This is a genomic window from Rhodopseudomonas sp. BR0G17, from assembly GCF_010907025.1.
GTDB classification, from domain to species: domain Bacteria; phylum Pseudomonadota; class Alphaproteobacteria; order Rhizobiales; family Xanthobacteraceae; genus Rhodopseudomonas; species Rhodopseudomonas palustris_H.
Genome location: NZ_QUML01000003.1, coordinates 1 through 112,072 on the forward strand (window position 1 = coordinate 1; position 112,072 = coordinate 112,072).

110 protein-coding genes and 1 tRNA gene are annotated in these 112,072 nt (G+C 65.1%); 60 read left to right on the top strand and 51 right to left on the bottom strand.

Annotation, left to right across the window (positions count from 1 at the left end):
- Positions 1-22 precede the first annotated feature (22 nt).
- Positions 23-1,660, top strand: a complete 1,638-nt coding sequence (locus tag DY467_RS03735; RefSeq protein WP_164634087.1) for a PHA/PHB synthase family protein — start codon at positions 23-25, stop codon at positions 1,658-1,660.
- On the opposite strand, the gene DY467_RS03740 is transcribed toward DY467_RS03735, so the two are convergent.
- Positions 1,642-3,201, bottom strand: a complete 1,560-nt coding sequence (locus tag DY467_RS03740; RefSeq protein ID WP_164634088.1) for a bifunctional aminoglycoside phosphotransferase/ATP-binding protein — start codon at positions 3,199-3,201, stop codon at positions 1,642-1,644. The two genes, DY467_RS03735 and DY467_RS03740, sit on opposite strands and share 19 nt — an antisense overlap.
- 254 nt (positions 3,202-3,455) lie before the next feature.
- On the opposite strand from DY467_RS03740, the gene DY467_RS03745 reads away from it, so the two are divergent.
- Complete coding sequence (locus tag DY467_RS03745; protein ID WP_199851765.1) at positions 3,456-3,884, top strand: CBS domain-containing protein; 429 nt, start codon at positions 3,456-3,458, stop codon at positions 3,882-3,884.
- Between the two features lie 139 nt (positions 3,885-4,023).
- Complete coding sequence (locus tag DY467_RS03750; RefSeq protein ID WP_164634089.1) at positions 4,024-6,747, top strand: bifunctional acetate--CoA ligase family protein/GNAT family N-acetyltransferase; 2,724 nt, start codon at positions 4,024-4,026, stop codon at positions 6,745-6,747.
- A gap of 51 nt (positions 6,748-6,798) precedes the next feature.
- Here the strand turns inward: DY467_RS03750 and DY467_RS03755 are convergent, their stop codons facing one another.
- Positions 6,799-7,209: a hypothetical protein gene (locus DY467_RS03755; RefSeq protein WP_107345832.1), complete on the bottom strand. Its 411-nt coding sequence runs from the start codon at positions 7,207-7,209 to the stop codon at positions 6,799-6,801.
- A gap of 150 nt (positions 7,210-7,359) precedes the next feature.
- Here DY467_RS03755 and DY467_RS03760 point away from each other — a divergent pair, with 150 nt between their 5' ends.
- The 3 genes from DY467_RS03760 to DY467_RS03770 are packed head-to-tail and all read left to right on the top strand — an operon-like array spanning position 7,360 to position 10,501.
- Positions 7,360-8,508 carry an ABC transporter permease gene (locus DY467_RS03760; RefSeq protein ID WP_164634090.1) on the top strand — a complete coding sequence of 383 codons (1,149 nt, stop codon included), beginning with the start codon at positions 7,360-7,362 and terminating at the stop codon, positions 8,506-8,508.
- 2 nt (positions 8,509-8,510) lie between these two features.
- Positions 8,511-9,290 carry an ABC transporter ATP-binding protein gene (locus DY467_RS03765; RefSeq protein ID WP_107345830.1) on the top strand — a complete coding sequence of 260 codons (780 nt, stop codon included), beginning with the start codon at positions 8,511-8,513 and terminating at the stop codon, positions 9,288-9,290.
- Positions 9,291-9,301: 11 nt separating this feature from the next.
- On the top strand, positions 9,302-10,501 hold the full coding sequence (locus DY467_RS03770) for an ABC-type transport auxiliary lipoprotein family protein (protein WP_164634091.1): 1,200 nt from the start codon (positions 9,302-9,304) through the stop codon (positions 10,499-10,501).
- Here the strand turns inward: DY467_RS03770 and DY467_RS03775 are convergent.
- Positions 10,461-10,781: a c-type cytochrome gene (locus tag DY467_RS03775; RefSeq protein WP_107346722.1), complete on the bottom strand. Its 321-nt coding sequence runs from the start codon at positions 10,779-10,781 to the stop codon at positions 10,461-10,463. The genes DY467_RS03770 and DY467_RS03775 overlap by 41 nt on opposite strands.
- A 195-nt stretch (positions 10,782-10,976) precedes the next feature.
- Between DY467_RS03775 and aadR the strand changes: the two genes are divergently transcribed.
- The 3 genes from aadR to DY467_RS03795 are packed head-to-tail and all read left to right on the top strand — an operon-like array spanning position 10,977 to position 15,566.
- Positions 10,977-11,696, top strand: a complete 720-nt coding sequence (gene aadR / locus DY467_RS03780) for a transcriptional activatory protein AadR (protein WP_011159769.1) — start codon at positions 10,977-10,979, stop codon at positions 11,694-11,696.
- A 52-nt stretch (positions 11,697-11,748) separates the two neighbouring features.
- Positions 11,749-13,458 carry an ion transporter gene (locus tag DY467_RS03785; protein ID WP_246701450.1) on the top strand — a complete coding sequence of 570 codons (1,710 nt, stop codon included), beginning with the start codon at positions 11,749-11,751 and terminating at the stop codon, positions 13,456-13,458.
- The gene (locus DY467_RS03795) at positions 13,455-15,566 is read left to right on the top strand and encodes a molybdopterin-containing oxidoreductase family protein (RefSeq protein WP_164634093.1); all 2,112 of its coding nucleotides are present in this window, start codon (positions 13,455-13,457) and stop codon (positions 15,564-15,566) included. Before DY467_RS03785 ends, DY467_RS03795 begins: the two co-directional genes overlap by 4 nt.
- A 68-nt stretch (positions 15,567-15,634) precedes the next feature.
- Here DY467_RS03795 and DY467_RS03800 read toward each other — a convergent pair whose 3' ends face one another.
- Both DY467_RS03800 and DY467_RS03805 read right to left on the bottom strand, forming a co-directional pair.
- Complete coding sequence (locus DY467_RS03800) at positions 15,635-15,919, bottom strand: hypothetical protein (protein ID WP_011159765.1); 285 nt, start codon at positions 15,917-15,919, stop codon at positions 15,635-15,637.
- Positions 15,920-16,383: 464 nt separating this feature from the next.
- The gene (locus tag DY467_RS03805; protein ID WP_164634086.1) at positions 16,384-16,734 is read right to left on the bottom strand and encodes a hypothetical protein; all 351 of its coding nucleotides are present in this window, start codon (positions 16,732-16,734) and stop codon (positions 16,384-16,386) included.
- Between the two features lie 149 nt (positions 16,735-16,883).
- On the opposite strand from DY467_RS03805, the gene DY467_RS03810 reads away from it, so the two are divergent.
- From DY467_RS03810 to DY467_RS03820, 3 genes are all read left to right on the top strand, one after another.
- A complete protein-coding gene (locus DY467_RS03810; protein WP_164634094.1) occupies positions 16,884-17,111 on the top strand; it encodes a hypothetical protein in 228 nt (75 codons plus the stop codon).
- A 195-nt stretch (positions 17,112-17,306) separates the two neighbouring features.
- Positions 17,307-17,936 (top strand): urease accessory protein UreG, encoded by a 630-nt coding sequence (gene ureG, locus DY467_RS03815; RefSeq protein ID WP_164634095.1) that lies wholly within the window; start codon positions 17,307-17,309, stop codon positions 17,934-17,936.
- Between the two features lie 231 nt (positions 17,937-18,167).
- On the top strand, positions 18,168-19,841 hold the full coding sequence (locus tag DY467_RS03820; protein WP_164634096.1) for a CHASE domain-containing protein: 1,674 nt from the start codon (positions 18,168-18,170) through the stop codon (positions 19,839-19,841).
- 162 nt (positions 19,842-20,003) lie between these two features.
- Here DY467_RS03820 and DY467_RS03825 read toward each other — a convergent pair whose 3' ends face one another.
- A complete protein-coding gene (locus tag DY467_RS03825; protein WP_011159760.1) occupies positions 20,004-20,549 on the bottom strand; it encodes a sigma-70 family RNA polymerase sigma factor in 546 nt (181 codons plus the stop codon).
- On the bottom strand, positions 20,549-20,782 hold the full coding sequence (locus DY467_RS03830) for a NepR family anti-sigma factor (RefSeq protein WP_199851764.1): 234 nt from the start codon (positions 20,780-20,782) through the stop codon (positions 20,549-20,551). The genes DY467_RS03825 and DY467_RS03830 overlap by 1 nt, the downstream gene beginning before the upstream one ends.
- A gap of 201 nt (positions 20,783-20,983) precedes the next feature.
- On the opposite strand from DY467_RS03830, the gene DY467_RS03835 reads away from it, so the two are divergent.
- Both DY467_RS03835 and DY467_RS03840 read left to right on the top strand, forming a co-directional pair.
- A complete protein-coding gene (locus tag DY467_RS03835; protein ID WP_107345822.1) occupies positions 20,984-21,790 on the top strand; it encodes a response regulator in 807 nt (268 codons plus the stop codon).
- A gap of 385 nt (positions 21,791-22,175) precedes the next feature.
- On the top strand, positions 22,176-22,562 hold the full coding sequence (locus DY467_RS03840) for a hypothetical protein (RefSeq protein WP_164634097.1): 387 nt from the start codon (positions 22,176-22,178) through the stop codon (positions 22,560-22,562).
- Positions 22,563-22,661: 99 nt separating this feature from the next.
- On the opposite strand, the gene DY467_RS03845 is transcribed toward DY467_RS03840, so the two are convergent.
- Entirely contained in the window at positions 22,662-23,756 is a 1,095-nt protein-coding gene (locus DY467_RS03845) for an AI-2E family transporter (protein ID WP_205502020.1), read from the bottom strand.
- Between the two features lie 239 nt (positions 23,757-23,995).
- Here DY467_RS03845 and DY467_RS03850 point away from each other — a divergent pair, with 239 nt between their 5' ends.
- From DY467_RS03850 to DY467_RS26155, 3 genes are all read left to right on the top strand, one after another.
- Positions 23,996-24,772 carry a L,D-transpeptidase gene (locus tag DY467_RS03850; RefSeq protein WP_164634098.1) on the top strand — a complete coding sequence of 259 codons (777 nt, stop codon included), beginning with the start codon at positions 23,996-23,998 and terminating at the stop codon, positions 24,770-24,772.
- A 22-nt stretch (positions 24,773-24,794) separates the two neighbouring features.
- Complete coding sequence (locus tag DY467_RS03855) at positions 24,795-25,460, top strand: DUF2865 domain-containing protein (RefSeq protein ID WP_164634099.1); 666 nt, start codon at positions 24,795-24,797, stop codon at positions 25,458-25,460.
- A 142-nt stretch (positions 25,461-25,602) separates the two neighbouring features.
- A complete protein-coding gene (locus DY467_RS26155; RefSeq protein WP_199851763.1) occupies positions 25,603-25,764 on the top strand; it encodes a Thivi_2564 family membrane protein in 162 nt (53 codons plus the stop codon).
- Positions 25,765-25,905: 141 nt separating this feature from the next.
- Here DY467_RS26155 and DY467_RS03860 read toward each other — a convergent pair whose 3' ends face one another.
- Positions 25,906-26,106, bottom strand: coding sequence for a CsbD family protein (locus DY467_RS03860; protein WP_107345818.1), 201 nt, complete (start codon positions 26,104-26,106; stop codon positions 25,906-25,908).
- 193 nt (positions 26,107-26,299) lie between these two features.
- Positions 26,300-28,474 carry a malate synthase G gene (locus tag DY467_RS03865; RefSeq protein WP_164634100.1) on the bottom strand — a complete coding sequence of 725 codons (2,175 nt, stop codon included), beginning with the start codon at positions 28,472-28,474 and terminating at the stop codon, positions 26,300-26,302.
- A gap of 400 nt (positions 28,475-28,874) precedes the next feature.
- On the opposite strand from DY467_RS03865, the gene cysG reads away from it, so the two are divergent.
- The 5 genes from cysG (at position 28,875) to DY467_RS03890 (ending at position 33,866) form a co-directional block, all read left to right on the top strand.
- On the top strand, positions 28,875-30,311 hold the full coding sequence (gene cysG / locus DY467_RS03870; protein WP_164634101.1) for a siroheme synthase CysG: 1,437 nt from the start codon (positions 28,875-28,877) through the stop codon (positions 30,309-30,311).
- A complete protein-coding gene (locus DY467_RS03875) occupies positions 30,308-30,622 on the top strand; it encodes a DUF2849 domain-containing protein (RefSeq protein ID WP_164634102.1) in 315 nt (104 codons plus the stop codon). The genes cysG and DY467_RS03875 overlap by 4 nt, the downstream gene beginning before the upstream one ends.
- A 10-nt stretch (positions 30,623-30,632) precedes the next feature.
- A complete protein-coding gene (locus DY467_RS03880; RefSeq protein ID WP_164634103.1) occupies positions 30,633-32,288 on the top strand; it encodes a nitrite/sulfite reductase in 1,656 nt (551 codons plus the stop codon).
- Positions 32,275-32,784: a DUF934 domain-containing protein gene (locus DY467_RS03885; RefSeq protein WP_164634104.1), complete on the top strand. Its 510-nt coding sequence runs from the start codon at positions 32,275-32,277 to the stop codon at positions 32,782-32,784. Before DY467_RS03880 ends, DY467_RS03885 begins: the two co-directional genes overlap by 14 nt.
- A gap of 146 nt (positions 32,785-32,930) precedes the next feature.
- Positions 32,931-33,866 carry a glutaminase gene (locus DY467_RS03890; protein ID WP_164634105.1) on the top strand — a complete coding sequence of 312 codons (936 nt, stop codon included), beginning with the start codon at positions 32,931-32,933 and terminating at the stop codon, positions 33,864-33,866.
- A gap of 105 nt (positions 33,867-33,971) precedes the next feature.
- Here the strand turns inward: DY467_RS03890 and DY467_RS03895 are convergent, their stop codons facing one another.
- The gene (locus DY467_RS03895) at positions 33,972-34,154 is read right to left on the bottom strand and encodes a DUF2735 domain-containing protein (RefSeq protein ID WP_012497457.1); all 183 of its coding nucleotides are present in this window, start codon (positions 34,152-34,154) and stop codon (positions 33,972-33,974) included.
- On the bottom strand, positions 34,151-34,366 hold the full coding sequence (locus DY467_RS03900) for a hypothetical protein (RefSeq protein ID WP_164634106.1): 216 nt from the start codon (positions 34,364-34,366) through the stop codon (positions 34,151-34,153). The genes DY467_RS03895 and DY467_RS03900 overlap by 4 nt, the downstream gene beginning before the upstream one ends.
- Before the next feature lie 282 nt (positions 34,367-34,648).
- Between DY467_RS03900 and DY467_RS03905 the strand changes: the two genes are divergently transcribed.
- The 4 genes from DY467_RS03905 (at position 34,649) to DY467_RS03920 (ending at position 38,521) form a co-directional block, all read left to right on the top strand.
- Positions 34,649-35,686, top strand: coding sequence for a glutamine synthetase beta-grasp domain-containing protein (locus tag DY467_RS03905; RefSeq protein WP_107345811.1), 1,038 nt, complete (start codon positions 34,649-34,651; stop codon positions 35,684-35,686).
- A gap of 246 nt (positions 35,687-35,932) precedes the next feature.
- Entirely contained in the window at positions 35,933-36,448 is a 516-nt protein-coding gene (locus tag DY467_RS03910; protein WP_164634107.1) for a CAP domain-containing protein, read from the top strand.
- A 95-nt stretch (positions 36,449-36,543) separates the two neighbouring features.
- A complete protein-coding gene (locus tag DY467_RS03915) occupies positions 36,544-37,683 on the top strand; it encodes a DUF3734 domain-containing protein (RefSeq protein WP_164634108.1) in 1,140 nt (379 codons plus the stop codon).
- Between the two features lie 49 nt (positions 37,684-37,732).
- Entirely contained in the window at positions 37,733-38,521 is a 789-nt protein-coding gene (locus tag DY467_RS03920) for a 3-hydroxybutyrate dehydrogenase (RefSeq protein WP_164634109.1), read from the top strand.
- 195 nt (positions 38,522-38,716) lie between these two features.
- Here the strand turns inward: DY467_RS03920 and DY467_RS03925 are convergent, their stop codons facing one another.
- Together DY467_RS03925 and DY467_RS03930 are read right to left on the bottom strand one after the other, a co-directional pair.
- Positions 38,717-38,950 carry a hypothetical protein gene (locus DY467_RS03925; RefSeq protein WP_164634110.1) on the bottom strand — a complete coding sequence of 78 codons (234 nt, stop codon included), beginning with the start codon at positions 38,948-38,950 and terminating at the stop codon, positions 38,717-38,719.
- Positions 38,951-39,005: 55 nt separating this feature from the next.
- On the bottom strand, positions 39,006-40,364 hold the full coding sequence (locus DY467_RS03930) for a lipopolysaccharide biosynthesis protein (RefSeq protein ID WP_164634111.1): 1,359 nt from the start codon (positions 40,362-40,364) through the stop codon (positions 39,006-39,008).
- 552 nt (positions 40,365-40,916) lie between these two features.
- On the opposite strand from DY467_RS03930, the gene DY467_RS03935 reads away from it, so the two are divergent.
- The 3 genes from DY467_RS03935 (at position 40,917) to DY467_RS03945 (ending at position 43,202) form a co-directional block, all read left to right on the top strand.
- Positions 40,917-41,438, top strand: a complete 522-nt coding sequence (locus tag DY467_RS03935; RefSeq protein ID WP_107345806.1) for a PAS domain-containing protein — start codon at positions 40,917-40,919, stop codon at positions 41,436-41,438.
- The gene (locus DY467_RS03940) at positions 41,413-42,738 is read left to right on the top strand and encodes a methyl-accepting chemotaxis protein (RefSeq protein WP_164634112.1); all 1,326 of its coding nucleotides are present in this window, start codon (positions 41,413-41,415) and stop codon (positions 42,736-42,738) included. The genes DY467_RS03935 and DY467_RS03940 overlap by 26 nt, the downstream gene beginning before the upstream one ends.
- Before the next feature lie 173 nt (positions 42,739-42,911).
- Complete coding sequence (locus DY467_RS03945; RefSeq protein ID WP_107356790.1) at positions 42,912-43,202, top strand: hypothetical protein; 291 nt, start codon at positions 42,912-42,914, stop codon at positions 43,200-43,202.
- Positions 43,203-43,274: 72 nt separating this feature from the next.
- Here the strand turns inward: DY467_RS03945 and DY467_RS03950 are convergent, their stop codons facing one another.
- The 3 genes from DY467_RS03950 to DY467_RS03960 form a co-directional block, all read right to left on the bottom strand.
- Complete coding sequence (locus tag DY467_RS03950; RefSeq protein ID WP_164634113.1) at positions 43,275-43,757, bottom strand: YbaK/EbsC family protein; 483 nt, start codon at positions 43,755-43,757, stop codon at positions 43,275-43,277.
- A 75-nt stretch (positions 43,758-43,832) separates the two neighbouring features.
- Positions 43,833-44,573, bottom strand: a complete 741-nt coding sequence (locus DY467_RS03955; RefSeq protein ID WP_164634114.1) for a haloacid dehalogenase type II — start codon at positions 44,571-44,573, stop codon at positions 43,833-43,835.
- A gap of 141 nt (positions 44,574-44,714) precedes the next feature.
- Positions 44,715-45,584: an amidohydrolase family protein gene (locus DY467_RS03960; protein ID WP_164634115.1), complete on the bottom strand. Its 870-nt coding sequence runs from the start codon at positions 45,582-45,584 to the stop codon at positions 44,715-44,717.
- A 310-nt stretch (positions 45,585-45,894) separates the two neighbouring features.
- Between DY467_RS03960 and ykgO the strand changes: the two genes are divergently transcribed.
- The 3 genes from ykgO (at position 45,895) to DY467_RS03975 (ending at position 47,330) form a co-directional block, all read left to right on the top strand.
- Positions 45,895-46,020 (top strand): type B 50S ribosomal protein L36, encoded by a 126-nt coding sequence (gene ykgO / locus DY467_RS03965; RefSeq protein WP_011159732.1) that lies wholly within the window; start codon positions 45,895-45,897, stop codon positions 46,018-46,020.
- Positions 46,021-46,115: 95 nt separating this feature from the next.
- A complete protein-coding gene (locus DY467_RS03970) occupies positions 46,116-46,778 on the top strand; it encodes a tetratricopeptide repeat protein (RefSeq protein ID WP_164634116.1) in 663 nt (220 codons plus the stop codon).
- A gap of 123 nt (positions 46,779-46,901) precedes the next feature.
- On the top strand, positions 46,902-47,330 hold the full coding sequence (locus tag DY467_RS03975; protein ID WP_164634117.1) for an OsmC family protein: 429 nt from the start codon (positions 46,902-46,904) through the stop codon (positions 47,328-47,330).
- A 155-nt stretch (positions 47,331-47,485) separates the two neighbouring features.
- Here the strand turns inward: DY467_RS03975 and pyk are convergent, their stop codons facing one another.
- Both pyk and DY467_RS03985 read right to left on the bottom strand, forming a co-directional pair.
- Positions 47,486-48,919, bottom strand: coding sequence for a pyruvate kinase (gene pyk, locus DY467_RS03980; RefSeq protein WP_164634118.1), 1,434 nt, complete (start codon positions 48,917-48,919; stop codon positions 47,486-47,488).
- The gene (locus DY467_RS03985) at positions 48,916-49,500 is read right to left on the bottom strand and encodes a DUF1036 domain-containing protein (protein ID WP_164634119.1); all 585 of its coding nucleotides are present in this window, start codon (positions 49,498-49,500) and stop codon (positions 48,916-48,918) included. The genes pyk and DY467_RS03985 overlap by 4 nt, the downstream gene beginning before the upstream one ends.
- Positions 49,501-49,691: 191 nt before the next feature.
- Here DY467_RS03985 and DY467_RS03990 point away from each other — a divergent pair, with 191 nt between their 5' ends.
- Positions 49,692-49,991, top strand: a complete 300-nt coding sequence (locus DY467_RS03990; RefSeq protein ID WP_107356782.1) for a DUF1244 domain-containing protein — start codon at positions 49,692-49,694, stop codon at positions 49,989-49,991.
- Positions 49,992-50,177: 186 nt separating this feature from the next.
- Positions 50,178-50,450, top strand: a complete 273-nt coding sequence (locus tag DY467_RS03995; protein ID WP_012497443.1) for a DUF2312 domain-containing protein — start codon at positions 50,178-50,180, stop codon at positions 50,448-50,450.
- A gap of 129 nt (positions 50,451-50,579) precedes the next feature.
- Here the strand turns inward: DY467_RS03995 and mepK are convergent, their stop codons facing one another.
- The 4 genes from mepK to DY467_RS04015 form a co-directional block, all read right to left on the bottom strand.
- Positions 50,580-52,202, bottom strand: coding sequence for a peptidoglycan L,D-endopeptidase MepK (gene mepK / locus DY467_RS04000; protein ID WP_164634120.1), 1,623 nt, complete (start codon positions 52,200-52,202; stop codon positions 50,580-50,582).
- Between the two features lie 321 nt (positions 52,203-52,523).
- On the bottom strand, positions 52,524-54,719 hold the full coding sequence (locus tag DY467_RS04005) for a L,D-transpeptidase family protein (RefSeq protein ID WP_164634121.1): 2,196 nt from the start codon (positions 54,717-54,719) through the stop codon (positions 52,524-52,526).
- Between the two features lie 356 nt (positions 54,720-55,075).
- The gene (locus DY467_RS04010) at positions 55,076-56,563 is read right to left on the bottom strand and encodes a sigma-54-dependent transcriptional regulator (protein WP_107345793.1); all 1,488 of its coding nucleotides are present in this window, start codon (positions 56,561-56,563) and stop codon (positions 55,076-55,078) included.
- 95 nt (positions 56,564-56,658) lie between these two features.
- Positions 56,659-57,294, bottom strand: coding sequence for a TerC family protein (locus DY467_RS04015; protein ID WP_107346716.1), 636 nt, complete (start codon positions 57,292-57,294; stop codon positions 56,659-56,661).
- 366 nt (positions 57,295-57,660) lie between these two features.
- On the opposite strand from DY467_RS04015, the gene DY467_RS04020 reads away from it, so the two are divergent.
- The 7 genes from DY467_RS04020 (at position 57,661) to DY467_RS04050 (ending at position 63,863) form a co-directional block, all read left to right on the top strand.
- Positions 57,661-59,577: a M3 family oligoendopeptidase gene (locus DY467_RS04020; RefSeq protein WP_164634122.1), complete on the top strand. Its 1,917-nt coding sequence runs from the start codon at positions 57,661-57,663 to the stop codon at positions 59,575-59,577.
- Between the two features lie 130 nt (positions 59,578-59,707).
- Complete coding sequence (locus DY467_RS04025; RefSeq protein WP_107345791.1) at positions 59,708-59,932, top strand: AbrB/MazE/SpoVT family DNA-binding domain-containing protein; 225 nt, start codon at positions 59,708-59,710, stop codon at positions 59,930-59,932.
- A 10-nt stretch (positions 59,933-59,942) separates the two neighbouring features.
- Positions 59,943-60,335 carry a type II toxin-antitoxin system death-on-curing family toxin gene (locus DY467_RS04030; protein WP_107345790.1) on the top strand — a complete coding sequence of 131 codons (393 nt, stop codon included), beginning with the start codon at positions 59,943-59,945 and terminating at the stop codon, positions 60,333-60,335.
- Positions 60,336-60,621: 286 nt separating this feature from the next.
- A complete protein-coding gene (locus DY467_RS04035; protein ID WP_011159718.1) occupies positions 60,622-60,774 on the top strand; it encodes an aa3-type cytochrome c oxidase subunit IV in 153 nt (50 codons plus the stop codon).
- Positions 60,775-60,969: 195 nt separating this feature from the next.
- Positions 60,970-62,097: a Re/Si-specific NAD(P)(+) transhydrogenase subunit alpha gene (locus DY467_RS04040; protein ID WP_107356777.1), complete on the top strand. Its 1,128-nt coding sequence runs from the start codon at positions 60,970-60,972 to the stop codon at positions 62,095-62,097.
- A 25-nt stretch (positions 62,098-62,122) separates the two neighbouring features.
- Entirely contained in the window at positions 62,123-62,446 is a 324-nt protein-coding gene (locus tag DY467_RS04045) for a proton-translocating transhydrogenase family protein (RefSeq protein WP_022722381.1), read from the top strand.
- Positions 62,447-62,459: 13 nt separating this feature from the next.
- Positions 62,460-63,863: an NAD(P)(+) transhydrogenase (Re/Si-specific) subunit beta gene (locus DY467_RS04050; protein ID WP_107356776.1), complete on the top strand. Its 1,404-nt coding sequence runs from the start codon at positions 62,460-62,462 to the stop codon at positions 63,861-63,863.
- A 182-nt stretch (positions 63,864-64,045) separates the two neighbouring features.
- Here the strand turns inward: DY467_RS04050 and DY467_RS04055 are convergent, their stop codons facing one another.
- Positions 64,046-64,420 carry a VOC family protein gene (locus DY467_RS04055; RefSeq protein WP_107346715.1) on the bottom strand — a complete coding sequence of 125 codons (375 nt, stop codon included), beginning with the start codon at positions 64,418-64,420 and terminating at the stop codon, positions 64,046-64,048.
- Positions 64,421-64,624: 204 nt separating this feature from the next.
- Here DY467_RS04055 and DY467_RS04060 point away from each other — a divergent pair, with 204 nt between their 5' ends.
- Together DY467_RS04060 and DY467_RS04065 are read left to right on the top strand one after the other, a co-directional pair.
- On the top strand, positions 64,625-64,912 hold the full coding sequence (locus DY467_RS04060; RefSeq protein WP_011159713.1) for a cupin domain-containing protein: 288 nt from the start codon (positions 64,625-64,627) through the stop codon (positions 64,910-64,912).
- 149 nt (positions 64,913-65,061) lie between these two features.
- Positions 65,062-65,940 (top strand): hypothetical protein, encoded by an 879-nt coding sequence (locus DY467_RS04065; RefSeq protein WP_164634123.1) that lies wholly within the window; start codon positions 65,062-65,064, stop codon positions 65,938-65,940.
- Positions 65,941-66,114: 174 nt separating this feature from the next.
- Here the strand turns inward: DY467_RS04065 and rpsU are convergent, their stop codons facing one another.
- From rpsU to purE, 3 genes are all read right to left on the bottom strand, one after another.
- Positions 66,115-66,378: a 30S ribosomal protein S21 gene (rpsU, locus tag DY467_RS04070; protein ID WP_013504042.1), complete on the bottom strand. Its 264-nt coding sequence runs from the start codon at positions 66,376-66,378 to the stop codon at positions 66,115-66,117.
- 156 nt (positions 66,379-66,534) lie between these two features.
- Positions 66,535-67,635 (bottom strand): 5-(carboxyamino)imidazole ribonucleotide synthase, encoded by a 1,101-nt coding sequence (locus DY467_RS04075; protein WP_164634124.1) that lies wholly within the window; start codon positions 67,633-67,635, stop codon positions 66,535-66,537.
- Complete coding sequence (gene purE / locus DY467_RS04080; protein WP_107345785.1) at positions 67,632-68,120, bottom strand: 5-(carboxyamino)imidazole ribonucleotide mutase; 489 nt, start codon at positions 68,118-68,120, stop codon at positions 67,632-67,634. Before purE ends, DY467_RS04075 begins: the two co-directional genes overlap by 4 nt.
- A gap of 152 nt (positions 68,121-68,272) precedes the next feature.
- Between purE and DY467_RS04085 the strand changes: the two genes are divergently transcribed.
- Positions 68,273-69,016: a GGDEF domain-containing protein gene (locus DY467_RS04085; protein ID WP_164634125.1), complete on the top strand. Its 744-nt coding sequence runs from the start codon at positions 68,273-68,275 to the stop codon at positions 69,014-69,016.
- Here DY467_RS04085 and DY467_RS04090 read toward each other — a convergent pair.
- Positions 69,006-69,212 (bottom strand): YdcH family protein, encoded by a 207-nt coding sequence (locus tag DY467_RS04090; protein ID WP_012497433.1) that lies wholly within the window; start codon positions 69,210-69,212, stop codon positions 69,006-69,008. The genes DY467_RS04085 and DY467_RS04090 overlap by 11 nt on opposite strands.
- Before the next feature lie 358 nt (positions 69,213-69,570).
- Here DY467_RS04090 and DY467_RS04095 point away from each other — a divergent pair, with 358 nt between their 5' ends.
- Positions 69,571-69,753 carry a YdcH family protein gene (locus DY467_RS04095; protein WP_107346713.1) on the top strand — a complete coding sequence of 61 codons (183 nt, stop codon included), beginning with the start codon at positions 69,571-69,573 and terminating at the stop codon, positions 69,751-69,753.
- Positions 69,754-70,176: 423 nt separating this feature from the next.
- On the opposite strand, the gene DY467_RS04100 is transcribed toward DY467_RS04095, so the two are convergent.
- From DY467_RS04100 to DY467_RS04110, 3 genes are all read right to left on the bottom strand, one after another.
- A complete protein-coding gene (locus DY467_RS04100) occupies positions 70,177-71,379 on the bottom strand; it encodes an ABC transporter substrate-binding protein (RefSeq protein ID WP_164634126.1) in 1,203 nt (400 codons plus the stop codon).
- A gap of 270 nt (positions 71,380-71,649) precedes the next feature.
- The gene (locus tag DY467_RS04105) at positions 71,650-72,348 is read right to left on the bottom strand and encodes a GntR family transcriptional regulator (RefSeq protein WP_246701452.1); all 699 of its coding nucleotides are present in this window, start codon (positions 72,346-72,348) and stop codon (positions 71,650-71,652) included.
- Between the two features lie 123 nt (positions 72,349-72,471).
- Entirely contained in the window at positions 72,472-73,572 is a 1,101-nt protein-coding gene (locus tag DY467_RS04110; protein ID WP_164634128.1) for an NAD(P)/FAD-dependent oxidoreductase, read from the bottom strand.
- Positions 73,573-73,741: 169 nt separating this feature from the next.
- Between DY467_RS04110 and DY467_RS04115 the strand changes: the two genes are divergently transcribed.
- The gene (locus tag DY467_RS04115; protein WP_205502023.1) at positions 73,742-76,420 is read left to right on the top strand and encodes a sensor domain-containing protein; all 2,679 of its coding nucleotides are present in this window, start codon (positions 73,742-73,744) and stop codon (positions 76,418-76,420) included.
- A gap of 39 nt (positions 76,421-76,459) precedes the next feature.
- On the opposite strand, the gene DY467_RS04120 is transcribed toward DY467_RS04115, so the two are convergent.
- The 5 genes from DY467_RS04120 to DY467_RS04140 all read right to left on the bottom strand — a co-directional run bounded on the left by DY467_RS04120 (position 76,460) and on the right by DY467_RS04140 (position 81,126).
- Positions 76,460-77,407 (bottom strand): carbon-nitrogen hydrolase family protein, encoded by a 948-nt coding sequence (locus DY467_RS04120; RefSeq protein WP_164634130.1) that lies wholly within the window; start codon positions 77,405-77,407, stop codon positions 76,460-76,462.
- 11 nt (positions 77,408-77,418) lie between these two features.
- The gene (locus tag DY467_RS04125) at positions 77,419-78,147 is read right to left on the bottom strand and encodes a flavin reductase family protein (protein WP_205502025.1); all 729 of its coding nucleotides are present in this window, start codon (positions 78,145-78,147) and stop codon (positions 77,419-77,421) included.
- A 229-nt stretch (positions 78,148-78,376) separates the two neighbouring features.
- Positions 78,377-79,432: an ABC transporter substrate-binding protein gene (locus DY467_RS04130; protein WP_107345779.1), complete on the bottom strand. Its 1,056-nt coding sequence runs from the start codon at positions 79,430-79,432 to the stop codon at positions 78,377-78,379.
- A 3-nt stretch (positions 79,433-79,435) separates the two neighbouring features.
- Positions 79,436-80,281 (bottom strand): ABC transporter ATP-binding protein, encoded by an 846-nt coding sequence (locus DY467_RS04135; protein WP_164634131.1) that lies wholly within the window; start codon positions 80,279-80,281, stop codon positions 79,436-79,438.
- 11 nt (positions 80,282-80,292) lie between these two features.
- Positions 80,293-81,126, bottom strand: coding sequence for an ABC transporter permease (locus tag DY467_RS04140; protein WP_107345777.1), 834 nt, complete (start codon positions 81,124-81,126; stop codon positions 80,293-80,295).
- Positions 81,127-81,388: 262 nt separating this feature from the next.
- Between DY467_RS04140 and DY467_RS04145 the strand changes: the two genes are divergently transcribed.
- The 4 genes from DY467_RS04145 to DY467_RS04160 all read left to right on the top strand — a co-directional run bounded on the left by DY467_RS04145 (position 81,389) and on the right by DY467_RS04160 (position 85,325).
- A complete protein-coding gene (locus DY467_RS04145; RefSeq protein WP_246701453.1) occupies positions 81,389-82,162 on the top strand; it encodes a TrmB family transcriptional regulator in 774 nt (257 codons plus the stop codon).
- A 100-nt stretch (positions 82,163-82,262) separates the two neighbouring features.
- Positions 82,263-83,408 carry an ABC transporter ATP-binding protein gene (locus DY467_RS04150; protein ID WP_164634133.1) on the top strand — a complete coding sequence of 382 codons (1,146 nt, stop codon included), beginning with the start codon at positions 82,263-82,265 and terminating at the stop codon, positions 83,406-83,408.
- Complete coding sequence (locus DY467_RS04155) at positions 83,405-84,319, top strand: ABC transporter permease (RefSeq protein WP_107345774.1); 915 nt, start codon at positions 83,405-83,407, stop codon at positions 84,317-84,319. The genes DY467_RS04150 and DY467_RS04155 overlap by 4 nt, the downstream gene beginning before the upstream one ends.
- A 205-nt stretch (positions 84,320-84,524) precedes the next feature.
- Positions 84,525-85,325, top strand: a complete 801-nt coding sequence (locus DY467_RS04160) for an ABC transporter permease (RefSeq protein WP_107356762.1) — start codon at positions 84,525-84,527, stop codon at positions 85,323-85,325.
- Between the two features lie 142 nt (positions 85,326-85,467).
- Here DY467_RS04160 and DY467_RS04165 read toward each other — a convergent pair whose 3' ends face one another.
- Positions 85,468-87,414, bottom strand: a complete 1,947-nt coding sequence (locus DY467_RS04165) for an AsmA family protein (RefSeq protein ID WP_164634134.1) — start codon at positions 87,412-87,414, stop codon at positions 85,468-85,470.
- 206 nt (positions 87,415-87,620) lie between these two features.
- Between DY467_RS04165 and DY467_RS04170 the strand changes: the two genes are divergently transcribed.
- From DY467_RS04170 to ftsH, 3 genes are all read left to right on the top strand, one after another.
- The gene (locus DY467_RS04170; RefSeq protein WP_011159691.1) at positions 87,621-88,337 is read left to right on the top strand and encodes a CoA transferase subunit A; all 717 of its coding nucleotides are present in this window, start codon (positions 87,621-87,623) and stop codon (positions 88,335-88,337) included.
- A gap of 11 nt (positions 88,338-88,348) precedes the next feature.
- Positions 88,349-88,999, top strand: a complete 651-nt coding sequence (locus DY467_RS04175) for a 3-oxoacid CoA-transferase subunit B (protein ID WP_011159690.1) — start codon at positions 88,349-88,351, stop codon at positions 88,997-88,999.
- Between the two features lie 311 nt (positions 89,000-89,310).
- Complete coding sequence (gene ftsH / locus DY467_RS04180) at positions 89,311-91,200, top strand: ATP-dependent zinc metalloprotease FtsH (RefSeq protein ID WP_164634135.1); 1,890 nt, start codon at positions 89,311-89,313, stop codon at positions 91,198-91,200.
- 20 nt (positions 91,201-91,220) lie between these two features.
- Here the strand turns inward: ftsH and DY467_RS04185 are convergent, their stop codons facing one another.
- From DY467_RS04185 to DY467_RS04200, 4 genes are all read right to left on the bottom strand, one after another.
- Positions 91,221-91,859, bottom strand: coding sequence for a hypothetical protein (locus DY467_RS04185; protein WP_164634136.1), 639 nt, complete (start codon positions 91,857-91,859; stop codon positions 91,221-91,223).
- Positions 91,860-91,975: 116 nt separating this feature from the next.
- Complete coding sequence (locus tag DY467_RS04190) at positions 91,976-93,622, bottom strand: ABC transporter permease (protein WP_164634137.1); 1,647 nt, start codon at positions 93,620-93,622, stop codon at positions 91,976-91,978.
- A 143-nt stretch (positions 93,623-93,765) separates the two neighbouring features.
- The gene (locus DY467_RS04195) at positions 93,766-94,776 is read right to left on the bottom strand and encodes a Fe(3+) ABC transporter substrate-binding protein (protein WP_164634138.1); all 1,011 of its coding nucleotides are present in this window, start codon (positions 94,774-94,776) and stop codon (positions 93,766-93,768) included.
- Positions 94,777-94,884: 108 nt separating this feature from the next.
- Positions 94,885-95,754: a LysR family transcriptional regulator gene (locus tag DY467_RS04200; protein WP_246701454.1), complete on the bottom strand. Its 870-nt coding sequence runs from the start codon at positions 95,752-95,754 to the stop codon at positions 94,885-94,887.
- A gap of 66 nt (positions 95,755-95,820) precedes the next feature.
- On the opposite strand from DY467_RS04200, the gene DY467_RS04205 reads away from it, so the two are divergent.
- Positions 95,821-96,258, top strand: a complete 438-nt coding sequence (locus DY467_RS04205; RefSeq protein ID WP_246701455.1) for a tautomerase family protein — start codon at positions 95,821-95,823, stop codon at positions 96,256-96,258.
- 23 nt (positions 96,259-96,281) lie between these two features.
- On the opposite strand, the gene DY467_RS04210 is transcribed toward DY467_RS04205, so the two are convergent.
- From DY467_RS04210 to nirK, 6 genes are all read right to left on the bottom strand, one after another.
- A complete protein-coding gene (locus DY467_RS04210) occupies positions 96,282-96,497 on the bottom strand; it encodes a hypothetical protein (protein WP_107345766.1) in 216 nt (71 codons plus the stop codon).
- A 173-nt stretch (positions 96,498-96,670) separates the two neighbouring features.
- The gene (locus tag DY467_RS04215; protein WP_164634140.1) at positions 96,671-98,293 is read right to left on the bottom strand and encodes an MBL fold metallo-hydrolase; all 1,623 of its coding nucleotides are present in this window, start codon (positions 98,291-98,293) and stop codon (positions 96,671-96,673) included.
- The gene (locus tag DY467_RS04220; protein ID WP_164634141.1) at positions 98,290-99,201 is read right to left on the bottom strand and encodes a ribose-phosphate pyrophosphokinase; all 912 of its coding nucleotides are present in this window, start codon (positions 99,199-99,201) and stop codon (positions 98,290-98,292) included. The genes DY467_RS04215 and DY467_RS04220 overlap by 4 nt, the downstream gene beginning before the upstream one ends.
- Positions 99,198-100,742 (bottom strand): thymidine phosphorylase family protein, encoded by a 1,545-nt coding sequence (locus DY467_RS04225; protein WP_164634142.1) that lies wholly within the window; start codon positions 100,740-100,742, stop codon positions 99,198-99,200. The genes DY467_RS04220 and DY467_RS04225 overlap by 4 nt, the downstream gene beginning before the upstream one ends.
- 149 nt (positions 100,743-100,891) lie before the next feature.
- A complete protein-coding gene (locus tag DY467_RS04230; protein ID WP_164634143.1) occupies positions 100,892-101,773 on the bottom strand; it encodes an SUMF1/EgtB/PvdO family nonheme iron enzyme in 882 nt (293 codons plus the stop codon).
- Between the two features lie 153 nt (positions 101,774-101,926).
- Positions 101,927-103,039, bottom strand: a complete 1,113-nt coding sequence (nirK, locus tag DY467_RS04235; RefSeq protein WP_164634144.1) for a copper-containing nitrite reductase — start codon at positions 103,037-103,039, stop codon at positions 101,927-101,929.
- 237 nt (positions 103,040-103,276) lie between these two features.
- Here nirK and DY467_RS04240 point away from each other — a divergent pair, with 237 nt between their 5' ends.
- Entirely contained in the window at positions 103,277-103,501 is a 225-nt protein-coding gene (locus DY467_RS04240) for a DUF1858 domain-containing protein (protein WP_164573251.1), read from the top strand.
- Here the strand turns inward: DY467_RS04240 and DY467_RS04245 are convergent.
- The 4 genes from DY467_RS04245 to DY467_RS04260 all read right to left on the bottom strand — a co-directional run bounded on the left by DY467_RS04245 (position 103,474) and on the right by DY467_RS04260 (position 108,829).
- Positions 103,474-104,184 (bottom strand): Crp/Fnr family transcriptional regulator, encoded by a 711-nt coding sequence (locus tag DY467_RS04245; protein ID WP_164634145.1) that lies wholly within the window; start codon positions 104,182-104,184, stop codon positions 103,474-103,476. The two genes, DY467_RS04240 and DY467_RS04245, sit on opposite strands and share 28 nt — an antisense overlap.
- 84 nt (positions 104,185-104,268) lie before the next feature.
- Positions 104,269-104,673, bottom strand: coding sequence for a type II toxin-antitoxin system VapC family toxin (locus DY467_RS04250; protein ID WP_164634146.1), 405 nt, complete (start codon positions 104,671-104,673; stop codon positions 104,269-104,271).
- Positions 104,670-104,921, bottom strand: a complete 252-nt coding sequence (locus DY467_RS04255) for a type II toxin-antitoxin system VapB family antitoxin (RefSeq protein ID WP_164634147.1) — start codon at positions 104,919-104,921, stop codon at positions 104,670-104,672. Before DY467_RS04255 ends, DY467_RS04250 begins: the two co-directional genes overlap by 4 nt.
- 326 nt (positions 104,922-105,247) lie before the next feature.
- The gene (locus DY467_RS04260) at positions 105,248-108,829 is read right to left on the bottom strand and encodes a PAS domain-containing protein (protein ID WP_164634148.1); all 3,582 of its coding nucleotides are present in this window, start codon (positions 108,827-108,829) and stop codon (positions 105,248-105,250) included.
- Between the two features lie 324 nt (positions 108,830-109,153).
- On the opposite strand from DY467_RS04260, the gene DY467_RS04265 reads away from it, so the two are divergent.
- The 5 genes from DY467_RS04265 to DY467_RS04285 all read left to right on the top strand — a co-directional run bounded on the left by DY467_RS04265 (position 109,154) and on the right by DY467_RS04285 (position 111,937).
- A complete protein-coding gene (locus DY467_RS04265) occupies positions 109,154-109,537 on the top strand; it encodes a phasin (RefSeq protein ID WP_107345756.1) in 384 nt (127 codons plus the stop codon).
- 223 nt (positions 109,538-109,760) lie between these two features.
- Positions 109,761-110,192 (top strand): phasin, encoded by a 432-nt coding sequence (locus DY467_RS04270; RefSeq protein WP_164570972.1) that lies wholly within the window; start codon positions 109,761-109,763, stop codon positions 110,190-110,192.
- 175 nt (positions 110,193-110,367) lie between these two features.
- A tRNA-His gene (locus DY467_RS04275) sits at positions 110,368-110,444 on the top strand.
- 232 nt (positions 110,445-110,676) lie between these two features.
- Positions 110,677-111,489 (top strand): Flp pilus assembly protein CpaB, encoded by an 813-nt coding sequence (cpaB, locus tag DY467_RS04280; RefSeq protein WP_164634149.1) that lies wholly within the window; start codon positions 110,677-110,679, stop codon positions 111,487-111,489.
- A gap of 217 nt (positions 111,490-111,706) precedes the next feature.
- Positions 111,707-111,937: a hypothetical protein gene (locus tag DY467_RS04285; RefSeq protein ID WP_164634150.1), complete on the top strand. Its 231-nt coding sequence runs from the start codon at positions 111,707-111,709 to the stop codon at positions 111,935-111,937.
- The last annotated feature ends 135 nt before the right edge of the window (positions 111,938-112,072 follow it).

Consider the following 112,072-nt stretch of genomic DNA (forward strand, 5'->3'; position numbering starts at 1 on the left):
TGAGCGTCTCGTGGGCTCGGAGATGTGTATAAGGGACAGGACGCTCGCCTATGCCGACTGGCTGTCGCATCTGTTCTGGGCGCCGACGCAGCGGATGGATCTTGTCAACGAAGCGCTGCGCCGTGGCACGCAGCTCGCCGAAGCTTCGGTCGGCCAGACCGAGCCGTGGTCGTTGATTGCTCCGCAGCCGCAGGACCGCCGCTTCAGCGCGCCGGAATGGCGCGAGCCGCCTTTCAACCTGATGGCGCAGGGCTTTCTGCTGGCCGAGCAGTGGTGGCACGACGCCACCACCAACATTCGCGGCGTCTCGGAGCAGAACGAGAAGATCGTCGAGTTCGCGACCCGGCAGATGCTCGACGTCTTGGCGCCGTCGAACTTCGCCCTCACCAACCCGGAAGTGCTTCGCCGCACCGTGTCGACCGAAGGGCGCAATCTCGCCGACGGCTTTCGCAACTGGTGGGAAGATCTGCTCGAATTGATGGCGCACGAGCCGAAGCACGATTTCGTCGTCGGCAAGGACGTCGCGGTCACGCCGGGCAAGGTAGTGTACAGCAACAAGCTGATCGAGCTGATCCAATACGCGCCAGCCACCGAGACGGTGCGGCCGGAGCCGATCCTGATCGTGCCGGCCTGGATCATGAAGTACTACATTCTCGATCTGTCGCCGCATAATTCGCTGGTGAAGTATCTCACCGATCAGGGCTACACCGTTTTTATGATCTCGTGGCGCAATCCGACCGCCGCGGATCGCGATGTCTCGCTCGAAGACTATCGCCGGCTCGGTGTGATGGCCGCCCTCGACACGATCGGCGCGATCCTGCCGGAACGGCCGGTGCATGCGGTCGGCTATTGCCTCGGCGGCACGCTGCTGTCGATCGCGGCGGCCGCAATGGGACGCGACGGCGACAGCCGGCTCAAGTCGATCACTCTGTTCGCCGCCCAGACCGACTTCACCGAGGCCGGCGAGCTGACGCTGTTCATCAACGAGAGCCAGGTGGCCTTCCTTGAAGACATGATGTGGAATCGCGGCGTGCTCGACACCACGCAGATGTCCGGCGCGTTCCAGATCCTGCGCTCCAACGATCTGATCTGGTCGCGGCTGGTGCATGAATATCTGATGGGCGTGCGCTCCGAGCCAAACGACCTGATGGCCTGGAATGCCGATGCCACCCGGATGCCGTATCGGATGCACTCCGAATATCTGCGTAAGCTGTTCCTCGACAACGATCTGGCCGAAGGCCGTTACACCGTCGATAGCCGGCCGATCGCGCTGTCCGACATCCACACGCCGATCTTCGTGGTCGGCACGCAGCGCGATCACGTCGCGCCGTGGCGATCGACGTTCAAGATCCATTTGCTGGCCGACGCCGATGTCACCTTCTGTCTGACCGGCGGCGGCCACAACGCCGGCATCGTCTCGCCGCCATCCCCGAAGGCACATGGTTATCAAGTGATGACCAAGGAAGCCGATGGTCCGTATGTTGGGCCCGACGATTGGTTGAAGCAGGCGCCCCATGCCGAAGGCTCGTGGTGGACCGAATGGGTGCATTGGCTCGGCACCCGCTCCGGCGAACCGGTCGCGCCGCCGCGCATCGGATTGCCGGAGGTCGATCCGGGCGCACTTCCGGCCGCGCCTGGCAGCTACGTGCTGCAGACCTGAGCGGCCTGCGGCAAGGCCGCCAGCGCCCGCGACAACGTCTCGGCCGGAGTGCCGCTGGCGTCGATCGTGGTCCATCCGACCACGCCCTGCGCGTAGCTTTGCTGCTGCCGGACGATCTCCGGCGTCGCATCGGACGCATCGCCGATGCGGCCGGCGACCCGTGCGATCCGCGTGGCGAGATCGGCGGTGAGGAACAGGCCATGGAACGGGATGTCGAGCTGGGCCGCAACGCTTTCGATCGCGCGGCGCTCCTCGGGCTTGGAGAACACCGCATCGACAATGACCGAATGCCCCTGTTTCAAGATATGCGCGGCGCGTTCGGCCAGACCGCGATACACCGCCTCCGTCACTTCAGCGGTATAGGCTGTAGCCGGGAGCCGTTCGGTATCGGCGACGCCGTGCAGCCGTTTGCGGGCCACGTCCGAGCGCAGCACCACGGCGCCGGGCAGGGGCGGGACGTGGCCTGACAGAGCGCGAGCCAGCACCGATTTGCCGGTGCCGGATAGCCCGCCGACCGCGATCAGCCGGGGCGGTGGCGGTGCGATCAGCCGCAGCGCCAGATCAAAATAGGATTTTGCAATCGCCCGATTGGCTTGCCTGATCGTCTCATTGGCGGCGGGCCGTGCCAGCATCACCTTGGCGCGGATCGCTGCGCGCATCGACAGCAGCAGCGGCAGTGCCGACATTCCATCGAGATTGTCCGTGCTCGTCGCCGCGAGATAGCGATTCAAGAGTTGTGCGGAGTCGCTGCCGCGACCGTAGTGCAGCAGATCCATCAGCGGAAAGGCGAGATCGTACAGCACGTCGACCGAGGCGAAGGCTGGATCGAACTCGATGGCGTCGAACAGCGTCGGCTTGCCGTCGATCACCACGATATTGGCGAGGTGCAGATCGCCGTGGCACCAGCGGACGAAGCCTGCCGCACCGCGCTGCTCCAGCAATGGACGCAGCCGGCCGAGAGCATCGCGACTGCTCCTGTCGAGCATTGCAACGTCGGCCGCGGCAAAACCGCCTGCGGCAAGCTCGTTGGTGTCGTCAGCCAGGATCGGTTCGATCGATGCGACCCAAGGCGCAGTCGCCGCCAAAGGCGCGGCCTGATGCGCGGCGGCGATCGCATCGGCGACGGCGTCGATCAGCTCGGGGCCGAGCGAACCAGCGCGCGCGAGATGATCCAGCGTGGCGCTGTCGTCGAAGCGCATCATCTCGACGGCCCATTCCACCGCGGGCCCGTCGCCGCCGATCTGTAACGCGCCCTTGTCAGTGCGTGTGACCGGGACGACACGGCGATAGATCGCGGGCGCGAATCGGCGGCCGACGGCGAGCTCCTGCTCACAGGCGACCTTTCGTTTGGCGAGGGTCGAATAGTCCAGAAATGGGAATTTGACGGCACGCTTGATCTTCAGCGCCCGGTTCCCCTCGAGAAAAACCGCTGCGCCATGGGTGTCGATCTGCACCACGGGCGTGTCGCCGGCACCACGGCCCAGGAAGTCGAAGACCTCTTGTTGCTGGGGGGCGGTGGAGGTGGCGTCTGGGGCGGACATCGGGACTACTACTTAGGCGGCTGCGGAACTGTCCGAGGATGGATCACGTTGCATCCCGATTGCGCAATCCGGGCGGGCAGATCATGAGCATTGTTGTAGGAAAAACAAGCGGCGCCCCGAATTGCAGGTGGTTTGACCTTGATCAATTCAATTCGCCAAAGCTGCGGTCAATTTGCACACCAACGACGATTAGCAGGGCCGCCATTGGGTCGCCACAAATCGTTGGCGAAAATTCCGAGTGATTGGGTCCGGTCTTGTATAAGTTTCTAGAGGCAACCGTTGCCGACCATATGACGCGAGCGGTGAAATCCGTGTCGCGCGAACTGACCATGCGCGAGTTGGAGGACAAGTTCGAGCACGACGACTTCAACGCCTATCCGGTGGTGGAGGATCAGCGTGTCATCGGCATGGTGACAAAGTACGATTTCCTGAGTTGTTTCGCTTTCCACCCGACCCAGATGCTGCCGCATTACGACGACCTGATGAATCGGACCGTCGGCGACATCATGTCGGGGGACTTCCTCTACGTGCACTCCGATACCAAGCTCACCCGGGTGTTGCAGTTGATGGTCGAACATCAGACCCGCAGCATCCCGGTGTTGGACGCCGATCGCAAGCTGGATGGTATCATCTCGCGCGAGGACGTCATCAAGGCGCTGGCGACCTTCACCAAGGTACGCTAACTGCGCGAGCAGTACGCGTCCCTCCGTCGCGCCAAGCTGACATTGGCTTGTTGCAGCAACTGTCGTACACCTTTGCCGCGCAGATTCCGGATCGTGCGACGGCTGCCGTTCGCGGCCGGCCGTCCGGTGTCGAGGTGAGATGTCGACCTATCGATTGAGCACCCTGCTGTCGCCCGGAGCCGTGGCGGTCGTCGGCGCCAGTCCGCGGCCGGCCTCTCTCGGCCGCGCGGTTCTGACCAATTTGCGCGAGGCGGGATTTAAGGGGCAGATCGGAGTCGTCAATCCGCGCTACCCGGAGATCGGCGGCATCAAGACCGTCGGCTCGCTCGCGGAACTCTCTTTCGTCCCGGATCTGATTGTCATTACGGCGCCGCCGCGCTCGGTCGCCAAGGTCGTCGCCGAAGCCGGCGAACTCGGCGTTGCCGGTGCGATCATCATCAGTTCGGAGATGGGGCGCGGCAAAGGCTCCTATGCGGAAGCCGCGAATCGCGCCGCGCGCAAGTCCGGCATCCGGCTGATCGGGCCGAATTGTCTCGGCATCATGATTCCGGGCGTCAATCTCAACGCCAGCTTCGCCGCTCACATGCCGCGGCGGGGCAATTTGGCGCTGATCTCACAGTCGGGCGCGATTGCGGCCGGCATGGTGGATTGGGCGGCCGTCAAGGAGATTGGTTTCTCCGGCATCGTCTCGATCGGCGATCAGCTCGACGTCGATATCGCCGACATGCTCGACTTCTACGCGGCCGATCTCGAGACCCGCGCGATCCTGCTTTACATCGAAGCGGTCACCGACGCCCGCAAGTTCATGTCGGCGGCGCGCGCCGCGGCGCGGGTCAAGCCGGTGGTGGTGGTGAAGTCGGGCCGCATGGCGCACGGCGCAAAAGCTGCTGCGACCCACACCGGCGCGTTCGCCGGCGCCGATGCAGTGTACGAGGCCGCGTTCCGCCGCGCCGGCATGCTGCGGGTGTACGATCTGCGCGAGCTGTTCGACTGTGCCGAAACGCTCGGCCGCGTCAGCGCGCCGCGCGGCAAGCGTGTCGCGATTCTCACCAATGGCGGCGGCATCGGCATTCTGGCGGTCGACCGTCTGGCCGAACTCGGCGGCGAGCCGGCGACACTGTCGGCCGATCTGCACAAGAAGCTCGACGCGATCCTGCCGACGTCGTGGTCCGGCTTCAATCCGATCGACATCACCGGTGACGCCGACGCCGAGCGCTATGCGGCGACGCTGTCGATGCTGCTCTCCGATCCGGACAATGATGCGATTTTGGTGATGAACGTGCAGACCGCGGTGGCGTCGCCGCGGGACATCGCCCGCGAAGTGATCCGTGTGGTCGGTGAGGAGCGGGTTCGCCGCACGCTGTTCAAGCCGGTGTTTGCGGTCTGGGTCGGCGCCGAGGAGGCGGTCACCCATGCCTTCGACGCCGCCTCGATCCCGAACTATCCGACCGAGGACGACGCAATTCGCAGCATCATGAACATGGTGCGCTACCGCGAGGCGGTACAGCTTCTCACCGAAGTGCCGCCATCGCTGCCGAAGGATTTCGACCCCGACACCGAGACGGCGCGGGCGATCGTCGAGAAAGCGCTGCGCGAAGGCCGCACCTGGCTCGATCCGCTGGAGATCAGCGGTCTGTTTGCGGCGTATCAGATCCCGATGATTCCGACGCTGGCGGCCACCAATGCCGAGGAAGCGGTGTCGTGGGCGTCGTCGTTCCTGTCGCAGGGCGTCACCGTGGTGGTGAAAGTGCTGTCGCGCGACATCCCGCACAAGTCCGACATCGGCGGTGTGGTGCTCAATCTCACCAGCGTCGAAGCGGTCCGCGTTGCGGTGAACGAAATCATGGCGCGCGCCGCCAAGCTGCGCCCCGACGCGCGGCTCGAAGGCGTGATGGTGCAGCCGATGATCCTGCGCCCGAAGGCGCGCGAGCTGACCATCGGCATTGCCGACGATCCGACCTTCGGTCCGGTGATCGCGTTCGGTCAGGGCGGCACCGGCGTCGAACTGATCGACGACCGGTCGCTGGCTTTGCCGCCGCTCGATCTGCCGCTCGCCGAGTCGCTGATTGCGCGTACCCGTGTCTCCAAGCTGCTCTGCGCCTATCGCGACGTGCCCGAAGTGAAGCGGAGTGCGGTGGCGCTGACGCTGGTGAAACTGTCGCAGATGGCGGCCGACCTGCCGGAGATCCGCGAACTCGACGTCAACCCGCTGCTCGCCGATGAAAGCGGCGTAGTGGCGATCGATGCCCGCGTCGTGGTGCGCGCGCCGGAGCGTAAATTCGCCGGCCTCGGCAATTCGCACTTCGCCGTGAAGCCGTATCCGACCGAATGGGAGCGGCACCTGACCGTCAAGGATGGCTGGCGCGTACTGGCGCGGCCGATCCGCCCGGACGACGAGCCGGCGATCCACGAATTCCTCAAGCACGTCACGCCGGAGGATCTGCGGCTGCGGTTCTTCGCGGCGATGAAGGAGTTCAGCCACGCTTTCATCGCCCGGCTGTCGCAGATCGACTACGCCCGCGCGATGGCGTTCGTGGCGTTCGATGAAATCACCGGCGAGATGCTCGGCGTGGTCCGCATCCACTCGGACTCGATCTATGAGAGCGGCGAATACGCCATCCTGCTACGTTCCGACCTGAAGGGCAAAGGGCTCGGCTGGGCGTTGATGAAACTGATCATCGAATACGCCCGCTCGGAAGGTCTGCACTATGTCTGCGGTCAGGTGCTGCGCGAGAACACCGCGATGCTGCGGATGTGCCGCGATCTCGGCTTCGAAACCAAAACAGATGCGTCCGAGCCGGACATCCTTAACGTTCGGTTACCGCTGACCGAAGAAGCCGCGCGCGCCGCCAGATCGGCGTGACGACAGAGTCGCCCGAGAGCGCCTCCTCATTATGAAGCTGTGCCGTGCTTGCTACAGCCGGTTCACGGAGACCACACGGAAGGTGTGCATGTCGCCTTCCTCGCGCAGCGACACGTACTCACCCTGGACGAAGCGTTCGTCGGCAAAGTGATAGCCGGCTTCGTCGGGCAGTTTCGCAGCACTGTCATATTGAAATGCCCATGATCCACCCGGACGGTGCACCAGGTGACCGAGGTTGTCCGGCTGATGCGGCCGCTGCCGTGCCACACGGCAGGCTTCGCGGTGCTTCTTCCAGATTTCGGCGTCGATCCGGTCGTTGCCGTCGAGCGGAGCGATGATCACATAGGCGATGTTCGCTTCGCCTTCAGGATGTCCAGGTTCTCGTGCGAGTTCGAGCCTGATCTGGCGGAAGCACGCCGGCAACGAGGTGTTGAGGATTGCGGAGGGCGTAGCTTTGGTCATTGTTTCGCTCCTGGCATCGCACACGATGCTGACGCAGAGCAGAAGCGGCATAATTGATTTGCATCAATCGCGGTACACGACGCAAACTGTGCGCTGCAACGCATCGGCGCGAATCGAAACGGAGCAGCGCATGCTGGCCTTCGAGACCGGATGGGACCAGCCGTGAGCCTCGCGCCTGTGCTGAATGCCAAGACCGATGGAGATGCGCTGGAGCTCAAGCCGAAAGGGGCTTGGACCGCGACCAACAGCAAATTCATGGAGCAACTGTCTGACGACGTTGCTCCTCAGATCGCGGCGGCGAAGTCGCTCACCATCGATATGGCGGAGATCGGCGAGATCGACACGATCGGCGCCTGGGTGCTCGAAAAGCTGTCGCGCAGCGCCGCACAGGCTGGCCGCACCGCGCAGTTCAAAGGCATTTCCGCGAGCTACGCGGAGCTGATCGACGAGGTGCGGCAGCTCAATCGTCGTGGGCCGACCCCGCATCCGAAGCCTAATCCGATCATCGCGAAGCTCGACGAAATCGGTCGGTCGGCCTGGAGCGCAACTACCGATATCGCGGTGTTTCTGGAAATGCTCGGTGCCCTCGGTGCCGCGCTGCTGGGTGTGCTGCGGCGGCCGCGCTCGCTGCGACTGACCTCGTTGACTTACCAGGTCTACAGGGTCGGCTGGCAGGCGATCCCGATCATGGTGCTGATCACCTTCCTGATCGGCGCGATCATCGCCCAGCAGGGCATCTTCCACTTCCGCAAGTTCGGTGCCGATTCCTATGTCGTCGACATGGTCGGCATCCTGGTGCTGCGCGAGATCGGCGTGCTGATCGTCGCCATCATGGTCGCCGGCCGATCGGGGAGCGCCTATACGGCCGAACTCGGCTCGATGAAGATGCGCGAGGAGATCGACGCGCTCTCGACCATGGGGCTCGATCCGGTTGAGGTGCTGATCCTGCCGCGGATCATCGCGCTGGTGATCGCGCTGCCGATCCTGGCCTTCATCGGTTCGATGGCGGCGCTGTATGGCGGCCTGCTAACGGCGTGGTTCTATGGCGGGATGCAGCCCTCGGTATTCATCGCCCGGCTGCACGAGGCCGTGTCGCTGAACTCCTTCCAGGTCGGGATGTGGAAGGCGCCGTTCATGGCGCTGGTGATCGGTATCGTCGCCTGCAGCGAGGGCCTGCGGGTCAAGGGCAGTGCCGAGTCGCTCGGCCTGCAGACCACCACGTCGGTGGTGAAGTCGATCTTTCTGGTGATCGTGCTGGACGGCTTGTTCGCCGTGTTTTTCGCGTCGATCGGGATGTAGCGATGGACGCGCTCGCTCAACTCTATGCCATCCGCGTCGCCGACCTCGTGGTCGGGTTCGGCCGGCAGACCGTGCTCAATCATCTGTCGCTCGATGTCCGCCGTGGTGAAATCCTCGGACTCGTCGGCGCGTCGGGTGGTGGCAAGTCGGTGCTGATGCGCACCATCATCGGGCTGATCCCCAAGCAAAGCGGGCACATCGAAGTGATGGGCCACGATACCGAGCGCGGCTTCGGCCGGGCGCGCGGGGCGGTGGCGGCGACCTGGGGCATCCTGTTTCAGCAGGGAGCGCTGTTCTCCTCGCTCACTGCGCGGCAGAACGTGCAGTTCCCGCTGCGCGAGATGCTCGACATGTCGGAGAAGCTGCAGGACGAGATCGCCACTGCCAAGCTGGAGATGGTCGGCATCGCGCCCGACGATTGGGACAAGTATCCGTCGCAGCTGTCCGGCGGCATGACCAAGCGTGTGGCGCTGGCCCGCGCGCTGGCGCTCGATCCTTCGATCGTGTTTCTCGACGAGCCGACCAGCGGCCTCGACCCGATCGCGGCCGGTGACTTCGATCAACTGATCAAGACCTTGCAAACCACGCTCGGGCTCACCGTGTTCATGGTGACCCACGATCTCGCCAGCCTCAACGTTGTCTGCGACCGCGTTGCGGCGCTGGCTGACGGCAAGATCGTGGCAGTGGGGCCGATGCGCGAATTGCTGCAATCCGAACATCCCTGGGTGCGGGCCTATTTCCACGGCAAGCGCTCGGCGATGCTCCAGCCCAGACAGGACTAGGACGCCACGCCATGGAAACTCGTGCTCCTTTCGTGATCGTCGGTGCGTTCGTACTCGCGGCGATCTTTGCGGTGTTCGGCTTCGTGTTCTGGCTGCACAACACTTCGGGCGTCGGTGCGCGCACCAGCTACCACGTCCAATTCCGCGATCCGGTGCCGGGGCTGCTGGTCGGCGCCGCCGTGCTGTTCAACGGCATCCGCGTCGGGGAGGTCACGGCGCTGTCGCTGGCCTCGGATGATCCGCGGCGGGTCGATGCAACCATCGCGGTGGCGCCGTCGACGCCGGTCCGTCCGGACACCAAGGTTGGCTTGGATTTCCAGGGCCTGACCGGCGTGCCGGTGGTGGCGCTCGAAGGCGGCAAGCAGCTCAGCGGCTCGGCGATCGCCACCACGCTGGTGGCCGAGCCGGGAGCGGGCATGAGCATGACCCAGGCTGCCCGTGAGGCGTTGCGCAAGGTCGATACCGTGCTCGGCGAAAACTCCGGTCCACTGAAAGACACCATCGCAAACTTCAAAACGTTCTCGGAGTGGCTGGCGGGGAAGACCGAGAAGCTCGACGGCATCCTTGGCGGTGTCGAGCGGATGACCGGCGCGAACGAACCGGTGGTGAAGAAGGTGGTGTACGACCTGTCGGCCGCGACCGGCTTCCCGCCGCCATCGCCGCCGCTCAAGGCGCAGCTCACCATTCCGGAATCCAATACGGTGGTGCTGTTCGACAGCCAGAAGATGCTGCTGGCGCCCGGTCTGGAAGTTCCGGCCTTTGCCGGCGCGCAGTGGAGCGACAGCCTCCCGAAGATGCTGCAGGAGAAGCTGATCCAGAGCTTCGAAAACTACGACATCGCCCACGCCCCGATGCGCCCGAACGACGCCGTGCAGCCGGACTATCAACTGCTGACCGACATCAGGAGTTTTCAGGTGATCGGCGAGACGGATGCGCTTCGCGCCGAGATCGCGTTCAGCGCCAAGATCATCGACAAGGAAGGCAAGCTGGTTGCGGCCAAGCTGTTTCAGCAGGCGACGCCGCTCGACAAGCCTGAGCCGGCTGCGGCCGTCACCGCGTTCGACAAGTCATTCGATACCATCGCCAAGCAGCTGGTCCCGTGGGCCGCGCAGGCGCTCGCAGCCGGTCACGCCGACGCCGAGCCGGCCTCGACACCCCCAGGCAGGTCGACTACCGCTCCAAGGTCTTCAGGTACGACAAAAGGTCGTTGATCTGGTCTGGATCGAGTTCGAACGCCGGCATCCGCGGGTGGCCGGTATAAATACCTTCAGCAAACGCCTCTGCCAGCGTCTCGACGGGATAGCGCGTGTGAAGCGTGCGGAACGGCGGGGCCTGTTCGAGCCGACTTTTACCGCTACGGCCGATAGCATGGCAGCGCGCGCAGTGTGATTTGGCGAAGCCGAGGCCGCGGCGCTCCGACGGAGTCGCGGCGGCCGCCGCTTGGCTGGCCACAATTAGCAGGATCGCCGTGCAGGCAAGTAGTCGTCCCATGAGCCGCCCGGTCGGTAAAAACAGGTCGCCAAACAACGACTTGCACGATGCATGACGGTCGTGTCATGACCTTGATCTGTGTCAAGCTGCCTTGACGAATTGCCGACATATTAACTCTTCTGGCGCAGAATGGGCGGTCAGTTGACGGCGATGCGCGCCAGGAGAGTTCAGTCTGGCGACCGCATGGAGTGATGGATGCCGCATCTCGCTTATCCGACGACGACTTGCGAGGGATTTCGCTGTGAGACGCACTGCGCGGTGCGTGGGCTGGCGATCTGTGGCGAACTCGGCCCTGCCGACCACGAAGAGTTCGAACGTCTTGCCCAGCATGTTCGTTACGGGCCGAAGGAAGCGCTGTTCTCCGAGGACGAAGTCGCTGACTCGGTCTACAGCCTGATCGAGGGGATCGCCCGCCTGTACAAGCTGCTGCCCGATGGCCGTCGCCAGATCATCGGCTTTGCGCTTCCCGGCGATTTCCTCGGAATGGCACCAGGTAACCGCTACTCCTTCTCGGCCGACTCGATCGGCGGCGTGACCGTCTGCAAGTTCTTCCGCGGTCCGTTCCTGCGCTTCATCGAGAATCGCCCGCAGATGTTGCTCCGCATGAACGACTTCGCCACCCGCGAACTCAGCCTTGCCCAGGATCAGATGCTGCTGCTCGGCCGCCGCTCCGCCGAGGAGAAGGTCGCTGCCTTCCTGGTCGGTTGGCGCGATCGTCTGGCCCGGCTGGAAGGCGTCACCAAAACCGTCAGCCTGCCGATGGGCCGTCAGGACATCGCCGACTTCCTCGGCCTGACGATCGAAACCGTAAGCCGCACCTTCACCAAGTTGGAGCGGGAAAAACTGATCGTGATCGTTCCGGACGGGGTACGCGTGCTGGACCCGAAACGCTTCGACGCGCTCGCCGCGGCCTGAAACGCTTCACTTTCGGCCGCGCATCCGCCCGGAATCCCACCCGAGGCTACCGATGCGCGACGAAACGCCGGCCTATCTTCGAGCCCGGCATTATTTCTACGAAATTCTTGAATCCCAGGCGCAGACCTCGCGCATGGGCGTCGTCGTCAATCGCTTCATTGTCTTCTTCATCGTGCTCAGCGTCGGGATCACGGTGATGGAGTCGGTGCCGGCGATGCGCGACGACTACAGCCGGCTGTTTCAGGCGCTGGAGCTGCTGTGCCTGGTGGTGTTCTCGATCGAATACTACATCCGGATCTGGATCGCGCCCGAGCATCTGCCGTACCACCACATGAGCCCGCTGCGCGCTGCGTGGGCCTACATGATCAGCCCGCAGGGCATCGTCGATTGCATCTCGGTGATGCCGCTCTGGATCGCGCTGTTCGGTCCGGACGACCTGCGGGTCTTGATCATCCTGCGGATGCTGCGGCTGCTGAAATTCGCCCGTTATTCGTCGGGCATGCGGTCGCTGCTGGAAGTGCTGGAGAGTGAGCGTCGGGCGCTGATGGCCTGCCTCGTGATCCTGGCGTGCGCCACTCTGGTCTCGGCGACCGCGATGCACATTGCCGAGGGCCACGTGCAGCCCGAGAAGTTCGGCACCATTCCTGACGCGATGTGGTGGGCGATCGTGACGCTCAGCACGATCGGTTATGGCGACGTCGTGCCGGCCACCGGAGTCGGCCGGATGATCGCCGCCGCCACCATCATCTGTGGCCTGATCATGATCGCGTTGCCGGTCGGCATCGTCGCCAACGCGTTCTCCGAGGTGATCCACCGGCGCGATTTCATCGTGAATTGGAGCATGGTGGCGCGTGTGCCGTTGTTCTCGCATCTTACCGCCGGAGACATCGCGCACATCATGCAGCTGCTGCAGGCGCGGCAGATCGAGCGCGGCGAAGTGGTGTTCCGCCGGGGTGAGCCCGCGACCGCGATGTATTTCATTGCCGAAGGCGACGTGGAAATCGAGCTGGGGCCTGAGGACAAGGGCCGCCGCATCCGACTCGGCACCGGACATTTCTTCGGCGAAATAGCGGTGCTGAAGCGGGTCGAGCGCTCGGCAACCGTGAGGGCGGTGTCGCGGACGCGGCTCTTGGTCCTGGATGGCGCCGATCTACGTGCGTTGCCCGCGAGCCGAGCATCGCGCGCAAGATCAACCAGATCGTCGAAGGCCGTACCGGCCGTAACCTCAACCTCGAGATCGCTGATCTCGAGGGGCAGGCCGACGTCTCGGTGGAAGAGAACGCGTAAGGCGCTAGGGCGCTTATTCTGCAGCCATCGCGTACGAGCTCGCGATCTTGATCGGGCGGTGCTTGCTGCGGCGCTTCGGAAATTCGCTGGCTCGCGTCAGCGATCGCTGGGCCGCCAGAAACGCCATCACTTTATTTCCGGCGTCAGCGAACGACGCGCCGAGCGGCAGGCCGAACTTGCGGCAGTCTTCTGGCGACAGAGGCTGTTTGGCATGACGGAGCGCCATCGCCGGTCCCCACCACCAGCCCGGAGCCGGAGACCGGTCGTCCGCCGGAACGGCGCGCCAAGCCGCCATTTCCTGAGCCAAACGGTTGAATTCGATGTGCTGTGCCGGATGCATGTCGTACGTCCCTGTTGTGCCGGCATAACGGCCGAAAGCCCAAAAGGTTGCAGGTCGCTGGCGTCCGTCGCCGTACGAGCAATAGTCCGGTACCGTTCTCAGTCGGGAAAACTCGTGCTAACCATTCGCATATGAACCAGCGTGCCGCGATCGACATCCGCCATTCCACCTGTCCGCATGACTGCCCCTCGGCCTGCGCACTCGACGTCGAGGTGATCGACGGCTCGACCATCGGCCGGCTCCGCGGCTCGAAGCGGCAGACCTACACGGCCGGCGTCGTCTGCGCCAAAGTCGCCCGCTACGCCGAGCGCATCCATCATCCCGACCGGCTGACCTATCCGATGCGTCGCACCGGACCGAAGGGCTCCGGACAATTTGCGCGCGTCTCCTGGGACGAGGCGCTGGACGAGATCGCGGCACGGTTCGATGCCGCCGAGGCGGAGTTCGGCGCGGAGTCGGTGTGGCCCTATTACTATGCGGGCACCATGGGGCTGGTGATGCGGGACGGCATCAACCGGCTCGCCAACGTCAAAAAGTACTCGCGGTTTTACTCGACGATCTGCGCGAATGTCGCCTGGGCGGGCTTTGCGGCCGGTGTCGGCAAGGTCGCCGGCGTCGATCCGCGGGAAATGGCGAAGTCGGATCTGATCGTGATCTGGGGGACTAATCCGGTCTCGACCCAGGTCAACGTGATGACCCACGCCGCCCGGGCCCGCAAAGAGCGTGGCGCCAAGATCGCGGCCATCGATATCTACGATAACGAGACGATGCAGCAGGCCGATATCCGGATCATCCTGCGTCCGGGGACCGATGGGGCCTTCGCCTGCGGTGTGATGCACGTGCTGTTTCGCGATGGTCTTGCGGATCGCGGCTATCTGGCGAGCTACACCGACTGTCCGGACGACCTCGAAGCGCATCTTAAGACGCGGACGCCAGCATGGGCCTCCGCGATCTGCGGTGTGCCGGAGGCAGAGATCGAAGCGTTTGCGCATGCGGTGGGCCACACCAAGCGCAGCTTCTTCCGGCTCGGCTATGGCTTCACCCGCAGCCGCAACGGCGCCGCACAGATGCACGCCGCGCTGTGTATTCCGGCGGTGACGGGGGCGTGGCAGCACGAAGGCGGCGGCGCTTTCTTCAACAATGGCGCGATCTTCGGCTTCGACAAGACTTTGATCGAGGGGCTGGATCAGCTCGATCCGGCGACGCGCGTACTGGATCAGTCCAAGATCGGCCGCATCCTCACCGGGGATGCCGAGGCGCTGGATGGCGGCGCGCCGGTCAAGGCGATGCTGATCCAGAACACCAATCCGATGACCGTCGCGCCGGAGCAGGAGTTGGTCCGCGCCGGCTTCGCCCGCGAAGACCTGTTCGTGGCGGTGCATGAGCAGTTCATGACCGAGACGGCGCTGGTGGCCGATATCGTGTTGCCGGCGACGATGTTCTTGGAGCACGACGACCTGTATTACGGCGGCGGCCATCAGCACATCTCGGTCGGCGCCCGGCTGGTCGAACCGCCCGGCGAATGCCGCTCCAATCACGAGGTCCTTCAGGGCCTGGCGCAGCGGCTCGGCATCGATCATCCGGCGTTCGCGATGACGCCGCGTCAGGTCATCGATACGACGCTGAAAGCCAGCGGCCATGGCGGCATCGAGCAGCTCGAGGCTGATCTTTGGCGCGATCTGCAGCCGAATTTCCGCGAGTCTCACTTCCTTGATGGCTTCGCGCATCCGGACGGCAAGTTTCACTTCCGGGTCGACTGGGGCAACGTCAACCTCGCGCGCAAACTGCGGCTGGGACCGTGGCAGGAGATGCCAAGCCTGCCGGATCACTGGGCGGTGACCGAACAGGCCGATGCGCAGCATCCGTTCCGGCTTGCTACGAGCCCGGCCCGCAGCTTCCTCAACACCACCTTCAACGAAACGCCGTCGTCGCAGGCACGCGAGGGCGAGCCCAACGTGATGATGCACCCGGCCGATGCCGCCGAGGTCGGCGTCGGTGAGGGCGATCTGGTGATGCTGGGGAATGCCCGGGGAGAAACGATGCTGACGGTCCGGCTCAGCAGCGGACTGCGGCGCGGCGTCTTGATCGCCGAATCAGTGTTTCCGAACCGGGCTCATCGCGGCGGACGTGGAATCAACGTCCTGACCAGCGCAGAATCAATCGCGCCGCACGGCGGTGCGGCGTTTCACGATAATAAAGTCTGGGTAAAGAAGGCTGATGCGCCACTCGCGAAGCGCGACTGAGGCCCGATTAATCCGGTCGTAACCGGAGGTCGGCAGTCGTTATCGCTTCGCGAGTTGCGCGTTCAGGCTCAGCGCTGGTGGCCGAGGCCGATACCGAGCTTCAGCGCCTTCTGGCGCAGCGAGCCGACGGTCCGATTGGTCAGACGGGCGATTTCCGCCACCGGAGTGCGCGCCTTCGAATGCGCCTTCAACTCCTTGATGTCTTCCTTGGTATACTCGCGGCGAGTGATCTTGCCCTTCTTGGCGGCCTTGGCCTTGGTAGCGGTCTTCGCCGCGGCCTTGGTCACGACCTTCTTGGCCTTCTTCGACTTCGCTGCGGTCTTCGCAGTCTTTGCTTTCGCTTTCTTTGCCACGCGTAGGCTCCTTTAGTGAAGCGCCCTTCTACTACACCCATTCCGTGCCGACAATTCGGAAATTGAGATTTTCGAACTGATCGAGGCGGCTTCGGTTAGCATTAGTTTAAGTGTGTGTAGTTGGCAATTTGGCGAAATTAGGTACTCGCGCGTAGTGACTATCGCCGTTTTGTCGATGTCTTGGCTCGTTGACACCGGTCAAACTGCTGCAAATCACTACACCGGCCCGGCGCGTGCCGGGTTTTCTCGCAAAGTGGAAACTTGCCACCCAAGAGTGCGAATCGGCGCCCGTCAGCCGTGTATTTCCGAGGATCGGTGCTGCTGATGGAGACGATTTGTCGCGAATAACGCGGTGGGACGTGGTCGCGCTTAGTGTGCGCGGGCTACGCAATCCATCCAACCAAAGGCGTATCGGGGGGCGCCGGCGAGATATCAGCGCGACGAGAACAGTGGAATGCGATTGATCAGCGCGGCTGTTTCGCGTTTGGCGCGAGTGCGGCGCGAGTGCGGGCGAGCGTGCGCTCGTAATAGTCCTCGCGCTCCTGCTTCAGGCTGATCTGCAGATTTCGGAAGGCTGCAATGCGTTTCGCGATCTCTTCGCGTTCTCGCGATGCAATCGTTTCAGGACGAGACACTTCAGCCTCGGAGTGTTGGATCGCCGGAGGTATTTGCGCCCGTGAGTCGGTTTGGAACTCGGTATTTCCGCGAGCACCAGTCTGAATGCCCGCCGCAGCCGCGTCCTCAGAGCCATTATCTAGGCTGCTGCTTTCGCTGAAATCAGCGGACTCGGAGTTTGGCAGTTGCGACGTCGTCATTGCTCTTCCTAAAAGTCATCATTGGGAGTGCCGATCAGGGGCGTCAATCGAAATCGCCGCCAACAGGCTGCGGTGGTGGATAAATCGTACGGTTGGTTGCGGTGAAAGCGGTACTCGGTAGCCCAGCGCGAAAGTTGAAGCGGGCACCAATGGCCAAGATCAATCTCGAGTCCCTGAGCATCGAAGAGCTCGCCGCCTTGCGGGACGAAGCGACCGATAAGCTTGCCGAGAAGGTTGCCGCGCGCCAAGCCAAGCTCGCGATGCTGTCGCGCTACGGCAAGATCACCGAGAATGGGCCCGCTGCCGCCAAGGCAAAGCCGCGGAAAGAAGCCAAGGACGCTGGGCATTCCTCGAAAGATCAGTCCGCAGCGGCGTAAGCAGCCCGCTGCTGCGGCCTATAGGGCGCCGACGAAGGATGCAGGCGGTTGTTTGAGTCCGCAGCGATGATGGCGCGGCGCTGCTCACGGCTTGCAATCTCTTGCCGCATCGTTCTTATTTCCGGCTCGCGGTGACGATTGATCGGTTTTGCGCCGCGTGGCTGCTTTCCTCAGATCTCCTACCGGAAATCCAATATGTCGGATCATCACGGCCCTCTCCGCGTCGGCATCGGTGGCCCCGTCGGCTCGGGCAAGACGGCGCTGATGGACCTGCTCTGCAAGTCGATGCGCGAGCGCTACGACATCGCGGCGATCACCAACGACATTTACACCAAGTGGGACGCCGAATTCCTGGTGCGCTCCGGCTCGCTGACGCCGGACCGGATCGCCGGGGTGGAGACCGGTGGCTGCCCGCATACCGCCATCCGCGAGGATGCGTCGATGAATCTCGCCGCCGTGGCCGAGATGCGCAGCAAGTTTCCGGGGCTCGATCTGGTGCTGATCGAGTCCGGCGGCGACAACCTGGCCGCGACATTCTCGCCCGAACTCGCCGACATCACCATTTATGTGATCGACGTCGCCGCCGGAGACAAAATCCCCTCCAAAGGCGGCCCAGGTATCACCCGGTCCGACCTCCTGGTGATCAATAAGATCGATCTTGCGCCCTATGTCGGCGCGTCGTTGGAGAAGATGGATACCGATGCCAAGCGAATGCGCGGCGCACGGCCGTTCGTCATGACCAATCTGAAGAAGAGTGACGGACTCGATCGCATTATCGGATTTATTGAAGAGAAGGGGGGCCTGACGCCGCGGCAGTTGGCCTGAGCCTCCGCCGGCGCAGCTACCTGCGGTATCTCCGCGTGCGCTGCAGTACCAACTTCGTGATCGTTGGGACGGGAACGAAATCAGGCCGGGCGTGGTTGAACCGCTCTTGGAATTCGTGCCCCACCGACCGTCCTCCAGTTGCGCTCAGGTCGACGCTTCTTCATGGTGGGGCCGGTTTCGATACGTTGAATAGGTGAGGCGGACGCTCCGCCTCGGACAACGAGTAAGAGCGTGGTTCGGCTTGGCTTCATCATCGGCTTGATCGCTATCATCGGGGTGGTGCTGTCAGGCTTTTCCGCATCCCGCGTCTATGAGCAGGAAGCGGCGATCCAGCGCATTGCGCTCGGACGGGCCATCGACGTTCATGCCAGCCAGGTTCAGGACCGCCTCACCGAGCGCGAACTGCTCGGCCGGGTCGCTTCAGGCCTGTTTCGCAAGCCCTCGGTGATCAAGGCCGACATGCTGCAGCCGCTGCGGTCGTCGATTTACACCTTCAAGACCGATTTCGTGCTGGCGACCTGGGTGGCACGGCTGAAGCCCGAGGAAGTGCCGGCCGCCGAGGCCGAGCTGACCAAAGCTGGCTTTCCCGATCCGACCGTGCGCGACTATGACGGCAAGCCGCTCGATCTGAGCAGCCCGGTGCCGCTCGACGTGGTGATGGATGTCGAGCCGCGAAACGCCGAGACGATGGCGCTGACCGGCCGGATGCTGGATCACGACCCGGTGCTCGGCCGCACATTTGCGCAGGCCCTGGCCGAGGGCCAGCCGCACGTCTCCGACCCGGTCCCGCTAACGGGCAGTGGTCCGGTCGGTGTCGTTCTGGCGGCGCCGGTGATGAACACCGACAGCTCGGACATCGTCGGCTTCGTCACCTTCTCCTATAAGCTCGCCACGCTGATGCTCACCAACGACGATCTGTCGTTGTTCTCGGTGGTGCTGAAGGATCCGAGCCGCGAGGGTTATGAACTGCTCGCCGACGAAAGCGGCGAGATCACCTCGCGAGTGGCGCACCCGGAAGGGGCCAATCCGATCATCGTTCGCACCGTGACCTTCGGTAATCGGGACTGGTCGCTGGCCTATTATCCGAAGATCGATCCCTATGACCGCGCTCAGAAAATGGCGCTGATCATCGGACTCGCCGGTCTGGCGCTGACGCTGATCGTCTGCGGGCTGTTCGGCTATGTCAGCTACAGCAACATCCGGCTTCGACGCGAAATCCAGATGCGGATTGGTTTCGAGCGCCGCTTGACTGCGGTGATCGACGAGCTCAACCACCGGGTGAAGAATATTCTGGCGGTGATCCAGTCGATCGTGACCAGGACGTTGCGTCACGGCTCCGATCTCGACGTCGCGCGCGAACTGCTGATCGGGCGGATTCATGCAATGTCCAACGTCGTGTCGCTGCTCAGCGACAGCCAGTGGCAGGGCGTGATGCTCAAGGGCCTGTTCGAAGGACGGGCAATCCCGCATGCCGACCGCATCGAGGTCGACGGTCCTGATATCGCGGTCAGCGCGCGGGCGGCACAGAGCCTGTCTCTGCTGTTCTTCGAGCTGGCGTCGCATTCCGATGAGGGCTTGGCCGTGGTCGGCAAGCACCCGCGGGTGGTTGCGAGCTGGACCGTCACAGGCGAAGCCAAGGACGCAACATTTCATTTCCGCTGGGAAGAGTTCAACACCAGCGCGGCGACCCGGCGTCCGGACAGCGAGTTCGGCATTATCCTGCTCGACCGCGTGGCGCCCGAAGCGCTCGGCGGCACGTCGAAGCGCTACTTCACCGACGTCAGCTACGTCTATGAGCTGACCGCGCCGCTCGATACTGTCGTGGACGTCAACGAGCGTGATCGCACCGGGCAGATCACTGCGCCGGTGCGGCCGATCCGTAAATCCCCGAAACAGCCGCGCTAGTTCGCACGCAAACAGCCGGATCTGGCCGAAGCATGCTCGGCCAGATCTCGGTCTGTTCGCGAGGGGGAGCCCCGCATGGATCGTGTTTGGGGAGTGATACCGGCGCCAGAGATCGCTCGATGCGTCATTGGATCGAGCGATCCCCGCCGGGTCGGCGGTGGATCAGCCGTTGCCGCCGATCACGGCACGGACGGTGTCGTCGGGTCCGAAGTCTTCCGCACCGTCGACATAGAGCAGCGCGCTGAGCTTGGATCGCGCCCGGTTGACGCGGCTCTTGATGGTGCCGACCGCACAACCGCAGATCGCCGCGGCGTCTTCGTAGGAAAACCCGGAGGCTCCAACCAGGATGAGCGCTTCACGCTGGTCCTGCGGCAGCTTGTCGAGCGCAGCGCGGAATTCCTCGAATTCCAAATGGGCGGTCTGGCCCGGCTGCGACTTCAGGGTCTTGGCGTAGCTGCCATCGGCATCTTCGACCTCCCGGCGCCGCTTGCGATAGTCGGAGCGGAACAGGTTGCGGAGGATCGTGAACAACCACGCCGGCAGGTTCGAGCCCGGCTGAAACGAGTCGATGTTGGCGAGCGCTCGCAGCAGGGTTTCCTGGACCAAGTCGTCAGCACGATCGGCGTTGCCGCTCAGCGAGATGGCGAACGCGCGCAGGCTCGGCACGGCGGCGAGAATGTCGTCACGAAGGGAATCGGTGAGAGGCATTAGTCCCTCCCTTCGGTCGCGGTCGAGTCCGAGGCATTGGCGGCTTCGGCCGCCTGCTGCGGATCGTCGAGCTTCTTGATCAGCTCCGCGAACCGATCAGGAACGCCTTGCCGGACCACGTCGTCGTACATCGCGCGCAATTGATGTCCGATCCGGGCCTGGATTTCGGCGTTGAGACCTCCCTTAGTGCCTGGAGCCGACTTCTTCATGGTTTGAGCCTTGAATTCTTGCATGACTGATCCAATGTTTTCCCCATGGTCAAGTCCCCTGAACTTCGAGGGTTTTCTTGATCTGTCGCCGTTCACGGGACCCTAATGCGATCCCGGCATGAAAGTTCCACACGAGAATGGAACTTTTGCCCCGCTCGGGCGTAGTTGCCCTCGCAGAGGTGCCGGCCCGCCGCTGGCGATGGCCGAATGACTGATGGAGTGGGGATGTCGAGATCACAGGTTGTTGCAGAGCATTTGCCCTTGCTGCGCCGCTATGCGCGCGCGCTGACCGGTAGCCAGACCTCCGGCGACGCTTACGTAGGCGCCATGCTGGAGGCACTGCTCCAGGATCCGGCCCTGCTCGACGAGCGGCACGGTCCTCGGGCCGGTCTTTTCCGTTTGTTTACCCAGATTTGGAACTCGGTCGCTCTAAACGACGAATCCGACGTTCGGACGCTGCCGATGCCTTCGGAGCGGCGCCTGTCGGCGATCACTCCGCTCCCTCGCCAAGCCTTTCTGCTGCTGTCCCTCGAGGGCTTCTCGGAAGAGGAAGTCGCCTTTGTACTGCAGGCCGAGGTCACCGAAGTCCGTCAGTTGGTCGAGACCGCCGGCAAGGAGATGGCCGAGGAGATCGCCACCGACGTTCTCATCATCGAGGACGAGACCTTCATCGCGATGGATCTCGAGAGCCTGGTCAAGGGGCTGGGCCATAACGTGATCGGTGTCGCCCGGACCCACGCCGACGCGATCGCGCTGGCACGGACCAAGAAGCCTGGCCTGATCCTGGCCGACATCCAGCTCGCCGACGGCAGCTCCGGCCTTGACGCGGTTAACGAACTGCTAAGGACCTTCGAAGTGCCGGTGGTGTTCATCACCGCCTATCCCGAACGCTTCCTGACCGGCGAACGTCCGGAGCCGGCTTTCCTGATCTCCAAGCCATTTCAGCCTGCGATGGTCTCGGCGGTCGCCAGCCAGGCGCTGTTCTTTCAGCGCAACTCGCGCAACCGTAAGCCCAACGCGGTCGCTTCCTGATCACTCCGCCATAGGCCGAAAACGACCAACGCCGTCAGGCCGAAAACGACCAACGCCGTCCGGCTCTGCCGGGCGGCGTTTTGCTTTGCTGCGAGTGAGGTGCCGGAGGCTTCAATCAAACAGGGCGCGGCTGGCATCACACAGCCGCGCCCTGTATCGCCGGCTTCGGGGCAGGGGGACTTAACCGGCGTCGGTTGAACGCCGGTAGGTAAAAACCGTTCCGCGTCAACTGCTAAAAACGTTAACACGCTCTGTTGATCGATGGTTATCGAACCGCTTTGCCGCTCCCGCGATTAATCATTGTGTGCATCGCGAACGCGTAGTTGGCGGTGCCGCAACAGGGAAAAGCGGCATAACGCCAGCTACAACAAAGCGGCAAGATACCATGTCACAGATCGTGCGGGGAATTTTGGGCGCCATTGCTATCACCGGAACGCTTGGCGCGGCTCAACTGGCTGTCGGCGAAGACCTCGGTCACGCCGGACTGATGCAGCAGGCGTCAGTCGCCGCACCGGCACCCCAAGACGTCAACCGTTCGGGCAAAGCCGATCGTGCTGGTATCAGCGGCGATGTGCAGCCTGGCCAGACCTTTGCCGTGACGCTGATCGGCCAATCGGTTCTCGTCCGAATCCCCAAGGAGCAGGCCGACGGAGCGCCCGCGGCCACCACCAAGCCGGCGATGGCGCCGAAGCGGATCGTGGCCTGCGAGCCGGTGGTCAGTGTCCTTACCGAGGTTGCCAAGCAGCTCCAGCCGGGACGTTGCGTCGCGTAACGCTTTCATCAGACAACAGAGCATCCGACATCCGCCCCTGGGGCGGATGTTTTCGTTTGCAGGGGCGTGGTGAGTGGGCGTTAGGCCGGCATGCCGGCGTCAGTCACCGCCGGGAAGCTGCGGGGCGTCCTCGGGCATCAGATGCTCCTTGAGCACCAGCCCGACGATCAACAGCGGGGAGGCCAGGAAGCTTCCCATCGGCCCCCACAGCCAGGTCCAGAATGCCAGGGTAATGAACACCGCCAGCGCGTTGAGCGACAGGCGGCGCCCGATGATCGTGGGGGTGATGAAGTGGCCTTCAAAGAAGGTCAGGAGCGTGAAGCCCAACGGGGCCAGCAGCCCGGCGCCCAGGGTCGGCATGCTGATGATGCCGACGACCGTGAGCACCACGAACATCACGAACGGCCCGATGATCGGGATGAAATTCAGCACCGCCGCCAGCGCCCCAAGGCCAGCCGGGTTCGGCATCCCCGCGGCGGCGCAGATCAGGCCGGTGGCGGCGCCGTAGCACAGGTTGATGACGGTGACGGTCAGCAGATAGGCGCCGAGGCTGCCTTCGATCTCGTTGAGGATCCGCAGCGTCCGCAGCCGGGCATCGCGACCGGCGAACACCATCACCAGCGATCGGCGAAGATCCTTCCAGCTCGCCACGAACAGCACCAGCATCACCAGAAACAGCAGGAGTTCGGTGAGGGTGGGCGAGAGGAATTCGAACACCCAGTCGATCTTCGGCATCTGCACCGAGCTCTGCGGCAGGCTCTCGGAGCCGCTCAATGAGCTTTGGATCTGCCGCCACATCTGCAGCGGCCGATCGAGCACGTGCAGCTTTTCGCGGAGCAACGAGCCGACCTCGGGAATCCGGCTGCTCCACTCGATCAGCGGTGCCGAAATCAGCCCGACCATGAAGGTGACTGTGCCGAGCCCCAGCGCAACGATCAGCACCGCGCTGACCGCGCGTGGAATCCGGAAGCGCTCCAGGAAGCTTGCCGCCGGCGACACCATGGTGCCGACCACGAAGGCGGTGACCATCGGCAAAAAGAATGGCTTTCCGACGTAGAGCAGGCCGACCAGCAGGATCACCAGCAGGGCGACCAGAGCGAGCGCAACGACTTCGGTGCGCCGGATCAGCGGCGGCCGCTCGTCCTTGCTGTCGGGAAGCGGCGTGCCGGCAGGCTCGGCGGGAAGTACGCGCAATGGACCACCCAGCGTCTGAGTTATGTGTGGAGACGTGGAAGTCGACGGCGAGCGGGCCGGATGACGGCGCAACCATCGAAGACTGCCGCTGCGTGCAACGACGATCGACCGAGAAGGTTCCGAGTTCGCTGCTGACGCCTTCGCGCATCGCTCGAACCAAGTGCGGGAACGGACTGGAGCGGGACCGCGTTCTCTCGCCGACGCCGAACGGACGTCGCAACTAACAGCGGGGACTTTCCATGATCACCACGATGCTGTCTGCATGCGTCCCGCAGCGGGGACGCGCGTTCAATTCGGTGGCGGCGACGGGCGCTGCGCTTTTGCTCGCGCTTGCGCTGCCGGCAACTCCGGCTGCCGCCCAGGCGCTCGGCTATGCGGCGCAGCCGCCGCAGTTCGCCCCGTTCGAATCCGACGAGGCGGTAATTGCGCCGTCCGAACCCGCCGATAACGATGTTGCGGTGGACGCGAACGAGGACGCGCAGCTCCCTGATCGGCTGCGCCGGACGGTGGTGAGCTATCCGAGCAAGGAGCCGGCCGGCACCATCGTGATCGATACCTCGAACACCTATTTGTATTACGTGCTCGGCGGCGGTCGGGCGATCCGCTACGGCGTCGGCGTCGGCCGCGAAGGCTTCACTTGGGCCGGCGTCCAGACCATCACCCGCAAGGCCGAGTGGCCGGACTGGCGGCCGCCGGCGGAGATGATTGCGCGCCAGCCCTATCTGCCGCGCTTCATGGCCGGCGGCCCGGGCAACCCGCTCGGTGCGCGGGCGATGTATCTCGGCTCCACCGCGTACCGCATCCACGGCACCAATGATCCGTCGACGATCGGCAAGTTCGTCTCCTCGGGCTGCATCCGCCTGACCAATGAGGACGTCGAGGACCTGTTCAGCAGGGCTGGGATCGGAACCCGAGTCGTAGTGTTGCCGAAGTCCGGCCCCCATCCCATTGAAGCGCGCTCGACCCCGCGGCCTGGCCGGCAGGCCATGAACATCTCAGCCTCGTCGATCGACTAACGCCAGACAGCCGGAGACCGTCATGCGCAAGCTCATCTCACGCCAGATCGGAATCGGTGCCGCGGCACTTGCGGCTGTGACCGCGGTGATGCCTCCGGCGCATGCGCAGGATTTCTTTCAGGCGCTGTTCGGCGGCTTCCAGGCGCCGCGCTATCAGCCGCGGATGCCGGCGCTGCCGTTTGCGGATGACGGGTATGGACGCGATACGCGAGAGCGAATGTCGCGTCCGAGCGCGCGCACCTATTCGACCGGCGGGCAGGCGTATTGCGTCCGAAGCTGCGACGGGCGTTATTTCCCAATCTCGTCCAGCGGGGGCGATACCAAGGCCGAGACCTGCAACAGCTTCTGCCCGTCGAGCGACACCAAGGTGGTGTACGGCTCGTCGATCGAGAACGCCCGCACGTCCAGCGGCAAGCCATATTCCGAATTGCCGAACGCCTTCAAATTCCGCACCGAGATCGTCGCCGGCTGCACCTGCAACGGCAAAGACCAGTTTGGCCTCGCCAAGATCCCGATCGAGGACGATCCGACGGTGCGCAAGGGCGACATCATCGCCGGCAAGGACGGCCTGATGGTCGCGGCTCGTAACGCCTCCGGCAACGACGGCAAGGTGGCGCTCGCTCCGGCCTCCGGCGCCGATCACGTCCGCGCCGGCTATTCCAAGGTCCCGGTGCTGGCCCAGGACTAATCCCTCGGCTGCCAACAGTTGGGAAGCCGCGCGTCTGCCGCGCGGTATTTTCATGGGGAGTTACGATAGTTCCGAAGTTGGAACTGATCAGCGTCTTGGCGATTGATCCGGTGCGGCGCGACCGCGGGTTGGAGCTAGGAAGATGAGCATTCTGATCGGAATTCTGATTACATTTCTCGTCGTCATTTTGGTGCTGTATCTGATCAACATGCTGCCGATGGACGGCCGCGCCAAACAGATCGCACGGATTATCGTCATCATCATCGGCGTGGTATCGCTGTTGAAATATCTGGCGGTGTTCTAAGCCAGCAATCCGGCCGGGCCATCGCCCGGCCTTTTCTTTGGTCGCCGCAAAGCAGAGCCGTCGTCAGTCATTTCGAAATTGCCGACAAGCAAAAAGCCCCGGCTCTCGCCGGGGCTCTGCATGTCGAGCTGTGATGCCCGATCACTTCAGGGTCGAAAACCAGTCGTCGACGTCTTTGCGGACTTGGTCCTTGGCGTAGCCGTAGCGCTCCTGCAGCTTGCCTTCGAGCTGGTCGCGCCGGCCTTCGATCACGTTGAGATCGTCGTCGGTGAGCTTGCCCCACTTCTCTTTGACGTTGCCCTTGAATTGCTTCCAGTTACCTTCAACGCGGTTCCAATCCATCCTGTCCTCCAGTGTTTTGGATGCCGGTCAACGGGCGGTGCTGAGGATGGTTCCGGCTTCCGCTGCGGCAAGCCGTCACCCGAGGCTTGCGGGCTGCGGTCTTGAAATCACAGCAAGTAACGAGCTACCAAAACAAAAGACCTCCCCCTGGCGGGGGAGGTCTCGCGACTGCGGAAGTAACAGGTCTGCTGATTTAGCGCGCCGAGTCCAGGTGCGCCGCCTTCGCTTCGCGGCGGCGCTCATGCAGGATGAACTCGGTGTAGCCGTTCGGCTGAGCGCGGCCCTTGAAGATCAGGTCACACGCGGCTTCGAACGCGACGCCGTCGAAATCCGGCGCCATCGGCCGGTACAGCGCATCACCTTCGTTCTGCTTGTCGACCACCACGGCCATCCGCTTCAGCGAATCCATCACCTGCTCCTTGGTGACGACGCCATGGTGCAGCCAGTTGGCGAGATGCTGGCTGGAGATGCGCAGCGTGGCGCGGTCTTCCATCAGGCCGACGTCGTGGATGTCCGGCACCTTCGAGCAGCCGACGCCCTGGTCGATCCAGCGCACCACGTAGCCGAGGATGCCCTGGCAGTTGTTGTCGATCTCCTGGCGGACATCGTCCGGCGCCCAGTTCGAATTCGACACCGGGATGGTGAGGATGTCTTCGAGCTTGGCGCGCGGGCCGCCCTTGGCCAGCTCCTGCTGGCGCGCGATCACGTCGACCTGATGATAGTGCAGCGCGTGCAGCGTTGCTGCGGTCGGCGACGGCACCCAGGCGGTGGTGGCGCCGGCCTGCGGGTGGCCGATCTTCTGCGCGATCATGTCGGCCATCTTGTCCGGGGCCGCCCACATACCCTTGCCGATCTGGGCGTGGCCGGGCAGGCCGTCGACCAGACCGGTGTCGACGTTCCAGTCCTCGTACGCCTTGATCCAGGGCTGCGCCTTCATCTCGTTCTTGCGGATCATCGGACCCGCTTCCATCGAGGTGTGGATCTCGTCGCCGGTGCGGTCGAGGAAGCCGGTGTTGATGAAGCAGATCCGCTTGCTCGCATTCTGGATGCAGGCCTTGAGGTTCACCGTGGTGCGGCGCTCCTCATCCATGATGCCGACCTTCAGCGTGTTCTCGGTCAGGCCGAGCATTTTCTCGACGCGGCCGAACAGCTCGACGGTGAGGGCCACTTCATCCGGGCCGTGCATCTTCGGCTTGACGATGTAGACCGAGCCGGTGCGGCTGTTGCGGCTCTTGCCGAGGTGCTTGAGATCGTGGATCGCGATCAGGCCCGACACCGCAGCGTCGAGGAAGCCTTCCGGGATCTCCTGACCTTCGCTGTCGAGCACCGCATCGGTCCACATGTGATGACCGACGTTGCGCATCAGCAGCAGGCTGCGGCCATGCAGCGAGATTTCCTTGCCGTCCGGCGCGGTGTATGTGCGGTCGCCGTTGAGCGCGCGGGTAACGGTCTTGCCGCCCTTCTCGAAGCTTTCCGACAGCGTGCCGTCCATCAGGCCGAGGGTGTTGCGATAGATCAGCACCTTGTCTTCGGCGTCGACGGCGGCGACCGAGTCTTCCATGTCGAGAATGGTCGACACCGCCGACTCGATGATCAGGTCGGCGACGCCGGCCGGATCGTCCTTGCCGATGGCGCTGGCGCGGTCGATCTTGATCTCGATGTGCAGGCCGTTGTTGACCACCAGCACCGCGCTCGGACCAGCGGCATCACCGCGGAAGCCGGCGAACTGCGCCGGCTTCTTCAGACCGGTGGCATTGCCGCTCTTCAGCTTGGCCGACAGCTGGCCGGCGATCACGCTGTAGCCGGTGACGTCGCTGTGGCTGCCGGTGGCGAGCGGCGCGGCCTGATCGAGGAACGCCTTGGCCTTGGCGATCACCTTGTCGCCGCGGGCCTTGTCGTAGCCCTTGGCCTGGGTGGCTTCCTGCGGGATCGCGTCGGTGCCGTAGAACGCGTCGTACAGCGAGCCCCAGCGCGCATTCGCGGCGTTCAGCGCGTAGCGCGCGTTCGACAGCGGCACCACCAGCTGCGGGCCGCACAGCTTGCCGATCTCTTCATCGACATTGGCGGTCTCGACCGGCGCGGTCGCCGGCTCGGGCTGCAGGTAGCCGATCTCCTTCAGGAACGCGGTGTAGGCCGCCATGTCCTGCTTCTTGCCCTTGTTGGCGAGATGCCACGCATCGATCTTGGCCTGCAGATCGTCGCGGGTCTTCAGCAGCGCGCGGGTCTTCGGCGCCAGATCACGAACGATCGCAGCGAGTCCGGCCCAGAATACGTCGGGAGCGATGCCGGTTTTCGGCGCGGCCTCCTTGGCGATGAAGTCGAACAGCACAGGCGCGATTTTAAGTCCGTGGGCGTCAATACGATTCATTTTTGGATGTCTCGCGAGAAAACGGCGCGCTGGCGCCTTTTCAGGGGTCAAATGACCGGTCGCCGCGTAGCGGCGCCGGGTGCTCCTTTTAGCGTCAAAGGTCGCCAAAAGAGAAGGCCCGCACTGTCTGGCTGCAGCCAGACGCCGCCGGGAACCCTTTCGTTCCCGGCCTGAACGCCGATCTGCCGGGAGTCGCGGCAGGAAGGAGGGCGGCATGGCCCTTGCTCAGCTCCGACTCCAGATGCGACCGAGAAAGACTGTCTCTGCCAAGTGGCGACGAGGGGCGAAATTTCTCTACGGATCGGCAGAGGTGGAATGGAATGATTTTCTTCCGGCCCTGCTTGTGTCGCGGAAGCGGAGAAAATAATTCTAAACAGCCCCAGGTGGCGATGGAGCGGACATGCGATTTCTTCCAGTGTTTCTGGATCTGGCGACGGGACCCGTGGTGCTGGTGGGTGCCGGTGAGATGGCGCGCGCCAAGCTGCGGCTGTTGCTCGGCGCCGGTGCTTCGGTCCGCTGGTACGTCACCGATGGCGACCGCGATCTGGCCGGCCTGACCGAGACCGAGCGGGCGCGGGTGAGTTTCCCGGACGACGATCCGGCCGCCGCCGACCTCACCGGGGCGATCGCGCTGCTGTGTGCGGGCGCGGGCGATGTCGCCGCTCCGCTGGCCGCGAAGGCGCGGGCACTCGGCGTGCCGGTCAATGTCATGGACGAGCTGTCGCACTCCACCTTCATCTTTCCGGCGATCGTCGATCGTGGCGACGTCGTGGTTGCGATCGGCACCGGCGGGTCTTCGCCGGTGGTGGCGCGTCGTCTCCGCGAACTGATCGAGACCGTGGTGCCGGCGCGGATCGGCGAGCTGGCCGCACTGATCGGCCGCTGGCGCACGCCGATCAAGGCACGGATTCCTGAATTCCCGCTGCGCCGCCGGTTCTGGGAGCGCGTCGTCGACGGCCCGATCGGCCGCGCGGTGCTCGACGGGCGGCTGGCGGATGCCGAGACCGAACTGAAGAAGATCGACGATGCCACCGACTATGCGCGGCATTCGCTCGGCCGCCGCGCTGACGGTCACGTCAGCATCGTCGGCGCCGGTCCCGGTGATCCTGATCTCCTCACCTTGAAGGCGCTTCGGGCGCTGTCGGATGCCGACGTGGTGTTCTACGACGAGCTGGTTTCGCCCGAGATCCTCGACCGCATCCGGCGCGACGCCAAGCGCGTGCCGGTCGGCCGCCGTGTCGGCCAGCCGGGCATTGGTCAGGACGCGATCAACAAGCTGCTGATCGAAGCGGCCCGGTCCGGCCAGCGCGCGGTGCGGCTGAAGGGCGGCGATCCGTTCGTATTCGGTCGCGGCGGCGAAGAGGTCGAAGCGCTGCGCGAAGCCGGCGTGTCTTACGCGGTTGTGCCGGGCATCAGCGCGGCGCTCGGTGCGGCCTCGCAGTTCGAGGTGCCGCTGACCTATCGCCACGAGGCGCTTCGCATCACCTTCCTGACCGCGCACAAGGCCAAGGACGCCGAGACCGTCGATTGGTCGGCGCTGACCGATCAGAAGATGACGGTCGTGGTGTATATGGGCATGAGCGCGGCGCCGACGATCCGCGAAGGGCTGCTCGCCGCCGGCCGCGCGGCCGATACGCCGGTCGGCGTGTTTGCGCGGGTGACGCGTCCGGACGCTGTCTCAGCCGTCGGCACGCTCGATGAGCTGCCGGCGCTGGTCGAGGAGGTCGACGGCGGGCCGGCACTGCTGGTGATCGGCGACGTCGTCGCGCACTCGGCGCCGTGGCGCCAGCAACAACTCCTGCAACTCGTTTCGACCTATCAGATGGCCGCCGAATGACGTCCCCACTGCAACAGAAGATCAAGATCACCGGTCCCTCGGTGGTGACTGCAAACCGCACCACCGATGGCGTGGTGATTTACCGAACCGCGCAGAGCGGCTGGTCGACCGATCTGGCCGACGCCGCCGTCGTGCGCGAGGCCGAGCCGGCGCGGGCGCTGCTCGCCGCTGCGACCGCCGACGATGTCGGCGCGGTCGGTGCCTATATCGCGCCGGTGGAAATCGGCGCCGACGGGGCGATTAGTCCCGGCAATCTGCGCGAGAAAATCCGCCGCGACGGCGTCACCATCGCGCTGCCCGTCCAGGCTTGAGGGCTGTTTCATGTATGCTTACGACGACATCGACCGCGCCATCGTTCACGAGCGCGTCGAAGAATTCCGCGACCAGGTGAGCCGCCGCCTCTCGGGCGAACTCACCGAGGACGAGTTCAAGCCGCTGCGGCTGATGAACGGCGTCTACCTGCAGCTCCACGCCTACATGTTTCGCGTCGCGATTCCGTACGGCACGCTGTCGTCGGCGCAGCTCCGGAAGCTGGCGCATGTGGCGCGGACCTACGACCGCGGCTATGGCCATTTCACCACCCGGCAGAACATCCAGTTCAATTGGATCGCGCTGAAGGATCTGCCCGACGCGCTTGCGGATCTTGCTGAAGTCGGCATCCACGCGATGCAGACTTCGGGCAATTGCACCCGCAACGTCACCGCTGATCAGTGGGCCGGCGTTGCGCCGGGGGAGGTCGAAGACCCGCGGGTCTGGGCCGAAATCCTGCGCCAGCACACCGCACTGCATCCGGAATTCTCCTTCCTGCCGCGCAAGTTCAAGTTCGCCATCACTGCGTCCGATCACGATCGCGCCGCGATCAAGATCCACGACATCGGCCTGAAGCTGGTCAGGAACGACGCGGGCGAGACCGGCTTCGAAGTGCTGGTCGGCGGCGGGCTTGGTCGCAGCCCGTTCATCGGCCGCACCATCAAGTCGTTCGTCGCAGGCCGCGACATCCTCAGCTATATCGAGGCGATCCTGCGCGTCTACAATCAGTACGGACGCCGCGACAACATCTACAAGGCGCGTATCAAGATCCTGGTGCACGAACTCGGCATCGAGAAGTTTGCCGCCGAGGTCGAGCAGGCGTGGCGCGAGATCGCCGACGGCCCGCTGACGCTCGACGACGAGATGATCGAGGACATCCGCTCGCGCTTTATCTATCCGGCCTACGAGAAGCTACCGGCCGAACCCGACGAACTGCGCGCCGCCGCCGGCGATGTGCGGTTCGAAGCGTGGCGCAACAACTCGGTCGCGCCGCACCGGCATGATGGCTATGCCATCGTGACGTTGTCGCTGAAGCCGGCAGGCGGCCCGCCCGGTGATGCCACCGCCGAGCAGATGGATGCGGTCGCCGACCTTGCCGACAAATACTCGTTCGGCGAGATCCGCGTCGGCCATGAGCAGAATCTGGTGTTGCCGCACGTTGCCAAGCGCGACCTGCCGGCGCTGTGGGCCGCCCTCGACAAGCTCGCCCTCGCCACGCCGAACGTCGGTCTGGTCAGTGACATCATTGCTTGCCCGGGCCTCGATTACTGCTCGCTGGCGAATGCGCGGTCGATCCCGATCGCCCAGGAGCTGTCGCGCCGGTTCGCCAGTCCCGAGACCGCGGCACTGATCGGGCGGCTGCACATCAACATTTCCGGCTGCATCAATGCCTGCGGCCATCACCACGTCGGCCATATCGGCATTCTCGGCGTCGAGAAGAACGGCGAGGAGTTCTATCAGATCACCATCGGCGGTCGTGCCGACGAGGGCGCTGAGCTCGGGGTGTTGATCGGCCCCGCGGTGCCGTACGGCGAAGTCGCCGACGTGATCGAAGATATCGTCGAGGCCTATCTCACCCTGCGGCAGCGGCCGGACGAATTGTTCGTCGACGCCGTCAAGCGCCTCGGCGTCGAGCCCTTCAAGGAGCGGGTCTATGCCACTCGTTAAGAACGGACAGATTGCGACCGATGAGTTCGTCCTCGTCGCCGACGACGCAGAGTTGCCGGCCGCGGGTTCGGTGCTGATTTCGGCTGCGCGCTTTTTGGCCGATCCCGAGCGGCTGGTGGCGCGCAACACCCCGCTCGGCGTGATCTGGCCGAACAACCGCGATGTCGCCGAGCTGAAGCCCTGGCTGGACCGTTTGGCGCTGATCGCGCTGGTGTTTCCGACCTATAAGGATGGACGTGCCCACAGCCAGGCGCGGCGGCTGCGCGAGGTCTATGGTTATCGCGGCGAGCTGCGCGCCACCGGACAGGTGCTGCGCGATCAGTTCACCTTCCTGGTCCGCAATGGCTTCGACGCGCTCGACGTCAAGAAGGAAGCCGACGCGCACGCTTTCGGCGAAGCGACGCATCGCTACACCGAGTTCTATCAGCCCACCGGTGACGGTCACCGCAGCGCGCTGCAGCTCCGCCGCCAGCGGCATCTGACGTCGGCGACGTAGCCCGAACGCATTCGTCATTGCGAGCGCAGCGAAGCAATCCAGCGCCCCGCGTGCGGCATGGATTTGCTTCGTCGCTGCGCTCCTCGCAATGACGGCGCTGTCTTTGTCGATTGACCTGGTGCGCGCTTTGCATCAAATGCGCCGCCATGAGCAATCAGCTTCTCGACCGTATCGTTGCCGAAATCGCCGATGAGATGGCGCAGCGGACGGACCGCGGCGAGGTGGCGGGCTACATTCCGGAACTGGCGCGGGTCGATCCGAAAGCCTTCGGCCTCGCGGTGATCAGTGCCGACGGCCATGTCGCCGCCGCCGGTGATGCCGACGTGCCGTTCTCGATCCAGAGCATCTCGAAGGTGTTCACGTTGACGCTGGCGCTCGGCAAGGCCGGCGATCGGCTGTGGCGGCGGGTCGGCCGTGAGCCGTCGGGCTCCGCCTTCAACTCGATCGTGCAGCTCGAGCACGAGCGCGGCATTCCGCGCAATCCGTTCATCAATGCCGGCGCGATCGCCGTCACCGATCTGATCCTGTCCGGGCATCAGCCGCGCGAAGCGCTCGGCGAGATCCTGCGGTTCATGCAGTTTCTGGCCGGCGATTCCACTGTCGCGATCGACGAAGCGGTGGCGAAATCCGAGCAGCGCACCGGATTCCGCAACGCCGCGCTCGCCAACTACATGAAATCGTTCGGGGTGCTGGACAATCCGGTCGAGTACACGCTCGGCGTCTATTTCCATCATTGCGCGATCGCGATGAGCTGCCGGCAGCTGGCGATGGCCGGCCGCTTTCTGGCGCATAACGGCCAGAACCCGTCGACCGGACTCAACGTGGTGTCGAGCGAACGCGCGCGCCGCATCAACGCGCTGATGCTGACCTGCGGCCACTATGACGGTTCGGGCGAATTCGCCTATCGGGTCGGCCTGCCGGGCAAGAGCGGCGTCGGCGGCGGCATCCTCGCGGTGGCGCCGGGCAAGGCCTCGATCGCGGTGTGGGCGCCGGGGCTCGATGCCGCGGGCAACTCCCATCTCGGGCGCGTCGCTCTGGAGGCGCTGACCAAGCGCATGGGGTGGTCGATCTTCGGCGTCTGACGATCAGGCGGGCGACCCGGCGCAACAAAAAGGGCCGAACGCGTGCGCCGGCCCTTCGTCAGTCGCTCTGATGATCGCGGCGGCGGCGCCGCGCAAGCTGCGGTGTCATGGCCGCTTGGTGGACTGCTCTTCAAGCATCGCGATCTCGTGATACCAGCTTGAGCAGGTCAGGATATTGGCCGGATTCGACGCCGCCTCGCTGCTCGGAAGCGCGGTGCGGTTGGCTCCATCCCGGCCGCCGACCGGGAACTGGTAGATCTTGGCGGAGGTCTGATTCAGGCTACTCACGCGATCTCTCCTTTCTCTCCTTCGGGTCGATGAAGCTGGCTCGACGAGCGGTCCGGCCGCGCGTCGCAACGGATGATAACGCGATTGCTTCGCGTGCAGGCAGAATGATCAACAAAGAACCAGCCGCTGGCGATTCTTTGCGCATTCGCCCGTTTGATGACGAACTCGGCACTGGATTGATGCAACGCGGCCGGGATGGCTTGGTTGCGCACTCACCCTTCCGAGAAAATCGTGCGCCCGAGGGGTTAATTTTGTTCACCGCGGCGGGTGCGGGGAAATACGGATGAATCTGGCGTTTCGCGCTCGGCGACCGCGCAGGGCCGACACTGTCTTGCGCATCGAAGTTGCCGCGAGACCGCCGCGGACCTGCCTGCGGCGATTTGGCTCATTTTGGCATATTAAATGCTTCATGTTCGCAGGACCGAAGGCCGCCGGGTGCGGTTCCGCGTCCGTCATCGGCCGAATGCCGGTGGCATCTCCAACGAGAGGACCGCATGACCAAGTACAAGCTCGAGTACATTTGGCTCGACGGCTACAAGCCGACGCCGAACCTGCGCGGCAAGACCACCATCAAGGAATTCGAGATCTATCCGACGCTAGAGCAGCTTCCGCTGTGGGGGTTCGACGGCTCGTCCACGATGCAGGCCGAAGGCCATAGCTCGGACTGCGTGCTGAAGCCGGTCGCGATGTACCCGGACGCTGCGCGGAACAACGGCATTCTGGTTCTGTGCGAAGTGATGATGCCGGACGGCGTCACCCCGCATCCGACCAACACCCGCGCCACCATTCTGGACGACGAAGGCGCCTGGTTCGGCTTCGAACAGGAATACTTCTTCTACAAAAACGGCCGCCCGCTCGGCTTTCCCGAGGCCGGCTATCCGGCGCCGCAGGGCCCGTATTACACCGGCGTCGGCTACAAGCACGTCGGTGACATCGCCCGCCAGATCGTCGAAGAGCATCTCGACCTCTGCCTTGCCGCCGGCATCAACCACGAAGGCATCAATGCCGAAGTGGCGAAGGGCCAGTGGGAATTCCAGGTGTTCGGCAAGGGTTCGAAGACCGCCGCCGACCAAATGTGGATGGCGCGCTACCTGATGCTGCGTCTCACCGAGAAGTACGGCATCGATATCGAGTTCCACTGCAAGCCGCTCGGCGACACCGACTGGAACGGCTCGGGCATGCACTGCAACTTCTCGACCAGCTACATGCGGGAAGTCGGCGGCAAGGAGTATTTCGAATCGCTCATGAAGGCGTTCGAAGACAACCTCGACGACCACATCGCGGTGTACGGTCCGGACAACCACATGCGGCTCACCGGCAAGCACGAGACCGCACCGTGGAACAAGTTCTCCTACGGCATCGCCGATCGCGGCGCCTCGATCCGCGTGCCGCACTCCTTCGTCAACAACGGCTACAAGGGCTATCTGGAAGATCGCCGCCCGAACTCGCAGGGCGACCCCTACCAGATCGCGTCCCAGGTTCTGAAGACGATTTCGTCGGTCCCCACCTCGAAGTCGGCGGCCGCCGCCTGAACCTCCACGGCGACTGCTCGCGGCCCGGACGCAAGTCCGGGCCGTTGCCGTTTTGATGCCCTGAACGTGATTGCTTTCGTTGTTTTTGCCGCGTTCTTCGCGCGAATTGCTGGTCCTCTCGGTCGCAAGCGCTCGGGCGGCTATCTTCACCTTTCAGCCACTGTTGACGTGCAACAACTGCCCGGCGCGTCGTGAGCCGGTGACGGGCCGGCAGTGCCGATCGCGCGCGAATGGGGAATCTGGACAATGCTTCGCGGGGTGATGGCCGTTCTCGGCCTGTTGGTGCTGGCCGGTTGTGCCGGCGGCGATGTCGCACCGTCGGTCGATACGCCGTCGATGTATCAGAGCATGGCGCGCGAGGGTGCCAAGGTCGATGTCGCCGCAGCGGCCGTCATGATCTCACAATATCGCCAGAACAACGGGCTTGGCCCGGTGACGGTCGATCCGGCGCTGACCAAGCTTGCCGAGGACCAGTCCTCGACCATGGCAAGGCGCAACAAGCTCGACCACGACGTCAAGGCGCCGCTGGCGCAGCGGCTGAACGCCTCGGGGTATCCGGCAGCCGTCGCGGTCGAGAACGTCTCGGCGGGCTATCACACGCTGGCGGAAGCGTTTTCGGGCTGGCGGGATTCGCCGCCGCATCGGGCCAACATGCTGAAGAATGGCGTCGACCGGATCGGCATCGCCGCCAGCTACGCGCCGGGCACCAAATACAAGGTGTTCTGGACCATGATCCTCGCCTCCACCGACACGCCCCGATAAAGCGGGCGTGATCGGCTCCCGCCGTTGGCGCAATTGACGCTGGCGCCGCGCATCGCCAAGTTGCCGGCGTTGTTGCTTAAGGTGCGACCGACCAGATGGACTCGACACCGCATAGGAAGGCCGCAAGGCCCTGCGACGCGCGCCGCGTGCTGGTGCTGCAAGGCGGTGGTGCGCTCGGCGCGTATCAGGCCGGAGCCTACCAGGCGCTGTGCCATCACGATTTCGGGCCGCAATGGCTCGCCGGGATTTCCATCGGCGCCATCAATGCCGCGATCATCGCCGGCAATCCGCGCGAGCAGCGCGTCGAGAAGCTGAAGCAGTTCTGGGAGATGGCGTCGTCGCCGGTGCCGTGGCAGCCGCTGCTGCGCGACGACCACGTGCATTCGCTGTTCAATGAGACCTCGGCGGCGATGATCGCCACCTTCGGGGTGCCCGGCTTCTTCACCCCGCGGTTTCCGCCGACGCACCTGCTGCCGTCTGGCAAGCCCTCCCACCTCAGCTATTACGACACCGCGCCGCTGCGTTCGACGCTGGAGCGGCTGGTCGATTTCGACCGCCTCAACCACAACGGCATCCGCCTGAGTGTCGGTGCGGTCAACATCGTCACCGGCAACTTCGTGTATTTCGATACCACCAAGCAGACCATCGGCCCCGAGCACATCATGGCTTCGGCCGCGCTGCCGCCGGGCTTTCCGGCGATCGAGATCGACGGCGAGTATTATTGGGACGGCGGCGTCGCTTCCAACACGCCGCTCGACTACGTGCTGGACTGCGAGCAGCGCGACGATCTCTTGATCTTTCAGGTCGATCTGTTCAGCTCCCGCGGCCGCCTGCCGGAAACACTGCTGGAAGCCGCCGAGCGCGAGAAGGACATCCGCTATTCCAGCCGCACCCGGCTGAATACCGACAAGAACAAGATGATCCACAACACCCGCAAGGCGCTGCGCGATCTGATCGATCGGCTGCCGGCGGAATTGCGTGACGATCCGGCCTACGCCATCCTGCATGAGGCGGCCAAAGAGAACACCGTCACCGTCGTGCATCTGATCTATCGTAAGCGGGACTATGAGGCGTCGTCGAAGGACTACGATTTCTCCCGGCTGAACATGATCGAGCATTGGAAGGCCGGCGAGCAGGACGTCTACGTCTCGATGCGCGACCAGAGCTGGCAACAGGCGCCGCAGGACGGCGAGACCATGGTGACCTGGGATCTCACCCGGGATGCATTCGAATAAGCGGCCCTATCTAGCGCCGCTTTCTCAACCTCGCGAACAGGAGCGGATGATGACGAATTTGACAGGCAAGACCGCGGTCGTGACCGGATCGACCTCGGGCATCGGGCTCAGCTATGCGCGCGCCTTCGCCAAGGTCGGTGCCAACGTCGTGATCAACGGCATGGGCGACGCAGACGCGATCGAGAAGGAACGCAAGGCGATCGAGAGCGACTTCGCCGTCAAGGCTGTTTATTCGCCGGCCGACATGCTGAAGCCCGCCGAGATCGCCGAGATGATCAAGCTCGGCGAAACCACTTTCGGTTCGGTCGATATCCTCGTCAACAACGCGGGCATCCAGTTCGTGTCGCCGGTCGAGGACTTCCCAGTCGAGAAGTGGGACGCGATCATTGGCATCAACCTGTCGTCAGCGTTCCACGGCATCCGCGCCGCGGTGCCGGGCATGAAGAAGCGCGGCTGGGGCCGCATCATCAACACCGCCTCGGCGCACTCGCTGGTCGCCTCGCCGTTCAAGTCGGCCTATGTGGCCGCCAAGCACGGCATCGCTGGCCTGACCAAGACGGTGGCGCTGGAGCTCGCCACCCACAAGATCACCTGCAACTGCATTTCGCCCGGCTACGTCTGGACGCCGCTGGTCGAAAAGCAGATCCCCGACACCATGAAGGCGCGGGGTCTCACTAAGGAGCAGGTGATCAACGACGTGCTGCTCGCTGCCCAGCCGACCAAGCAGTTCGTCACGCCCGAGCAGGTCGCCGCTCTCGCAGTCTATCTTTGCGGCGACGATGCCAGCCAGATCACCGGCGCCAACCTGTCGATGGACGGCGGCTGGACCGCGGCTTAAGGCGGGTTTGGGGCCGTCCACATTCGGTCGGGCCCCGCCTTCGCCTCACGAACGCACGTCATCCTCCGCGCAAGCGGAGGATCCAGTATTCCAGAGCGTCATGGACCTGGAATACTCGATCGCCCGGTCAAGCCGGGCGACGACGTTGGTCGATGAGTAGGGCGGTCGGCGAGAGCCTGCCGGGAGTAACGACCTTCATCGACCGAATTTGGCGAACGCAGTTCGGATTTCGTCGTCGGTTGCGTGTTCGCCTGCGTCGAGAGCAGTAACCGCAGCATCGATGATCCGCAGTTCTTCGGCGCTGGCGTGATACCGGTCGGCTTGAAGCTCGCTTTCGATCTCGCGAGCTATCGCGGCCAGTTCCTCCCGCGCCGCTTCCGGCCAGGATTCCGCCCGCTTGATCAGATCCTCAAGGTTGTCCGCGCTCATTCTGAAACTATAGCACGAGACGGTGAGACGGTCAGTAGCGTCCAGACCGCTTGATCTAGCCTTTGCTACCGAACGCCAGCACGTGCAGGCCGAGGCGCTTGCGGACGATCCAGAACAGCATCACGGTTTCGAAGGTGAGGGCCGCGGAGGTGGCGGCGGCGGCGCCGTAGCCGCCGAAGCGGGGCACCAGGATCAGGCACAGCGCGAGATTGACTGCGAACGCCAGCGCGTAAGCGAGCGCGCAGACATGCTGGTGGCCGAGCATGTTGAGCAGCCGTTCCACCGGGCCGATCGCGGCGCGGACCATCAGGCCGATCGCGGCGACGAACATGATGCCGTAGCCGGACGTGAATTGCGGCCCGAACAGCCACAGCAGCGGTTCGCCGAGCGCCAGCAGCGCCAGCGTTGCGACCAGCGACGGCCAGAACGTCCACACGATCGCGTGGCGGACATACGCCGCCAATCGGACTTTGTCGCCGGCGGCGTTGTATTCGGTGAAGCGATGCGCGGTGGTGGCCGACATCGCGTAGTGAATGAACGACACCAGCGCCAGCGTCTTCACCACCGCATAGTAGATACCGACTTCCTCGGGCGTGCTGAACTGCTGCAGCACCAGCACGTCGGTGTAGGACAACAGCAGATAGAAGCTCTCGACCAGCAGGATCGGCAGTGAGGTGGCGAGCCAGCCGCGGATGTCGTAGGCACGCGGGCCGGGCGGGACGTGGCCGGCGAGCCGGCGGTTGAGCGCGATCATCTGTCCGAGCATCGCGATCCACACTGCCGCGCAGCTCGCCGCCATCGCGGCCACCGCGCCGAGCTCGAAGCCGAGCACGAACAGCCCGGCGGTGAAGCCGATAATCAGCGCTTGCCGGATGATGAATTGCGGCATCAGTCCGAGCCGCATCCAGTCGTGTGAGCGGGCGATGCCATCCTGGGTGTTGGCGACCACGAAGGCCGGCAGCGTCAGGCAGCCGAGATACAGCGGCACGACGGTGGCGTCGCCGATCAGCGGCGCCAATGCCCAGACCAGGAGCGCGAGCAGCAGCGACACCACGCTGGAGGCCGCCAGCGTGCCCCAACGGCTGCCGGTCAGAAAGCCGCGCAGCCGGTCGAGCTCGCCGCGCGCGCGATACTCGGGAATGATCTTCTGGGCCGAGGCGGAGATGCCGAAATCCAGCATCGATCCGAGCAACAGCACCCAGGTCCAGACATAGACGTAGATGCCGTAATCCGAGCCGCCCATCCAGCGTGCCAGCAGGATCTGCGCCCCATAGGCGAGGCCGGCACTGACGACACGGATCAGAAAGATCGTGCCCGCGAGCCGGTTGGTGAGCGAAGCTTCGTTGGAACCGCCGAACAGAGCGGTGAGGCGCGCTTTCAGCGCCGCCAGGGGCGTTGCTGGTGGAGAATCCATGACAGCCAAAAGCGTTTCCCCGAACCGGCCGCATCGGGCGCGACGCGGCGTCGATCTCGTCTAGCAACCAGATGTTAAGATTCGGTTCGGTGTGGCAGGGACGCCGTCACCCCGCGCCGTCGTACGCAACGTGTGCAGCCAACTGCGGGCCTTGCGCTGGCGCGCGAATGAGGTTGTGAGCCCGCCTCGGTATCTCAAATGATCTGAGTGTGTGCTCACGCGGATGTGCGATCATGTCGAGTTTTTCATACGCGTTGGAAAGCTTCTAATCGTTGCTGATCACTTTGCTGGCAGGCAGCGAGATGAGTGATGCAGGCTGAGACAGTATGTTCAGGAGTCACGTCAGGAAAATCACTACAACGCAAGTTGTCGCAGCCCAATTCGTGAGCAACTAAGTAACAACACAGTGACGTCGAATGCCGATTTATAGCGATGTAGTCGGTGGTTGAGCGAACTAACTATTAAGACCTGCCTCGTAGCTTTGCGGAGCCGGACCGGGGCCGCAATCAGAGTCCGTGCAAGTCGTTCTCAGCCGCTGAACCGGAATTCGCCGTGACCTCTTCCGTCAAGCCCACGGGCGTCGAAGTGTTCTTCGACGCCGACGACATCATCGTGTCCAAAACCGACCTGAAAGGCCGGATCACCTACGCCAACCGAGTGTTCACCGACATCTGCGGCTACAGCGAAGCCGAACTGCTGGGCCAGCCGCATTCGATTGTGCGGCATCCCGACATGCCGCGCTGCGTGTTCAAGCTGCTGTGGGACACCCTCGCCGAGGGGCGCGAGATCTTCGCCTACGTCAAGAACATGACGAAGTACGGCGATCATTATTGGGTGTTCGCACACGTCACGCCGTCATTCGACGCCGCCGGCACGGTGATCGGCTATCACTCCAATCGCCGTGTGCCTGAGCGCCGGGTCGTTGCCGCACTGGAGCCGGTCTATGCCGAGTTGCTGGCGCAGGAGTCTCGGCACCGCAACGGCAAGGACGCGCTCGCGGCCGGCTATCAGCACATGATCGATTTCGTCAAGTCGAAGAACATTTCCTATGATCAACTCGTCTTCTCTCTTTAAGGCTGGTCTCTGCCTCGCCGTCACCGTCGTCGGCTCGCTTGTTGCGGTGGCGGGACTGACGCTCGGTGTGCCGCTGCTGCTGCAGGTCGGACTCGGCGCCTCGCTGCTGGGTGCCGCCGGCGTTGCCGTGATGCTGCTGCGGCTGAACCGGATGCTGACGCAGATCGATGAGGTCTGCGGCCGGATTGCCGACGGCGACTTCGAGGCTCGGCTGATCGGGCATCGCGACGGTGGACGCCTGCTCGCGATGCAGAACCGCTTCAACGACATGATCGATCGCTGCGACGCGTTCGTGCGCGAGTCCAGCGCCGCGATGGCGGCGATCCGCGACGACAAATACTATCGGCATATCCTGCCGCAGGGCCTGCGCGGCTCGCTGCTGATCGCCAGCCGCACCATCAACGAAGCGATGCAGGCGATCGAGACACGGGTGGCGGCGTTCAACGCCAACACCGCCGAGTTCGAGACCGCGATCGGCACGGTGATCGACGCCGTCGGTGCCGCCTCCAGCAACATGGGCGAGACCGCGACCAGCCTCAACCGCGGCGTGATCGCGACGCGCGATCGCACCCTGGCGGTGTCGGCCGCCAGCGAGCAGGCCTCGACCAACATGGAGACGGTGGCGGCGGCGACCGCCGAATTGACCGCCTCGGCCAACGAGATTCTCAGCAGCGTCAATCGCTCGGCCTCGATCGCCCAGGCCGCGGTGGCGGCCTCCGATCACGCCCGCGACACCGTCGGCAGCCTGTCGACCGCCACCGAACGGATCGGCGCGATCGTGCAGCTGATCGAAGAGATCGCGTCCCAGACCAATCTGTTGGCGCTCAACGCCACGATCGAGGCGGCACGTGCCGGTGACGCCGGCCGCGGCTTCTCGGTGGTGGCGCAGGAAGTGAAGTCGCTCGCCGAGCAGACCGCCAATGCCACGCGCGACATCTCGCGCAGCATCGCCGAAGTGCAGGAGACCACCCGCGCCGCGGTCGATGCGATCTCCGGCATCGGTCGTTCGATCGGCGAGGTCGATGATATCACGCACCAGGTCGCGCTCGCGGTCGAGGCGCAGACCGCCGCGACCGGCGAGGTCGCGCGCAACATCGAAGAAGCCTTCGCCGGGATCCGCGACATCTCGGGCAACATCCAGGGGGTCGGTAGCAACATCACCGAGACTGAGCAGCATGCCGAGGTGACGCTGTCGGCGTCCGGCACGCTCGCGCACCAGGCGCGCTCGCTCGGCGACGCGGTGCGTGACTTCCTGCGGACGCTTCATCGCGATGGTACGGAGCCGCTCAAGGCTGCTTGAGCGAAGGTTGCCTCAAGGAGCGCGCAGCGCCATCAAGCGCTGCGTCGAACCAATTGCGCCGCACAGGTTAACGCAAGTTCATCTAGATGAACTCGCTCGTCAGCGCCCGTTCAGCTGCAACTTCCTAAGCTCGAGACAGTTCTGATGGTTCTCGATCGTAAGGAGGTTGTCCGATGAATCTGAAACTCGCCGTTGCTGCCGCAGCCGCTCTGAGCGCGGTCGCGCTCGCGCCGGGCATCGCGTCTGCGGCGATGCCGAACGGTCTTCCCGGCGCCGCGCAGGCTGCCGGCAGCCCATCCGCCCAGGTCGATCAGGTGCGTTATGTCTGTAACGCCTGGGGTCGCTGTTGGTGGCGCCCGAACTACTACGGCGCTTACGGCTACTACGGTCCGCGGTTCTACGGCCCGCGCTATTATGGCCCGCCGCGTCCGTACTGGCGCCACTACGGCTGGCGCCGTTGGTGATCGCCGCGCTCAGGCGCTGAGTCTCATGACTGATGCAAGCATTGACGGGGCCCGCGGGCCCCGTTGTCGTGTTCACGGCTGCGCCGGCTCGCTGCGGTCCTCGCAGACATCGACCCATTCGGCGCCGACCAGCTCGGCCATTCGCTGCGGGGCGATCCGCACCGCGCTGTGAGTCGATCCCGCCGCCGGCACGACCACATCGAACGTCTTCAGCGAGACGTCGCAATAGATCGGCAGCGGCGCCTTCAGGCCGAACGGACAGACGCCGCCGACCTCGTGGCCGGTGAGATCGGCGACCTCGTGAACGCCGAGCATCTTCGGCTTGCCGCCGAGCAGCGCCTTCGCCTTCTTATTGTCGAGCCGCATCGTCCCGCTGGTGACGATCAGCACCACACGCTCGCCGACGCGCAATGACAGTGTCTTGGCAATCTGCGCCGGTGGCACGCCATAGGCTTCGGCCGCGAGCGGCACGGTGGCCGAGCTCATCGTCGATTCTTCCACGGCGATATCGGGGGCGTGTTGGGCGAACCAGGCGCGGACGGATTCCAGACTCATGCGGCTCCTCGAGGCCGGCGCTTCGTGCCGGCAACTGAGCAGCCGATATGCCGCAAAGCCTGCGATGGCGCAAACTCAGCGGCCGGCCACGATCTCCGCCAGCGCCGTCAGCGAACCGATGCGATGGTCCGGCTCGAAGCCGAGCACGTCCATCTGCGTGCGCAGCGCCTTGAACAGCGTCTGCGGCGAGAGCGGCCCAGGCCGTCGCAGTTCGCGCGCCATCGCCTCGCGGCTGACGCGCTCGATCCAGGCGACGTTGAAGCCGAATGCCTTCGCGCCCGCCACGTCCCAGGGATTGGAAGACACGAACAACATCTCGCGCGGCGTCACGCCGAGCCGCGCTTCGGCCAGCGCGTAAGCGCGCGGATGCGGCTTGAACACCTTGGCGGCATCGACGCTGATCACGTCGTCGAGCACGCGGTGGAGGCCGGTATTGCGGGTGAGGGCGCCAAGCATATCCGGGCTGCCGTTGGACAGGATCGCACGCTTGCACGGGGCGAGTGCCTCCAGCGCCGACAGCGCTTCGGGATAGAGCGCAAGATCGAGATATTTGGCGAAGATCCGCTCGAACGCGCCGCCGCCGGCCTCGATGCCGAGACAGTCGAGCGTATAGGCGAGCGAATCGCGGGTGACGACCGCAAAGTCCTCGTAGGTCCCCATCTGCGAGCGCAGCCAGGTGTATTCGAGCTGCTTGATCCGCCAGATCTGCGTGATCACCTCACCATAGCCGGGAAACTCCCGCTCGGTGACGGCAGCAACCGACTGGATGTCGTACAGCGTGCCATAGGCATCGAACACGACGGCGGCGATCGGCATGGGAGACAACTCTCGGTTTGTTTCCGTGAAGAAGCCTTTCTTCGTCATTGCGAGGCGCGAAGCGACGAAGCAATCCAGCGGCTCAGTATACGGCGCTCCTGGATTGCTTCGCTTCGCTCGCAATGACGAAGGTGGATAGTTCTAGATCCCCAGCAGCTTGCGGGCGTTCTGCTTCAGCACCTTCGGACGGATCTCGTCGCGGATCTCGAGCTTGGCGAAGTCCGACAGCCAGCGGTCCGGGGTGATCACCGGCCAGTCGGAGCCGAACAGCATCTTGTCCTGCAGAATCGAGTTGATGTAGCGCACCAGAATCGGCGGGAAGTACTTCGGCGACCAGCCCGACAGGTCGATATAGACGTTGGGCTTGTGGGTCGCGACCGACAGTGCCTCCTCCTGCCAGGGGAAGGAGGGATGCGCCAGGATGATCTTCATATCCGGGAAGTCGGCGGCGACGTCGTCCATATACATCGGGTTGGAGTACTTCAGGCGCATACCCATGCCGCCCGGCATGCCGGAGCCGACACCGGTCTGGCCGGTGTGGAACAGCGCGATGGCGCCGCCTTCCTGGATCGCTTCGTACAACGGATAAGCCAGCCGGTCGTTCGGGTAAAAGCCCTGCATGGTCGGATGGAATTTGAAGCCCTTGATGCCGTAGTCGGCGATCAGGCGCTTCGCCTCGCGCACGCCGAGCTTGCCCTTGTGCGGATCGATCGAGGCGAACGGAATCAGCACGTCGGAATTCTGCCGCGCGATCTCGATCATCTCGTCGTTGTTGTAGCGGCGGAAACCGGTCTCACGTTCGGCGTCGACCGGGAAGATCACCGCGGCGATCTTCTTGGCGCGATAATACGCAGCCGTTTCCTGGACGGTCGGCGGATGCTTGTGCGGCGAGCCGAAATACTCCGCCATCCGCGCCTGGAAGTCGTCGTAGCCGTCGTCCGGGTGCGAGCCGCACGGTTCTTCGGCGTGGGTATGGATGTCGATAGCGACAAGATCGTCGGGATTCAGCATCGGGCGTTTCCTTCGGGCATTTCTCGCCGTCTTGGCGGCGGAGAATTGATTATGGTGTATAATTATTTTGAGGAGCTGTGAAGCGGCCCAAACCGTCGGCGTCCGGCGAATTTCGCGCCTTACCTTGGTGTGGCCGCCGGCTCGGCGCTGGTTTTCCGCAACGGCCTGCCGGTTCCGGCGGCGGATCGATTGACAGGCCAGGAGTCGCTGGATAGATACAGCACCGACCCGGGCGGGCTTCCGCCGGCGGGCTGTTATCGTTTTGTATTCGGCCAATTGTCACGGCCTTTCAAACAGTCAGGATAGACCCATGAAGGTCCGTAACTCGCTGAAGTCGCTGCTCACCCGCCACCGCGAAAACCGCCTGGTGCGCCGTAAGGGACGGCTCTACGTCATCAACAAGACCCAGCGTCGGTTCAAGGCCCGCCAGGGCTGATTGTGCCGGGCCGTTCGCGGCCCGCGCCTCCATCTCACGCCGCTGTGACGCGCGCGCTGCTTTGCAGCGCGCTTTGTCGTGTCTAGACTGCCGCAATGGCGTTCGCCCCTCGACATTTTCGGTTCGGCCTCTGCGCTTTGGCGCTTGCGGCGTTTGCGCTGAGCGTGCCTGAGGTCGCGCGAGCCCAGGCCCCCGACGGCCCCAAGCATCCGCTGGAGAAGCCGCTCGCGCAGCCGCCGGCACCGCCGGAAAAGCTGCCGCGGGTGCCGACCGACCGCACCAAGGGCCTCGATTTCCTGTTCGGTGCCCTGAAGGCTGCGCCCGATGAGGCCAGCGCCAAACATGTCGAAGGGCGGATCTGGGCGCTGTGGAGCCAGACCACTAGCGACACCACGGCGCTGCTGATGGCGCGCTCGAAGGTGGCGATGGATGCCAAGCAGTTCGATGTTGCGTTGAAGCTGCTCGACGCCGTGGTCAAGCTGAAGCCGGATTACGTCGAAGGCTGGAACCGGCGCGCGACGATCTACTATTTGCAGAACGATTACATGCACTCGCTCGAAGACATCGAGCAGGTGCTGGCGCGCGAGCCGCGGCATTTCGGTGCGCTCGCCGGCCTCGGCATGATCATGCAGGAACTCGGCGACGACAAACGGGCGCTCGATGCGTTCCGCAGGGCGCTCGCGCTCAATCCGCATCTCGATAAGGTGCCCGACCTCGTCAAGACGCTGTCGGAGAAGGTCGAGGGCCGCGACATCTGACGCGCTTCTGCGCCGTCGCGCTTTGAATCCGGCCGAACCACCCCACATCCAAGGTCCACCTCAACCGTCGCCGCACGGACGATGTGCCGCGCGGTCGATTCGACTTCAGCACGGGAGATCCCAATGAGCACGACATCCGGTTCGGCGAAATGGCAGGGCGGCATCAAGGACGGCAAGGGCGCGATCTCGACCAAGAGCGGCGCGCTGTCCGACTATCCCTACGGCTTCGCCAGCCGGTTCGAAGGCAAGCCCGGCTCCAACCCTGAGGAACTGATCGGCGCCGCCCACGCCGCCTGCTTCACCATGGCGCTGTCGCTGATCCTCGGCGAAGCCAAGTTCACCGCCGAGCAGATGGAAACCAAGGCGGATGTTACGCTGGAGAAGCAGGGCGACGGCTTCGCCATCACCGCGATCCATCTGACGCTGACCGCCAAGATTCCCGGCGCCGACGACGCCACCTTCCAGGACTGCGCCGCCAAGGCCAAAGCCGGGTGTCCGGTCTCGAAGCTGCTCAACACCAAGATTACGCTCGATGCGAAGCTGGTGAGCTGAGCTCTTCTTCAGTCATTCCGGGACGCAGGCGAAGAGCGCGAACCCGGAACCCAGAAGTTGTTAGGCTTGAGGGCAGGACATCTCGTCATTTCGGGTTCGCCGCTGCGCGGCGCCCCGGAATGACGAGCGGTTCGTTTCTCATCGCAGAGCCTCAGTCACATCTCCGCGTCACTCGGTCCGACGTAAGCGATGCGGACCATGTTGGTGGCGCCGGGGGTGCCGAGCGGGACGCCGGCGACGATGATGACGCGCTGGCCGGACTTGGCGAAGCCGTCGCGGAACGCGATGCGGCCGGCGCGCTCGACCATGTCGTCCTGATCCTTGGCGTCTTCGGCGACGACGCAATGCACGCCCCACACCGCCGACAGCTTGCGCCCGGTGCTGATGCTCGGGGTGATCGCCACCACCGGCACCTTCGGCCGCTCGCGTGCGACCCGTAGCGCGGTTGAGCCCGACGAAGTCCAACAGATGATCGCCGACAGGTCGAGAGTTTCGGCGATCTGCCGTGCTGCGCCGGCGATGGCATCGCCGGCGGTCGCTTCCGGATCGGGGCGCTGCGCCGTCACCACGGTGCGATAGGTGACGTCGCGCTCAACTTCTTCGCCGATGCGGTTCATCGTCGACACCGCTTCGACCGGATATTTGCCGGCGGCGGATTCGGCCGACAGCATGATCGCGTCGGCGCCTTCATAAACCGCGGTCGCGACGTCGGAGACTTCGGCGCGGGTCGGCACCGGGCTGGAAATCATCGATTCCAGCATCTGGGTCGCGACCACCACCGGCTTGCCGGCGCGCCGTGCCATACGGGTCATCTGCTTCTGCAGGCTCGGCACCCGCTCGAGAGGCATCTCGACACCGAGGTCGCCGCGCGCCACCATCAGCGCGTCGGACACATCGAGAATGTCCTGCAGCCGGTCGATCGCCTGCGGCTTCTCGATCTTGGCCATCACGGCCGCGCGGCCGCGGATCATTCGCTTGGCTTCGACGACGTCCTCGGCGCGCTGCACGAAACTCAGCGCCACCCAGTCGATGCCGGTCTCGCACGCCGCTTCGAGGTCGGCGCGGTCCTTGTTGGTCATCGCCGACATCGGCAGATCGGTGTCGGGCAGGCTGACGCCCTTGCGGTCGCTCATCTTGCCGCCGATCACCACGCGGGTCACCGCGCGATCGCCCACGGTCTCTTCGCAGATCAAGCGCACCTTGCCATCGTCGAGCAGCAGTGCGTCACCGACCTTGAGGGCCGCCAGGATCTCCGGATGCGGCAGATACACCCGCGTCTCGTCGCCCGGCTCCTTGATCGAGTCGAGCACGAAGTTCGAGCCGTTGTTGAGCTGGATCGGCCCGTTGGCGAACGAGCCGAGCCGCAGCTTCGGCCCCTGCAGATCGACCAGGATGCCGATCGGGCGTCCGTAGCTGCTCTCGACGTTACGGATGGTCTTCACCAGCTCCCGCATCTTGTCGTGCGGGGTGTGGCTCATGTTGATCCGGAACACGTCGGCACCGGCCTCGAACAGCTTGCGGATCATCGCGCTGTCGGAAGAGGCGGGGCCGAGCGTGGCGAGGATCTTGATCCGGCGCAGGCGTCTCATGGCTTGGTCCCGGCCTCGCCTGGATTGCCAGGCGTGGCGGGGGCGGTGCGGCCCGGCGACGGAGGAATGCCCGGCAAGCCGGTCCCCGGCGCCCCGGGCATTCCCGGCAGCTTCTGCATGTTCTGTTCGTTACTTTCAGTCAATTGCACGGTCCAGGCCCGCTGCTCGCCGGTGTCGACCTCGAAGAAGCCGGTGCGGTCGAAGCCGCGCGCCAGGCAGTTCTCGGTCCCCTTGATGGTGAATTCCTTGTCGCGCGAGCACATGAAGGCTTGGCCCGACCACTCGCCGCCGCGGTCGTAATCGAGCGCGTAGATGTAGTAGTAGCGCGCCACCAGAGCGCCGCGCAGCAGCGTCTCGCAGCTTCGCGACGACACATTCCACCAGCCCTCGGTGGTCCAGCCGTCGACGTCCTTGTAGCCCAGCGCGATTCCCACCCGGCTCGAGGTGTTGTTGCACAGCCGGAAGTCGGCGGCGGCCGGAGCGCTGCCGCACAGCAGCACGCCGAAGGCCAGCGCCGCCGTCACGGCGGCCGCGGGCCGGGCCCAGATATGCCGGAAGGGGAGGGAATCTGTGATGATCATGCAGCCAAGCTATACCAATTTGCTGATGATTTCGCGTGACAGGGGCGGCCTGTCAACGGCGGCGCCGCCGCGGGCGGTCTGCCCGGCAGCGGGCTCGCCGCGCGGCGGAGTCGGCTGTACCCCCCAGATGTGGCAAAATCTCAGCCCGTCCCCATCTGGGGAAGACCGCAAGCCCGAGCAAAGGTGACCGCATGGACGACAGCACCCGGACCGAACTGGAAGCGGCGGCGTTTCGCCGTCTGGTGGCGCATCTGCGCGAACGCACCGACGTCCAGAACATCGACCTGATGAATCTCGCCGGGTTCTGTCGCAACTGTCTGTCGAACTGGCTGAAGGATGCTGCCGATGCGCAAGGCGTGGCACTGAGCCGGGACGAGAGCCGCGAGGCAGTGTACGGCATGCCGTACGAAACCTGGAAGGCGAAGTACCAGAGCGCTGCCACGCCGGACCAAGTCGAAGCGTTCAAGAAATCTCACCCGCACAGTCACTGACGCGGCGCCGGCACGCCGCGCATCAAGGCGCAATTTCGGCACCGGCGATTTCCGCTGTGGGTCGCTGTGGATGGGCGTGATGCCCCTTGACGGGAGGCGCCGCGGCGAAGAGTGTCCGGCGCAGATGCGGCGCGCGAGGCGACCGCCCCGCCGCTTTTTCCAATCATTATCTGCCCGGAGTGCACGATGGCCACCTCCGCTGCCGCCGTCCAAGAGGATCCCGCGACCAATTTCGCCAAGGACCAGCTTCGGGCGATCATCGAGCGGATCGAACGTCTCGAGGAAGAGAAGAAGACGATCTCCGACGACATCCGCGACGTCTATGCGGAGGCCAAGGGCAACGGCTTCGACGTCAAGGCGCTGCGCACCATCGTCCGCATGCGCAAGCAGGACGCCAATGAGCGCGCCGAGCAGGAGACCATCCTGGAAACCTACATGCAGGCGCTCGGGATGCTCTGAGACCGGGTTTGGTCTGTTGCCGCAGCCGGATCGGCCCGCAATGGCTGCCGATCTGGTGAGGCGCCAAAAACAAAAATGCCCGGGACCAGCCCGGGCATTTCTTTTTCAAATCAGATCCTGCCGCAGAGATCAGCGCGACGCGTCGCCCGGAAATGCCGTGGTGGTCAGCGTCGCCACCGCCGAGCCGCTGAAGGCGTCGGCATAGAGGCCCGGCTGCGGATCGTCGGCGAAGCTGGTGGCCAGTGTCGCCTCCGGCTTGGCCAGATAGCCGCTCAGCAACGTCATGTCGGGATCGCCGATCACGGTGGCGGCGGTGTGCATCGCCCGCGGCATCAGGATCATGGCGCGGATCCACACGTCGTTGTCGCGGCTGCCGGCGGCGGCGAGACGCGCCGAGGTTGCGATCACCGTCTTGCCCTGACCGGACGACTTGCCGATTACGCTGTCGACCTTGCCCGATACCGCGGCGTGCCGCTGCAGCGATGCGCGCGTCGGCGGCAGCGGGGCGCTGGCGGTCACGACGTGCGGATGGCGGGTCTGGGCGTGCTGGGAGGAATTGTCCTGCGCCATCGGCGCGTAGGCCAGCGCATTCATCGCTGCGGCCTGTTCGGATTTGTCGGCGGCGGCCAGTGCCTGGCGGGCGCTGATGGCTGCGACCTGGGCCGGGCTTGCCTGCTTCGGCGCCACCGGAATGTCGTCCCAGAACCCGCGGGCGTTGATGATGTCGGTCGGGCTCTGCGGCTTGGCGTCGGCGGTCTTCGAGTCTGCCGTCTTCGGCTCCGCAGTCTTGGCCTCGGCCTTGGCTGCTTGGGCTGGACGCGGCGCCGGCAGTACGACGTCGCCGGCGGAGGCGAGCTGGATGGCGCCGGCCGGTTTGGCGCGCGGCATCGGCACCGGATCGCTGGAGCCGACGTCGGCCGGCTTCACCCCGGCCGCAGCCGCAACGGCATCGGCGGCCGCAACCTTGATGTCGGCCATCGGCTTGGCACCGGACGGTGCCGCCGTCGCGGCGGCTTCGTCCTCGTCGTCACGCGACTTGCCGCCGAACAGCGCGGCCAGGAAGTTGGTCTTGGCCGGAGCCACGGTGCTGCCGTCGCGGCGCTTCTCGATGTCCGCCAGCGCCAGCTCGTAGCCACGCAACGGCTTGCCGTTGGACGGGATGTGGACAGTGCGGCCGTCCGGGAACACGCGGGCGAGCTGGTCGGGGGTCATCCGCGGCCAGTGCCGGATACCGCCGGTATCGAGATGGACGAAGGGCGACCCGGAGGTCGGATAGAACCCGACGCCGCCGCGCTGCAGCCGCAGGCCGGCGAACCGGATCTGCTCCAGCGCGACGCCCGGGATGAAGAAGTCCATCGCGTGGCCCTGCATGTGCTGGCTGTGGCGCGCCACACCCGAGGAGCGGCGGCGCAGCATGGCGTTGGTGGCAGGGGAGCGGTACGCGGAGATGATCTGGATAGGCTGTTTGGCGTCGACGTCCCGGTACACTTCCCACAGGATGTCGAACAGTTGGCGGTCCATCACGGTCTGTTCCTGGGACCGCCAGTCGCGCAGGAAATGATTGAGCTGCTTCAGCGCGTCTTCGTCGTAACGGCCGCTGCGCTTGAAGGTGACCGTGAGGCTTTCGCCCGAATGGGTGTGGTGGAACGACAGGGTCCGGCTGTCGCCGACCGCGGATGCGTCGTGGACCGAGCCGGCGCCCGCCAGCAGCAATGCCGTCGTCAGTACGGCGCCGTAACCGGCCCTGGGCATCGACAGTGATTTGAGACGGCGCGAAAGTGCAGCCAGCACGAAAACAGCCCCACCAATGGTCGACCAACAAACCCTGCCCGCGAACCCCAAGTCAGCGTGGCAGGGCGACGTGCCGTTACCGAAGTTAGCGATCCGGAAACGGCGTCCGTGACCCCAAGTCGATCATCAACCTTAACCCTCTGACTATGGCGAAATCGAGCCCGGTGCCGCAATCTAGATGGAGGATGGTTAATGTGAGTTAACAAACAAGGGCCCGCTTTGCGGCGAGCCCTTGATAACATTCAACTACTTTTCGCGTCCGAAGGGGAACGCGGTTACTGATCAGCGGGCGTAAACCCGGCGCTGATTGCGCTGAGCCGGCTGCTGTTGACGCGGCTGCGGGCCGCCGAACAGGTTTTCCAGGAACGAGAACGGGCTCGACGAGGCTCCCGACGAGCCGGTGTAGTCGCCGGCGACACTCACGCCGTCGGGCAGCCGGGTCGGGCGGGTGTAGTTCGGCTGGGCGTGGGCCACCACCGCTTCGAGGTTCTTGCCCTTGTCGTTCTTGAGCAGGGCCAGCATCGTCGCGTCGCGGCCGTACACGTCCTTGCGGAGCTGCAGCTTGCCGGCGTCATCAACGAATGCGGTCTGATACGTGATGTTGACCGGGATCGGGGTCGGGAACTTCAGATCGACCTCGCTGCGGCCGTACATCGCCCGGACCTTGGCCGGGGTGTAGTCCTTCTCCGGCATCGCGATGTTCAGCAGCGTCGACGCGTACACGTCCGGGTTCTGCACCCGCATGCAGCCGTGGCTGAAAGCGCGCTCGTCGCGGGCGAACAGGTTCTTGTCCGGGGTGTCGTGCTGATACACCAGGAACTTGTTCGGGAAGTTGAAGCGGATGCGGCCGAGGGCGTTGGCTTCGCCCGGCGGCTGCGAAATATGGATCGAGCCGTCGCGATTGCGCTCCAGCTTCAGACCCATGCGGTCGAGCACGGTCGGATCCTGCTGCAACGCCGGCAGATACTCGTTGTAGATGATCGACGGCGGCACGTTCCAGGTCGGGTTGACGGTGATGTACTTCATCGTCTCCGTCAGCAGCGGGGTGGCGTGCTTGCCCGGCTTGCCGGTGACGACGCGGGTCGTCCACACTTCGGCGCCGTGCTGCATCACCTTCAGCGTGTAGTCCGGAATGTTGAGGATCACATAGGCATCGCCGAGTGACGGCGCGCCGAGATCGCGCGGCAGCCAGCGCCAGCGCTCCATGTTGACGATGATGGTGTCGATGGTGCGATCGCGCTTCGGGGTGTTCAGCGCCTTCACGGTGCGCTCGTCGAGCACGCCGGTCGCCTTGAGGTCGGCGTGGTCCTGGAACTTCCGCACCGCCGCCGCGACCGTCGCGTCGTAGGTGGTGCTCTCTGGGTTTTCGCTGACGCCGAGGCGGGCGCGCAGCTGCGGCACGCGCGGATCGTCCATCTTCACTTCGGCGCGCTTCTTGCGGGCCGGCTGATAGCGCAGCGTCTCGCCGTCGGCGATCTTGATCACCGGCTTGTCGCCTTCGCCGCGCAGCTCGGCGAGCTTCTTCTTCAGCTCGCGATATAGCTTGTGCGGCGGGTTGTAGCTGTCGAGCGCCGCGGACGCATCGGCCGCGGTGGTGACCTTCGCCAGCACCTGGGCCGGATCGATCGGGTGTTCCGGATACTGGATGTCGGCCGACACCTGCGACCAGTGCATCCGGCCGCTCTGCGCCTGACGCGCATAGTCCATCATGCTCTCGGTGAGCCGCAGCTCGGCTTCGGCGAGCGCCTCGGGCGAGGTCGCGGCGCTGAAGCTCGGCACCGGATAGTCCTCCGGATCGAGGCCGTCGGCGGCGGCGTCCTTCAGACGCGCGATCACACCCTTGGCCTGCGCGGTCAGCGCGCCGGCCTTGGTCCACACCGGCGCGTAGTCGCGGGTCTCGTAGAACTTCTCGACCGCGCTGCGCTCGGCCTTGCGGTCGAAGTAGCGCGACGCGCTCTTGGCGAGCAGATCGCGAAGCTGGTCGGCCACCGGCTGGTCGGCCGACGCAACCGTGCTGGCGGGCTTCTGCAGTTCGGCCGGCTTGGTGGTCGTCGCCTGATCGGTCGCCGGCGCGGCGGGGACGGCGGCAGGAGCGGTGGCGGTTGCCGCCGGAGCTTCCGTCTTGGGCTCGGCTGCGGGCGCAGTTGCCGCGGTGTCTTTGCTCGGCTCGGGCGCAGCCGGCGCCGGGGTGGCGGCAATGTCCTTGGCGGGCTCGGCCGGTGCCGGAGCGGCCGCAATGTCGGGCTTGGCGGTGGCGTCGGGTTTGGCGGCAGGGGTCTCGGGCTTGAAATCACCGACCGAGGGCGGCGGCAGATCGACCGGGCTCGGCACCGGCACGGCGGCATCGATCGCGAGATCCGCGGGCGACCGCGTCGGCGATTGCGCCAGGACGGAGGTCGCCGACACGGTGAGGAAGGTCGCCGCGACGGCCATCAGCACGCCTTCGAAACCGCGGCGTCCAGTCGAGTGATCTCGCATTCGTCTACCCCTTGGGAAAGCTGCCCGGCCGGCAGTTCGTGACTTGCAGTTTGGTTCTCGAGTGTCAGGGCACCCGCTCGTGGATCGGCACGCGGCCGATCTCACGTCTCAGTCGGAGGATACACAGGCCCGGTTCGAGCGGCCAGCATCGGCCGGGCAGACTCACGACAAACTGACCCCAGTTGCTGTTGGCTCAGGGCGGTCAGTGGCTTGTGCCACGGGCCGCCCTGGTTGTCTGTCACTATCGCGCCACGGTTCAAAAGGTTCCGCGAATCAGCGATCCGCAGGCCGCCATGCGGCAGCCACATTCGGTCCTTGGGGGCCCCGAAAACCTACAGGGCGCCGTGTAGTCCTCGTTATCGCGCCTCGGCCTGCGCGGCGCGCTCGGCTTCGATCTCGTCGAGTTTGCGATACAGCGTCGAGCGGCCGATCTTCAGCCGCCGCGCCACTTCGGACATCTGACCGCGATAATGCGAGATCGCGAACCGGATGATCTCGCGTTCCATTTCGTCGAGCGGACGCACTTCGTCGTCCGCCGTCAGCATCGACAGATTGCCGACGCTCGGCAGCGGCGCGATCGGCACTTCGCTTGCGGCGACGAATTGCGGCTCGCTGCGTTCGATCACCAGCGGCTCGCCGGTTGTATCTTCTGCCGGCACGACCGACGGCGCGATCGCCAGCGGGAAGTCGGCGAGGCCGAGCTGATCGCCGTCGCTCATCACCACGGCGCGATACACCGCGTTTTCGAGCTGGCGGATGTTGCCGGGCCAGTCGAGCTGCGCCAGCCGCGCCATCGCTTCGCCGGTGATGCCGCCGATGCTGCGTTTCTCTTCGGCGCAGAACCGCATCAGGAAATGCCGCAGCAGCGGCGGAATGTCTTCGCGGCGGGTGCGCAGTGGTGGGATCGTCAGCGGCAGCACGTGCAGCCGATAGAACAGATCCTCGCGGAATTGGCCAGCCTTCACCCGGTCGAGCAACCGGCGGTTGGTGGCCGAGATGATGCGGACATCGACCTTGACCGGCCGGCGCCCGCCGACCGCTTCGACCGCGCCTTCCTGCAGCGCGCGCAGCAGCTTGACCTGCGCCGTCAGCGGCAGCTCGCTGACCTCGTCGAGAAACAGCGTGCCGCCGGAGGCTTCGACGAACTTGCCGTCGTGGCGCTCGGTGGCGCCGGTGAACGCGCCCTTCTCGTGGCCGAACAGAATCGACTCGACGAGATTGTCGGGGATCGCGCCGCAGTTCACCGCGACGAACGGCTTGGCGCGGCGGTCGCTGGAGCCGTGGATGGCGCGTGCGAACAGCTCCTTGCCGACGCCGGATTCGCCTTCGATCAGCACCGGGATCGCAGAGCCTGCAGCCTTCTCGGCTGCGCGCAGCACCGGGGCCATCGCCTCGCTGCGCGTGATGATATCTGAGAACGTCAGCCGACCTTCGCGGGCATGGCGGATGCGCTGCAGCTCGCCCTTCATCGCGCTGGCATTCAGCGCATTGCGCAGCGACACCTGCAGGCGCTCGATGCCGACCGGCTTGACGACGAAGTCGTGCGCGCCGGCACGCATCGCGGACACCACATTGTCGATGCCGCCGTGTGCGGTCTGCACGATCACCGGCACGTCGAGTCCGCTGGCGCGAATCTTCGACAGCACGCCGAGTCCATCGAGTCCGGGCATCACCAGATCGAGCACCACGGCGTCGATTGCCGGTGCATCGGGCGCGGTCAGGGCTTCTACCGCAGCGTCGCCGCTATCGACCGAAATCGCCTCATAGCCGCACTTCTGCACCATGTTCTCGACCAGCCGACGCTGTACTGCATCGTCGTCGGCGATCAGAATACGCTCAACCATTACTCGCTACTGCCTCAACCCGAACTGTCCCGAATTGGTGCAGGATTGCGACGAATGCGTTAACGCTTAGTGAAAATGCAGATGGTTATCCGCTGTTATCCGAAGGCGTGCGGCCAGATCTCGAGCGCGCCGCGATAGATCATATCGCCTGCCACATAGAGAATGATGGCGAGGCCGATATAGGCGATCCAGCGGTGCTTATGCAGCAGCCGTGCGATGAAGCTGGCGGCGAGACCCATCAGCGCGATCGACAGGGCGAGGCCGAACACCAGAATCACCGGATGCTCGCGTGCCGCGCCGGCCACCGCCAAGACATTGTCGAGCGACATCGACACGTCGGCCAGCGTGATCTGCCACACCGCCTGCGCCATGGTCTTGGTCGGCGCGCCGGTTGCCGCACCGCCGTCGCCTTCGAGCGCATCGACATCTTCCGGCGGGTTGCGCAGCTCGCGCCACATTTTCCAGCACACCCACAGCAGCAGCACGCCGCCGGCGAGCAGCAGCCCGATGATCTGCAGAAGCTGCACGGTGACACTGGCGAAGGCGATGCGGAGCGCGGTGGCGACCACGATGCCGATCAGGATCGCCTTACCGCGCTGCTCTTTTGGCAGCCCGGCAGCGGCGAGGCCGATGACGACGGCGTTGTCGCCGGCGAGCACAAGGTCGATCATCACGACCTGGGCGAATGCGGTGAGGCCTTCGGGTGTAAAGATTGCGAGAAAGTCGGTCATCGGGCGCTCCGTGAGCGTCCAGTCCGACATCACAGTTCAGACGAACTGCCAGAGGGGCCCGGTCCAGGACGTGGTGGTATTTGGCGCCGTCGAAGACCGCGCCAGATCGCTTGCGTCAGCGCCGATACCATCACCGGACCGCACGATGGTCAATCGCCGCACGGTCAGAGCCGAAATGTTCGGGAACGAACGCTTTGCAGCGGTGTCGTAGTCCTGCCGCCAAGCTCGATCAAGGTGGCGAGGGGCTGTTCGAGCCGCGCTGCCTTGTCGCAGGGCGGCTCCCCTTGAAGGAAACTGTGACTTGCGAAGCCGGTGACGGAGCTAGTAGCGTTTCGCAAGGCAAATCGCACGCGATCTGAAAGCACCATGGCGAAATCTGCGACCTCCCGTACCGCAAAGTCCTCTTCCCGCAAGTCCATTCCCGCCAAGCCAGCACCGCGCAAGGCCGCGCCCAGCAAGGCGAAAGCGGCCAAGACCGCGGCCGCGGGACGGAAGACCGCAAGCAAGCCGGCGAAGCTGCCCGAGTGGAATTTGACGGATCTGTATCCGGCGATCGACTCGCCGGAGGTCTCCGCCGATCTCGATCGTCTCGATGCCGATTGCGCCTCGTTCGAAGCCGACTTCAAGGGCCGGCTGGCGGAAGAGACCGCGAAGGACGGCGGCGCGCTGTGGCTCGCCGGCGCGGTCAAGCGTTATGAAGCGATCGAGGATTTGGCCGGCCGGCTCGGTTCCTATGCGGGCCTGGTCCACGCCGGCGACAGCGTCGATCCGGTGAAGTCGAAATTCTATGGTGACGTCTCCGAGCGCCTGACTGCCGCCTCGGTGCATCTGCTGTTCTTCACCCTCGAACTCAACCGCGTCGACGATGCGGTGCTCGAGACCGCAATGCAGACGCCGGAGCTCGGCCACTACCGGCCGTGGATCGAGGATCTGCGCAAGGACAAGCCTTATCAGCTCGAAGACCGCATCGAGCAGTTGTTCCACGAAAAGTCGCAGACCGGGTACGGCGCGTTCAACCGTTTGTTCGACCAGACCATCTCGTCGCTGCGCTTCAAGGTTGGCGGCAAGGAACTGGCGATCGAGCCGACGCTCAACCTGATGCAGGATCGTGCGCCCGAAAAGCGCAAGGCGGCGGCCGAGGCCTTGGCCAAGACCTTCAAGGCGAATGAGCGCACCTTCGCGCTGATCACCAACACGCTCTCCAAGGACAAGGAAATCTCCGACCGCTGGCGTGGCTTTGAAGACGTGGCCGACAGCCGCCACCTCGCCAACCGGGTCGAACGCGAAGTGGTCGATGCGCTGGTCGCCTCGGTGCGCGCGGCGTATCCGAAGCTGTCGCACCGCTACTACAAGCTCAAGGCCGGCTGGTTCAAAAAGAAGAAGCTGCCCTATTGGGACCGTAACGCGCCGCTGCCGTTCGCCGCGACCGGCACGATCGCCTGGCCGGAAGCCCGCAACATGGTGCTGACCGCCTACAAGGCGTTCTCGCCGGAGATGGCGCAGATCGCCGAGCGTTTCTTCACCGATCGCTGGATCGACGCCCCGGTGCGGCCCGGCAAGGCGCCGGGCGCATTTTCGCATCCGACCACGCCGTCGGCACATCCCTATGTGCTGATGAACTATCAGGGCAAGCCGCGGGACGTGATGACGCTCGCCCACGAGCTCGGCCACGGCGTGCATCAGGTGCTGGCCGCCAAGAACGGCGCGCTGATGGCGCCGACGCCGCTGACACTGGCCGAGACCGCCAGCGTGTTTGGCGAAATGCTCACATTCCGCCGTCTGCTGACTCAGACCAAGGACCGCAAGCAGCGTCAGACGCTGCTCGCCGGCAAGGTCGAGGACATGATCAACACGGTGGTCCGGCAGGTCGCGTTTTATTCGTTCGAGCGGGCGGTCCACACCGAGCGCCGCAGCGGCGAGTTGACCGCGCAGCGGATCGGCGAGATCTGGCTGTCGGTGCAGGGCGAGAGCCTCGGCCCGGCGATCGAGATCAAGCCGGGCTACGAGAGCTTCTGGATGTACATCCCGCACTTCATCCATTCGCCGTTCTACGTTTACGCCTACGCGTTCGGCGATTGTCTGGTGAACTCGCTGTATGCGGTCTACGAGCACGCCCAGGAAGGCTTCGCCGAGCGATATCTGGCGATGCTGTCGGCGGGCGGAACCAAGCATTATTCGGAACTGCTGGCCCCGTTCGGCCTCGACGCCAAGAACCCCAGCTTCTGGGACGGCGGTCTGTCGGTGATCGCCGGCATGATCGACGAGCTGGAGGCGATGGGCTAGGGCGACTGGCTGCCGTATAACATTTGTTGAACGGAACGGCGAGGCGCGTTATACGTTTGTATAACGCGCCTTGTTCGTTGCCGGGCGTGCGAGGCTTGGGCCGGCGCATTCGGGGAAAGATTGGATCGCGATGAAGATCGAAATCAAGAAGATTGGGAATTCCGACGGCTTGTTGCTGCCGAAGGAACTGATGCAGCGCCTCGATCTCAAGCGTGGGCAGGAACTGCACATCACCGAATTGCCCGGCGGCGGATTCCAGGCGTTGCCGTACGACCCCGACTTCGAGCGAACGATGGCAATCGCCGACGAGGTCATGGAGAAGTACAAGGACACGCTGGCTGCCCTCGCCAAATGAGGAGCTTTCGATGGGCGAGCCTGTCGAGCCGAGCTGGATCACCTACGAGCAGGCGATCGCGATGCATGCCAGACAGCTGCGCCGATTTGGCGGCGCGCCGGGGCTGCGCGACGAGGGCATGCTGCGGTCGGCGCTCGAACGTCCCATCAACAAATGGCAGTATGAGCACTGCGATCTGCCGGAGCTTGCCTCCGCCTATGCGTTCGGGCTGGCCAAGAATCACGCCTTCGTTGATGGCAACAAGCGGATCGCCTTCATGGCGATGGTCGTCTTTCTGGCCAAGAACGGCATCGTCTTCGAACCTGCTCCCGCCCATGCGACCATGATCATCCTTGCCCTCGCGGCCGGCGAAGTCAGCGAAGCCAGCCTGACGCGCTGGATCAGGGACAACTGGCCGGCCTGACGTGCGGTCGACGGTCGTGTCGTCACTTCGAGCGTGCGATCACCTCGTCACCAAGTCACGATTGGTCCGTTGCGCGGAATAATCAGTCGTCGCTTGTTGCAATCGCCTCGTAGCAGCTTGTTCTAATCGTTTGTTGCGATCACACTGCACCAGCGATCGGTGATGGCGGCCTAGACTTTGGAATGAACCCAAACTGGCTAGGCTAACAATTGCTGCAGTGCCGTTGCCCTCGCAATAAGATTGCGCTAATTGCATCCCCCACTTCTCGAAGATGTCGGAGAGACGAATGGCAGAGCACCACGAGTTTGCCTACACGACTGCCGATGGCAACGACTACGCCGCGCATGAGCAGACCTATGAAGGGTTCATCAAGCTGGTGAAGTACGGCACCGCCGCCGTCATCGTGATCGTCGCCCTCATGGGCATTTTCCTGACTTGATCTGTGCTGGAGTGCGCCGTTACACGCGGCGCTCTCTCGGAGAACGCCCCGGCAAAGTGGAGTCCGGTTTGTCGTCCGGACGTTCTCCAAACAAATAAGTAAGCGCGCATCCCGGTCCCAAAACCGGTCCCACTTTTGCGGGGTGCGCGCATATCTCGCTCGCTCACGCGCGTGCTTCGCGCCGCCGGAGGCTCCATGAAGATTGCTGTTGCCAAAGAACAAGATCCCGCCGAGCCGCGCGTCGCGGCGACGCCCGACACGGTCAAGAAGCTGAAAGCTCTCGGCGCCGAAGTCGCGGTCGAGCCGGGCGCGGGCCTCAAGTCCGGCCTGCCGGATTCCGATTTCACTGCCGCCGGGGCCACCGTATCCGCCGACGCTCTGAAGGACGCCGATGTCGTCTTCAAGGTGAAGCGTCCGGAGGCGTCCGAACTCGCCAGCTATAAGCGCGGTGCGCTGGTGCTGGCGATCATGGACCCGTACGGCAATGACGCTGCGCTGAAGAGCATGGCGGATGCCGGCATTGCCGCCTTCGCGATGGAGCTGATGCCCCGCATCACCCGCGCCCAGGTCATGGACGTGCTGTCGAGCCAGGCCAACCTCGCCGGCTATCGCGCCGTGATCGACGGCGCCGAAACCTTCGGCCGGGCCATGCCCATGATGATGACCGCGGCCGGCACCGTGCCGGCGGCGAAGGTGTTCATCATGGGCGTCGGCGTGGCCGGTCTGCAGGCGATTGCCACCGCGCGCCGTCTCGGCGCCATCGTCACCGCGACCGACGTGCGTCCCGCCACCAAGGAGCAGGTCGAATCGCTGGGCGCCAAGTTCCTCGCCGTCGAAGACGAGGAGTTCAAGAACGCCCAGACCGCCGGCGGCTACGCCAAGGAAATGTCGAAAGAGTATCAGGCCAAGCAGGCCGCTCTGACGGCCGAACACATCAAGAAGCAGGACATCGTCATCACCACCGCGCTGATTCCGGGCCGGCCCGCGCCGCGTCTGGTCACCGCCGAGATGGTGAAGTCGATGAAGCCCGGCTCGGTGCTGGTCGACCTCGCGGTCGAACGCGGCGGCAACGTCGAGGGCGCGGTCCCCGGCCAGATCGTCGAGACCAACGGCGTCAAGATCGTCGGCTACACCAACGTCGCCGGCCGCGTCGCGGCGTCGGCTTCGGCCCTTTATGCGCGCAATCTGCTGAGCTTCTTCGAGACCATGGTCAACAAGGAGAAGGCGCTGGCGGTGAATTGGGACGACGAACTGGTGAAGGCCACCGCGCTGACGCGCGACGGCGCCGTCGTTCATCCGAACTTCCAGCCCAAGTCGGCGTGAGCGCGACCGCTTAAGGAGAGTTGCTATGGAGCATATGGTTCAAGCGGTCGATCCGTTCGTGTTTCGGCTGTCGATTTTCGTTCTTGCAGTGTTCGTCGGCTACTTCGTGGTGTGGTCGGTGACCCCCGCGCTGCACACGCCGCTGATGTCGGTGACCAACGCGATCTCGTCGGTTATCGTGGTCGGTGCGCTGCTCGCGGTCGGCGTGTCGCTGGTCGGCAGCGACAACGGTCCGCTGTGGGCGCGCGGCTTCGGCTTCGTCGCGCTGATCTTCGCATGTATCAACATCTTCGGCGGCTTCCTTGTCACCCAGCGCATGCTGGCGATGTACAAGAAGAAGCAGAAGTGAGTAGGGGCCGTCGATGAGCGCCAATCTTTCCGCATTTCTGTATCTGATCGCAGGCGTCCTATTCATTCTGGCGTTGCGCGGTCTGTCGTCTCCGGCCACCAGCCGTCAGGGCAACCTGATGGGCATGAGCGGCATGGCGATCGCCATTGCCACCACGCTCGCCGGCCATCCGCCGGCCGATTTGCTCGGCTGGGTGCTGGTGATCGCCGGCATCGCGATCGGCGGCGCCATTGGCGCGGTCATCGCCAAGAAGGTGCCGATGACCTCGATGCCCGAGCTGGTCGCCGCCTTCCACTCGCTGGTCGGTATGGCCGCGGTGCTGGTCGCCGCCGGTGCGTTCTATGCGCCGGGTGCGTTCGACATCGGCGAGCCGGGCAACATCCACGCCCAGAGCCTCGTTGAAATGTCGCTCGGCGTTGCCATCGGCGCGCTGACCTTCACCGGTTCGGTGATCGCGTTCCTCAAGCTGTCGGGCCGCATGAGCGGCGCGCCGATCCTGCTGCCGGCACGGCATGTGGTGAACATCGCGCTCGGCGTCATCATGTTCGCGGCGATCATCTACATGGTGATCACGCAGAGCGAAGTCGCCTTCTGGGTAATCACCGGCGTCGCGCTGCTGCTCGGCATCCTGATCATCGTCCCGATCGGCGGCGCCGACATGCCGGTGGTGATCTCGATGCTCAACTCCTATTCGGGGTGGGCCGCGGCCGGCATCGGCTTCACGCTCGGCAACTCGGCGCTGATCATCACCGGCGCGCTGGTCGGCTCCTCGGGTGCGATTCTGTCCTACATCATGTGTAAGGGCATGAACCGCTCGTTCATCTCGGTCATCCTCGGCGGCTTCGGCGGTGAAACCGCTGCGGCCGGAGGTGGCGGCGGTGAACAGCGCCCGGCCAAGCTCGGCTCGGCCGACGACGCGGCCTTCATCATGAAGAACGCCTCGAAGGTCATCATCGTGCCGGGCTACGGCATGGCGGTGGCTCAGGCTCAGCACGCGCTGCGTGAAATGGCCGACTCGCTGAAGAAGGAAGGCGTCGAGGTGAAGTACGCGATTCACCCGGTCGCCGGCCGTATGCCGGGCCACATGAACGTGCTGCTCGCCGAAGCCAACGTGCCGTACGACGAAGTGTTCGAACTCGAGGACATCAACTCGGAGTTCGCGCAGGCCGACGTTGCGTTCGTGATCGGCGCCAACGACGTCACCAACCCGGCGGCCGAAGAGGATCCGTCCTCGCCGATCTACGGCATGCCGGTGCTGCAGGTGTGGAAGGCCGGCACCGTGATGTTCATCAAGCGGTCGCTCGCCTCCGGTTACGCCGGCATCGACAACCCGCTGTTCTATCGCGACAACACCATGATGCTGCTCGGCGACGCCAAGAAGATGACCGAGAACATCGTCAAGGCGATGGCGCACTAAGCGCTTCTGCCTCGTCAGAAACGAAACGCCCGGCCGTAAGGCCGGGCGTTTTTGTTTGGGCCAGACCCACTATCCACGTCATGGCCGGGCTCGTCCCCGCCATCCACGTCTTGCTGCGCGTCGACGCCGAAAGACGTGGATGCCCGGCACAGGGCCGGGCATGACGGAGGTTGGTGTAAGCCTCACATCCGGTGCATGACGCAGAGCTTATTGCCGTCCGGGTCGCGCAGGTAGGCGAGATACAGCTTCATGTCGCCCATGGCGCGGATGCCGGGCGGGTCTTCGCACGTCGTGCCGCCGGCGGCGACGCCGGCCGCGTGCCAGGCGTCGGCCTCTTCCGGGGACTTCGCCACGAAGCCGATCGTGCCGCCATTGGCGGCAGTCGCCGGTTCGCCATTGATCGGCTTGCTGACCGCGAAGGTGCCGGTCTTGGTGCGGTAGAAGATGCGATGACGATCGACCATCGCCGGCGGCACGCCGAGGGTGCCGAGCAGTTTGTCGTAGAAGTCCTTCGCCGCTTCGAGATTGTTGGTGCCGATCATGACGTGTGAAAACATGGCGTTTCCCGTTTGCTCCTTGGTGTTTTTCACCCTGAGGGTGCCCGCCGACTATACCGATCCGATGCCACCTGGCGATACCGCCCGAGCATCAGCTGCGCCGATTGTACGCATGGCGCTGGCCCTTGATCGCCGGATGTCGGGCAGGGTGATTGGTGGTATCCGTGTCTTAGTTGGCAGCGTTCTGCCCGGAGAAGGGACGTCATGACGGTTGCGGCGAAATCCGAGATTCAGATCGACAACGACGAGGTGCGGGTTACGGAGTGGCGGCTGCCGCCGGGCTCGGCGACCGGTCACCACACCCACGGCATGGACTACGTCGTGGTGCCGATGGCCGACGGCGAGATGACCATCGTGGCGCCGGACGGGACGCGCTCGCTGGCCCAGCTCAAGACCGGCCGCTCCTACGCCCGCAAGGCCGGTGTCCAACACGATGTCCGCAACGAATCCACAGCCGAAATCGTGTTTCTCGAGATTGAATTGAAAGCTTAACCTCTCGTTAAGCGGCAGGGCCCAGCTTCGCCTCGCGGCCCGCTCGGTGGCGCTCCGAACACCTCGTTCCGATGCCACCGATCGGTCGCAGTTGATCCCTCAATCAGCCTCAAACTTCCAGCATCACACGTGCGGGGAAGAGGCCGGCCATGCTGAAATTCATCACCGAAAAACTGCTCGGGCAGATTCTGCCGTCGGTGGTCGCGACCGTGATCGCCGCCTACGTCGTGAATCAGTACATCGTCGCCAGGCCAGACGCGCCGCCTCCGGCCGCCCCCGCGACACAGCAACTCGATACCACCAAGGCCGTTAAGCCGGCCGAGCCGGTCGCCGTCGCGCTGCCGGCGGAGGCCGCGCGGTCCGAGCCGACCCGGAGCGAGCCGCTCAAGGTCAAGCTCGGCGCCGACAAGATCTCCACCGAGAAGGCCGCGGCCGACAAGCCCGCCGATCGCCCAGTGGGGCGGCACCAGATCACCGCGCATGACAACAAAGCGGCGGCCCCGTCCAAGCCGGTCAGCACCGCGTCCGCGACGCCGGAGCCGGTCAAGGTGCCGGAGGAGCGCAGCGAGCCCGCGCGCGATCCTAACGAGCTCGTCAGGGCCGCCGTCGAGCGCTTGCGTGCGTCGGCGCCCGCAGAGGCGCCGCGGGCCACCGAAACGCTGGGGCGTGCGCCTGAGCCGCTGAAGGTGCCTGAGCCGCCGCGCGCCCAGGAGCCGCCGCGGCAGCAGGAAGCCGCGCGCGTCATCGCCCCGGCATTGCCGCCGGCCGTCAACGTTGCGCCGACCAATGTGTCGATTGCGCCCTACGCCAATCCGCCGGCAACCACCGCCTCGGTGCCGGCCAGCAGCCGCCCGGCCGATGCGATCGACCTGCGCGACAGCGATCAGCACCCGCCGACCCCGCCGGCCGATATTCCGGGCGCACGCGCGGATGCGTCCAGCGACGGCAATGCCGCCCGCAAGCCGTCGGTCGCAGAGGATGTATTGTTCACCGCCAAGTCGGTGATCCACTCGGTCCTGCCGCGGTAGTAACGACCGCGATATCCACAGTCATCAATGCCCGGGCTTCGCCCCGGGCATTTTGTTGTGTGGGGCAGGTCGCCGATCGAGCGCCAAGCAGCACCGAAATAAGCAACAACGAAAAACGCGGGCCCGGGGCCCGCGTTCTTCAAACTCAGTTCGCTTCGTCGCCGAAAGGCGCGATTAGCGCGCCGCTGCGGCCGGACGGCGATCCGCGCCGAAAGCCGGCTTCGGCTTGCTCGGCAGCAGGCCTTCGCGCTGCAGCTTCTTGCGGGCGAGCTTGCGGGCGCGGCGTACGGCTTCCGCCTTCTCGCGCGCCTTCTTCTCGGACGGCTTCTCGTAATGTCCGCGCAGCTTCATCTCGCGGAAAATCCCCTCGCGCTGCATCTTCTTCTTCAGCGCCTTGAGGGCTTGATCGACGTTGTTATCGCGAACGAGAACCTGCACGCGGCATCCTCTTCAGAGTGATCAGATCGGAATTTATTGGATTAGGCGGGGCCGACAGCGGCCAGGCCCTCCACCTAGAGGGCGCCCATGTACCAGATCGGGCCGGCAATGTCCACCTGACGCGACAATTAAGTTTTGCGACGTTGGTCGGTTCCGTCAGCGTTTTCCCGGCTCGACTACCGTGACATGGCCCATCTTGCGGCCGGGCAGGGCATGGCGCTTGCCGTAGAGGTGCACGGTCGCCCCGGGAACGGTCAGCCAGCGGGTATAGTCGTGGACGTCGGCGCCGATCAGGTTGGTCATGGTCACCGCGCCGTGCCGCACCGGCTCGGCGAGCGGCCAGCCGGCGATCGCGCGGATGTGCTGTTCGAACTGCGAGACCGAAGCGCCGTCCAGCGTCCAGTGCCCGGAATTATGCACCCGGGGGGCGATCTCGTTGACCAGCACCTTCGGTCCGTCCGCACCGGGCACCACGAACATCTCGACCCCGAGCACGCCGACATAGCCGAGCGCATCGGCGATCGTCTTGGCGATCCGGCGAGCCTCGCTCGCCACCGCGTCGGGGATCGCCGCCGGAGCCTTGGACACCTTTAGAATGTGGTCGCGGTGCTCGTTTTCGGTGACGTCGTAGCTCACCACCTGGCCATCGGCGCCGCGCGCGGCGATCACCGAGATCTCGCGCTCGAACGGCACGAAGGCCTCCAGAATCGCAGCCCGCGTCTCCAGACTGGCCCAGGCCGCTTCCGGATCGTCGCCCGGGCGCAGCATCACCTGTCCCTTGCCGTCATAGCCGAACCGCCGGGTCTTCAGCACCGCGGGCAGGCCGAGCCGGGTGACCGCGTCGCGCAGCGTCTGCGGCGAGGTGACGTCCGCGTAGCCGGCGGTGCCGATGCCGAGCTTGGACACGAAGTCCTTCTCGGCCAAGCGGTCCTGGGTGGTCTCCAGAATGGTCTGGTTCGGCAGTACCGGTTTGCGCGCCGCCAGAACCAGCGCGGCGGAAGCCGGCACGTTCTCGAACTCGTAGGTGATGACGTCGACGTCGGATGCAAACGATTCCAGCGCTTCGACATCGGCGTATTCGGCGCAGGTGCCGTTCTGCACCACGTCGAACGCCGGCGAATCCGGGTCGGGCGAGAATATCTGGCACTTCAGCCCGAGCCGGGCCGCGGCGAGCGCCAGCATCCGGCCGAGCTGGCCGCCGCCGAGAATGCCGATGGTATCACCGGGCTTCAGCGGTTCACGGCGGGATGCGCTCACGCTGCGCCCTCCGGCCGAGCCGCGACCGAATCGGTCTGCGCCTTGCGCCATGCCGCCAGCCGCGTCGCCAGATCGGAATCGGTCAGCGCCAGCACGCTCGCGGCGAGCAGCGCCGCGTTGATCGCGCCCGCCTTGCCGATCGCCAGCGTGCCGACCGGGATGCCAGCCGGCATCTGCACGATCGAATACAGCGAATCCAGGCCCGACATCGTCTTGGATTCCACCGGCACGCCAAACACCGGCAGCTCCGTCAACGCCGCGGTCATCCCCGGCAGATGCGCAGCCCCGCCGGCGCCGGCAATGACAATGCGGTAACCCGCTGCCTTTGCGCCTTTGGCGAAGGTATAGAGACGGTCGGGGGTGCGGTGCGCGGAAACGATCTGGGCGTCATGTGCGACGCCAAGGGCGGTCAGGGTGTCGGCGGCATGCCGCATCGTCTCCCAGTCCGACTGGCTGCCCATGATGATCGCGACGGGAGCTGTCATTCAAACGATTCTTTCGAGCGATTCTGTCGTGAATCCAGAAACATAGGTGGGGATTATAGGAACGCCAGCCGCTCCGGCCAAGGCGTCCGGAATGCACTATCCTTTCTTGGTGAAGAGCGGCAAGTGTTGTGGCGGTTCTCCGGCTGATTCTGATGAAAAACAAGCCCATCCGCCCCTCGTCCGCCCGTCGGTCCGTCGACCGGGGGACCCCGAAACCTGCCGCCAAGAAGCGAAAACTGCCGCCTGCCGGGCCGCGCCCCGCGCCGGCGACGCCGCGCGCCCAGGTCGCCGGGGGGCGGCTGCCGGCCGATCCGCAGCTCAAGATCCGTCGGCTGAAGGCTCAACTGGCCGCCGCTCTGGCGGAGATCGACGTGCTGCGCGCGTCCGCCGAAACCGACTTCCTGCTCGGCATCGCCAACCGCCGCGGCTTCGAGCGCGAGCTCGGCCGGGCGCTGGCCTACATCAAGCGCTACGGCGCCGGCGGTGCGCTGATCATGCTGGATGTCGACCGGCTGAAGCCGGTCAATGACACCCTCGGCCATGCCGCCGGCGACGTCGTGCTGAAGGCGGTGACCGAAGCGCTGCTGCGCCACGTCCGGGCGTCCGATCTGATCGGCCGGCTCGGCGGCGACGAGTTTGCCTTGCTGTTGTGGAATCTCGACGAAACCGATGCGCGCGCCAAAGCGCTCGGCTTGGAGACGGCGGTCGACGAGCTTGCGATCCGCTATGGCGATCAAACGATCGAGGTCGGAATCTCCGCTGGCGTTGCGATGCTGACGCCGGAGATGGACGCTGCCGAAGCGTTCGCCGTTGCCGATCAGGCGATGTATGCCCGCAAGGCAGAGCGCCGCTCGGCGTCGGCTGCCAAGACGTCGGCAGCCAAGATCAAGCGATGATGTCGGGCGTGATCTGATCTTCGATGAAGGCGATGCGATCACGCAGCGCCAGCTTGCGCTTCTTCAGCCGCTGCAGACGCAACAGATCGGGCGCAGGCGAATGGTGCAGCGCATCGATCGCGGCGTCGAGATCGCGGTGCTCTTGTTGCAGCTTAGCCAGCTCGGCACCGAGGTCGCCCTCGTCTTCGTCGGTCATGATCAGTGTCGGCTTGAACCGGTTCGCGAAGCGCGGCCCGGTTGCGGAGGAATGTCGATCAGTTCGCCGTCATTATCGCCTTTGCGGCGTTGCGAGCAAGCGGTGCGTCCGCGCATCGTGCGGCGTACGACCTTCGTCAGGTGAATAATTCCAAAACCCGCGTTCGGACATTCGATGCTTTCGCGGAAACCCCTCATCCTCGGGCGTTTGCGGGGATGGACTGATCGTGCTCACGAATCGTTTCGTGAGGCGCGAAATTATGACGCGGATATTTCAAGACCTATCGACAGACGCCACCAGAGATGTACACTTCCTCGTCCGGATGGAAACTCAGTCTCATCAAAAGAGGAGGTTTCGTATGGCAATTCAGGCGCATCTCGTCGAACTGGAACGCAAGCACAAAGTTCTGGAGACCGAATTGCACAACGCTCTCGCCCATCCTTCTACGGACGACGTGCGTATTGCCGAGCTGAAACGTCGCAAGCTCATGGTCCGGGATCAAATCGCGAAACTGAAGCAAACCAAGACCAGCGTACACTGACCTCCCTCACTGCACTGCAGCAAAGCTTTCCCTCGCAGACGTCCGCATCGATGATGCCGACGACGTGATGGCGACAGCTCCGGGACATCATTCACCTCTGACGCCGAAGAGCCTTCCGGGCGGCGCCAGAGGGGATTTGAAGTCCCAATCTCCAGGTGATTGACGCCGGTCACAGCGCCGCAAGGCGGCGAGGTGATCGGCAATCGCCATAAACGCCGCAGATCCTGGCAACCCATCCCAACCACTTTGATCTATCGGCGCGATGTTCGCGTGAGTGTTCATTGCTCGACGCGAATCCGTGTGTCGCGGACAGTGCCGATTCCGATCCGATGATTGGGCACGCTGGCACGCCGCGCACGGCGGCCGACGCGATGCTTGCACCAGCCTTGACGCAAGAACCGCGACGCCGCGGCGTAGAGCGCGTTACTTGGTTGAGCGCACCTCTCCGAACCGTTCCCATTGCTTGCCGGTGAAGCGCATGAACTGGACCTGTTCGATCGGAAGGTGGTCGTCGGCCGCAGTCTGGACCTTGATCCCCGGCAGCAGCATCGGCAGTTCCAGCTGTTTGATCGATAGCGCCTGCTTCATGATGTTGTCGCGGCTGAGATCGTTGCCGGCCGCCTTCAGCACGTGTTCGAGCACCATGCCGTTGTTGTAGCCGTTGACGTAGTTGGAATCGCGCAAGTCGCCGTCCGGGATGTACTTCTGCATGTAGGCCCGCCAATCCTTCACACCGGGATCCTCGGTCCATGCAGGATCGAGCGGATCCTTGACGTAAGCGGTCGAGATGATGCCGACACCGGCGTCGACGCCTGCGGGCTCCATCACCGATGACATCCACACCGAGACGTTGGACAGGAAGCGCATTGGCTTCCAGCCGATCTCGAATGTCTTGCGGATCGCCTGCGCGGCGAATTTCGGTGTTGCTGCGATGATCAGCGCGTCGGCGCCGCTCGCTTTCAGGCTGACGATCTGCGAGTCGATGGTCGGGTCGGTGACTTCGTACATGCTCGCGGTCACCGCCTTGTCGTAGCGCTCGCCGAGCACATCGCGCAGTCCGGCAAGATAGTCGCGCCCGAAATCGTCGTTCTGTGCGATCACCGCGAAGGTGGCGTCCGGCTTCTTCTCCAGGGCATAGCGGGCGTACATTCTCGCTTCGTTGCGGAACGGCGCCATGATGCCCATGATGGCGAGTGGATACTGCGAGATGTCGCCGAATTTGGAGGCGCCGGAAGCGACGAATAGCTGCGGCGCCTTCTTGCTTTGCAGATATTTGGCGATTGCGGTGTTGTGCGCGGTGCCCATGGTGGAGAAGATGAATGAGACCTCGTCGCTTTCCACCAGCCGCCTGGTCTGCTCCACCGTTTTCAGCGGCACGTAGCCGTCGTCGAGTGAGATCAGGTTGATCTTGCGGCCGTTGATGCCTCCGCGATCGTTGACCATCTTGAAGTAGGCGAGCTCGCCCTTGCCGAGAATCCCGAATGCCGAAACCGGCCCGCTATAGGGCATGGTCTGCCCGATGCGGATTTCGGTCTGGGTGATCCCCGGCTGGTCCTCGGCTGATGCGGCGGTGCCGATCAGGCCGAGGGATGCGGCGAGTAATGCCCGCGCGGTCGTCATGCGCATGCTGATTTCCTCCGTTTGGTTTTTGTCTGGTGCCGGTCGTTGAATCTGCCGGTCGTCGTTTCGAATGGTCGCTGCAGGGGCGGAGATTGGCGATCGGCCACAGGCGACCGGAGTTCTCATTGGCTTTGGGCTGTTCTCTTCGCGCGAACCGCTTTCGGTCGCGCAAAGCCGCTGTTGCGGTGCTCGGGGCGGCCCTCGGGCGCCTCGGCCATCGTTTCGATCACTTAAGCGACGCTGGCCGCGCCGCGAATGTCGGCGAGACCCGATCAGTCACACCGCCCGATCAGCCTCGAGAAATCCACCGGAGGAAATCGCGACGCTGTCCTTGGTTGCGGTGAAATGCTTGGCCAAAGCCGCGACCGCCGCCTCGGCGTCGCGCCTGATCACCGCATCGACGATGGCCGCATGCTCGATGTCGACATCGGCCGGATCGCGCCCGGAGTCGCGCCGGATCGACAGCCGTCGGTAGCGTTCGCTTTGTTCATGCAGAAGTTTGCGGAAGCGCAGCAGCCAGAGTGAGTCACAGCCGCTCACCAGCGCGAGGTGAAAGGCGTTATGGTGCTTGGCCCATTCGTCGTAGTGCAGGGGATCGTCGCCCGGAAAACGGTGCGGAAACGCCTTCAGAGCCCCCCAGGTGGCTTCGACCGCATTGAACCAAGCCTGGTCGCCGAATTCGATCGATCGCCGCAGCATCAATCCCTCGATCTCGATGCGCGATCGGGTGACGTCGGCGAGATCCTCTAGAGACACCGGGCTGACGCGGAAGCCGCGTTGGTCGGCGGCCTGCACCAGCCCGTCGGCGACGAGGCGGGACAACGCCTCGCGGACGGCCGCGAGGCTGACCGAGAACTGCTTGGCGAGGCCGGCGATGTGTAGCTTTTGTCCCGGCAGCAGGCGAGTCGCCAAAATATCGGCGCGTATCCGGTCCTGGACCGCGGAGGTCAGGCTCCGCGGGCCGTCGCCATCCAACGCATAGTGAAGGATCGGACTTGCGCTGCTCATGCTGCGAGCAAATCGCAGGAGGGTGCGCGCGTCAACAGAAAATCGATTTTCGATATTTCCTGGATCGGGCTGGTTTCTGCCCGCGTTCGATCAGCCGGTGAGGGTGGCGACGTGGTCGGCAATCGCCAGCGAAGCCGTCAGCCCGGGGGATTCGATCCCGAACAGGTTGATCAGCGCCGGCACGCCATGCTCACGCGGGCTCTGCACTACGAAATCCTGCACAGCGACCGACGGCGGCACGATCTTAGGCCGGATGCCGGAGTAACCGGGTGACAGCGCGCCGTCCGGCAGGCTCGGCCAGTATTTCCGGATCGCCGGATAGAACCGTTCCGCGCGCGCCGGATCGACCACGTAGTCGAGTTCGTCGATCCACTCGACGTCGGGACCGAACTTCGCCTGGCCGCCGAGATCCAGCGTCAGATGCACGCCGAGCCCGCCGGGCTCCGGCACCGGATAGATCAGGTGAGAGAACGGCGCGCGCGCGCTGCAGGTGAAGTAATTGCCCTTGGCGAGATACGGCGTCGGCACCAGTTCCGGCGGCATGGTGGCGATCGAACGCGCCACCGCGGTTGCGCCGAGGCCGGCGGCATTGATCAGCATCCGGCAGCCCAGCGTCATCGGCATCTCGCCGCCGATCTCGAGCGCGAGCAGCTCGCCTTCGCGGCGTGCCGACAGCAGCGGCGCATGAAACGCAAACGCTGCGCCGGCGGCTTCGGCGTCACCGCGCAGCGCCAGCATGTAAGAGTGGCTGTCGACGATGCCGGTCGACGGCGACACCAGTGCGGCGACGCAGGACAGCGCCGGCTCCATCTGCTGCGCTTCGGCGCCGTCGATCGCGCGCAGATCGTCGACGCCGTTGGCGGCGGCGTGAGCCCGGATCGACTCCAGCTTGGCGGCTTCCGCCGCGGTGGTGGCGACGATCAGCTTGCCGCATTGCCGATGCGGAATGCCGTGATCGGCGCAGTAGGCATACAGCGCGCGGCGGCCGGCGACGCAGAGCTGCGCCATCAGGCTGCCAGCCCGATAATAGATGCCGGCGTGGATCACTTCACTGTTGCGCGACGAGGTGCCGGTTCCGATCGCTTCGGCCTGCTCGACCACGATCACTTCGCGGCCCTGCTGCGCCAATTTCCGCGCGATCGCCAGCCCGACCACCCCTGCGCCGACGACGACGCACTCAACTTCTTCCATCGATCCGCGCTCTTGTTGCGATTGACTCGTCCCGCGGCGTTTATGATCGGGTTAACCATCTCGGGTCAATTGATGAAAATTCGCGCAATCACTGCCTGCCGGGCCAGCGGTGTTTACATGTTCCAAACATCTCTTGCACCAGACTCGGATTGCAATCTCTGGGTGTTTTATGACGGCGCGGATGAGGAAAGCGGGCAGGGGGGCAGCATGTGCTGCATTGGGCACCTGTCTGTTTTCGACGGCGGCTAACGCGGCGTCCGGCTTCGTGCCCTCCAGCTACATCGGCAACATCGAGCCCGAGATCCTCTGGGAGTTGCTGATCGGCGGCTTCGTCGTCGCGGCATTCATGTGCGCGACCGCGCTGTGGGCGACCTCGATGCTGCGCAAGCAGCGCCGCGCCCATCGCCGCAAAAACATGCTGGTCGATTCCGTGCTGAACAAGCTGCAGCAGGGCGTCGTCATCGCCGACTCCTCGGGCCGGATCGTGTTCTGCAACGATCGCTATCTCGAGATGTACAAACTGACGCGCGCCGAGGTCGCGCCGGGAATGCCCGGGCGCGATCTGTTGGCGCTGCGCCGTGCCCGCGGGATGCTCGATCTCACCAATGACGAGTTCTACCGCAACGCCGGCCTGCCGCAGGGTTATGTTTCCGAACTGCCTGACGGCCGCTGCATCCAGGTCAAGTTCTCGCGGCTCGCCAATGGCGGCACCATCGCGACCCATGACGATTGCAGCGAACTGCGCCGGATGTCGAAGGAGCTGTCGACCACCAAGCAGTTCCTGGAATCGGTGATCGACAACATCCCGGTCTGCGTCGCCGCCAAGAGCATCGAAGACGGCCGCTACATCCTGGCCAATCGGGCGTTCGAGACCCTGTCCGGGCTGAGCCGCGACAAGATCATCGGCGCCACCGCCGACCAATTGTATCCGGCGCGCTCCGCGGCGAGCATCCGCGCGGCGGACGAGAGCGCGCTGCAATCCACCACCGGCGCCTATCAGTCCGAACTGACCGTCGAGATGGGGCGGGGTGATCGCATTCTCGCCAGCAACCGCGTGGTCGCCCGCAACGAACACGGCGAGCCTGAATTCCTGATCGCGCTGTTCGAGGACATCACCAATCGCCGCGCATTGTCGGTCGAATTGGAAAAGACCAAGCGCTTCCTCGAACTGGTGATCGACAACATTCCGGTGGCGCTGACGGTGCAGAACACCGCGGACGGCCGCTACGTGCTCGCCAATCGCGGCGCCGAGATCATTCTCAACCGCCGCCGCGAGGATGCCACCGGGCTGACCACCGGCGAAATCTTCAACGCCAAGGAAGCGCGGCTGATCGCCGAGCGCGACGAACTGGCGATCCGCAAGGGCGGCCTCGTCGTCGAGGAGCATCCGATCTCGACCGCCGGCGGCTTGCGGCTGTTCGTCACCCGCCGGATGACCGTGACCGATCAGGCCGACCAGGTGAACTATCTGATCAAGACCCATGTGGATGTCACCGACCGCCGCCAGACCGAGGCGCGGATGGCCCACATGGCGTATCACGATGGCCTCACCAACCTGCCGAACCGCGACGCCTTCCTGAAGTCGCTGACCCAGATGATCGAGGCGTGTGACAACGCGGTCGATGAATTCGCGGTGCTCTCCGTCGACCTCGATGGTCTGAAGGAGATCAACGACGTGTTCGGCCACGCGATCGGCGACAAGCTGCTGGTCGAGGTGGCGCGGCGGATCGAATGGGCGTCGCGCGGCGGCGTGGTGGCGCGTCTGTCCGGCGACGAATTCGGCCTGATCATCGACGGCCCGCAGCCGGCCGCGGCGCGCAATCTCGCCGGCATGGTGGCGAAAGCGCTCGCGCCCGGCTTCGTCATCGACGACAAGACGGTGCGGATCGGCGTCACCACGGGTGTCGCGCTGTTTCCTGCCAACGGCACCGACGCCGCTTCGCTGCTGGCCAATGCCGGCGCTGCGCTCTTCCGCGCCAAGGCCAAGGCGCGCGGCTCGGTCACGGTGTTCGAGCCCGAAATGGACATGCAGATCCGCGACCGCCGGGTGCTGCATCAGGATCTGTCGAACGCGATCCGCAACGGCGAGATGTCGCTGTACTACCAGCCGCAGGCGTCGAGCACCAAGCGCGTCGGCAACAACGATATCGTCGGCTTCGAGGCGTTGACGCGCTGGCGCCATCCGACCCGCGGCTTCGTGCCGCCGAGCGAGTTCATTCCGCTCGCCGAAGAGAGCGGGCTTATCGTCGAGCTCGGCGAGTGGATCTTGCGTGAAGCCTGCCGTCAGGCTGCCTCATGGGCGCGGCCGCTGCAGGTCGCCGTCAACCTGTCGCCGGCGCAATTCCTCAACACCGATCTGGTCGCCTTCGTGCACGAGGTGCTGCTGCAGACCGGGCTCGAGCCGGGCCGGCTGGAGCTTGAAATCACCGAGGGCGTGCTGATCGAAGACTTCGATCGCGGCCTGTCGCTGCTGCGCCGGCTGAAGGCGCTCGGCGTCCGGGTGTCGATGGACGATTTCGGCAGCGGCTATTCCTCGCTGACCTATCTGCAGGCGTTCCCGTTCGACAAGATCAAGATCGACCGCGCCTTCATCATGAATCTCGGCCGCAATCCGCAATCGGCGGCGATCGTTCGCGCCGTGATCGGCCTCGGCCACGGCCTCGGCGTGACGCTGGTGGCCGAAGGCGTCGAGACCCAGGATCAGCTCGACTTCCTGGTCGACGAGTCCTGCGATGCGGTGCAGGGCTATCTGATCGGCAAGCCGGCGCCGATCGATCAGTATCGCTGGCTGGTCGGGCTCGATGCGCTCGACGACAGCACCCCGCTCCGCGCTCGCGAAGCAGGCTGATCGCCCGCTTCGCCTAGCGCGCAGAAGTTCGTCGAGAGCTTAGGCGTCGGTGTTACCCGGCTTGCCGCCGAACGCCACCGGGGTCTGCGGCCGCTCATCGACGTGCAGCGTAAACAGGTCCGGCCGCGAATAGTGGCCGACCGCGTCGAAGTCGAGCTTCGAACCGAGGATGTCGTCGGTGTCGATGTCGGCGGTCAGGATGCCTTCTTCGTCGAGCAGCGGGCCGGCGAGGATTTCGCCGAGCGGCCCGACGATCACCGAGCGGCCGCGCATCATCCACTCGTCCGGACCGGCCTCGATCCGGCTGGCATAGTCTTCCGGGAAGTCGGAGCGCCGCATCACCTGGCAGGCGCCGATCACGAAGCAGCGGCCTTCCAGCGCGATGTGGCGCATGGTGGCGATCCAAGTTTCACGGTCGTCGGCGGTCGGCGCGGCCCAGATCTGCACGCCCTTGGCGTAGTAGGCGGCGCGCATCAGCGGCATGTAGTGCTCCCAGCAGATCGCGCCGCCTAGCTTGCCGTAGGGCGTGTCGACCACGGTGAGCGTCGAAGCATCGCCGAAGCCCCACACCAGCCGCTCCGAGCCGGTCGGCATGAGCTTGCGATGGATACCGAGCAGGCCGGTCGGCGCCAGATACAGCGCCGTGCAATACAGCGTGCCGCCGTCGCGCTCGATCACGCCGACCACGGCGTGGAGGTCGTGTTCGGCGCAGGCGGCGACCAGTTGATCGACCTCCGGTCCTGGAATGGTAATCGCGCCGCGGACATAGCGGGCGAAATCCTCGCGGCCTTCCGGCGTGCGCCGTCCGATTGCGCAGCCGAAGTCGAGGCCTTTCGGATAGCCGCCGATGAAGGCTTCCGGAAACACCGCAACCTTTGCGCCCTTGGCGGCGGCTTCGCCGATCAAGGCGACGGTGCGCGCGGTCGCGCCCGCGGCGTCGAACGGAATGGTCGTCGCCTGCACTGCTGCGACTTTCAACTTGGCCATCTGATGAGTCCTTATGATGCGGTGGTGAGGGTGACCTGCGCGTCCTGCCAAAGCGGACGGTCGAGATCGAACAGATCGCGGGTGCGGGTGTAGGCGGAGGCGCCGTGCATCCGGCCGACGAGATCGAGCGCAGCGTGGTCGACGCGCGGGCGCTCCGGATCGCCGGTCAGGACGTGCTGAGCGTAGTGCGCGTGCAGCACTTCGCCGACCACCATCACCTGGCCGGGGCCGGTGTCGAGCCAGTGGGTGCGGCGGCATTCGAATGCGACCGGCGAGGCGGCGATGCGCGGCGGGGAGACGGCGACGCTCGGCAGCGTCTGAAGACCGGCGAGATCGAGTTCGTCGACCTCCGGTGGTGCTTCGACGCAGGTCGCGTTCATCGCCTCGACGAGGCTGAACGGCACGAGGTTGACAACGAATTCGCCAGTGGCGCGGATGTTCGCGGCTGTGTCTTTCGGTGCGTCGGGCCGCGCCAGAATGCCGAGCGCGACGACGGGGCGATCGGAGCCGAACATGTTGAAGAACGAGTAGGGGGCGGCGTTGACGCAGCCGTCGGGCGAGCGCGTGACGACCCAGGCGATCGGCCGCGGCATGATGGTGGAGGCGAGCAGGCGATAGCGATCAGCGCCGGACATCTTGGCGAAATCGAAGTGGCGCTGCGGCTGCTCGACGCCGGCGAAGGGCTTGTCGCTCGGCCGATCTAACACATCGACCGGAGATGATATCAGCGTAGTGCTCATCACAATCCTGCCACCGCGGCGCTGCGCGGGTGAAAGTCATTATCCGTCATGGCCGGGCTTGTCCCGCCTGCGCGGCCGAAGCCGCTTCGGCGCGGCGGAGGCCCGGCCATCCACGCCTTTCTTGCGGTCCAAGCTGCAAGGCGTGGATGGCCGGCACGAGGCCGGCCATGACGAGGTTGAGAGATGTGCCAAAATCCATTGGCAGAAGGTTCGGACGTGATGTTCGTTCTCAGGCCCGGGTGATCTTCACGCTCTTCGGGTCGAAGCCCTTGGCCACGGCTTCCTTATCGGCCGCGCTGGCGATCGTGGTGTCGACGAACTTGCTGACGTCGGGCACGCGTGGCAGCAGCTTGTTCTCGACGCCCCATTTGGCGAGCGTGTCCATCTTGGCGATCTGCGCCGGCGTCAGGGTCGCCTTGATGTCGCTAAACGACTTGGCGCTCCACGCCGGATCGTAGCTCGACGCCTTCTCCAGCACCTCGACCGGAATGTTCTTGGCGGGCTCCAGCGTGCGGAACCAGCCATTGACCAGATCGTGGTTCTGGCTGGCGAAGAACAGCGCTTCGGAATTCGCCATCAGCATCCGTTTCAGCACGTCGGGGCGGTCCTTGAAGAAGCGGTTATTGGCAGCGAGCACGATCACCGGCGTGACGTTCTGCGATACCACCTGCGCGAAGCCGGCGTTCTCGAAGAACGATACGAACGGGTCGTAGGTGAAGAACGCATCGATCCGCTGCGAACCGACCGCGTCGGCGAGTTCGGCGGGGCCGACATTGACGAAGGTGACGTCCTTGCCCGGCGTCAGTCCGGCCTTCGCCACGGCTTCCTGCGCGTTCTGGAACGCGGTGATGCCGAAGGTGCCGTAAATCTGCTTGCCCTTGAGGCCGGCCAAATCGGTGATGCCCGACTTCTTGGTCGTCAGCACGGCCGAGCGGAAGATCGCCTGCGACGACACGGTGGTGACCGGCGCGCCGATCGCCATCGTGGTGACGGCGGCAAAGTCGGACAACGTGCCGATGTCGGCCGCGCCGGAGACCAGCGCCTCGGTGATCGCCGGCGATGCGGCGAGCTGGATCATCTCCATCTTCAGGCCGTGACGCTCCGCGATATCGGTGCGCATCAGCACGTGGGCGATCTGGGCCGACACCGTGGTGGTGTTGAACCAGCCCATCTTGACGACATCGCTACCCTGCGCGCGCAGGATCGACGGGGCCGCGAGCGGCATGGTGGCGGCAAAGCCGGCGGCGAGCTGACCGAAGCGGCGGCGCGATAGCGTAATTGTCACGGCTTATTCCCCTTTTTGCCATTCAGGCTTCAGCGTCTCCCAGAGGTCGTTGACCGTGGAGACGAACCATGGATCGGAACGCATTTCGGCAGTGCGCGGCCGCGGCAGCGGCACCAGCACTTCGTCGCGCACGCGGCCGGGCCGCGGGCTCATCACCACGACGCGGTCGGCGAGGAACACTGCCTCTTCGATGCCGTGGGTGACGAAGATCACCGTCTTGCCGGCCTCCGAGGAGATGCGGGCGATTTCTTCCTGCAGCAGCACCCGGGTCTGGGCGTCGAGCGCGCCGAACGGCTCGTCCATCAGGAGGATGTCGGGATCGGGCGCGAGCGCGCGGGCGATCGCGGCGCGCTGCTTCATGCCGCCGGACATCTGGTGCGGATACTTGTCTTCGAAGCCGGTGAGATGAACGGTCTTGATCAGCGCCCGCGCGATCTCGGCGCGTTCGGCTTTCGGCATGCCTTTCGCCTTCAGGCCGAACTCGACGTTCTGCTGCACCGTCATCCAGCCGAACAGTGCGTAGTCCTGAAACACCACGGTGCGCGACGCGTCAGGTTTCGAGATCGGCCGGCCGTCCTGCAGGATCTGGCCGCTCGAGGCCAATTGGAAGCCGGCGATGATGCTGAGCAGCGTCGACTTTCCGCAGCCCGATGGGCCGAGCAGCGAGATGAACTCGCCCTTCTTGATGCGCAGCGACACGCCGTCGAGCGCAATCACCGCCTGGTGGGTAGTCTTGGAGTCGTACACCTTGCCGACATTGCGGATGTCGATCTGGACCTCCGCGGTGGTCGCCTGCGGCACGGCAAGCTCGGCGGCGGCCAAGGTGGCGGGTGCGAATTGTGCGTTCATGGTGAGGGCCCTCAGCTGCGCTCGGAAGGAGCCCACGCGTTCACGCGCCGCTCGATACGTTCAAGGATGGCGGACATCGCGAAGCCGATCAGTCCGATCGTCACCATGCCGGCGACGACGTTGTTGATCTGGAAGAGCATGCGCGACTGCTGGATCAGGTAACCGAGGCCGGTCTGGGCGGCGATCAGTTCGGCGGTGACGACGCACATCCAGCCGACGCCGAGGGCGATGCGCAGGCCGGGCAGGATGATCGGCAGCGAGGCGGGGATCAGCACGTCGGTGAACAGCTGCCAGGGTTTGGCGCCGAGGCAGAGCGCGGCGTTCATCTGGTTGCGGTCGAGGCCGCGGATCGCCGTGTAGGTGGCGATGAACACCGGGAAGACGGCGCCGAGGAACACCAGGAAGTAGGAGGCGGCGTCGCCGAGGCCGAACCACAGGATGGTGATCGGGATCCAGGCCAGCGGCGGGATCGGCCGCAGCGCTTCGATCACCGGCCGGACGTAGTCCGACACTGTGCGCCACCAGCCGCAGAGCAAGCCGAGCGCCAGGCCGACCACGCAGGCGAGCAGGAAGCCGACCGCGACGCGCTGCAGGCTGGCGCCGAGATGCACCCACAGCGAGCCGTCGAGCGCGAGTTGCCACAGCGCTTCGGCGATCGCGACCGGCGAGGGCAGCAGGAAGCCGTCGACCAGATTGAGCTGGGTGATCGCCTGCCAGATCGCGAAGAACGCGGTGAGACCGACCGCGGCCCGCATCGGCCGCCCTGCAAAGGCATTCTGAATCATCGCGAACCGCGGCCTCATCGTTTCAACCGGCAGGCGGCCCGCATCGGCTTCCGCTTCCATCTGCAATCCTCCTTTGGTCGCGCTCCGTCGTCGCGTGACCCATGGACTTTGGAATATGTCGGACAAATCCGTCAATCGGAATCGGCTGGGCGCCGGAACATAAATCGAGCAAAACCGCGGAATATCCGCTTAACTTGGCGCCATTTGCCGGTGCATTGTGCATTGCGGTCAATTTCGGCCATAAATCGTCGGGAAAATCCGACAATAGACGTTGCGGCCGAGATCGGACATGGTCGGCGCGCTTCGGCGGTGGGGGACGACGTTGGATATCGAAGGAAAATTGGCCCGGATCGGCATCACCGGGTCGCTCTACAAGCTGTATCTGACCGCCGTCGGGCTCGGCGGCGCGTCGGTGACGGCGGTCGCGGCCAAGGCCGGCCTGCCGCGCACCACCGCGCATGATGCGCTCGCCAAGCTGGAAGCCGAGGGGCTGGTCCGGTTCGTTGACCACGGCAAGCGGCGCTTCGTCGTGGCCCAGGAGCCCGGCATCCTGCTGGAGCGGCTGGAAGCACGCCGGCAGATGCTGGAAGACGTGATGCCGGTGCTGCGCTCGATGTATCACCACGAGAGCGGCCAGCCGAACGTACGCTTCCATCCCGGGCCCGAAGGTATCCGCACCACGCTGTGGGATACGCTGTCCGGCGGCGACAAAGTGCTGCGCGCGACGCTGTCGATGCGTGAACTGATGGCCGAGCCGGGCCTGGAAGAAATGGAGCACTACCTGCAGGAGCGCGCCCGCCGCGGCATTTGGCTCCGGGTGATCCGCTCGGTCGAGCGCGACATCGCGCCGATCTGGCCGTCCAGCCAGGAATTGTGCCGCGAGCTGCGCTACGCGCCGCACGAGCACACGCTGTCGATGACCTGTTTCATCTACGGCAACAAAGTCTGCCTGATCTCGTCCGCACGCGAGAGTTACGGGCTGATCATCGACAGCGCCGAATTCGCCGCGTTCCAGGCCTCGATGTTCGACGCGATGTGGAGTCTCAGTACGCCGGATACCCAGCCGGCGATCCTGACGCCCGACGGCGAGGGATGAGCGAAGTACCGGCGTTCGCGACGGTTGAGTAGCGTGCGATAGGCCGCTACAGCTTGCGGTTCTGATCGAACCGGCCTGGAGCTGTAGAGACGCTGAGGAAATGACGGAGCACGCTGGATATTCCGCGCCGGCCGAGGTTGCCGGTGAGCCGCTGTTGCGTATCGAAGCCGTGGAGAAACGGTTCGGCGGCTTCGTCGCCGTCGACCGGCTGTCGCTGGACATCAAGGCCGGCGAGTTCTTCGCGCTGCTGGGTCCCAGCGGTTGCGGCAAGACGACGCTGCTGCGGATGCTGGCGGGCTTCGAGACGCCGGATGCCGGGCGCATCCTGCTGAACGGCGTGGATATCGCTGCGGTGCTGCCGCACGAGCGCCCGGTCAACATGATGTTCCAGAACTACGCGCTGTTTCCGCACCTCACCGTCGCGGCCAATATCGCGTTCGGGCTGAAGCGGGCGCGGCTGCCGCGCAAGGAGATCAAGGCGCGGGTCGCCGAGATGCTGGCGCTGGTCAGGCTCGAAGGCCTCGGCAAGCGCAAGCCGGATCAGCTCTCCGGCGGCCAGCAGCAGCGCGTCGCGCTGGCGCGGGCGCTGGCGCTGCGGCCGAAACTGCTGCTGCTCGACGAGCCGATGGCGGCGCTGGACAAGAAGCTGCGCGAAAGCACGCAGCTGGAACTGATGGCGCTACAGAAGCGGCTCGGCATGACCTTCGTGATCGTCACCCACGATCAGCAGGAGGCGATGACCGTGGCCGACCGGATCGGCGTGATGCGCGCCGGCAAGCTCGATCAGGTCGCGGCACCGCGGCAGCTCTACGAAGCGCCGGCGTCGCGCTGGGTCGCGGAGTTCGTCGGCGACGTCAACATGCTGGAAGGCAGCGTCGCCGGCCGCGACAACGGCCGCATCACCGTCGCGACCGGCGGGGCCGGCGAGGTCGTGGTGGCAGAGCCGCGCACCCCGCTGGAGGCCGAGGCGATCTGCGTCGCGATCCGGCCGGAGAAGATCAAGCTGTCGCTGCGCGGCCCTGCCGCCGACGCCGGCCATGCCGATGCGATCAACCGGCTCGACGGCACCATCACCGACATCGGCTATGCCGGCGGCATGACCAGCTACAAGGTTCGGCTCGATCACGGCGCCACCTTGCTGGCCGCGATGGCCAATACGACGCGGCTCGACGTCGACGCGTATCACGCCGGCCAGCACGTGGTGGCGTGGTTCTCGCCCGACGATTGCGTGGTGCTGACCCGATGAGTGGCCGCCGGATTTTCACCAAGCCGGCGCGGCTCGCCGCCGTTGCGCCTTATGTCTGGATGCTGCTGTTCTTCCTGGTGCCGTTCGGCTTCGTGGTGAAGATCAGCTTGTCGCACACCGCGATCGCGCAGCCGCCTTATACGCCGGTGTTCGATCTTGCCGCCGGCTGGACCGCGCTGCGTGCGGCGTTCGACGCGCTGTCGGCCGACAATTTCAAGCTGATCTTCGGCGACCACCTCTACGTCGTTTCCTACTTGCGCAGCCTCACCGTCGCGGCGGTGTCGACCGCGATTCTGCTGCTGATCGGCTATCCGATCGCCTACGCGATGGCGCGGCTGCCGCGACGCTGGCAGCCGCTGGCGATGATGCTGGTGATCGTGCCGTTCTGGACCTCGTTCCTGATCCGGATCTACGCCTGGATCAACATCCTGCAGCACGACGGCCTGCTCAATCAGCTGCTGCTGGCGCTGCACATCGTTTCGAAGCCGGTGGTGTGGCTGTCGACCGACACCGCGATGTATGTCGGCATCGTGTATTCGTATCTGCCGTTCATGGTGCTGCCGCTGTACGCGACGCTGGCGAAGCTGCCGCATTCGCTGTCGGAAGCCGCTGCCGATCTCGGCGCCTCGCCGCGGCAGGCTTTCTGGCTGGTCACGTTCCCGCTGTCGTTGCCCGGCATCGGCGCCGGCGTGCTGCTCTGCTTCATCCCGATCGTCGGCGAATTCGTCATCCCCGATCTGCTCGGCGGTTCGACCTCGCCGATGATCGGCCAGACGCTGTGGCTGGAGTTCTTCACCAACCGCGATTGGCCGGTCGCATCCGCACTGGCCGTGCTGCTGCTCGGCGTGTTGCTCCTGCCGCTGCTGATCTACGAGCGCGCGCAGCGACGCCAACTCGAGGGGAGGTCGTGATGGGCGGGATAGCCTTTGTCCCGAGCGTAGTCTCAGGTTGCTGCGAAGAATACCCTCCCCTGGAGGGGGAGGGTCGCTCGCGCAGCGAGCGGGGTGGGGTGGCGAAGAGTTCATCCGCTGTGCCCGCGGCTCACCCCACCCCGGCGAGCACCGCGCTTCGCGCGCTACTCGCCGACCTTCCCCCTCCAGGGGAGGGTACAAAAACATGAAGCTCTCCCGTTTCAACCTCGTCTCGCTGACGCTGGGGCTGGCGTTTCTGTATCTGCCGATCGTGATCCTGGTGGTGTATTCGTTCAACGACTCCCGCCTGGTTACGGTGTGGGGCGGCTGGTCGCTGCGCTGGTATCGCGAGTTCTTCCAGGATCAGCCGATGCTGGATGCCGCCTGGATGAGCCTGCGCGTGGCGCTGACCTCGGCCACGGCAGCGGCGGTGCTCGGCACGCTGGCGGCGGTGGCGCTGTCGCGTGCCGGCCATTTCAAGGGCCGAACGCTGTTTTCCGGGATGCTGTATGCGCCGCTGGTGATGCCGGAAGTGATCACCGGGCTGTCGCTGCTGCTGTTGTTCGTCGCGATCAGCGCCGAGCGCGGATTCTGGACGGTGGTGATTGCCCATACCACGCTGACGATGTGCTTCGTCGCCGTGGTGGTGCAGTCGCGGCTGCATGCGCTCGACCGCAGCATCGAGGAGGCGGCGATGGATCTCGGCTGCGCACCGGTGGAAGCATTCCTGCGCGCCACCGTGCCGCTGATCTGGCCGGCGATCGCGGCGGGCTGGATGCTGGCGTTCGCGCTGTCGCTCGACGATCTGGTGATAGCCAGCTTCACCACCGGTCCCGGCTCGACGACGCTGCCGATCCGGATCTATTCGGAAGTGCGGCTCGGCGTGAAGCCGGAGATCAACGCGATCTGCACCCTGATCATCGCGGCCGTGACGGTGCTGATCGTTATCGCCTCACTGGCGTCGAAGCTGTCGAAGACCCAGGCCGACAACGCCGCGCCGATGTGAGGTGTCATTAGGCCCCGTCCCTCCGACGACGAAGCAATCCAGGCGCGCTCCAGGGCGAGCTGGATTGCTTCGCTACGCTCGCAATGACGGAGAGGGGCATGCCGGTGCGTAGCCAGCGGCTACGCAGATCGCGCTGAGCTGATCAGTTCGCCTTCGGCTCGGGTTGCGCGGCGGCAGGTGCGTCGGCCGGCGGCTCGGCGTCCTGTTTTTTGCCGGTGATGCGTTCGAGCACCGAGCGGACGGTGTCGCGGGTCTTGCGATCCTTCACGGCGTCGAGCAGCGGCGCCGAGGCGGGCGAGCGGCGGATCAGGCTTTCGGGATCCGGGAAGATCAGCGGATCGTCCCACGGGCCCTGCACGATGAACGGCAGGTCGAAGCCGGGCTTGGCGGCGGAGCCGCCGGCGAGGCTGGCGACGCCCTTCAGGTCGTATTCGCGCGCCGGCACCGAGGCAGTGCCGCTCAGCGAAATCCGTGCGGTGGGACCGTCGATCCGTACCTCGTCGGCAGTGGCGATACCATCGGCGAACCGCACCGAAACGGTGAGCTTGTCGAACGGGGTGTTGCCGCTGCGGAAATTGCCGCCGCCGGACAGCGGCCGCCGCTCCAGCCGCTTCAGCAATTGTTCGACGTTGAAGCCGCTGATCGCGCCGTCATGGCCGGTGAGCAGCGCGGAGCCGTCGAGCGATTGCGCCAGGCCGAACGGGCTCGCGCCCTCGGCTTCCAGCGACACGCTGAGGTTGCCGCGTCCCGACAGGTTGCGCACGCCGAGCAGGTCGGCCGCGCAGGTCTGCAACTCGACGTCGTTGAACTGGAATTGCGCCTTGATGCTGGCGGCCTTGTCGGAGCGCGAAATGCCGAACGTGCCTTGCGCGATGCCGCCATACACCTGAGCCTCGCCGACGCTGAGCGCCAGTGCACCGCCGCGCAGATTGGCGCTGATCGCGGTGCGGCCGAGCGTGGTGCTGCCGATCGAAACTTTCGCGGCCGACAGCCGCATATCGAGATCGACCGGATCGGCCGAAGACAGATCGAACAACTGCCGGTTCCAGTCGCGCGCACCGCTGGCGAGCAGGCGGATCGTCGACAGATACGGCGTGACGTCGATGCTGCCCGCAGCGAGCGTCGCCTGCAGGCCCTGATGGCCGCCGGCGATGCTGTAAGTCATCACGCCTTCTGCGACGTTCTTGTCGAGCTCGACGTTGACGTTGGTGAGCGCGATCGAAGAGCCGACCAGATTGGCGCGGGCCTTCAGCGCGAAGCGGCCGAAGCCGCCGGTGCCCGGAGGCTCCTGTCCGGCCCAGCGCAGCGCGTTGCGCAGCGAGGCGCTGTCGGCGCTCACCGTGCCGATTAACGACAGGCTGGTTCTGTTGGTGATGGTGCCGTCGAACGCGATCTTCATCGGCGCGCCGGCGAGGCGCAGCTTGATGCCCGAGGTGTCGCCGCGCAGCGCCGCGATGAAGTCGGCGACGGTGATCGAGCCGTCGAGGCGTTCGCCGCGGAAGTCGAACTGGCCGGTCGCCGCGAAGGTGCGCGAGATCGAGGGCCATGCCAGCGACAGGTCAATGTCGTCGATGTGCTCGTGAACGCCGGCGGTTTCGTCGCGATAGCTGAGTTCGCCGTCCTGCAGGCGGATCTCGGAGAACGACACCTGATCGTCGAGACCCGGCTTCATCGTCCGGGTCAGGCTGTCGATGAACGGCGTCCAGTTGCTGCGGCCGTCGGCGTCGCGCACCACGTGGATCGACGGCTGGTTGAGCATCACGTCGGCGATCTCGAACCGGCGCAGCAGCAGCGGCAGCAGCCGCAAATTGGTGATCAGCGTCTTGACGCTGAGCGCCGCGTCGGCGCCGCCGTCTTCGTCGCTCTTCAAGCGTACGTTGCTGAACGTCACGGTGCTGCGCGGGAAGATGGTGACGTCGATATCGCCGTCGACCACCAGCTTCAGGCCGGTGGCGGCGCGAAGCTGCTGCTCCACGGCCTGGCGCAGGGCGCCGCGATCGATCGTCAGCGACAGCGCGAACGCCCCTGTCACGGCGACGGCGATCAGCACCGCCACCGAGATCCCGAGGCGCTTAATTCCTTGGGCCATCGCCAACCAGTTTCCGGAACGTGAGCGTGAATGAGGTGTGTGAGAGGCGGCTCCCAACAGGGCCGGACCCGGGGCGCAACTTGCTCGGTTTTCTTGGCGCTTTCAAGGCTTTCCGGGTGTTACGGGGCCTGGTGCAATTGACGGGTTGCGGGGTTTTTGCCTAATAGACCTAATCGCAGCAAAGCCCGCTCAAAGGTCCCTGCATCATGAACAAGGTCTACCCCGACGCCAAGGCGGCACTCGACGGCATCTTGCGGGACGGCATGATGATCATGTCCGGCGGCTTCGGCCTTTGCGGCATTCCCGAGACCCTGTCTGACGCGATCCGCGACGCGGGCGTCAAGGATCTCACCTTCGTTTCCAACAATGCGGGCGTCGACGGCATCGGCCTCAGCCGGCTGCTCGAAACCCGCCAGATCAAGAAAATGATCTCGTCCTATGTGGGCGAGAACAAGCTGTTCGCGCAGCAGTTTCTGGCCGGCGAGCTGGAGTTGGAATTCGCCCCGCAGGGTACCCTGGCCGAGCGCATCCGCGCCGGCGGCGCCGGCATCCCGGCGTTCTTCACCAAGACCGGTGTCGGCACGCTGGTGGCGGAAGGCAAGGAAATCCGCGAGTTCGACGGCGAGAAATACGTGATGGAACGCGGCCTGTTCGGCGACATCGCGATCGTCCACGCCTGGAAGGGCGATACCGCCGGCAACCTCGTGTACCGAAAGACCGCGCGCAACTTCAATCCGATGATGGCGACTGCGGCAAAGATCACCATCGCGGAGGTCGAGCATCTGGTGCCGGCGGGCGAGATCGATCCGGATCATATCCACACCCCGGGCATCTTCGTGCAGCGCATCGTCCATGTGCCGAACGCGAAGAAACACATCGAGCAGCGTACCACCCGCAAGCGTGCCGAATCGGCGGCGAGCTGAGGAGATCCCTGATGGCTTGGACCCGCGAACAGATGGCGGCGCGCGCCGCCAAGGAATTGCGCGACGGCTTCTACGTCAACCTCGGCATCGGCATTCCGACGCTGGTCTCGAACTACATCCCGGATGGCGTCGACGTGGTGCTGCAGAGCGAGAACGGCATGCTCGGCATGGGGCCGTTCCCCTACGAGGGTGAAGAAGACCCGGACCTGATCAACGCCGGCAAGCAGACCGTCACCGAGCTGCCGTCGACCAGTTACTTCTCGTCGGCCGATTCCTTCGCGATGGTTCGCGGCGGCCATATCGATCTCTCCATTCTCGGCGCCATGCAGGTCGCGCAGAACGGCGACCTCGCCAACTGGATGATTCCGGGCAAGATGGTGAAGGGCATGGGCGGCGCGATGGATCTCGTCGCCGGCGTCAAGCGCGTCGTCGTGGTGATGGAGCATTCCGCCAAGGACGGCCCGAAGCTGTTGAAGACCTGCAACCTGCCGCTCACCGGCGAGCGCGTCGTCGACATGGTGGTCACCGATCTTGCGGTGTTTACCATCGACAAGCACGGCAACGACGGCATGGCGCTGATCGAGCTTGCCGACGGCGTCACCCTCGACGAGGTCAAGGCCAAGACCGAAGCCGAATTCCGCGTCGCGCTGAAGAACGCCTGATTCCGCGGCGCCGCGCACCGCCGCCGTGAAGCTGCGGCGGCACGCCGCGCGGTGTCCGGTGATCTTGAAACCCGTTACTGTTCCCCTAGATCGAGCGGTACCGGCCCTGTGATGCGGGGCCGGCACGCCGCTTGAGTGTGTCGCCCGGCAGGTGCTCACTTGCCGTAGCCTTTGCACGCGGCCGCGCACTCTCAAGGCCTGATCTCATAGCGCCGCTCGCGATGCGGCTTGCCGCTCCTCGCACGTTTTGCTGCGGGTTGGCTGCGGGAACTCGGCCGTGAGCTGCGGCGTCTTTGTCGGACGAAGGAGCAATGCTCCCGTCGAGGGAGCGCAGCGGGGGAGTCACCGTCGTGGAGCTCAACAAGAAGACCCAGTTCAACATCTGGTACTGGCTGGTCGCACTCTTCGTCTTGCTCGGCTTCCAATACCTGTTCACCACCGCGACGCTCGTCGCGCAGCTTCCTTACAGTCAGTTCGAGACCTATCTGGCCGAAGGCAAGATCGCCGAGGTCGCGGTGTCGGATCGCTTCATCCAGGGCCGCTTCAAGGAAGCGATCGACGGCAAGCCGATGTTTATTACCACCCGGGTGGAGCCTGATCTGGCGCGCCAGCTTCAGGACAAGGGCGTCGTCGTCACCGGGCGGATCGAGAGCACATTCTTCCGCGACCTGTTGTCCTGGGTGGTCCCGGTCCTGCTGTTTGTCGGCGTCTGGATGTTCATCATCCGCCGGATGGGCGGCGGGGTCGGCGGCGGTCTGATGCAGATCGGCAAGTCGAAGGCCAAGGTCTATGTCGAATCCAACACCGGCGTGTCGTTCGCCGATGTCGCCGGCGTCGACGAGGCCAAGGACGAACTGAAAGAGATCGTCGATTTCCTGAAAGATCCGGACGGCTACAGCCGGCTCGGCGGCCGGATGCCGAAGGGTATCCTGCTGGTCGGTCCGCCCGGTACCGGCAAGACGCTGCTGGCGAAAGCGGTGGCGGGCGAAGCCGGCGTGCCGTTCTTCTCGATCTCCGGCTCGGAGTTCGTCGAGATGTTCGTCGGCGTCGGTGCCGCGCGGGTGCGCGATCTGTTCGAGCAGGCCCGCGCCAAGGCTCCGGCGATCATCTTCATCGACGAACTCGATGCGCTCGGCCGTGCCCGCGGCATCGGGCCTTACGCCGGCGGTCATGACGAGAAGGAGCAGACGCTGAATCAGCTCCTGGTCGAGCTCGACGGCTTCGATTCCTCGACCGGCCTGGTGCTGCTCGCCGCCACCAACCGCCCCGAAATCCTCGATCCGGCGCTGCTGCGCGCCGGCCGGTTCGATCGCCAGGTACTGGTCGATCGCCCGGACAAGGCCGGCCGTATCCAGATCCTCGGCGTGCATATGACCAAGGCGAAGCTTGCCCCGGATGTGTCGCCCGAGCAGATCGCGGCGCTGACGCCCGGCTTCACCGGCGCCGATCTGGCGAACCTCGTCAACGAGGCGACGCTGCTGGCGACCCGCCGCAAGGCCGACGCGGTGACGATGCAGGACTTCAACAACGCGATCGAGCGCATCGTCGCGGGGCTCGAGAAGCGCAACCGACTGCTCAATCCGAAGGAGCGCGAGATCGTCGCCTATCACGAGATGGGACATGCGCTGGTGGCGATGGCGCTGCCCGGCGTCGACCCGGTGCACAAGGTGTCGATCATTCCACGCGGCGTCGGCGCGCTCGGCTACACCATCCAGCGTCCGACCGAGGATCGCTTCCTGATGACCCGCGAGGAGCTGGAGAACAAGATGGCGGTGCTGCTCGGCGGCCGCGCCGCGGAGAAGATCGTGTTCGGCCATCTGTCGACCGGTGCAGCCGACGACCTGATGAAGGTCACCGATATCGCCCGGGCCATGGTGACACGTTACGGCATGAGCGAACGGCTCGGGCACGTCGCGCTGGAGAAGGATCGCCGCTCGTTCCTGGCGAGCGACCAGCCGTATTACGGGCCGCAGGAGCGTAGTTACTCCGATGAGACCGCGGCGGCCGTCGACGACGAGGTCAAACGCATCGTCGATGCCACCTTCGATCGTACCGTCAAGCTGCTCGGCGAGCGCCGCGACCAGCTCGAACGCTCGGCACGCCGGCTGATGGAGAAGGAGACGCTCGACGAGCAGGACCTGCGGGCGTTTGCCGGCCAAGCTGCGCCAGTGCCGCAATCGCCGGCCGATGCACCGGCCTGAGCCAGTGCCGACACGACTGATCAGCGCCGGCCGCCCGAGAACATCGGCGACTCGCCGGGCAGCAGGTTGGAGCGGATGTCGCTGTCGGTGGTGCCGTTGTACTGGGTGTAGCCGGCCGACAACGACAGGCTGACATTCGAGGTCGGCTTGATCTCGATGCCGGCGTTGACGGTGGTGGCTGCGGTGTTGCTGCTGGCGAAGCCGGGGGAGGTCAGCGAGGTGAAAACGTCGGGCTTGTACTTCAGGCTGTCGACGCCGCCGAACAGCGTCACCGGCATGTCGCCGACGCCCTTGAAGCGGTAGCCGTATTGCGAGCCTTCGGACGCGAGCGAGCCGAAATTGCCGAATGCGCCGGCGCCGCCCGGGCTGTTCCAGCCCAAGCCGCCGGCCAGCGGTGTCACCGGAGCGCTATAGCTCCGTGCCACGAAGCCGCTGCGCAGCTCGCCATTCTCATCGGTCTCAGCAGTGAAGCCGGGGACGTCGCTCCAGCTCAGCGCCTGCCAGCTCTCGGTCGCGCCGCCGCCGAAGCCGAACGGCCCGCCGGGCACCCAATAACGGATCGGTGCCACCTGCGCCTGGGCGGACGCTCCGGCGAGGAGCATCGCGGCGAGGGCGAGGCCGCACCGGGCGGCGACAGGAGAGATCCGGTTCTGCGTCATCGGGCGGATTATACGGTCGTGGACGGGTCGGGGCCAGCCGGTGCTGCGGATCGCCGCAGCGCCGGAGTTCCGAACCCCATCAGCCACGGGATGACGGCGGCAGCGTGGCGGCCGGCTCATTCCGGCAGGTCGGAGAATCGCGTCAGCCAGATCACCGGCGGAATGCTGGCGGCGACGATGATCAGAGCCGCCAGCGCGCCATCCTCAAAGCTGCCGCGGCTGGCGTATTGGTAGATCGAGGTCGATAGCGTCTCGACGTTCAGCGGCCGCAGCAGCAGCGTCGCCGGCAGCTCCTTCAGGCAGTCGACGAACACCAGGATTGCGGCGCCGACCAGCGCCGGGCGCAACAGCGGCAGGTCGATCTTCCAGAGCGTGACGAGGCGGCCGGCGCCGGCGGCGCGGGCCGAGTCTTCGTAGTCGCGCGGGATGCGGTCGAACCCGGCCTTCAACAGCCCGGTCGGCACCGCCAGGAAGCGGATCACATAGGCGGCCACCACCGCGCCGCCGGTGCTCATCAGGATCAGGCCGGGCGACGGATAACCGAAGGAGCGGAAGATGTTGGCGACCGTGCCATCGATCACCAGCACCGGGGTCAGCAGCCCCAGCGCCAGCACCAGGCCGGGCAGCGTGTAGCCGAGCTGGGCGACCGCCATGGCGGCGCGCGTCGTGCGGGCCTCGCGCCAGCGCGCGGCCAGCACCACGATCAGCCCGAGCCCGAGCGCGATCAGGGTCGCGAGCGCCGCGAGCGTCACGGTGTGCAGGGCGTCCCGCCACAGCGCCGGGTCGATCCCGATCGACAGGCTGCGGCGCAGGCTTTCGCCGAGCAGATAGACGGCCGGCAGCACGAAACCGAACAGCGGCGGCAGCAGACAGGCCGTGGTGGCGAGGCCGCCCTTGAGCCCGCGCAGCCGCGTCCGCGATCGCAGCCGCGGGCTTTCCGCCGACAACTCGACGCTGGCGCTCCTGCGGCCGATGCGCTCGATCGCGATCAGCAGCGCGGCGAAGCCGAGCAGCACCAGCGATAGCTGCGCTGCGCCGGCGAGGCTGCCGCGATTCAGCCAGGTGTTGAACACCGACACGGTGAGGGTGCGGACGCCGAGATATTCGGAGGCGCCGATGTCGTTCAGCGTCTCCAGCGCGGCAAGCGCAACGCCGACCGCCAGCGCAGGCCGCGCCATCGGCAGCACCACCCGGCGCAGGATGGTGAAGCGGCCGGCGCCGAGCGTCCGCGCGGCCTCGATCGCATCGGTCCCCTGCGCCTGAAACACCGCGCGGGCCGACAGATACACGTAAGGATACAGCACTGCGGCGAGCAGCAGCATCGCGCCGGGCAGCGACCGCATCGGCGGCAGCCATTGCACCGCCTGGGCGGCCGGCATCGTCAGGCTGAGGGCGCGATGCACCAGCCCGAGCGGCTCGAACAGATCGACATAGACGTAGGCCGACAGATAGGTCGGGACCGACAGCGGCAGCGGTAGCAGCCAGATCAGCGCGGAGCGGCCGGGAAAATCGTGCGACGACACCAGCCAGGCCGTAGCGGTGCCGATCAGCAGCGTCAGCGTGCCGACGCCGGCGATCAGCAGCGCGGTGTCACTCACCGCGCGAGGCAACACATAGGCGATCAGATGCGACCACACCTCCGGCGCCGGCTGCAGCGCGATCAGCATCAGGCTGATCACCGGCGCGGCGACGAGCAGGGCGGTGAGGAGAGCGAGACCGAGGACGACGAGTTCGGTGTCGGACGCACTAGGCGCCGTCCTCATGGTGAGGAGGCACGCAGCGCCGTCTCGAACCATGAGGACGTGATCTTTGGCTTCATCCTTCGAGACGCCCGGCTTCGCCCTCAGGGCTTCGCCGGGCTCCTCAGGATGAGGGAAGTCTGCCTGCGGTGGAGGTGTGATGACGTTCAGTTGTCGAATCCGACCTTGTCGACCAGCGTCGAGGCAGCCTTGCGGTTGGCGGCGATCTTGGCGATCGGCAGCGGATCCGGCTTCAGCTTGCCGTAGCCGGCGATGATCGGGTTGAGCGGCACGCCGGCGCGGATCGGATATTCGTAGTTGGCGTCGGCGTAGATCTGCTGCGCCTTCTCGCCGGCGAGCCATTCGATCAGCTTCACCGCGTTGGCCTTGTTGGGCGCGTGCTTGGCAAGCACCACGCCCGACAGATTGACGTGGGTGCCGCCGCCTTCGAACGTCGGCAGCACGACGCGGGTCGCGTCCGCCCAGGCCTTCTTGTCGGGATCGTTCAGCATCAGCGCCCAGTAGTAGGTGTTGCCGATACCGAGATCGCATTTGCCGGCCGCGACGTCACGCGCGGTCTCGCGGTCGCCGCCGGACGGCTTCTGCGCCAGATTGGCCTTCAGGCCGCGCAGCCATTCCTCGGCCTTGGCCTCGCCGTGCTTGGCGACGTAAGCGGCGAACAGCGCATTGTTGTAGATGTGCTGGCCGGAGCGGATGCAGATCTTGCCCTTCCACTTCGGGTCGGCCAGCTCCTCATAGGTGATCGCTTCCTGTTTGACGCGATCCTTCGAGGCGTAGATCACCCGCGCCCGCATCGAGATGCCGGCCCACTGGCCGTTCGGATCGCGGAACTGCGCCGGCACGATTTCGTCGATCACGGTCGAGTTGATCGGCTGGCTGATGCCCGCCGCCACCGCATCGTCGATCCGGCCGATGTCGACCGTCAGCAGCACGTCGGCCGGGCTGTCGGCGCCCTCGGCCTTGATCCGCTGCTCCAGGCCCGAACTCGCCGAAATCACGTTGACGGCGATCCCAGTGTCCTTGGTGAAGGCATCGAACAGCGGCTGCACCAGCTTGGTCTCGCGGTAGGTGTAGACGTTCACCTGCTCGGCGGCCCCGGCGGCGAACGGCACGAAAACGGCGGCAAGTGCGAGGGCAGCGGCACGGAAACGGCTCATACGGCGGGCTCCTGACGAAAATCGAGAACGCTTGTCAGTAGCTCAGGCCATCAGGGCAGTGCAGCGGCGCAATGTCGCGATTAGAACTATTCCAGCCCGGCAAGCCCGTCAGCTTAGCTGCTCGGCCAGCATGTCGCGGACCTTGCCGACCAGCGCCGGCTCGTTGCGGCGCGGCGGAACCAGGCTGAATTCGACTTCGGGCAGCGGTGGCAGCCGGTTGCCCGCGGCTAGCACCACGGCGTCCGTCGGCACGGCCGACGCGTTGAGGCAGGTCAGCCCGAGGCCGGCGGCCAGCGCCAGGTGCAGTCCTCCGACGCCGGAGGCCGAGTGCATCACCGTGTGCGGCAGCCGGTGCGCCGTCAGTGTGCGCGCGATGAAGCGCTGCAGCGAGCAGGTGTCGGGCAGCACGACGAGCGGCAGGACGCCGTCGTCCGGCATCACGAACGAGCGGTCGGCGACCCACAGCAGCGGCTCGCGCCGCAGCTTGATCCGCTTGGCCGCGTTCCGCCGCGACGGACGGTCGAGAATCGCCATCGACAGGCCGATGTCGAACTCATCGGAAACGGCGGTCTCTTCGATCAGCGCGCTCTTGCGGATCGAGACGTGCAGCCGCAGATGCGGAAACTGATCGCGCACGCGGCGCAGGATGCCGGGCAGCGCACCAGGCCGAAAGTAATCGGTGATCGCCAGCCGCAGTTCGCCCGCGAGCTGGGCGGCGTGCATGTCCCGATAGGCGGCATCGCTCAGCGCCAGCAGTTGGCGGGCGTGTCCGATCAGACGTTCGCCGGCGGGCGTGAGGCTGGCGCCGCTCTTGCCGCGGCGAAACAGCGGTTGCCCGCACATCTCCTCCAGCTTGCGGATCTGCTCGCTGACCGCCGATTGCGACCGGCATAAGCGCGGTGCCGCCGCCGACAGGCTGCCGGTCTCGGCCACCACCACCAGCGCGTTGAGGAGATCGAGGTCGAACAGCCGGCTCATCATCCACCTGAAAACCAGATGGATGATATCGTATCTTCCCGTTTTTCAGGAGGAAAGAGCCGCGGCATGATCGGCATCGACATCCACCACCAGAAAGCAGCGGACATGCCCGGCATCACCCTGACGGTTTCCCTCCCCCTCGACCCGGCGCTGACCGGACGGCTCGCCGCCGCGGTCGCCGAACTCACCTGCCGGGTGCTGCGCAAGGAACTCGATCGTACGGCGGTGTTCATCCGCCATCATCCGGCCGATCAGTGGTTCATCGCCGGCCGTGCGCTCAGCGACTGGCGCAAGAACGCGTTCAAGCTCGAGGTCACGATCACCGACGAGACCAATACCAAGGCGGAAAAGGCAGCGTATCACCGCGAGGCGTTTGCGCTGCTGTCAGAGCTGATTGGTAACCTGCACCCGCACTCGAATATCCATATCATCGACTGCCGGGCGGCGGCCTATGGCTATGGCGGGGTGACGCAGGAGGCGTATGCGTATCGCGCGCCGGGCTGACAACGTCCGGCACGGCAACGGCTTCAGAGCAGCAGGTTGCCGGCACCGTTCTGACAGGCCGGGCATTTGCACGCATGGAAATTGACTTCGGCGGCGACGTATTCGGCGCCACAATGAATGCAGGCGATCTTCAGATGCGGACGTCGATCAGCGCTGCAGCTGGCCGCCCGGGCGACCAGATACTGACCGAGTGCATTCTGGTCGCCTTCGGCGACATGATAGTTCGCACTCACGAGCATCCCCCGGATTGTGCATGTGCGAGATAGTCTAGCACACAGCCCTCGGGGGAATGCAATTCGAATAGCTGCAATCGAATCGCGCAATTCTGCGACGCAGCGGTGTTGTAATGCCGAGAGTGAATCAAACCTTGCACGAATGGTATTCAGGCCATGAGGTCCGATCCATAACGGGGCTAACGCCGCCCCGCCTGCGCGCCGTTGCCGTTGTCGTCGAGCGCGCGGCGCAGCCGGCGAATGATCACGCTGCGCGCGCGCTCGTCGGCCGCGGCTTCGACGCTGGCGTTGATATCGAGCAGCAGCTTCGACATCTCGTTGTGCCAGTCGAGCTTGACCACTGATTCGGGTTCGAGCCGCCGGCGATGCTTGCCGTCCTGCGCGGTCGGAACCGGCGTGGTGAGTTCGTAGACGTCGTCGAGCAGGGGCTGAAAGATCTTCGCCGCCGGCAGCACGCCGCCGCCGAGCCGTTCCGCCAAGGCGGCGATCGCGGTTTCCTCACCATGGGCGAGAAACAGCCCGCGATCGATCGGCCGGCGTTCGGTGATCCAGCGCGTCAGTTCGCCGGCATCGGCATGGCCGGAGTAATCGTCGATGCGGCGGATCTTGGCTTTGACGCGAACTTCTTCGCCCATGATCCGCACCGCCTTGGCGCCCTCTTCGAGAAAGCGGCCAAGCGTGCCGTTGGCCTGATAACCGACCAGCAGCACTGTGCCGGTGGAGCGGCACAGCCAGCGCTTGAGATGATGGCGGATGCGGCCGGCATCGCACATGCCGCTGGCGGCGATGATGATGTGGAAGCCGTTCAGCTTGGCGATCGCCTTGCTCTCTTCCACCGTTTCGGTGAAGCGCAGATGCGGCGAAGCCAGCAGCCGTTCGACATCGACGTCTTCGTCGAGATCGGCGGCATGGCGGCGGAACACTTCGGTGGCGCGGATTGCTAGCGGCGAATCCAGGAAGATCGGCGCGCTCGGGATCGTTCCCTTTTCCATCAGGTCGATCAGGTCGACGATCAGCTCCTGGGTGCGCTCGACCGCGAATGCCGGAATCACCAGTGCGCCGCGCGCCGCGGCGGCGGCGTTGACTTCGGCGGCGAGCCGCTCGTGGCGGAGCTTGGGCGAGGTCGGCTCGCGCACCCGGTCGCCATAGGTCGACTCGCAGATCACGTAGTCGAAATGCGCCGGCGCTTCCGGATCGGGCTGCAGCAGTTTGCCGTCGGGGCCGATATCGCCGGAGGCGAGCAACCGCAGCGCCGATGACGAGCGGCCTTCGCCGTCGATCTCGATTTCGATCGAGGCCGAGCCGAGCAGGTGGCCGGCGTTCCAGAACCGCGCGCGCACGCCGGGGAGGACGTTGACCCAGCTCTGGTAATCGACCGGATAGAACGACGACAGCGTCGCGATCGCGTCGGCCTGGGTGTAGATCGGGCTGACTTCGGGCTTGCCACGCGCGGCGTTGCGGCGGTTCAGCATCATCACTTCGGACTCCTGGATGCTGCCGGCGTCGGGCAGCATGTAGGAGCACAGATCGATCGTGCCGCGGGTCGCCAGGATCCGTCCCTTGAAGCCCTCGCGCACCAGCTTCGGCAGCAGACCGCTATGATCGATATGGGCGTGGGTCAGCAGCACCGCGTCGATCTCGGACGGGCGGAACGGAAACGCGCCGTAGTTCAACTCCTTCAGCGTCTTGTGGCCCTGGAACAGGCCGCAATCGACCAGGAAGCGTTTGCCCTTGGTCTCGAACAGATAGCAGGAGCCGGTGACGGTGCGCGCAGCGCCGCAGAATCGGATGGTGACACTCATGCGCGGGTCTCCTGATTGGTCGTGCCGATCTCGGCTCGCAGCGCCTCGACGAACAGATCGTCGAGCGTGATTGCGTTGGTCGGGTGCGGCACGGAGTGGGTGGAGCGGATGGTGCGGATGCCGGCGGCGGCGAAGTCGCGCAGCATCGCCGGGGGAAACAGCGCGTGGGTGATCACCGCGTCGACGGATTTTGCGCCGGCGCCGAGCAGCGCGCGGGTGCAGGCGATCAGCGTGCCGCCGGAGGAGACGATGTCATCGACCAGCAATGCCGGCCGACCCGCGACCGCGCTTGCATCAGCGAACGCGATCTCGACCGACCGGTCGCCATGGCGGATTTTCTGCGCCACCGCCGACCGCGTGCCGATCAGCTTTGCGAGCGCATCCACCCATTGCTGGGATTCGGAATCCGGTCCGACCACCACGGTGTCAGGATCGAGCATGCCGCGCAGCGCCGCGGCGATCGCCGGCATCGCAGACAGCTCTTCCGCCGCAATGCCGGGGAATACGTCGCCGAGCCGCGGCGTGCGATGCAGATGCGGATCGACGGTGATGACGCGGTCGACCAGCCCTGCGAGCAGCCGGCCCATTGCTTTCTGGCTGATCGCGTCGCCGGGATGGAACGCCACGTCCTGGCGCATGTAGCAAAGATACGGCGCCAGCAGCACGAGCCGGTGGCAGCCCTCGCGACGTAGCGCTTCGGCGGCGAACAGGATGGTCACCAGCTTATCGTTGGGCTGATCCAGCGGCAGATACAGGATCGTGGTCGCCGCCGCCGGGCCGACATTGACGGCGATCTCGCCGTCCGGAAAGCGGTGCTGCGTGATCAGGTGCGCCGGCACGTCGAGCCGTGCTGCGAGCCGAATGGCATCGTCCGCAGCCGAGTCCAGATAGCGCAGGGCGACGCTCACGACACCAGGTCCACGTCGGCCGGCGTATGGTGATTGATCGCGAAGCCGGACTCCGCCTGTGCGGCGGCCAGCGCCAGATCGAATTCGGCTTGGTCGGACGCATAGACCCGATACAGCGGCTCACCCTTTTCGACGCGGTCGCCGATCTTCTTGAACAGATCGATGCCGGCGCCCTTGGCGACCGGCGCGCCGGCGCTGCGGGCGAGGCGATTGATCCGCAGACAGTCGATGCCGTTGACCACGCCATCGGCGGCAGCCAGCACGTCGGCAGCGTAGCTGCCGAGCTCGGATGGACACGGCGACGGCCCCTGCGCGTCGATGATCTGCTGCATCTTCTTCAGCGCCGCTCCGCTGTCGAGCAGCTCCTTGGCGCGGGCATAGCCGGCGCCGCCGCGCAGCTTCGGATCGTATTCCAAGAGATGCGCGGCGAGCCGCAGCGATTTCTCGCGCAAGTCCGCCGGGGCGCCGGGTTCGTTGCCGAGCACCGCCATGACGTCGCGGGCTTCCAACACCGGGCCGATGCCGCGGCCGATCGGCTGGCGGCCGTCGGTGGTCACCACCTCGACGCCGATGCCGAAATGATCGCCGACGAATTCGAACAGCTTGCGCAGCCGCATCGCCTCGTTGGCGCTGGCGACCTTGGCAGAAGGGCCGACCGGGAAGTCGATCAGCAGCCGGGTCGAGCCGGCGGCGAGCTTCTTCGACATGATCGAGGCGACCATCTGCTCCGGCGTGTCGAGGCTGAGCGGACGTTCGACCGAGATCAGGATGTCGTCAGCGGGCGATAGGTTGACGTGGCCGCCCCACACCAGGCAGCCGCCGCAGGAATGGACCACCTGCTTCATCTGATCGACGTCGAGATCGACCCTTGCCAGCAGTTCCATGGTGTCGGCGGTGCCGGCCGGCGAGGTGATGGCGCGCGATGAGGTCTTCGGAATCATCAGCCCGTGCGCGGCGACGATCGGCACCACGATCATCGTGGTGCGGTTGCCGGGGATGCCGCCGATGCAGTGCTTGTCGACGACAATCGGGGTGTCCCATTTCAGCCGGGTGCCGACCGATGCCATCGCGCCGACCAGCGCCAGCAACTCGTCGGTCGAGGTGAAGCGCGCGGCGCTGATCAGGAACGCGGCGATCTCCATGTCGGAGTAGCGGAAGTGCGCGAGGTCATCGACGATCGCGGTGATCTCGGCGGCCGACAGCGTGTGGCCCTGGATCTTCGCGCGCACCGCATCGAGGCTGGCGGGCGACCGTGCCGGCGTCACCGACACCGCACTGCCGACCGGCTCGTTGAAGCGGCGGAACGCCGGCTCCGACAGGCCGAGTTCATCGGGGCCTATCATCGCGTCGTCGTCGGTGATCATCAGCGTCGCCAGCAGCACCTTGGAGTTGATGCGCAGTTCGACGCGGCTAAAGCCGCGAAACACTTCGGGGCGCAGGGCGCGCGAGCGGCGGGAAAGCACCGCGACGTTTTCGCGGCCGGTATCGAGGCTGATCCGCCGGATGGTCAGCGGCGGGCGGGAGAGATCGGGAGCATTCAAAATAGCGCAACTCCGCGCATCGGCCGGGCGGCCTTCAGGAGCGCGTGGCGAAGCGGCGGGCGCCGGGACACGCGATGGCTGAGGCTAGAAGCTCGGCCCGCGGGTCTATTTGATGCGTGTCAATGTCCTGCGCGGCCTTGGGTCGCGGTTCAAATCCCGGCCGATGCCATCGCGCGGCCCAGGTGCTCGCGCAGCCGCGCCAGCGGCACATCCTGTTCGCGCACCAGGCGAAAACCGAGGTGGATCGGCGGCAGGCCGGCCGAACAGCCGCCGGCTTTGGCATCGCGGATGAAATCGGAGACGTAGGCGCGGTGCAGCCCTTCGGCGATCCGCACGCCGCAATTGGCGGTCTGCGCCTGCGGTCGGCCGGCGGCGTCGATCGCGGTGCGGTCGAAGCAGGTGGTGGTCCATTCCCAGACGTTGCCGGACAGATCGAGCAGTCCGCGCTCGTTGGCGCCGAAGCCGCCAAAGCTGCGCAAGCTGGCCGACAGATCGTCACGATCGGATTCGCGCTCATAGCGCGCGATCCACCGCACCGACGGATCGTCGTTGTCCGAGGCCAGCCCGTCATCCTTGAACTTGCTGCCGGCCGCAAACGCCCATTCGGCGTCGGTCGGCAGCCGGTAGTGTGCGCCGGTCTTGCGCGACAGCCAGTCGGCGTAGGTGGTAGCGTCCTGCCAGGACACCTGTACGGCGGGCCTGTCGGCGCGAACCGCGGTGTTGGCCGGCATCGGATGGCAGGCGCCATCGTCGACGCAGAGTTGATAGTCCGCCGTGCTGACCTGATGCAGCATGATCGACAGCGGGCGGTCGAACTGCAGCTTGGTCCGCGGCGCCTCGATCTGCCGGCCATCGCGGGTGAATTCGCCGGGCAGCCGGTAGTCCATCGCGCCCGGCGCGATCTCGACCATCGCCTGCTGGCCGTCGAGCGCCGCGTCGCCGTGGCCGATCACCAGCGGCGTCACTGCCAAAGGCGTGGCGAAGCCGGCGAGGGCAGCGAGGGCGATCTTAGCTTTGAAGGCGAGCAGCATGGCAGCAACCAGGTGATCTGTCCGTCATTGCGAGGAGCGAAGCGACGAAGCAATCCAGCTCCGAACGGTGGACTGGATTGCTTCGCTTCACTCGCAATGACGGGTGGGACGAGAGGGACCCGCGCGGACGCGGGTCCTGGGGGGCGGAGGTGATTAGTTCGTCGGGCCGCCCGGGATCGGGCCGGGTGCGCTGAGCTGCTTCATCAGGTCGTCGTTCCACTTGCCGTCGACCTTGAAGTGCGCGGTGGCGCCGAGCTCGATCGCTTCGATCAGGTTGTGGTTGAGGTAGGCATAAACGCCCGGCTGCTTGAAGGTGTAGAGCGCAGCACCGGCCGAACCGCCGCGAATGAACCAGGTCTCCAGATTGGTCTCCGGCGGATTGGCGAACTTGCCGGTCTCCCAGACGTAGTCGCCGTGACCGCCGATCAGGTGCGGGCGGGTGTCGCGGTTGGCCTGCGAATGCACGATCAGCACGGTCTCGCCGACCTTGGCGGGCATCGCGTTCTTGCCGGTCAGCGCTCCGACCTTGCCGTTGAACACCACGTGGGTCGGGATCAGCTTGCGCATCACCTCGGCGGTGTCGACGTAGGATTCGGCCGGCGACGCATAGGCCTTGTATTTGCCGTTCTGATCCTTCGGCACGTACATGTCCTGCTCGCCGATGTAATAGACCCGGTCGTAGCGCAGCGGCTTGCCGTTCCGATCCTTCAGGCCGTCACGCGGCAGCACCATGATGGCGCCGTTCATGCCAGAAACGACGTGCCACGGGATCATGTTGCCGCCCGGAGCGCAGTGATACACGAATACGCCGGAGCGATCGGCCTTGAAGCGCAGCACCACCTGTTCGCCGGGATTGATCAGCGTCAGCGCGCCGCCACCGAGTGCGCCGGTCGAGGCGTGGAAGTCGATGTTGTGCGGCATGGTGTTGCTGGCGGGATTGACCAGCGTCAGTTCGACATAGTCGCCCTCGTGCACCACCATCAACGGTCCGGGCATCGAACCGTTGAACGTCATCGCCTGGAATTTGGTGCCGTCTTCGTCGATCACCACTTCCTTTTCCTGCACCACCATCTTGAATTCGACGACCTTGGGTCCATCCTTGGTGGCCTGCTGATGCGCGTGCACGAACGGCGGTGCGACCAGTTCGACCTTCTGGCGCGGCAGCTTGGAGACATCGTCTTCGGCGGCGGCCGCTGCCACGGTCGGCGCGCTGAGTAACAGTGCAGTGACGGCGGCGCTCAGCAGAGTATCTCGGCGGGTCATCATGGTAGAGGTCCTTGCGGCTGGATTGAAACTCGGCTGGCGCAACCATGCTCCTGCCGCGTCCCCGCTGTTTGTCCCAGCACAAGCTCGCAGATGAATACCTTTCAACTACGGGATTGCCCGCATCCGTCATTCGTCGGATGTGACAACTACGAGGTGTAGGAACCCTCCGAAACGTTGTCGCGCGACAAAGAACGCCGCCGCACCGGGCCTCAGCATGGCGGGTCAACGGAGACGACAATGTCGATTGACCGCACCCTCGTAGTCGAAGACGTGATGCGCCGATGGCCGGCGACGATCCGGGTGTTCCTGGATTTCAAGCTCGCCTGCGTTGGCTGCCCGATCGCGACGTTTCACACGATCGAGGATTCCTGCCACGAGCATGGCATCGCCGAGGCGCCGTTTCTCGCGGCGCTGCGTGAAGCAGTGGCGCAGTCTCAGGAGGTCTTGTCGTCGGGCGCCTGATCGGCCAGCACCACGAGCTGATGCGGCTCGCGCAGCACGATCTTCTGCCGGCCGCTTTCGATCAGGCCCTTTTGCTCCCAGCCCGACAGCAGCCGGCCCACGGTGTGCAGCGTGGTGCCGGTCATCTGTGCGATGTCCTGCCGGCTGATCGGGAAATCGATCTGCACGCCATTCTCGACCTTGCGGCCGCTCTGCTTGGCGAGCCGCAGCAGCGCATGGGCGACGCGCTGCTCGACCTGCTGGGTCGACATCTCCACCACCCGGGAATGCGTCTCCTGCAGCCGGCCGCCGACGGTGCGCAGCGTGTTGGTGGCGAGCGCCGGATACTGCTCGACCAGCCGCGGCCAGGCCGCGGTCGGCCAGGCCAGCACGATCGAATCGTCGACCGCGGTGGCGGTCGCCGGATAGCGGTTGAGCCCGATCGCCATCGCCACGCCCAGCGTCTCGCCGGGCGCGACATAGCGCACCACGATCTGCTCGCCGGCCGGCGTCACCTTGCTGGCGCGGACGTGGCCGTGCAGCAGCACGAAGAACGAGTGGGCGTCCTCGCCCTGTTCGAACACATGGCCGTTCTTGGGAACCCGGATCGACCGCGCCTCGAGCAACACGGCGTCGAGCTCCGCCGGGCTCAGCCCCGCAAACAGCGGCAGTTTCGCAACCAGGGAAGTGTCGATCGTCGCCATCGAGGCTCTCGCGCCAGGGTTCGGTCCGCGCCAGCTAAATCGCGATTGCCGGCGGGGGGCAAGGGGGAAAGCCCAGGGAGAGATCTACGCGACAAGCGGAATATCGGTCAGCGGGAAGTCGTTGCCCTTGCACAGCAGGGGGGCATTCAAAGCTTTGGCCAGCGCATAGGCGAAGCAATCTCCGTAGTTGAGAGCTGCTTTGTGGCCGGTCCCTTTCCCGAACCGCACATGCGCCGAACGCGCGTATCCGGCCTGCTCGGTGGTCACGGGCTCGATCCGGATGCGGGCCGCCGCGATGAAGTCATCAAGCCATCGTTCGGCTTTGGCTGGCTGAATGTCCTTTAGTCCACGAAGAACGATCGCGGCCTCCAGCAAATTGCCCGAGGAGAGAACCGGTTGGTCGTCGGAGGCGATGAGCCGCGCAAACTGGGCTGCCTCTGGTTCCTCGCGAAAGATCGCAATGATCGCCGACGTGTCGATGACGATCACGTGGGCAATCCGTTCTCATCGTAGCCGAGAATTTCGTCTGGAGTTCTCCCGGTGTCGGGCAATGCGGCGTACCGGCCTGCGATTTTCAGCAGTCGTTGCGCGATCTGGTCGGTTTGGCGGCGACGATGCTCGCGTGCGAGCTGTTCGCGCAGCGCATTGGTCACCGCCGCAGTGAGGCTCTCCCCGGTCATGCGGGCCAGCTCTGTCGCTAACTGATGAGCTTCGTCGTTCTTGATGTTGAGATGCATGCGATCTCCGAATGGTAGAAAACTAGCATTTGTCTACCGCGCCCTGTAATTTGGTCTGGCGGGAGGCGCTTGACAAGGGGGGGGGCGTCCAAGGGACGATATTCCTAATGCCGCATCCCGCGTCGAAAGGCGTTCCGCGACGGTTCTCTCCGGCGATCCGCGAGGACGGTCGCGGCCACTGATACCAAGGTCGCGCCTTTCGGCGCTCCGCCTCCCTCGGCCCGGTTGCCGCCGGGAGGTCCCCAGACCCCGTCACTCACGCAATTACTTGCCTGTAACGCCTCCGCATGCCCGAAGCGGAGCTTCGCGCGCGACGTCAGATCCGCTCACACCGCCGCAGGCATGTGGGCGAACACCACTTCGATCAGCGTGCCGGATTGCGGCGCGCTTTTGATGTGGAAGGTGGCGCGGTTGGCTTCGACCAGCGCCTTGGTCAGCGACAGGCTGACGCCGGCTGCTTCGGTGCGGTCGCTCGGCGTGCGGAACGGCTGCAGTGCGGCGGCGAGTTCGTCGTCGTTGAGACGGCTGCCGGTGTCGCGGACGCGCAGCACCACCTCGCCGGCGTCGCTGAGCGCGGTCGAGACGATCACCTGTCCGCCGGCATTGGCCAGATGGATCGAGGTGCTGATCAGGTTCATGACGATCTGGCGCAGCGCTTGTGCGTCGGCCACAACGCTCGGCAGCGAATGCGCCAGCGAGGTCCGGATGATGATGCGCTCGCGGTTGGCGCGCGGCTGCATCACCGCGACGCTCTGTTCGACCAGCTCATTGAGGTTGATGCTGGCGAAGGCGAGATCGAGCTTGCCGGTCTCGATCCGCGACAGATCGAGCAGATCGTCGACGATGCCGATGACGCGTTCGCCCGAAGCGCGGATGTCCTTCAAGTAATCGACATAGCGCTCGTTGCCGAGCGGGCCGAACCGTTCCTCGATCATCACTTCGGCAAAGCCGATGATCGCGTTGAGCGGCGCGCGGATCTCGTGGCTGAGCCGCGCCAGCACATCCGCCTTGGCGCCGGCGGCCCGTTCGGCGAGCCGCTTGGCCTGGCTCAGTTCGGTCTCGGTGCGCTGCACCTGCGACAGATCGCGGAATACGGCGAAGAAATTCGGCCCGTCGGCGCGGGTCCGGCCGATCGTCATGGTGAGCGGAAACAGCCCGCCTTCGCGCACCTGGCCGAGCGCTTCGAGCCCGTGGTCGAGTACGCTCTGGGCGCGGCCGCTCTTGATGCTGTCCAAGTAATCGAGCACGGCGGCGCAGCTTTCCGGCGCGAACAGCTCGATCAGATTGTGCTGCGCCAGCGCGTCACCGTCGTAGCCGAACAGCGCTTCGGCGCTGCGGTTGGCGGCGCTGATCTGGCCGGCTTCGTCGAACATCAGCACGCCTTCGGCGGTGGTGTCGAGAATCGCGCCGAGTTCTTCGGCGTTCGCGGCGCCGACCACCGAGGGCGCATCCTCGAGCGCAGTCGCCGGCGCGAACGGCAATTCGGGCACGGCGGTTGGTGCAGGGGCGGGCGAGCAGATCAGCGCCAGCGCCTGATCGCCGTCCCAGGCGATCGTGAACAGCCGCGCTTCGGTCGGGGCCGCGTCACCACCTTGTGCGGCGGTGATGGTGATCGGGGTGCCGGTCTCCGAACTGCTGCTGGAATCGCCGACACCGGAGTCGACATACAGCGCATCGAGGCCGCCGGCCTCTTCGAGCGCGGCGACGCTCGGAAAGCCCATCCGCGCCAGGAATGCGGAGTTTGCATAGAGCAGCCGGTCGAGCCGATAGATCAGCACGCCGACCGGCATCAGATCGAGCAGCAGGCGGTCGCGCGCGCTGGCGCCGCTTGCCGGCGTGGGCGCCGGCGCGAGCCACTCCGCGCGCGGGGCCTCCGGCGTCTCGGCCGGTGCTGCTTCCTGCTCCGGCGTAACTTCGTCGTCGGCAATCGATGGAGCATCGGCGGTCGGCGGAGTCTCGCTCGCGAGCCGGGCTGCCAGTTGCTGCGCCAGTTCGTGGAAGGCGCTGTTCTCGCCCGGGGTCAGCGACGGCGCACGCGCGTCGTTGGCGGCGCGGAACGGCAGGACGTTTTTCGGGGTATCCACGGGCGTGTCCAAGGGGTTCAGGAGCGGGTCCAGAGCAGGGGCCTGGTCTGAAGCGGGGGAATGCGGCGCGCGATCGGCCGACAGCGGCTGCGGCCGCGGCGGCGGTTCGTTCGAGCCGTGCCGGCGGAGCGCCGCGAGATAATCGAGCGCGGCGAGATCGCGGCAGACGCCGAAGCCGCGATAGCCGGCAAAGGCACCGCCCTGATCCTGCACCGGCAGGCCGGACATTTCGATCGGCAGCCGCAGCGCGGCACCATCCGCCGGCCATTGCAGCGTGATGCCGCTCCAAGTGTGGCGGGTGGCAAGTGCGGCCGCGACAAGACCTTGCGGATCGAGCCTGAGCCGGTCCGCGACTTCGGTCCAACGCTCACCGAGATTGGCGGCGGTATGCGGGCCGATCAGGCGGAGGAATTCGTCGGAGGCGATCGCCAGTCGGTCGGCCAGATCGATCTGCCAAACGAAGCGCAACGGATGCCGGCGCGGCGCAGGCAGTTCGGGCACCGTGTCGACGGCGGGTGTAGCGCCGGTTGCCGCCGGCTCTGCAGCGGCCTGCTCGGTTGCCGCGGATTGTTCGGTGGCCGGCTGCTGTTCGGTCTCGACGACGTCCGGTGCTGCCGGCTCATCGGCGACGGCCTCGATGTAAGGCGAGGGCTCATGCGTCGTTTCAGGCGCGACAGGCTCTTTGACTGGGACCACCTCGGCGGCGGGCTGTTCGACAGGAGCAGCCGGCGGAGAATGCGGCGCGTTGCTATCAACACTGTCCGCCTGCGGCTCGGTAGCTGCCGACTGCGCCTCGGCAGCGGCTGCGACGTCGTCGAGCAGTGTGAATTCGGCGGGCGCTTCGCTCAGGATCGCGAAGGTCTCGTAGTTGGGCTCAGCCGTTGCCGCCTCGGTTTCGGCCGGCTGCTGATCGGATGCGGGGGCTGGATTGCTCTCCAGTTCGACGGGCGGCTGCGTCGCGCTGGACTCGTCTTCTGCATCCTGGGTGACCGCGATCGGCTCTGCCGCTGACTCAGTAGTCCGCGGAGCTTCGACAGTCGGCTCCGCCTGTGTGGCCGGCTCGACCGGCGCCTCAACGGCCGTGGGATGCTGGGCTTCGAGCTGTGGATCTGAATCAGGCTGAGGCTGCGGTTCTGACGAATTAGCTTTTGGCTGCGGAGCAGGCTCGGTCGTCGTGCCCGGCGCCAGCAGCGCGATCAGGCCAACATCCGCGCCGCTGCCGACCCGCTGCAGCACCAGATGGCCAAATCCGATCGGCGTTTCGGCACGGCCGAGCCGCAGCGCGTCGGCGCGCGCCTGGTCGAGACCAGCCTCACTGAGATTGCGGAAGCCGAGCAGCGTGCGCGCGGCGGCGCTGGAGCCGACGAACAGGCCGTCGCTGGCAAAAGCTGCGATCGGGGTATCGACGCCTTCGACCAGGCCGCGCAGCCGGTCGATCAACGGCATCGGGCGGCCGATCGATTCTGCGGCGGCGATCAGAACCCCGGCGCTGCCATCAGCGAAAAAGAGCCGGGTGCAGGCGCAGGTCACCAGTGCGCCGAGTGGGGCGCCGAAGCCGCGCAGCCGTTCCAGCCGCGTCGCGCCGTTCTGCGGCAGCTTGGCGGCGAGCTGGGCAACCTGACGGCGATGCGGATCGGCGGGACGGAAGCTGCGGCCGGCGAGCTCGGCGGCGTTGGCGGCGCCGAACAGCCGGGCGGCGACTGGGTTTGCCCAGAGAACGCGGCTGCCGTCGGTTGACCACAGCCACGCCGGCAACGTCCGGGTCGCGTGCACCGCGAGCCGGGGATCGTCGACCCCTCGCAATTGAAAGTCCCAGTTCGTCATCGCTACTCGTACGCCCGGCTCGCCAGCGGTTGCGCCTGTGGCCGACAGAGCGCGGGGCCTAAGAACCTTAACAATTCATTATCGCCAGCGGCTCCCGTTAGGTCCACGTTTGCGATGAGGCTATCCCGTCTTAAGCGCCGATAACCTTAATTTGGCCACGCCTGAGGACCTGGAAAGCCCTGATCGCGTTGGAAGGTTGCAAAACCATGACGATCGGTCACGATGCGCTAGTCGACATCCGCCGGTCACACCGGCGATGCGATAGGTCGGTAAGGTCTTCGGCGCCGGGTCGAGCAGCGGCGTAACAGGCGGAAGGAGCTGACGATGGATCAGGAAGAACGTGATCGGTTCGAGATTCCCAAGGAAATGCGCTCGATGGCCGAGGCCGGGTTCGATCAGGCCCGCAAGGCGTTCGAGCACATGCTGTCCAGCGCCCAGCAGACTGCCGCCACCATCGAAGATCGCGGCGCCGCCGCCCGGGCCAACGCCAAGGAGATCACCGGCCGCGCCGTCAGCTTCGCCGAGCGCAACGTTCATGCGGCGCTCGACTACGCCCAGCAGCTTGTCCACGCCAAGGACCTTGGCGACGTGATGCGGGTGCACACCGAATACGTTCAGTCGCAGATGAAAGCGCTCGCCGAGCAGGCCAGCGAGCTCGGCCAGGTCGTCACCAAGGCGGCTCAGGACGTGGCCAAGCCGAAGAGCTGAGCCTTCACGTCCTCCTCGGCCGGCGGGGCATTGGCCCCGCCCACCACGCCCATGGCGCGAAATGTGGCAGTGCAATGCAATTTTATGTTGCATTGCACAATTTCTGTGGTATTTTGTGACGAATGGACGGCTTCGGTCGTCCCGGCTCGGCGTCCAGCCTGAAGATTGCGCAGGCCGCTCGCGCGGGTCACTTCGATTTGCCCCACCAGCGAAGGATGCCCCTATGGCCGACTCGAGCGATCCGTTTTCCACCGTGATGCCGTTCCAGCTTCCGGAGCAGGTCCGCGCCTTCGCCGAAAAGGGCGTGTCGCAGGCCCGCGAAAGCTACGCCAAGCTGAAGGACGTCGCCGAGACCCAGAACGGCACGATCGAGGCTGTGTTCACCTCGGCCAGCAAGGGCGCGACCGATTATTCGACCAAGGTGTTCGACTTCGTGAAGACCAACACCAGCGCCAGCTTCGACTTCGCGCAGAGCCTGATCGGCGCCAAGACCCTGCCGGACGTGATGGAATTGTGGACCTCCCACGCCAAGAAGCAGATCGAGACGCTGACCGCGCAGACCAAAGAGCTCACCGAGCTGACCCAGAAGGTCGCCGCCGAGACGGTCGAGCCGATCAAGGCCAACGCCTCGAAGATCTTCAAGCCGGCCGCCTGATCCGGCCCGGTTTTCAACGTTTTCAGGGCCCGGGCCATGCGCCCGGGCTTTGTCGTCGGAAGGTTGTTGTCGACAGCACCCCCGACATTGGTTTTGCAGCCGAACACGGTCTTGCCAAAGCGCGGCGTTGCACCTAGTTTCCGCCCGTTCGCGGGCCACCTCGGCCGCGCCGGATGCAGTTGTAGCTCAGTTGGTTAGAGCGCCTGTCTGTGGAACAGGAGGTCGGTGGTTCGAGCCCACCCAACTGTACCACTCCTAAAATCCCCCTTTTCAGATCGATCAGCCGCCAGCCGCCGAAATCGAGCGGACCGACGCGCTTGGCCTGCCCCACGCGCCCGAGATCGCGTGCGCAGGCCCGCGGCTGTACAGCACTCCCATAATACCGTTTCGGGGAGATTCTTCGTATTCACCTTAACTCTATCTTGATGCGCCTCGACCTAAGATTGCGACAAGTTGCGTTGAGTTTAGTAACCGGAGTTTGCGGATGCGCCTGAGTAAGCCGCGCATTGTCGTTTTGGGCATTGCTCTCGCCGCCGGCGCTGCTGCCGCGTTCCTGGCGAGCAGTTCGGACTCGGAGCGACCCCGCCAGGTCGCGGAGCCAACTCCGCAGCTCCAGACCGCCGATGTTCTCGTCGCGAAATCGAATATCGCGCTTGGACAGCTCGTCACCCCTTCGGATGTCCGCTGGCAGAGCTGGCCGGCCGATAGCGCCAGCGAGCACTTTCTCCGCCGCGACAAGATGCCCAACACCGAAGCGTTTCTGGCCGGGACAATCGCGCGCTCGCCCTTCGTTGCCGGCGAGCCGATCCGCGAAGTCAAACTGGTGAAGCCCAACGGCTCCGGCTTCATGGCGGCAATCCTGCCGACCGGCATGCGCGCGGTCTCGACGGAGATTTCGCCGGAAACCAGCGCCGGCGGCTTCATTCTTCCCAACGACAAGGTCGACGTGATCCTGACCAAGCGTGACAAGAGCTCCGACATTCCCGGCGCCAAGGACACGGTGACGTCGACGACGATCCTGACGAATGTGCGCGTGCTCGCGATCGATCAGCTGCCCAAGGAGCGGGAAGGGCAGAACAACGTGATCGGCAAGACGGCGACCCTCGAGCTCACAGGCGATCAAGCCGAGGTGCTGACGCGGGCCCGGCAGTCCGGCACGCTGTCGCTCGCGCTGCGCAGCATCGCGGATGCCCGGCTTGTGGCCGAGGCATCGGACCAGGGCGACAAGCAGATCACGATATACAAAGGCACAGACAAAGAGCTCTACAGCTGCGCGCCTCTCTGCGAACGCCGATAGCCTTCAAAGAACCCCGACGCGGTGAGCCTACCAAGGTGGGCCACCACGCCTTGCCGGCGCTGCGCGGCGACTGAATTAGCCAAAACCACCTGCCGAGATCGTCCCCCTGCCGGCCGCTTTCTGAGCGGGCGGCCGCCATCGCGTTGTGGCATTCCGTTCGGAACGGAATGGCGGACCGTCACGTTGCTTGAAGCGAAACAAAGCGCGGAGAGCCGGCATGACCGACCGGGAATTGAGCGATCAGGCGATCGCCGTGTTGGTGGATGTGGCCCGGACAGCCGGCCGTGACCTCAATGCGGGCCAGCGGCTCGAACTCGACCGGCTGGTTTCGGATGGCCTGGTTGCCGTCAGTCATTCCGGCGATCCGGCCGGGCAGCGTCACTATCGTCTGACCGTGGCCGGTCAAAGCGCCTTGGACCAACGCGGCGTTGGCGCCAACGAAGCTTAGCGTCCAGCCTCCTAGCGTCCAGCCTTGTCGCGCAGCGCCAGCTCGCGCGCTGCTTGCGAATTCCTCGCGCCTCACGCACACTCCGCCGGTCAGCCAAATAACAACAAGGCGGCCGAACGCCTGCGGGGAAACGTC

Coding starts and splice junctions, on each gene's coding strand:
- cpaB (WP_164634149.1), top strand. CDS start 110,677: ATGCGCCTGAGTAAGCCGCGCATTGTCGTTTTGGGCATTGCTCTCGCC.
- DY467_RS04055 (WP_107346715.1), bottom strand. CDS start 64,420: ATGTTTTCACACGTCATGATCGGCACCAACAATCTCGAAGCGGCGAAG.
- DY467_RS26155 (WP_199851763.1), top strand. CDS start 25,603: ATGAGCATTCTGATCGGAATTCTGATTACATTTCTCGTCGTCATTTTG.
- DY467_RS04025 (WP_107345791.1), top strand. CDS start 59,708: ATGAAGATCGAAATCAAGAAGATTGGGAATTCCGACGGCTTGTTGCTG.
- DY467_RS03840 (WP_164634097.1), top strand. CDS start 22,176: ATGTCACAGATCGTGCGGGGAATTTTGGGCGCCATTGCTATCACCGGA.
- pyk (WP_164634118.1), bottom strand. CDS start 48,919: ATGAGACGCCTGCGCCGGATCAAGATCCTCGCCACGCTCGGCCCCGCC.
- cysG (WP_164634101.1), top strand. CDS start 28,875: ATGCGATTTCTTCCAGTGTTTCTGGATCTGGCGACGGGACCCGTGGTG.
- DY467_RS03850 (WP_164634098.1), top strand. CDS start 23,996: ATGATCACCACGATGCTGTCTGCATGCGTCCCGCAGCGGGGACGCGCG.
- DY467_RS04255 (WP_164634147.1), bottom strand. CDS start 104,921: ATGCATCTCAACATCAAGAACGACGAAGCTCATCAGTTAGCGACAGAG.
- DY467_RS04135 (WP_164634131.1), bottom strand. CDS start 80,281: ATGAACGCACAATTCGCACCCGCCACCTTGGCCGCCGCCGAGCTTGCC.
- DY467_RS03875 (WP_164634102.1), top strand. CDS start 30,308: ATGACGTCCCCACTGCAACAGAAGATCAAGATCACCGGTCCCTCGGTG.
- DY467_RS04030 (WP_107345790.1), top strand. CDS start 59,943: ATGGGCGAGCCTGTCGAGCCGAGCTGGATCACCTACGAGCAGGCGATC.
- DY467_RS03795 (WP_164634093.1), top strand. CDS start 13,455: ATGAACCAGCGTGCCGCGATCGACATCCGCCATTCCACCTGTCCGCAT.
- DY467_RS03760 (WP_164634090.1), top strand. CDS start 7,360: ATGGGACCAGCCGTGAGCCTCGCGCCTGTGCTGAATGCCAAGACCGAT.
- DY467_RS03950 (WP_164634113.1), bottom strand. CDS start 43,757: ATGAGTCTGGAATCCGTCCGCGCCTGGTTCGCCCAACACGCCCCCGAT.
- DY467_RS04100 (WP_164634126.1), bottom strand. CDS start 71,379: ATGCGCATGACGACCGCGCGGGCATTACTCGCCGCATCCCTCGGCCTG.
- DY467_RS03785 (WP_246701450.1), top strand. CDS start 11,749: ATGCGCGACGAAACGCCGGCCTATCTTCGAGCCCGGCATTATTTCTAC.
- DY467_RS04270 (WP_164570972.1), top strand. CDS start 109,761: ATGGCCGACTCGAGCGATCCGTTTTCCACCGTGATGCCGTTCCAGCTT.
- DY467_RS03920 (WP_164634109.1), top strand. CDS start 37,733: ATGACGAATTTGACAGGCAAGACCGCGGTCGTGACCGGATCGACCTCG.
- nirK (WP_164634144.1), bottom strand. CDS start 103,039: ATGATGACCCGCCGAGATACTCTGCTGAGCGCCGCCGTCACTGCACTG.
- DY467_RS03755 (WP_107345832.1), bottom strand. CDS start 7,209: ATGACCAAAGCTACGCCCTCCGCAATCCTCAACACCTCGTTGCCGGCG.
- DY467_RS03940 (WP_164634112.1), top strand. CDS start 41,413: ATGATCAACTCGTCTTCTCTCTTTAAGGCTGGTCTCTGCCTCGCCGTC.
- DY467_RS04065 (WP_164634123.1), top strand. CDS start 65,062: ATGCTGAAATTCATCACCGAAAAACTGCTCGGGCAGATTCTGCCGTCG.
- DY467_RS03830 (WP_199851764.1), bottom strand. CDS start 20,782: ATGCAAGAATTCAAGGCTCAAACCATGAAGAAGTCGGCTCCAGGCACT.
- DY467_RS04210 (WP_107345766.1), bottom strand. CDS start 96,497: ATGCTCGTGAGTGCGAACTATCATGTCGCCGAAGGCGACCAGAATGCA.
- DY467_RS04245 (WP_164634145.1), bottom strand. CDS start 104,184: ATGGCGACGATCGACACTTCCCTGGTTGCGAAACTGCCGCTGTTTGCG.
- DY467_RS04090 (WP_012497433.1), bottom strand. CDS start 69,212: ATGACCGACGAAGACGAGGGCGACCTCGGTGCCGAGCTGGCTAAGCTG.
- DY467_RS04285 (WP_164634150.1), top strand. CDS start 111,707: ATGACCGACCGGGAATTGAGCGATCAGGCGATCGCCGTGTTGGTGGAT.
- DY467_RS03750 (WP_164634089.1), top strand. CDS start 4,024: ATGTCGACCTATCGATTGAGCACCCTGCTGTCGCCCGGAGCCGTGGCG.
- DY467_RS04160 (WP_107356762.1), top strand. CDS start 84,525: ATGAAGCTCTCCCGTTTCAACCTCGTCTCGCTGACGCTGGGGCTGGCG.
- DY467_RS03825 (WP_011159760.1), bottom strand. CDS start 20,549: ATGCCTCTCACCGATTCCCTTCGTGACGACATTCTCGCCGCCGTGCCG.
- DY467_RS04215 (WP_164634140.1), bottom strand. CDS start 98,293: ATGAGTGTCACCATCCGATTCTGCGGCGCTGCGCGCACCGTCACCGGC.
- DY467_RS03925 (WP_164634110.1), bottom strand. CDS start 38,950: ATGAGCGCGGACAACCTTGAGGATCTGATCAAGCGGGCGGAATCCTGG.
- DY467_RS04120 (WP_164634130.1), bottom strand. CDS start 77,407: ATGGCCAAGTTGAAAGTCGCAGCAGTGCAGGCGACGACCATTCCGTTC.
- DY467_RS03835 (WP_107345822.1), top strand. CDS start 20,984: ATGTCGAGATCACAGGTTGTTGCAGAGCATTTGCCCTTGCTGCGCCGC.
- DY467_RS03960 (WP_164634115.1), bottom strand. CDS start 45,584: ATGCTGAATCCCGACGATCTTGTCGCTATCGACATCCATACCCACGCC.
- DY467_RS04035 (WP_011159718.1), top strand. CDS start 60,622: ATGGCAGAGCACCACGAGTTTGCCTACACGACTGCCGATGGCAACGAC.
- DY467_RS04265 (WP_107345756.1), top strand. CDS start 109,154: ATGGATCAGGAAGAACGTGATCGGTTCGAGATTCCCAAGGAAATGCGC.
- DY467_RS03990 (WP_107356782.1), top strand. CDS start 49,692: ATGGACGACAGCACCCGGACCGAACTGGAAGCGGCGGCGTTTCGCCGT.
- DY467_RS04175 (WP_011159690.1), top strand. CDS start 88,349: ATGGCTTGGACCCGCGAACAGATGGCGGCGCGCGCCGCCAAGGAATTG.
- DY467_RS03890 (WP_164634105.1), top strand. CDS start 32,931: ATGAGCAATCAGCTTCTCGACCGTATCGTTGCCGAAATCGCCGATGAG.
- DY467_RS03855 (WP_164634099.1), top strand. CDS start 24,795: ATGCGCAAGCTCATCTCACGCCAGATCGGAATCGGTGCCGCGGCACTT.
- DY467_RS04095 (WP_107346713.1), top strand. CDS start 69,571: ATGGCAATTCAGGCGCATCTCGTCGAACTGGAACGCAAGCACAAAGTT.
- DY467_RS03885 (WP_164634104.1), top strand. CDS start 32,275: ATGCCACTCGTTAAGAACGGACAGATTGCGACCGATGAGTTCGTCCTC.
- DY467_RS03735 (WP_164634087.1), top strand. CDS start 23: ATGTGTATAAGGGACAGGACGCTCGCCTATGCCGACTGGCTGTCGCAT.
- DY467_RS03740 (WP_164634088.1), bottom strand. CDS start 3,201: ATGTCCGCCCCAGACGCCACCTCCACCGCCCCCCAGCAACAAGAGGTC.
- DY467_RS04110 (WP_164634128.1), bottom strand. CDS start 73,572: ATGGAAGAAGTTGAGTGCGTCGTCGTCGGCGCAGGGGTGGTCGGGCTG.
- DY467_RS04140 (WP_107345777.1), bottom strand. CDS start 81,126: ATGGAAGCGGAAGCCGATGCGGGCCGCCTGCCGGTTGAAACGATGAGG.
- DY467_RS04170 (WP_011159691.1), top strand. CDS start 87,621: ATGAACAAGGTCTACCCCGACGCCAAGGCGGCACTCGACGGCATCTTG.
- DY467_RS03775 (WP_107346722.1), bottom strand. CDS start 10,781: ATGGGACGACTACTTGCCTGCACGGCGATCCTGCTAATTGTGGCCAGC.
- DY467_RS04185 (WP_164634136.1), bottom strand. CDS start 91,859: ATGACGCAGAACCGGATCTCTCCTGTCGCCGCCCGGTGCGGCCTCGCC.
- DY467_RS04050 (WP_107356776.1), top strand. CDS start 62,460: ATGAGCGCCAATCTTTCCGCATTTCTGTATCTGATCGCAGGCGTCCTA.
- DY467_RS03770 (WP_164634091.1), top strand. CDS start 9,302: ATGGAAACTCGTGCTCCTTTCGTGATCGTCGGTGCGTTCGTACTCGCG.
- DY467_RS04240 (WP_164573251.1), top strand. CDS start 103,277: ATGTCGATTGACCGCACCCTCGTAGTCGAAGACGTGATGCGCCGATGG.
- DY467_RS03810 (WP_164634094.1), top strand. CDS start 16,884: ATGGCCAAGATCAATCTCGAGTCCCTGAGCATCGAAGAGCTCGCCGCC.
- DY467_RS03930 (WP_164634111.1), bottom strand. CDS start 40,364: ATGGATTCTCCACCAGCAACGCCCCTGGCGGCGCTGAAAGCGCGCCTC.
- DY467_RS04205 (WP_246701455.1), top strand. CDS start 95,821: ATGATCGGCATCGACATCCACCACCAGAAAGCAGCGGACATGCCCGGC.
- DY467_RS03805 (WP_164634086.1), bottom strand. CDS start 16,734: ATGACGACGTCGCAACTGCCAAACTCCGAGTCCGCTGATTTCAGCGAA.
- DY467_RS03905 (WP_107345811.1), top strand. CDS start 34,649: ATGACCAAGTACAAGCTCGAGTACATTTGGCTCGACGGCTACAAGCCG.
- aadR (WP_011159769.1), top strand. CDS start 10,977: ATGCCGCATCTCGCTTATCCGACGACGACTTGCGAGGGATTTCGCTGT.
- DY467_RS04045 (WP_022722381.1), top strand. CDS start 62,123: ATGGAGCATATGGTTCAAGCGGTCGATCCGTTCGTGTTTCGGCTGTCG.
- mepK (WP_164634120.1), bottom strand. CDS start 52,202: ATGCCCAGGGCCGGTTACGGCGCCGTACTGACGACGGCATTGCTGCTG.
- DY467_RS04060 (WP_011159713.1), top strand. CDS start 64,625: ATGACGGTTGCGGCGAAATCCGAGATTCAGATCGACAACGACGAGGTG.
- DY467_RS04200 (WP_246701454.1), bottom strand. CDS start 95,754: ATGAGCCGGCTGTTCGACCTCGATCTCCTCAACGCGCTGGTGGTGGTG.
- DY467_RS03910 (WP_164634107.1), top strand. CDS start 35,933: ATGCTTCGCGGGGTGATGGCCGTTCTCGGCCTGTTGGTGCTGGCCGGT.
- ftsH (WP_164634135.1), top strand. CDS start 89,311: ATGCTCCCGTCGAGGGAGCGCAGCGGGGGAGTCACCGTCGTGGAGCTC.
- DY467_RS03995 (WP_012497443.1), top strand. CDS start 50,178: ATGGCCACCTCCGCTGCCGCCGTCCAAGAGGATCCCGCGACCAATTTC.
- DY467_RS03945 (WP_107356790.1), top strand. CDS start 42,912: ATGAATCTGAAACTCGCCGTTGCTGCCGCAGCCGCTCTGAGCGCGGTC.
- purE (WP_107345785.1), bottom strand. CDS start 68,120: ATGACAGCTCCCGTCGCGATCATCATGGGCAGCCAGTCGGACTGGGAG.
- DY467_RS04230 (WP_164634143.1), bottom strand. CDS start 101,773: ATGCTGCTCGCCTTCAAAGCTAAGATCGCCCTCGCTGCCCTCGCCGGC.
- DY467_RS03915 (WP_164634108.1), top strand. CDS start 36,544: ATGGACTCGACACCGCATAGGAAGGCCGCAAGGCCCTGCGACGCGCGC.
- DY467_RS03765 (WP_107345830.1), top strand. CDS start 8,511: ATGGACGCGCTCGCTCAACTCTATGCCATCCGCGTCGCCGACCTCGTG.
- DY467_RS04040 (WP_107356777.1), top strand. CDS start 60,970: ATGAAGATTGCTGTTGCCAAAGAACAAGATCCCGCCGAGCCGCGCGTC.
- DY467_RS04115 (WP_205502023.1), top strand. CDS start 73,742: ATGACGGCGCGGATGAGGAAAGCGGGCAGGGGGGCAGCATGTGCTGCA.
- DY467_RS04150 (WP_164634133.1), top strand. CDS start 82,263: ATGACGGAGCACGCTGGATATTCCGCGCCGGCCGAGGTTGCCGGTGAG.
- DY467_RS04005 (WP_164634121.1), bottom strand. CDS start 54,719: ATGCGAGATCACTCGACTGGACGCCGCGGTTTCGAAGGCGTGCTGATG.
- DY467_RS03985 (WP_164634119.1), bottom strand. CDS start 49,500: ATGATCATCACAGATTCCCTCCCCTTCCGGCATATCTGGGCCCGGCCC.
- DY467_RS04125 (WP_205502025.1), bottom strand. CDS start 78,147: ATGAGCACTACGCTGATATCATCTCCGGTCGATGTGTTAGATCGGCCG.
- DY467_RS04195 (WP_164634138.1), bottom strand. CDS start 94,776: ATGAGCCGTTTCCGTGCCGCTGCCCTCGCACTTGCCGCCGTTTTCGTG.
- DY467_RS04190 (WP_164634137.1), bottom strand. CDS start 93,622: ATGAGGACGGCGCCTAGTGCGTCCGACACCGAACTCGTCGTCCTCGGT.
- DY467_RS04260 (WP_164634148.1), bottom strand. CDS start 108,829: ATGACGAACTGGGACTTTCAATTGCGAGGGGTCGACGATCCCCGGCTC.
- DY467_RS04165 (WP_164634134.1), bottom strand. CDS start 87,414: ATGGCCCAAGGAATTAAGCGCCTCGGGATCTCGGTGGCGGTGCTGATC.
- DY467_RS03955 (WP_164634114.1), bottom strand. CDS start 44,573: ATGCCGATCGCCGCCGTCGTGTTCGATGCCTATGGCACGCTGTACGAC.
- ykgO (WP_011159732.1), top strand. CDS start 45,895: ATGAAGGTCCGTAACTCGCTGAAGTCGCTGCTCACCCGCCACCGCGAA.
- DY467_RS04015 (WP_107346716.1), bottom strand. CDS start 57,294: ATGACCGACTTTCTCGCAATCTTTACACCCGAAGGCCTCACCGCATTC.
- DY467_RS04010 (WP_107345793.1), bottom strand. CDS start 56,563: ATGGTTGAGCGTATTCTGATCGCCGACGACGATGCAGTACAGCGTCGG.
- DY467_RS04020 (WP_164634122.1), top strand. CDS start 57,661: ATGGCGAAATCTGCGACCTCCCGTACCGCAAAGTCCTCTTCCCGCAAG.
- ureG (WP_164634095.1), top strand. CDS start 17,307: ATGTCGGATCATCACGGCCCTCTCCGCGTCGGCATCGGTGGCCCCGTC.
- DY467_RS03865 (WP_164634100.1), bottom strand. CDS start 28,474: ATGAATCGTATTGACGCCCACGGACTTAAAATCGCGCCTGTGCTGTTC.
- DY467_RS03880 (WP_164634103.1), top strand. CDS start 30,633: ATGTATGCTTACGACGACATCGACCGCGCCATCGTTCACGAGCGCGTC.
- DY467_RS03970 (WP_164634116.1), top strand. CDS start 46,116: ATGGCGTTCGCCCCTCGACATTTTCGGTTCGGCCTCTGCGCTTTGGCG.
- DY467_RS03860 (WP_107345818.1), bottom strand. CDS start 26,106: ATGGATTGGAACCGCGTTGAAGGTAACTGGAAGCAATTCAAGGGCAAC.
- DY467_RS04155 (WP_107345774.1), top strand. CDS start 83,405: ATGAGTGGCCGCCGGATTTTCACCAAGCCGGCGCGGCTCGCCGCCGTT.
- DY467_RS04085 (WP_164634125.1), top strand. CDS start 68,273: ATGAAAAACAAGCCCATCCGCCCCTCGTCCGCCCGTCGGTCCGTCGAC.
- DY467_RS03975 (WP_164634117.1), top strand. CDS start 46,902: ATGAGCACGACATCCGGTTCGGCGAAATGGCAGGGCGGCATCAAGGAC.